Below are 112,191 nucleotides of genomic sequence, written 5' to 3'. Positions count from 1 at the left end.
CAGAGCTGGGGCGGCCAGCTGCGCACGTTGATGCGCCGCTACACCGCGGCCCTGACCGCCGACCGGACCTTCCTGGCCATCATGATCGCGCTGCCCTTCGTGATGGGCGCCATGGCGCGGGCCCTGGCCGGCAGCAGGCTGACCGCGGACAACGCCATGAACGCGCTGCTGATCCTGTGCGTGGGCGGCGTACTGACCGGCGCGGCGAACGCCGTGCGCGAGCTGGTCAAGGAACGCGTGATCTACCAGCGGGAACGGGCCGTCGGCCTGTCCAGATCCGCCTACGTGATGTCGAAGATCCTCGTCCTCGGCGTGATCACCGTCGTCCAGGCGGTGGTGCTGACCCTGGTCGGGCTCGCCGGGGTGGACACCGGCGCGCCCGGCGGCAAGGGGGTGCTGCTGCCACCCCTGGCCGAGATCACCCTGGCCGTGGCGCTGCTCTCCTTCACCGCCATGATGCTGGGCCTGCTGGTCTCGGCGCTGGTGCGCAAGGAGGAGGTCACCATGCCGCTGCTGGTGCTCCTCGCCATCGTCCAGGTCGTCTTCTGCGGTGCGCTGCTCAAGCTGCACGGCGTGCCCGGGCTGGAACAGCTGTCGTGGCTGGTGCCCGCCCGCTGGGCCCTGGCGGCGATGGGCGCCACGCTCGACCTCGGGCACCTCGTACCGGGCAAGCAGACCACCGATCCGCTCTTCGCCCACCAGGCCGGCACCTGGCTCCTCGACATGGGCATGATGGTGCTGCTCTCGGCCGCCCTCGGCCTCCTCGTCGCCCGCCTGCTGCGCCGCCACGAGCCCGCGATCATGCGGAAGTGAGCGGACCGTGAACGCGCCCGGAGCCCCCTTCGACGCCACCTCGGGCGTCCCCGGCTTTCTGCCGACCCACGTGGTGCCCAGGGACGGGCTGCCCACCTGGACGGCCCCGGACGCCGCCGTGCCCACCGAGGCGCTGGACCCGCTGCTGCCCGTGCAGCTGCTGAGCCGGCTCGGTGACTGGGGGCAGGTGCTGTGCTCCAACGGCTGGGCGGCCTGGGTCGACGCCCGGCTGCTGGTCGCCCTCCCGCAGAGCCCGCCCCCGGCGGGCGGACCGCTGGTGCGCACCGCCGACGCCCAGCGGCTGCTGGCCGGGGCCGAGGAGACGCTGGCGCGGTACCGGCGGGCCGTGGAGGAACTGGCGGCGGGCGGCATGGACGGAGAGACGTTCCGCCGTACCACCCAGGGGCTGCGGACCGGGGCGGTGGTCGAGGGCGAGGCGGTCTGGCTCTACGACGCCGAGCACGACCGCTGGTGCTACTGCGACGGCACGGCCATGACGACCTTCGCAGCGCACAGGCCCGCCCCGGCCGCCCCGGAAGCCGCCCCGGGCCCCGTCCCCGCCGAGGCCACCCGGCTGGACAGCCCCGCCCCGGACCGCCCTCCCCACACCGGCAGGGGTGAGGCCCGATGACGGCCGCCGACGACCACCGCGCCCGCCCCGACGCCACGCTCAGCGCCGGACCGGAGGGCCTGACCGGCCGCCGCATCGCCGGCTACCGCATCGAGAGCGAGATCGGGCGCGGCGGCATGGCCGTCGTCTACCGCGCCACGGACCTGCGCCTGGGCCGCACGGTCGCCCTCAAGCTGCTCGCGCCCGAACTCGCCCGCAACGACACCTTCCGCGACCGCTTCGCGCACGAGTCGCGGGTGGCCGCCGCCATCGACCACCCGCACATCGTCCCGGTGTTCGAAGCCGGTGAGGTCGAGGGCGTCCTGTACATCGCCATGCGCTACGTGGCCGGGCAGGACCTGCGGGCCCTCCTCGACCGCGAGGGGCCGCTGCCCCTGCCCACCGCCTCGCGGATCGCCGGTCAGGTGGCGTCCGCCCTGGACGCCGCCCACGCGCACGAGCTGGTGCACCGGGACGTCAAGCCCGGAAACATCCTCGTCGCCGAGGGCACCGACAGCGACCACCCCGAGCACGTCTACCTGACCGACTTCGGGCTGACGAAGAAGTCGCTCTCGCTGACCGGGTACACCCGGGTGGGCCAGTTCGTCGGCACGCTCGACTACGTCGCCCCCGAGCAGATCTCCGGAAAGCCGGTCGACGGGCGCTGCGACGTCTACAGCCTGGCCTGCGTGGTGTACGAGACGCTGACCGGTGCGCCGCCGTTCCAGCGCGACGACGACATGGCGCTGCTGTGGGCCCATCAGTACGATCCGCCGCCGCCGCTGTCCGAGCGCCGGCCGGGTCTTCCGGAGGGGGTCGACGACGTTCTGGCGACGGCGCTGGCCAAGGCCCCGGACGACCGCTACGACAGTTGTCTGGCGTTCGTGACGGCGTTGCGGCGGGCCGGGCGGGCGGGGTGGGTGGACCCGGAGCCCCCGCCGGGGCCTCCGGAGTGGGCGGCGCCGGTGTTTCCGTGACGTGGGGATGGCGCCCCTCCGGACCCGGGGGTTGGGGCGGAGCCCCGGTCACGGGAAGGGGCCGGTAGGGGAGAGGTCCGCCTCGCCACGCCTCCGTACCCGCAGTGCGGCCACGCTGCCCAGGAAACCGGCGAGGAACCCCCACAGCAGCCCGAGGCCCGCCAGCCGCAGCAGGCGTGCCTGGAGGGAGACGTTGCCGCCGAAGTCGTCGCCCAGGTCGCCGATGCCGAGGAGGGACAGACCCAGGCGCGCCGAGACGCGCGTCAGGAGGCCGACGACCAGGAGGGTCAGTGCCACCGCGATCGCGAGCCGTACGGCGTGCCGCCAGGGGCGGGTGCCGGCGGGTGAGCGCACGGCCGAGACGAAGCCGGCCGCGAGCAGCGCCAGCGCGGCCAGGGGCACCAGCAGCCAGGCGCGCCCGTCGTAGGAGGAGAGGGAGGCCAGGTCCAGCGTGGCGGGCCCGTCGCCGTTCTCCCGCAGCACCGCGGCCACGGGCTTGGGCACGGGCAGTCCGATGTCGGCGCCCGGGACCCGGCCCTCCCAGGCCCCGCCCAGACCGGTGCCCAGGCCCATCCAGGCGAGGTTGGGCAGGCCCAGCAGCAACACGGCGAACGTCTGGCCCGGGTGGCCGCGGGTGAGGGCCACGACCAGCCCGGTCACCGCGCCGAGCACCGCGTAGGCCAGCAGGACCACCAGCATCGCGAAGGCCGCCGGGCGGACCGCGTCCTGGAAGCGCAGCAGCCGCGTGGGCAGGGGGGCCTTGCGGGACACCGCGACGGCCACGGCCAGCAGCACCAGCAGCCACAGCAGCGCGTAACCGAGGGTCGGCCCCACGGCCGCGCGGAATCCCACGGTGGGCGTCGCGCCCAGCGCCTCACCGAGCTCGTCGATGATGTCCTCGCCGACCTTGATGCGGAAGGTGTGCCGCGCCGCGAGCGCGATGAGCGCCACCGCCACCAGCCACAACACGGCCGTACGGGCGACCCGGGCCGGCAGCGCGGCCCCCCTCGCCACCGCGTGATGGCGCAGGGGCAGCAGAAAGACCACGGCGAGCGCCAGGGCGCCGGCCAGGGTCACCGAGAGCGGCACGACCTCCAGGCCCCCTGCCGTGCTGCCGAGGAAGCCCGCGCCGCCGGAGAGTTCGACGGTGCCGCCCACGGCGGAGACGACGGTGGCCGCGACCACGGGGAGGAACGCGCCGTCCGGCAGCCCGCCGGCGCCCGCCGCCCACAGGCCCAGGGCGGCGACGGCGAACATGGCGGCGACACCTGCGGCCACCGCCACCAGCGCGTCCCACCAGGCGCGCAGCTCGCGCGCCGGGGCCGGGCGGGGCGTCTGTGGCTGACTCACGCTGTCTCCGGACGGTCGACGGTGGCCGGTATGGCGGGTTCAGCCCAACGTAAGCCCCCGGTTGCCGCACCACCCGTCCGCACGGGCGGCCGGGGGAATCGCGGGGATTCGGCGGACCTGACGGGGGAAGACGTGCCGCAGTGACCCGTACGCCCGCTTGCGGGGCGCGCGGGTCTGCGACACACAATGAGCGCAGGGGCGGTAAAAAGGGATGAATCAAACGTAGGAGAAGGGCCGTGTCGTCCGAACCGCCGTCAGGAAAACGCCCCACTGGTCCTCCGTCAGGCCCCCTGTCGGGACGGGGCCCGGAGCCTCCCGGGCCATCAGAAGAACGCGAACCGACCCGGCCGGACCTGACGGCACAGCCGTCGGGCGGGCCGGGCCGGCCGTCCGGCCCCACGCAGCCGCCGGGCCCACCCGCCCCACCGTCGGGTGCACGCGGGACGCCGGGTGAGGGCCCGGGCCGCCGCTCACCCTGGTGGCGCTCCCGGACCGCGCTCATCGCGGGCGCCGTCGTGGTGGCCGCCGGGGTCGCGGTCTTCTTCTTCCGTCAGAGCGGCGGGGGCGGAGAAGTCTTTCTGCAGGCCGCGTCGGCCGAGGGCAAGGACCCCTTCACCCAGTCGACGGCGAAGGGCTACGGGAGCGCGGCGAGCGCCGCCCCCGCCGAGCCCAGGGGCACCGGCAGCGGCGTCCGCTCCGTCCAGGGCTCGACGCCCGGCATCTACGGCGGCACCCGCAACAACGCCAGCTGCGATGTCGAACGCCAGATCGGCTACCTGAAGCAGGACCAGGCCAAGGCCCGCGCCTTCGCGGGAGCGGCAAGCATCGGTCCGAGCGACCTGGCCACCTTCCTGCGAGGCCTGACTCCCGTCGCGCTGCGCGCCGACACCAGGGTGACCAACCACGGTTACCAGGACGGTTCCGTCACCAGCTTCCAGTCCGTCCTGCAGGCCGGCACGGCCGTGCTCGTCGACGAGCACGGCGCGCCCCGGGTGCGCTGCGCGTGCGGCAACCCGCTCGGGGCGCCGACCGCTGTGAAGGGGTCGCTGACGGCCAAGGGCGACCACTGGCCCGGCTACCGGTCGTCCGGCCTGGTCGCAATCAAACCGGCCGAATCGGACCTGGAGGCGCTCGTCCTCTACGACACCGAGAACCAGCAGTGGTTCGAGCGTCCGACCGGCAGCAAGGGCGAGGACGACCGGCTGGTGGCCCCGCCCAAGGACGGCGTGCCCACGGCCCCCTCGCAGTCGGCCTCCTCGCCGGCGAGCCAGTCGCCCTCGAAGTCGCCGTCCTCCACGGCGCCTTCTCCGAAACCCCCCGGGCCGCCCTCCCCGCCGCCGGCGTACGGAGCCCCTCCCCTGCGCCCGAACTGAGATCCGGCCGATGCGTGACCCGTCCGCCGTCCTCCGCCAGGCCGCCGTCGACCTCGACCGGCCGGGCCGACGGGCCGGGCCGCGCCGCCCGCCCGGCGGAATCCGCCGGGCGGGCCGCCCGCGCGAGCTGTGGGCGCCGCTGCTGCTGATCACGGCGGCGGTGGTCTACAACGACTGGGTGCTGGAATTCGTCCTGCCCACCGGCCTGGACGCCAGGCACTCGTACGTCAGCGAGCTCTACGCCGCCGACCAGCCCTTCCACGCGTTCTTCGGCGGCATCGAGATCGTCGCCGCGGTCCTCGTGGTCGCGGGCGCGCTGCTGGCGCGCCGCGCGGTGCCCGGCCGGCTGGCGGCGGCCGGCTGGTGGTCGCTCGTCGCCTTCGGCGCCTCCTCCGTGGCCGACGTCATCGTGCCGATGCGCTGCGCGCCCTCGGTGGAGAGCCCCTGCGAGGCCGTCAACCCCTGGCACACGACGACCAGCGCCCTGGTGCACGCCGCACTGTTCGCCTCGATGGCCCTGCTCGTCGCCGCGGCGGCCACCGGCGGCTCCCCGCGCCCGCTGCTGCGCCGCTGGGGACCGTGGGTGCTGGGCAGCGCCCTGCTGACGGCACTGGCCACGGTAGGGCCGCTGTTCGGGCGGCCGGGCTGGCACGGAATGACGCAGCGGGCCCATCTGCTGCTCGTCGGCGTGTGGTTCGTCCTGCTCGCGGCGGTGCTGCGCGCGGCCGCCCGGCGCGTGCGGCCCCCGGACGAAGCGGAGCCGGCCCGGGCATCCCCGTGAAGCCCCTCCACGGCACGGGCGGTGAGCGGTACGTTTCGCGCGAGCGCACGTGACCGCGTCGCTCCGCCCCCACAGCGACCGGGCCCGGGCGGCCCGAACTCCCCGGAGGTCAAGGGTTGAAGGAGCATGGCGGGACGCCTGCCGGAGCCCCGGCCGCCGTGGGCAGCCTGACCGAGGGCTTCGCGGCCGCGGTACGTGCCTTTCCCACGCGGGTCGCGGTACGCGACGGGTCGCGATCGGTGACCTACCGGGAACTGGACGCGCGGGCGCGGGCGCTGTCGGCCGCGCTCCGGTGCCGCGGAGCGCAACCGGGCCGGCCCGTGGGGATCCTGCTGGAGCGGTCGGCGGACATGGTGGCGTCGGCGCTGGCCGTGCTGCGGACGGGGGCGCCGTACGTGCCGCTGGACCCGGCGTCGCCCCGGGCGCGGCTCGAGCTCATCCTGGAGCACGCCGCGCCGCCGGTGGTCATCACCACGCGGGACACGGGGCGGCTGCCGGGCGGGCCCACGGTGATACGGACGGACGCCGAAGTGCCGCCCGTCCCGCAGCGGCCGGAGCCGGCGGCCGCCGTCGGGCGGGAGGCCCCCGCGTACCTCCTCTTCCCTCCCGGCACCACCGGCCGGCCCCGGCGGGTGCAGGTCTCGCACGGCAGTGTCCTGCGCCTGTTCGCCGAAGCCGAACGCCGCTACGGCTTCGGCAGCGAGGACATATGGGCGCTGTCCCACTCCTGCGCCCCCGACGTCTGGGCCTGGCAGATGTGGGGGGCGCTGCTGTACGGCGGTTGCGCGCTCGTCGTGCCGCAGGAGGCCGCCGAGGACCCGCGAGCCCTGCACGAGCTACTGCGCGCGGAGCGGGTGACCGTCCACCTGAGCCGGAGCCCCGCCGCCTTCGAGCGGCTGATCGCCGAGGACGCCCGCGCCGGCGACCCACTGCCGCTCAAATGCGTGGTCTTCGGCGGACAGGCCCCGCACGCCCCCGCCCTCGAACCGTGGAAGGCCGCGCACGGCGACGAATCCCCCCAGCTGATCACCCTGGCCGGGGCGGCCCGGGCGGCGGCAGGCACCGAACCGTTCGCCCTGGCCCCCGCCCGGGACCTCGAACGTCTGCCGCCGGCCGCCGGCATCGAGGACGCCTACCCGCTCAGCACCCTGCAGGCGCGCCTGCTGCCGCACGGCGCCCGCAGCGGCTCCACGGCCACCTCGTGCGACCTGTTCATGTTCCGCCTCGCGGCGCCCTACGACCACGACGCCCTGACCCGTGCGGTCTCCCGCGCCATCGCCCGGCACGACATCCTGCGGACATCCTTCCACTTCGGGGGCTACTCGCAGCCGCTGCAGCTCGTGCACCGCGGGGCCGGGGCCGAGGTGGGCGTGCGGGACCTGCGCCCACTGCCCTGGCACCGGCGCGACGCGGAACTCGCCGCCTGGCCCGGGCCGGAACGCAGCCGGCCGTACGACTGGGCAAAGCCTCCCCTGGCGCGATTCCACGCCCTCCTCGTCGAGGACGAGGAGTTCGTGTTCTGCATCGGCTTCCCTGACGCCCTGCTCGACCGGAGAAGCGAGTCGTCACTGATCACCGAGATCCTCTCCGACTTCTGGGCCCTGCGCGACGGCGGCCGGAAGCCACCCGTCCCCCGCCCGGCCCACCGCTTCGCCGACTGCGTCGCCCGGGAGCGGCAGGCGCTGGACGACCCCCTGGCCCGGGAGTTCTGGTCCCGGGAACTGGCCGGCCTGCGGCCCACGCTCCTGCCGCAGGCCGGCGGACCAGCGGCGGCGCGCGAAGGGCGGACGCTCTTCGGCGGCGTCGACATCACCCCCGGCCGGTCCGAGGCGCTCGACGCCGTCGCCCGCAAGCACGACGCCTGCCTGCGGCACGTCCTCCTCGCCGTGCACGCCCGGGCGCTGGCCGCCCTCACCGGACGCGACGAGGTGGTCCTGGCCGTCGAGTCCGACGACCGGCCGGAGGAGGGCGGCACCCGGGCGATCGGCATCCAGCTGAACGTCGTGCCCTACCGGCTGCCCGTCGGCGGCCGCGGCTGGGGCGAGCTGATCCGCGCCGTCCAGGACAAGGAACGCGAGCTGGCGGCCGCCCCTCACCTCCCCTACGCCACGGCCGGGCGCCTCGCCGGGCTGCGCGAGGTCACCGACGTCATCTTCGCCCACACGGACTTCCACGGCTTCGAGGAACTGGTGGCCGCCACGGAGCTCGAGCTGCTGGATGCCAAGACCCGGGTGCACACCGGCACCGCGCTACGGGTGGAGTTCACCAAGGACCCCTTCACCCAGCTGCTCGGCCTGGACCTGGAGGCCGACGGGCGGCGAGTGGACGGGGAGCGGCTGCGCGAGGTCGAGGACGTCTACCGCGAGACGCTCGCCTGCGTCGTGGACGCGGAGCGCGGAAGCAGCCGGCCCCCTCACTCGTCCGGCACCCGGTAGACCACCAGCGCCTCGTTCACCTTGGTCAGGCTCAGCTCCCGTGGTGCCGGCGCGACTTCGCCGTCGTAGGCCAGATGGGAACCGGCGCCGATCTCCGCGACGTGCAGCTGCCGCACCCGCGCCGTCCTCAGCACCGGCGAGTGCTTGAGGCCTCCCGTCAGGGCGGCCACGAGCAGGCGGGTGCGGGCCAGCCGGCCGCCGTGGACCATGCGGACGTCCAGGACCCCGTCCGCCAGGTCGTGCCGGCGTACCGGGGCCAGGCCCAGACCGTGGTACGTGCAGTTGCCGGCGAAGAGCATCCACAGCCGCCGCTCCCGGCCGTCGACGCGCAGTCGCACCGGCCGGGCGGTGCGCAGGATGTGGACCGCGGCCGGCAGCCCCGCCGGCCAGGTGCCGATCCGGGGCGCCCAGTGCTCACGCACCCGCACGAACTCGGGGTACGCGCCGATGCTGAAGGTGTTCAGGAAACAGCCGTTGCGGCCGAACCGCGTCACGTCGACCGCCACCGCCTCCCCGGCCTCCATCGCCCGGCAGGCGTCCGCCATGGACTCGATGCCCAGGTCGTAGGCGAAGTGGTTGAGGGTGCCGCCGGGCAGGACGGCCAGCGGCAACCCGTGCCGCATCGCGGCGGCCGCCGCCGCATTGACGGTGCCGTCCCCGCCCAGGACCCCCAGTGCGCCGCCCAGTTCCACCGCCCGGGACGCCGCCGCCTCCAGCGCGGCGGCCAGCGGCCCGGGGTGCCCGTCGGCCCCCTCGTGCCACTCGACGATCTCGGCCCGCGGCAGGGCCGACCGCAGCACCTGCGCCGGGTCCGGCCGGGCCGCTGCCGCCCGCTGCCCCGACCCGCTGTTGGCGACCACGACGAGGCCCCGGCCGTCCGGCAGCGCCGGGGCGTCCGCGCGGGGCCGGGCCGGGGGAGCGAGCTGGGAGCGGGTGGGCGCCACGCCGCGCACCGCGAAGGCCGCACCGACGCCGAGCAGCGCCCCGGCCACGACGTCACCCGGATAGTGCGCGCCGGTGTAGACGCGGGAGAAGCACACGGCCGCCGCCAGCGGCGCCAGGGCCAGGCCCCACGTGCCCTTCTCCAGCATCACGCCCGCGGCGAACGCGGCCGCCGAGGCCGAGTGCCCGGACGGGAAGGACGTGGTGAACGGCTGCCGGATCAGCCGGCGCACCACGGGCACGGCGTCCGGCAACGGCCGGCCGCGCCGCACCGACCGTTTGCCGATGGTGTTGACCGTCGCGGACGCGACGGCCAATGAGGCCACCCCGCGCAGCGCCGCGCGCCGTGCCGGCCGCCCTCCCAGGGCCGCCGCCCCGGCGGCCACCGCGAACCACAGCACCCCGTGGTCGGCGGCGTGCGACAGCCGGGGCAGGACGCGGTCGCCGCCGGGCCAGTGGCGCTCGGCGACCCGCCGGAAAACGGAGCGGTCCCATGTACTCAACGTCCTTCGCATGCGCGACGGGTACCCCGTTTGTCCTCCAGCGATGCGGGTACTCGGCGGCGGTGATGAAGCGAAACAAGCCCTCCGTGGTGGTGGTGACCGGGGCGAGCGGCGGTGTGGGCCGGGCCACGGCCCGGGCTTTCGCGGCCCGCGGCGCCTGCGTCGCCCTGCTGGCCCGCGGCCACAAGGGACTGGAGGCCGCGGCCGAGGACGTGCGACGGGCCGGCGGCGAGGCGCTGGCGCTGAGCGTGGACGTGGCCGACCACCGGGCCGTCACCGAGGCGGCGGACCGGGTGGAGGAGATCTTCGGGCCGGTGGACGTCTGGGTCAACAACGCCTTCGCCGGAGTCTTCGCGCCCTTCGTCGAGATCGAACCCGACGAGTTCCGGCGCGTCACTGAGGTCACCTACCTGGGCTATGTGTACGGCACCCACGCAGCCCTGTCCCGCATGCTCCCGCGCGACCACGGCACCATCGTCCAGGTCGGCTCGGCGCTGGCCTACCGGGGCATCCCGCTGCAGTCCGCGTACTGCGGCGCCAAGCACGCCATCCAGGGCTGGAACGAGTCCCTGCGCTGCGAGCTGCTCCACCAGCGCAGCAAGGTCCGCACCACCATGGTGCAGCTGCCCGCCCTGAACACCCCGCAGTTCGACTGGGTGCTCTGCCGGCTGCCGCGCCGGCCCCGGCCCGTGGCACCGGTCTACGAGCCCGAGCTCGCCGCCCGCGCCATCGTCCACGCCGCCGCCCACCCGCGCCGCCGCGAGTACTGGGTCGGCGGCAGCACGGTCGCCACCCTCCTCGCCAACGCCGTCGTCCCCGGCCTGCTGGACCGCTACCTCGCCCGCACGGCGTACGCCGCGCAGCAGCGCCCCGACCCCCTTCCCGACCTGCCCCCGGTGAACCTGTGGCACCCCGCCGACGGCGACGGCGGCCACGACTACGGCGCGCACGGCGACTTCGACGGGCAGGCCCACGGCCGCGGCGCGCAGCCGTGGCTCTCCGAGCATCGCAACGCCCTGGCCGCCGGCGCGGCATTCGCCGCCGCAGCGTTCGCGGCGGCCCGCATGCGGACGGACCATGGGTGCCATGACCGGTGACAAGGACCTGACCGACGCCAGGAGGCGGACGCTGCTGGCCCGGCACGGCGAGGCGCTCGAACTGTTCACCGACCGGGTGCACGCCGTCCGGTCCGGTCAGTGGGAGGCGGCCACGCCGTGCACCGACTGGAACGTGCGCGAACTGGTGAACCACCTCACCGTCGAACAGCTGTGGGTGCCGCCCCTGCTGGACGGGGCGGCCATCGAGGACGTGGGCGACGCCTTCGACGGCGACCAGCTGGGCGAGGATCCCGTGGCCGCCTGGGACGAGGCGGCCTCCGCGGCCCGCGAGGCCTTCCACGCCCGCGGCGCCCTCAGCCGGACGGTGCAGCTGTCGTACGGGACCACCGCCGCCCACGCCTACTGCACGCAGATGGTCGCCGACCTGGTCGTGCACGCCTGGGACCTCTCCCGCGCAATCGGCGCCGACGAGCACCCCTCGAAGGCCCTCGTCGACTTCACCCGGCACGAGGTCGAGCCCTACGCCGGCGGCCTCTCCGGTTCGGGCCTGTTCGCCGAACCGGTGGAGCCGCCGCCGGACGCGGACTCATGGCAGCGGCTCCTCGCCCAGCTCGGCCGCGAGCCCTGACCCGTCAGCCGCCGCTGCCCCCACGGGCCTTGCCGAACTCGTCGGTGAACGCCTCGCAGAACGCCTGCAGATCGTCCGGCTTACGGCTGGTGATCAGGGTGTTGGGGCCGCCCGTGCACACCTTGACCTGCTCGTCCACCCAGGACCCGCCCGCGTTCTGGATGTCGGTCCGCAAGCTGGGCCACGACGTCAGGGTGCGGCCGCGCAGCACATCCGCCTCCACGAGCGTCCACAGCGCGTGACAGATCGCCGCTACCGGCTTGCCCGCGCCGAAGAAGTCCCGCGCGAAGGCCACGGCCCGCTCGTCCATGCGCAGGAAATCGGGGTTGGCCACCCCGCCCGGCAGCACCAGGGCGTCGTACTCCGACGCCCCCACCTCGCCCACCACTTTGTCGACGGGAAAAGTGTCGCCCCTGTCGAGATGGTGGAACGCCTGGATCTTCCCGGACTTCGTCGACACCAGCTGCGGCGTGCCGCCGGCCTCCTCGACCGCCTTCCAGGGGGTGGTCAGCTCGATCTGCTCGACGCCCTCGGGCGCCACAAGGAACGCGACCTTCATGATGACTTCCTTTCCATGCGATTCCCGGCCTTCCTGCCGGCCTTCCGGTCCTTCCTGCGCCCGCACGCCCCGCGCACGCACCGCACGAGCTCCTCCGCGTACGGCAGCGCCACGAACGCCGCGACCCCCACGCCGATCCCGGCCAGGTAGGTGCGGGGCAGCGGAGGCCGGCGCGGAACCAGCCGCCACGCGCACGGGTCGCCCCGGCCGCCGCGCAGCAGGGAGCGGACCTGGTCGGGGTGCAGGCACATCAGCGAGGCCAGCGCGGCGAAGGGCAGGGTCTCCAGGAAGCTGTGGATGTGCTGCTCGACCGGTGTGACCTCGCGGTCGCTGCGCACCGCCGTGCGCACGTCCCACAGGGCGGTGGCCTCGTGCGCGGCCGTCGCACCCAACTGCACGCTCATCAGCAGGGGATTGACCTCGCACAGCAAGGTCAGCGCCAGGGGCACCCCGACCTCGGCCATCATCAGGGAGTGGATGACCGACTCCTTGAGACCCGACGTCTCCTCGATACGGGTGCGGCGGTGCATGGCCCAGTCGGCGATCCCGGGCAGGAACCAACCGGGCAGCACGCCGTACATCAGATACCGGGTCGTGGCGTCCTCGACATCGGTCATGCGGTCCTTGACTCCTCGGTCGTACGGACAAAGGGGGGAACGGGGTGGCTCACAGGACGCGATGGGCGGCCGCCTCCTTGTGCCGAAAGCGCATCCCGTGCCCCGGCTCCCCGGCCGCGCCCGGCCGGACCGTTCCGCCGGACGGGTCGAGGGCGCCGGTGAAATAGGCCGCCTCGATGCGCGCGTGGTCGTGGAACCACTCGATGTGCCGCAGGTTGGGCACGCAGGCCGCGACGTGGGCGTGCACGTGCGGGGCGCAGTGGGCCGAGACCTCCAGCCCGGCGCCCTGGGCGACGGCCGCGGCCCGCAGCCACCCGGTGAGACCGCCGCAGCGGGTGGCGTCCGCCTGGAGGCAGTCGACGACGGGAGCCATCCGGGCGAAGTAGGGCAGGTCGTAGCCGTACTCGCCGGCCGCGACGTCACAGGCGCACAGGTCACGGACCAGCCGCAGCCCCTCCAGGTCGTCGGAGGAGACGGGCTCCTCGAACCAGCCCACGCCCAGCTCGGCCAGTGCCTGCCCGACCCGGACCGCCTGCTTGCGGGTGTAGGCGCCGTTGGCGTCCACGTACAGGGCGGTGTCCGGGCCGATGGTCTGGCGGGCGTGGCGCACCCGGTCGAGGTCACGGGGGACGGCCCGGCCCCAGGACTCACCGATCTTGATCTTGATGCGTTCGATGCCGTGGCCGTGCACCCAGCTGTTCAGCTGGGCGGCCAGGTGCGTGTCGTGGTACGTCGTGAAGCCGCCGGAACCGTACAGCGGCACGGCGTCGGTGACCGCGCCGATCAGACGGACCAGCGGGACCTGGAGCAGCCGCGCCTTGAGGTCCCACAGGGCGATGTCCACCGCCGAGAGGGCACACCCCACCAGCCCCTGGCGCCCGGCGTTGCGCACCGCCCGGCACATCGCCTCGTTCGCGCCCGCCACATCCAGGGCGTCACGGCCGACGACCCGGTCGGCGAGGAGGCCGGTGACGGCCGTGCCCGCGCCCGCGGGCCCGTACGTCCAGCCCAGCCCGCTCTCCCGGCCGCAGCGCGCCTCGACCACCACCACGGTCGTGGAGTCCCAGCTGAGGGTGCCGTCGGCCTCCGGGGCGTCGGTGGGAATGGTGTAGGCCGACACCTCCAGCGCCTCGACGGTCCACTCGCAGGTCATGACGGCCTCCCGGAGCTCCGCGAGACCAGCCGGGCCGCGGCCCGGTCGGCCAGGGCCATGATGGTCAGCGCCGGGTTGGCACTGCCCTGGGTCGGCAGCACACTGCCGTCGGTGACGAAGAGGTTGGGGATCGCGAACGACCGCAGGTCGCCGTCCACGACGCCCTTCCCGGGCCCGGCCCCCATGCGGCAGCCGCCCACCAGGTGCGCGTAACGCTCCACCGTCATCAGCTCGGTCGCGCCCGCGGCCTTGAGGATGCGCTCCATCACCTCGCGCGCCGCCGCCAGCAGCAGCTCGTCGTTGGCGCAGTGGCCGTGGTCGAAACGGGCGACGGGCAGCCCGTGCCGGTCCTTCTCCTCCGCCAGCGTGACGCGGTTGTCGGCCTGCGGCAGGAACTCGCACAGGGCGCCCAGCGTCGCCCAGTGCACATAGTCGGTCATCCGCTGCCGCAGATCCGGGCCCCAGTGGCCCTGCGCCGCCACATGCTCGGCCCACATGATGGGCAGCGGGGAGACGGTCTGGACGGAGAAGCCGCGCCGGTAGGGCTTGGAAGGATCGCTCTCGTAGAACTCCTCGCTGCTCACCTCGGGCGGCGGGCCCTTGTACATGCGGATCTCGTCGGGGAAGCGGCCGGCGGTCTGCGGCGCGCCCTGCACCATGACATAACGGCCCACCAGGTCGTGGTCGTTGCACAGACCGTCCGGAAAACGGGCGTTGGCGGAGTTCAGCAGCAGGCGGGGCGTCTCGATGGAGTAGCCCGCGATCGCGACCGCCGCGGCCCTCTGAACGTACTCGCGCCCGCCGCGTACGTACCGCACGCCCGTCACGCGGCGCCCCTCGCGGTCGGTCTCCACGCGGGTGACCATCGCGTCGGGGCGGATCTCCGCGCCGTGCGCGATGGCATCGGGGACATGCGTGATCAAAGGCGAGGCCTTGGCGTCGACCTTGCAGCCCTGCAGGCAGAAGCCGCGGTAGATGCAGTGTGGGCGGTCGCCGAAGCGGCCGTTGGCGATGGCGACCGGGCCGACGCGCGCCTCGATGCCGAGCGCGGCGCAGCCCTCCAGCATCACCTCGCCGTTGCCGCTCACCGGATGCGGGGGATGCGGGTGTGGATGCGGGTCCCCCCAGGGCCAGAACTGGCCGGCCACCGGCAGCTCGCGCTCCAGCCGCACGTAGTAGGGCCTCAGGTCCGCGTACGACAGGGGCCAGTCGGCGCCCACGCCGTCGAGCGAGTGCGTACGGAAGTCGGAAGGGTGCAGGCGCGGCGCGTACCCGGCGAAGTGCACCATGGAACCGCCCACCCCCCGGCCGGAGTTGTTCGACCCCAGCGGCACGGGGTGGGAACCGCCCACGACCCGGGGCTCGTTCCAGTACAGGTGGTGCGAGCCCCACTCGTCGCTGACCCAGTCCTTCTCCGGGTCCCAGAACGGGCCCGCCTCCAGGCACACCACCCGCCAGCCGGCGTGCGCGAGCCGCTGGGTGAAGGTGGCGCCGCCCGCACCGCAGCCGACGACCGCCATGTCCACCTCGTCGCCGTCGTCGAAGCGCCGCATGTCCCGGCGCAGCCGCGTCACATGCGGCAGCCAGGCGGAGGCATTGCGGCGCCGCACCTCGCCCTGCGGCCGCGCCGACTCCCGCAGCGTCCGCCACCACGCCCCGCCGCTCACGGCAGCATCTCCTGGTTCGCTTCTCCGCCCGCGCGGCGCAGCGGTGCGGCTTTCGTCATTGTCTGCGGCCCAGCGGCCGCGCGTGCGCCGCGCAGCATCTCCTGGTTCGCTTCTCCGCCCGCGCGGCGCAGTGGTGCGGCTTTCGTCGTCGTCTGCGGCCCGGCGGCCGCGCGTGCGCCGCTCACCGGGGCTCCTCCCAGGGCTCGCGCACACCGCGCCCCAGCCGCAGATAGCCGCGGGGGTAGGCCGGCCCGCCGAAGCCGATCTCGTCCCAGGCGTAGGGGTGGGCGTAGTACGCCTCGCAGGCGTAGCGGGTCCACAGCGACCACACATGGGCCGCAGGCATCCCGTACCAGTCGCGCGGACCCAGGTGCAGGACGTGATGCAGCAACCGGTCCCGGTCGCCGTATCCGATCCCGGCGAAGACCCGCCCCGCGTGCCGCACCCTCGCGTCCTCGTCGAGGGCGGCCAGCGAGCGGCGCCAGGCCTCGCCGTCCTCCGGCACGTCCGCGTACCGCCAGCCGTCGCCCTGGCCGGTGGCCAGCCGCTCGTCGATCACCGACAGCACCGGGACCGGCGGATCCTTCGGCGAGCGGGCCAGCAGGTGATCCAGCAGCGCCTCCGCCGCGGCCTCCTCCGCCGGGGTGAAGAAGCTCAGCGGCGGCTGCGGCCGCGGCCCCAGCCGGGCCAGCACCACACCGGCCGTCGCGGTGTCCCAGGTGCCCGCCCGGCCCGCCGCCCCGGCGTCCTCGCCGAGCCGTGCGCCCGTCATCGCCTCACCCCCTCACCGCTCCCGTCGCAGCCCGCTCGCCAGCAGCCCCATGCCACCCACCATGCTCATCAGCAGCGGGGCGAACAGCGGAGGGCCCAGCTCGACGTTGTAGCGGGCCATGCGCCACCCCCCGGGCTTCCGGGCGATGCCGCGCACGTGCAGATACGTGCCCTGCAGGCCGTTGGCGACGATTGCCGCCGAGGCGAGCGGCAGCGCGGTGCGCGCCGCCCGCTCGCCGCAGAACCCGGCCAGGCCCGCCGCCATGCCCACCGGGCCGAGCAGCACCGGCCACCACATCACGCGGTTGCCGAACCCGGCCCGGTCGTGCTCCAGGAAGATCTCCGCGGCCGTCACCGCCGACCCGGCGGCCATCAGCAGCGACAGCGACCGCTGCAGCCGCCCGTGCCGCACGTCGTAACGGGCGCGCCGGGCCGGGCCGCGCCGGCCGGGGAAGCGGCGGGCCGTCACGGCTCGCGCTCCTGCGGGCCACCGGACTTCTTCTTTCCGGGCAGGAACTCCTGCACCTTGGCCTTGAAGCCCTGCCGCAACATGCCCTTGCGGTCCGCGTCACCCTTGAGGACGGCCGCGGCCGTCGCCTCGATCTGGTCCCAGTCCGCGTGCGGCGGGATCGGCGGCACCGCCGGATCGGTCACGAACTCCACCACCGCCGGACCCTTCGCGGCGAGCGCCTCCCGCCAGGCGTCCCCGACCTCGTCCGGCTTCTCCACCCGGATGCCGGTCAGACCGAGGGAGCGGGCGAACTCCGCGTAGGGGACGTCCGGCAGCTCCTGCGAGGGCAGGAACTGCGGGGAGCCGCCCATCGCGCGCATCTCCCACGTCACCTGGTTGAGGTCCCGGTTGTTCCACACGCCGACCACCAGCCGCGGGTCCTCCCACTGATGCCGGTACTTGGCCACCGTGATCAGCTCGGCCAGGCCGTTCATCTGCATCGCCCCGTCCCCCACCAGGGCCACCACCGGCCGGTCGGGGTGCGCGAACTTCGCCCCGATCGCGTACGGCACACCGCAGCCCATCGTCGCGAGCGTGCCCGACAGTGAGCCCCGCATGGTGCCGCGCATCGTGATGTGCCGCGCGTACCAGTTGGCGACCGAGCCGGAGTCGGAGGTGAGGATCGCGTCGTCGGGCAGCAACGGCGACAGCGCCGCCGCCACGTGCTCGGGGTTGACCGGCTCGGCGCTCACCGCGGCCCGCCGCCGCATCACCTCCTTCCAACGCCCCACATTGGCGATGACCTCGCTCTGCCAGCCCCGCTTGTCCTTGCGCTCCAGCAGCGGGATCAGCCGCAGCAGCGTGGCGCGCGCGTCGCCGATGAGGTTGACCTCGTACGGATACCGCAGACCGGCCATGTGCGGATCGATCTCGATCTGCACCGCCCGCGCCTTGCCGAACTCCGGCAGGAACTGCGAGTAGGGAAAGTTGGAACCGATCGTCAGCAGCGTGTCGCAGTCACGCATCAGCTCGTAGGAGGGCCGGGTGCCCAGCAGCCCGATCGAACCGGTGACGTACGGCAGCTCATCGCTGAGCACGTCCATCCCCAGCAGCGCCTTCGCCACGCCCGCACCCAGGATCTCGGCGACCTGCTCCACCTCGCCCCGGGCGCCCGCCGCGCCCTGGCCGGCCAGGATCGCCACCTTCCTCCCGGCGTTGAGGAGCTCCGCCGCGCGGCTGAGCGCGTCGTCCGAGGGCACCGACTGCCAGCCGCTGCGGTCCAGGCTGGAGGGCACCATCTTGAAGGCGTGCGTGGGCGGCGAGTAGTCCAGCTCCTGCACGTCGGCGTGGACGATGACGGCGGTCGGCGCACGGCGCCCGTAGGCGGTGCGCACGGCCCGGTCGAGCACGTTCGGCAGCTGCTCGGGCACGGTCACCGTCTCCACGAAGTCGGAGGCGACGTCCTTGAACAGCGAGTGCAGATCGACTTCCTGCTGGTACGCGCCGCCCATCGCGGAGCGGGCCGTCTGCCCCACGATCGCCAGCACCGGCACATGGTCGAGCTTGGCGTCGTAGAGGCCGTTGAGGAGATGGATCGCGCCCGGCCCGGACGTCGCCACGCACACCCCCAGCCGCCCGCTGAACTTGGCGTACCCGACGGCCTCGAACGCCGCCATCTCCTCGTGCCGCGCCTGGATGAACCGCGGCTGGTCACCGGCCCGCTGCCAGGCCGCCAGCAGCCCGTTGATGCCGTCACCCGGATACCCGAAGACCCGGTCCACGCCCCACTCGCGCAGCCGCGCCAGGATGTAGTCGGAAACCTGCTCACTCATGCGTTCTTCTCCACCTCGTCGCTCATGTAGTGGCGGCCTCACCGGACGAGCTGCGGCAGCACCTTCGTGCGGTAGAAATCGAAGAAGCCCCGCTGACCGGGGCCGATCTGATTGACGTGCACCCGGTCGAAGCCGGCCTCCGCGTAGGCGTGCAGCGCCCCGGCATGGGCGTCGGCGTCGTCCCCGCACGTCACGCTCGCGGCCACCCGCTCCCGCGTCACCAGCTCGGCGGCCTGCTCGAAGTGGGCCGGCGTGGGCAGCACCTGGTTCAGCTCGCCGGGCAGCTGCTCCACCGCCCACAGCCGGTGCGCGGTCTCCAGGGCCTCCTCGCGGTCCGGGCCCCAGCACACCTTCACCCCGCCCAGGACGGGCTTCTGCCCCCCGCCGCCCCGCCGGAAGCGGGCCACCGCCTCCGCGTCCGGCGCCATCGTCACCAGGCCGTCGCCGATCCGTGCCGCCAGCTCGGTCGCCGCCGGCCCGAACGCCGAAACGTCGATGGGCACCGGCTCGTCGGGCAGTGTGTACAGCCGGGCGTTCTCGACGGTGTAGTGCTTGCCGTGGTGGCTGACCTGGCCGCCCCCGAAGAGCAGCCGCATCACCTGAACGGCCTCCTCCAGCATCTCCAGCCGCACCGGCGCCTGCGGCCACCGGTCGCCGAGAATGTGCTCGTTGAGGGCCTCGCCGCTGCCGACCCCGAGCCGGAACCGGCCGCTCAGCAGGACGGCGCTGGTGGCCGCGGCCTGCGCTGTGACCACCGGGTTCAACCGCATGGTCGGGCAGGTCACCGCGGTCTCCACCGGCAGCGACGTGGCCTGCGAGACGGCCCCGATCACCGACCACACCAGGGGACTGTGCCCCTGCTCGCCGGTCCAGGGATGGAAGTGATCGGAGATCCACAAGGAGGTGAACCCGGCCTGTTCCGCCATCCGGGCCTGCTCGACGAGAGCCTTCGGGGAGTGCTCCTCGCAGGACAGGAAGTATCCGTATTCGGTCATCGGGTGACACCTCCTGGGCCGCGCGCGGTGTGCTGGGCGTGCGACGGGACGGGTAACCCCCGGCCGCCGCGATGAAACCTCCCCCTTCGCGGCCGCGCAGGGTGTGGCATCCCCCTCCGCCGGGCCCCATGGCCGATACTCGGGGCATTGCGGACCCGGGCCCCGCCCGGCGGGCGAGCACCCCGAAAGCGGTGCGGAGAGGGAGCGACGGTGCTGCGCAGTGCGGCCGCGGCGGCGGAAATCCTCGCGTGGTGGGCCGGCCTCACCGGCCTGTGGGCGGTGCTGATCGGGCCGGCCGACCGGCTGGACCTGGGGATCGGTGCGGCGGCCGCCCTCCTCGCGGCCCGGGCCGCCCGGGGCGCCCGCCGGGCGGCCCGGTGAACTGGTGGCTGGCGGCCGCCGCCGCGCTCGTCACCGGCGGGCTGGGCCCCAGCCTGTGGGGCGCCGCGAGCGGCACGCCCGGCCGGCGCGTGGTCTCCCAGAACATGGCGACGCTGCTGCTGTGCCTGGTGTTCCTGCTGTTGTCCCAGGGGTACGGACGGCCCTCGTACGCCGACCTCGCCCTGGTCGTCTCGGTCCTCGGGCCGGCCGGCACCCTCGTCTTCGTCCGCCTCCTCGGCGAAGAGCTCGAAAAACACCCGCCCGGCGCACGGCTGCTGACGCCGGCCGTGGCGATCGGGGCGCCCGCGACCGTCGTACCGCTGTGCGTCGCCACCGGCCCCGGCCGCGCCATGGTCAAGCTGCTCGTCATCGGCGCCCTGCTGCTGGCGGGCGCCGCCGTCACGACCAGGGCCGTGCGCCGTGCGTGACGCCCTGGACGACACCCTCGTCACCCTCGCCCTGCTGTTCGTCGCGGCGGCCGCCACCGCCGCCGTCCTCAACCGCGACCCGGCACGGCAGGCCGTCGTGCTCTCCCTGCTCGGCCTCGGCCTCGCCCTGCTCTTCACCGTGCTGCAGGCACCCGACGTGGGCCTGTCCCAGCTGGGCGTCGGCTCGGCGGTGACCCCGCTGATGATCCTGCTGACGGTGCGCAAGATCCGGCGCGGGAAGCGGCGCGAATGACCGGCCGGGCACGGCTGTGGCTGCTGGCCGCCGGGCTGGCCGCGACCGCCGCCCTGCTCGTGGCCGCCTGCCTGCGCCTTCCGGACTTCGGCGGCGCCCGGCACCCCTACGGCGACCTGGCCGTACGGACGGCCCTGGCGCAACGGACCGCGAACACCGTCTCCTCCGTCAACTTCGACCAGCGCTCGTTCGACACCCTCGGCGAGGAGAGCATCCTCTTCGCGGCCGTCCTCGGCACGGTCGTCCTCCTGCGGCAGACCCGTGACGAACGGCGCGAGGCCCCCCAGCCCGCACCGGTGGCCCCCGCACTGCGCCGCTACGGGACGATCCTGCTGCCCGTCACCCTGCTCATCGGCCTGTACGTGATCGCGCACGGCCAGCTCAGCCCGGGCGGCGGCTTCCAGGGCGGAGTGGTCGTCGCCACCGCCCTGCACCTGCTCTACATCGGCGTCGACTACCGGGCGCTGGAGCGGATCCGGCCCGTCGCCCTCTACGAGCTCGCCGACGGCGCGGGCGAGGCGGCGTACGTCGTGCTCGGCGCGGCCGGGCTGCTCGCCGGCTCGGCCTACCTCGCCAACACGCTGCCGCACGGCACCTTCAACACGATGGCCTCCGGCGGCACGGTCCCGCTGCTCAACGCCGCCGTCGGCATGGAGGTCGCCGCCGGCGTCGTCGTCCTGCTGGGCCACTTCCTCGGCCAGGCCCTCGAGATCGTGGAAGAGGAGCCGACGTGACCGTACTGCCCTACCTCGTCGCCGCCTGGATCTTCCTGATCGGCGTGTACGGCATGGCCACCAGCCGCAACCTCGTGCACGCGGTCGGCTGCCTGGCCGTGACCCAGTCCGCCACGTACGTCCTGCTGCTGGCCATCGGCTACCGCCGCGGCGGCAGCGCGCCGGTCTTCTCCGACGTCCCGGCCGGCACCCGCGTCGTCGACCCCGTCGTCCAGGCCCTCGCCCTCACCGACGTCGTCGTGGGCGCCACCGTCACCGCCCTGCTGCTCGCCCTGGTCGTCCAGGTGAACAAGCGGCACGGGACCGTCGACCCGGACGAGCTGTCCGGGCTCAGGGGCTGAGCGGCGATGGACCGGCTGCTTCCACTGATCGTGGTGGTGCCGCTGCTCGGCGCCGCGGTCCTGGTCGGCCTGGGCCGCCGGATGGTCAGGCCGGTGGCGGAGGCCGTCGCCTGCGCCTGCGCCCTCGTGCCCGCCGGGCTCTGCGCGGCCGCACTCGCCCGGGGTGCGACGGAGGTGGTGTGGGTGGGCGGCTGGCGGCCACACGCCGGCCACGGCGTCGGCATCGTCCTCGTCGGCGACCGCGTGGGTCTGGGACTCGCCACCCTGACGTCCTTGCTGATCGTGGCCGTACTGGCCTACTCCTGGCACTACTTCGAGCAGCCGCCCAGGGGCCACGCGGGCGCCTTCCCCGCCATGATCCTGCTCTTCCAGGCGGGCATGTGCGGCTTCTCGCTCACCGGCGACCTCTTCGACGCCTTCGTCTTCTTCGAGCTCATGGGCGTCATCGGCTACGCGCTGACCGGCTACCGGGTCGAGGAGGCCCGGCCGGTGCAGGGCGCCCTGGCCTTCGGCTTCGTGAACTCGCTCGGCGGCTACGCCATGCTGACCGGGATCGCCCTGCTCTACGCGCGCACGGGCGAACTGGGCATGGCGCAGATCGGCCGCGCGCTGGACGCGGCGCCCGAGCACGACGCCCTGGTCGTCGCCGCGTTCGTCCTGGTCCTGACCGGGCTGCTGGTCAAGGCGGCGGCCGTGCCCTTCCACTTCTGGCTCGCGGACGCCCACGCGGTCGCGCCCACGCCGGTCTGCATGGTGCTGTCCGGCGTCATGGTGGAGATGGGCGTGTACGGCGTCGCACGCGTCCACGCGACCGTGTTCGCCGGGCCCGGCGGCATCCCGGCGGACGACGTGCGGCGGGCGCTGCTCGTGCTGGGCGTGGCGAGCGCGCTGGCCGGGGCGGTGATGTGCTGGCAGCAGCGGCACGTCAAACGGCTCCTGGCCTTCTCCACGGTCGCCCACACCGGCCTCTTCCTCACCGGTGTCTGCCTGCTGACCCCCGAGGGTCTCGCCGGCACCTGCCTGTACGCCCTCGGGCACGCGGGCGCCAAGGCCGCTCTCTTCGCCTGCACGGGCATCCTGCTCGACCGGCACGGCAGCGTGGACGAGCGCGAACTGCACGGCCGGGGCCGTGACATGCGGGGCATCGGGCTGCTCTTCGCGCTGGGCGGCCTCGCGCTGGCGGGGCTGCCGCCGTTCGGCACGGGCCTGGGCAAGGCCCTGGTGGAGGAGCAGGCCGGCTGGCTGCCGGTGCTGTTCGTGCTCGTCTCGGCGGTGACCGGCGCCGCGGTGCTGCGGGTGGCCGCCCGGGTCTTCCTGGGCGCCGGGCGCAGCGGCCGCGAGGAGGGCGGACCGGAGACCCCGGGTGATGAGGAGGAACCGGAGACCGGCCGCCGCCTGCGTCTGCTGCCCCGCCCCATGGTCTGTGTCGCCGCGGCCCTGCTGGCCGGCTCCCTCGCGGCCGGCACGGTGCCGGGCCTGGCCCACGGCGCCGGCGTGGCCGCGGAGGCCTTCATGGACCACGCCGGGTACGCCGCCATGGTGCTCGACGGCCGCACCGGCGGCCCGTACCCGGGCCACGCGGGCCAGTGGTGGACCTGGCCGGGCGCGGCCCTCGGCCTGCTCTCCGCCACCCTGGCCGCAGCCCTCGCCACCCTGGCCGTCCACCGCCTCCTCCCCGCCGGCACCTGGACCACCCCCCTGCGCCGCCTGCACTCGGGCCACGTCGGCGACTACGTGGCCTGGACGATGGCGGGCATCGGCCTGCTGTCGGCGTTGACGTGGTGGTGACGACGAATCCAGCAGCCCCGCCGTCAGGAAGGCCCCCGCACGCCGCCGGTCGCGCACGATGCGCAGCGGCAGCAGGGTGACGGCTGCGGGCCTGCCACAGGACGAAGAGGGCCAGCAGGACGACGCCGGCGCACCTGCACCTGCTGCTCCACAGCCAGGGCCGGGGCGCTATCTGACGGACCGGCAGGGCCGTGGAACCACCGGCCGTACGGGACTGCCCTGGGGGCGCGGCGGAACAGCTGCTGGGCCCCTGTGCGTCGGCACGCCGGGCGGGGCACCGCGCTCGCACTCCGACGCCGGCACCAAGGTCCGTACGCTCGGCGCGGCACGCCCCGCGGGGGGCCCGTGAAGCTCAGCCCTCGGCTGCCGCCTACCCCTTGAGTTCAGCGTACTCACGCACCGTCGAGCGGAACGCGAAGCGCGGATGGTCCGGGAGCGGCGGGCGCGGCAACGGCGGCTGATGCGCGGTGCAACCAACCGGCTGCCCCAGTGGTCATACCGAGCATGACAAGTGCCGCAAGCAAGACGTTCGTACGCCGCCTCGGCGTACTGCTGGGGGCGGCCGGGCTGGCCGCCCCCCTGACCGTGGCGATGGGTGCGACAGCCCAGGCCGCGACGTCCGCGTGCACCGCCGGCACCGGGCCGTACCAGGCGAAGGCGGAGCGGTTCCTGGGCAGAACCGTGGACGGGAAGCAGTCGGCCGCCGACTGCCGGGCCATACGCGACTTCCAGCTCGACCACGGCATCTCCCCGGCCATCGGTTACGCCGGGCCGGTGACATGGGCCGTGATGGACCTCGTCTCCCAGCAGCGGGCGGCCGGCGACAACCCCAACGCCGCCGGCAGGTGCCCGGTGAACAAGGGCCGCATCGCCTGTGTGGACCTCACCCGGCAGCTGACCTGGATCCAGGACGGCAAGCGGCTGAAGTCCGGCCCGGTTCCCATCCGTTCGGGCCGGGACGGCTATGAGACGCGCACCGGTCTGAAGAAGATCTACTGGCGCAGCATCGACCACTGGTCGACGCTCTACGAAGTCCGCATGCCCTACAGCCAGTTCTTCGACGGCGGGCAGGCGTTCCACTCCATCGACGGCAGCGTCTGGTCGGCTCCCGGTTCTCACGGCTGCGTGAACATGCGGCGCGCCGACGCCAGGTCTTACTGGTCGCTGCTGAAGAACGGTGACGACGTGTACGTCTACGGCCGCAAGCCGGGCACCTGAGGGCCGGGCGCCTGAGGGCCGGGCGGTGCCGCACCGTAGCGGCGCTGCCGCTGCGCGTAGGCGGCCATGGCCCGCCACAGGTCGCGGCGGTCGGTGTCGGGCCAGTAGCCGTCGGTGAACAGGAGCTCGGCGTACGTGCTCTGCCAGGGCAGGAAGTTGGACGTGCGCTGCTCGCCGCCGGTGCGCCACAGGAGGTCGACGTCGGGCAGGTCGGGCAGCGGCAGATAGCGGGCCAGCTGCTGTTCGGATACCCGGGCGGGGTCCACGTGCCCCGCGACGGCGGCGCGCGCGAAGGCCCCGGCGGCCTGGGCGATCTCGCTCCGGCCACCGTAGTTGGCGCACACGGTGAGGATGAGGCCGGTGCGGTGGCTGGTGGCGTGTTCGCGTTCCAGGAGTGCTTGCACCAGATCCACGGGCAGACCGTCGGGAACGCCGGACCAGCGGGCCCGTACGTCCAGGCGCATGGGCTCGTCGTCGTGGAGGTGCTCGCGCAGCAGGGCCATGATGGCGTCGACCTCGGCGGCGGAACGGCTCCAGTTCTCCGTGGAGAAGGCGTACACCGTCAGATGCGGCAGTCCGATCTCCAGCGCCCCGTGCACGACGTCGCGCAGGGCGTCTGCTCCCGCGCGGTGCCCCGCGGTCCGGGGCAGCCCGCGGTCGTTGGCCCAGCGGCCGTTGCCGTCCATCACGATGGCCACGTGCCGCGGCAGCAGACCTGGGGCGATAGTGGGCGGACGGGCGCCGGAGGGGTGCGGTTCGGGGGGGTGCGGCGGTTCGGGAGCGAGGTGCACGCCGGGGGAGCGGCCCGTGAACCGGTGCGGCCGACCGGCCGGAGGAAACGAGGGGGCCGGCGGGAGGGGCGTCAGCCACCAGGCGACGGCCGCCCTGGCGCGGCCGAGGGCAAGAACGCGCCGACGGGCGGCGCGCGGGAGGCGGGGCCTGCGGCGCAGCAGCCGGGCACCCGCCCGCTCCACCGCGCACAGCCGCATCAGGAACACCTCGGCCGTCGTCCGGACGAACACCGAGAGCCCCGGCGCCGCGCTGAACAGCAGCTCCGGCTGGTCGAGCCAGGCGCGGCCCCGTGCGACCAGGGACCGGAGCAGGTCGTCTGCTTCCGGCGGCCAGCGGCCTGCCAGGAGGTCCTCGGCGCGCACGCCGGAGTCCGCGAGGGCCTCCGCCGGGAGTGTGACGTGCCCACGGGCGAGGTCTTCGTGGAGATCGACGAGGTCGTCCGTGAGCTGAACCCCCTGCACCCAGGTGTGATAGGCCTCCACATGGCGCGTGTGCCCGCCCAGGGGCAGCCCGAGGCGGGACAGCAGGAGGGGGATCTGGCCGAAGAAGACGCTGTTGACGGACCGGCTGTGAGCCGTCCACTCCTGCCAGGTGAGCGGGCTTCCTCTCCGGGGGGCCCGGCACTGCTCCTCGAACATCGACTTCGCCCCGCCGGGGAAGAGGTCCCAGGCGCGCACGGTGTGCACCAGGGCCCGCCGCACGGGGTCGGCGCTGTCGCCGAGGCGCAGGTCGTCGCGGTAGGCGGCGAACCAGGCCGTCACGCGGTCCGAGCGCGCGTCGGGACCGCCGGGACCGGTGTCCGCCAGGTCGTCGGCCACCCGCAGGGCGGCGGCCAGGGCCCAGGCGGCGGGGCGCGCGACGGGCGGCAGCAGGTGACCGAGCGCGTAGTAGGTGCCGCTGTCGCGTTTGAAGATGCGCCGGCACTCCTGATACCCGGCACGCAGGCGCGGGTCGTGGATGCCGGCCTTGGCGTAGACCGAGGAGAACATGACCCTCCCTGTGGGCGGGGCAGCGGACACAGTCGTGCCGGGCTAGCCCGGGTCCGGCGGCGGCACCCAGGAGAACGCAAGGCAGCCCCCGGCGATCCCCAGGGCGGTGCCCAGCAGGAGCCCGCCGATGTTGCAGGTGAGCAGCGCCAGCACGGCCAGCGCCACGGCCGCGACCCCGGCCAGGGAGTGCAGTTGGGGGAAACGCAGCAGGACGACCCCGCTCAGCAGCAGCGGCAGGCTCACCCCGAAGCCGGCGTTGGCCGCCATCCCGGGCTGCAGCACCGCGGCCGGGGCACCCAGCAGGGGCAGCACCATCAGCTCCACGCCGGCCGCGCATACAAGGACCGCGGAACCGGCCGGCCGCCGCCGGCACCAGCCCTTCGCGCGCCGGGCCAGGCCCGCGAGGAGAGGCGGAATCAGAAGCATTCGTGCTTGCCCATCAGCAGCTCCACGTCCGGATCGCTCATGCGCAGCGTCGCCCCTGCGCCCTGCCACGCGGTGACCCTGCCGTCCCGCACGACGACGCTTGTCGTGGTGGCCAGGAAGCCGCCGGTTCTTCCCTCCAGCAGTCCTCCCGCCCGGGCCAGGACATCGGTGAAGTCGACCTTCCCGCGCACCGAGTCGGCGTCGACCGCCAGCCCGGAGCCCCGCACCGGCTCCGCGCGGCCCGCCACGGCCCGCAGGGTCACCACCCCGACAGGCAGCGTCACCAGCAGACTCACGCACAGGTTCTCCAGCTCGGCCTTCTGCACGGTCGCCCGGATGACGGGATGCCGGGCACCGTCCCCGGGCTCGGTGTAGACGCCCGGCACGGCGCTGACACCGCCGGCGGTCACCCGGGCCGCCGAGACCTTGAAGGCCGAACCGGAGGCGGCCACCGAGGTGGCCAGCGCACCGCTCGCCGTGGCCGCCAGCACCGCGCCCGCGGCCAGCAGCGCGGGCGTCAGCAACAGCCAGAACCGCCCCCAACGCCGCCGCGCCCCCACCACGCCCACCCCCATGTCACGTCACCAGGCCAGCATTCCCGTGCGTACGCCCACCCATCCGCCTCAACAGGCGCATTCCGTCCAGCCCGCGCCCGCACAGCGCGCCGCGCGCTCTGCCCCGCAGGAGTCCCGGGCTCGGTTCGGGGCCGTGCGGGGCGACGGATACGGTGGGGCTCCGGGTGGACAGGCCGTCCGTCCATGGCCGGGCGCCTGTCAGGAGGCGCTTCCTTGCGATTTCCCCAACTCGGGCCGGGCGAGCTGCTGGAGGTGCTCCAGGCGCGGCTGGCCGCCGCGCGCGGCACCCGCACCGGCAGACCGAGATGCCGCCACCGTCCGGCAGCCGCACGTCCAGCACCGCCACGTCGGGGCGCAGGGCGGGCTCCCGGGTCCTGGTCCACCACGCCTACCGCTCCCTGTCGACGGTGTGCGCACGCCGCACACCCATCCGATCATCATCCACCGAACCGGGGCCCCGCCATGGGCCGAACGGCCCCGGACGCCTCTCACCGCCCGCGAGCCGGCACCGTCAGCACCGCCGCTCCGGTGACGCGGCCGGCCGCCAGGTCCGCGAGGGCGTCGTCGGCCCGGCTCATCGGATACGGCTGCACATGCACCACCGGGCGGTGCCGGGCCGCCTCGGCCAGATAGGCGCGGCCGTCGGCACGGGTGTTGGCGGTGACGCTGCGCAGGGTGCGCTCCTGGAAGAGGTGCCGGCGGTACGTCAGCGCCGGGATGCCGGTGAGGTGGATGCCGGCCACCGCCAGGGTGCCGCCCCGGTCGAGCGCCTCCAGGGCCACCGGCACGAGGTCGCCGGCCGGGGCGAAGAGGATCGCCGCGTCGAGCAGTTCGGGCGGTGCGTCATGGGCACCGCCCGCGGAGGCGGCACCCAGCTCCAGGGCCAGCCGCCGCGCCTCGGCGTCCCGGGTGAGCACATGGACGGTGGCGCCCCGGGCGATCGCCAGTTGCGTGGTCAGGTGGGCGGAGGCACCGAAGCCGTAGACGCCGAGCCTTCCGCCGGGCGGCAGCTCGGCGCGCTCCAGCGCGCGGTAGCCGATGATGCCCGCGCACAGCAGCGGCGCGAGCTCCTCGTCCGGCGGTCCTTCCGGCAGGTGGTAGGCGAAGCGGGCGTCGATCACGGCGTGCTCGGCGAAGCCGCCGTGGACGTCCCAGCCGGTGTAGCGGGAGTACGGGCACAGGTTCTCCCGCCCGGCACGGCAGTAGCGGCACGTGCCGCACGTTCCCGCCAGCCAGGCGGCCCCGGCCCGGTCGCCGGGGACGAAGTCCCGCACGTCCCGCCCGGCCCGCAGGACCCGGCCGACGATCTGGTGCCCGGGGGTGCACCGGCCCCGGTGCGGCGGCAGATCTCCCTCGGCCAGGTGCAGGTCGGTGCGGCACACCCCACAGGCCCGCACCTCGATCAGCAGCCCGGCCGGCCCGGGCTCACCGAGCGGGCGCTCCACGCGGCGCAACGGATGCCGCGCGGCCGGAGCGGTGTGCTCGACCACCCAGGCCGTGGTGACCGCCGGCCCCGCGCCGGCCGGCTTCCGGCCGGGCCCCTGCCCCCCGGATCCGGTGGCCATCGCGCTCACCTCCGCTCCCCTCGCCTCCACCCTGCGCCCGGCACGGGGCCGGGGCAACGCGCGCAGGCATCCCCGCCTCGCTCCGGGCAAGGGCCGGGACGGGCCGTGACCTGCCCCGGCCGGCCCATGTGCGGGCCGCCGTGCCCTGCCACGCCGGCAGCAGCCCGGACCGACCGCGAGACCCCCGTCCCGCGCCTGTCCCGCGCGCCGGGCGCTGCGCCGGGCCCGCCGGAGCCGGACTGCCGATGGCCGGCCCCGGCGGTCCCGGTACAGACCGACACTGGAGGCAGGACCCTCGCACGGACGGAGGCGATCGCCATGGAGCGCGCACCCATCACCGCAGGACTGGACGGCTCACCCGAGAGCCTGGCCGCCGCGCACTGGGCGGCCGCCGAGGCCGACCGGCGCGGCCTGGCCCTGCGGCTGCTCCACGCCTGGATCCTGCTGGTTCCCGAACCGGAGGGCGTGCCGATCGAGCAGGACCAGGACTACTGGGCGAAGCGCATCGTCCACGCCGCGCAGGCGGAGATCCACCAGCGCTTCCCCTCCCTGGCCATCGTCGAGGACCTGGTCGCCGAGGAACCCGCCCAGGCACTGCTGCGCGCCGCGGACGAATCGGCCATGGTCGTGCTCGGCTCGCGCGGCCTGGACCGCCTCCAGAGCTTCTTCCTCGGGGACGTGGGGCTGCACGTCGCCGGAAGGGCCGGGCGCCCGGTGGTCCTCGTACGCGCCGGAGCGGCCCCCGAGGACGGCGGCGTGGTGCTGGGCGCCGGCCTCCACCGCCCCTGCGACGAGCTGTACGACTTCGCGTTCGGCGCCGCGGCCGCGCGCGGCGCGCCCCTGCGCGTCGTGCACGGGCACCCGCTTCCCGTACAGGCCTACGCCCCCTGGGGCGTGGACCCCGAGGTCGCCGGGGACCTCCTCCAGAACGCCCAGCTCGAACTGCGGGCCGTGCTGCGGCCGTGGTGCCTGGCGTACCCGGACGTGACGGTGACCGACAGCGTCCGCCTGGAGAGCCCGGCCCGCGCGGTGGTCGACGCCGCGCAGGGCGCCGCCCTCCTGGTCGTCGGGCGCCGCAGACACCGTCCGGCGCTGACACCCCGGCTGGGCCCGGTGGCCCAGGCAGGTGCGCATCACGCCCCGTGCCCCATGGCGGTGGTGCCGCACGACTGACCGCCCCTGCGCTCCCGGCCTCCCCGCCCAGCGGGGGATGTGCCCCCGCCCCGCCCTTTCACCGTTTCTCGTCCTCAAGCGCCGGACCGGCTGGGTCGTGGCGGGTGTTCAGGTGCCGGTGGCGTGTGTTCAGGTGCCGGGCGGGCCGGGTTGTGGGCCGCGTTCACCGTCCAGTGATGCCGCGAACCGCTCCGCGTACGCCCCCGCCAGGTCCCGCAGTGCCAAGCCGCAGTCGCCCGCGTAGGCGGGGCCGTGCATGAGGCCCATCGTGCGGGGCTCCAGGCCGGCCAGCCGCAGCATCGTGGGTGCGGTGGCCGCCGTCAGACACGTCGCCGCGAAGACGTCCTCGGCGGCGACGGCCGGGCCGACGATCTCCTGTTCGGTCAGCGCCGGCGCATCGCCGATCGCGGTGAACAGATCGCCGCAGAAAAGGGTCCCCGTGGTCTCCTCGTACAGCAGCCCGGCATCCCAGCCGTGCGGCATGTGCGGCGTCTCGATGCGGCGGACGCGCTTTCCCCCGAGGTCGATCACCTGGCCGTCCTGCAAGGGAAGCGGTGTGCGGTCGGACAGATCGTTCACCGACACCACGCAGCCCATCGCGCCATGCGCGACCGTCGCCCGGGGAGCCGCAGTCACCCAGGAATTCAGGGAACCGCATTCATCGGCCTCGACATGACCGAAGGTGATCCAGCGGAGCCGCTCCACGGGAATCACCCGGCTCATGGCCTCCGACACCAGCGGGAAAAGCGCCCGGTGTCCGCAATGGAAGAGCAGGGGTTCCTCGGCGTCCACCAGGAACTGATTGAACATGAAGTTCGCGTCGCTGATGAATGTCGACAGCCGGTAGATGTCCGGCGCGATTTCCGTGACCAGCGTCTCCACCAGATACCGCCCTCGCCGAGCTCCCGATTCCCGAATTGCTTTCGCTCACTGTGACGGACATTTGCACCGGACGCCGCGCGACGCGCACACGGAGAAACCCCATGGGTGGGGCTGCCCCCACCCGGGAACGGGGGCGCACCGGGTGGTGGCCGGACCCGGCCTGCCGCGACCATCGGGTCCATGGCATTCACCGGGCATCCTCCCCGAATCCACCACCGGCCGTCCTCGCTTTTGCTCACACTCGCCCTCTGCCTGGGTGCGTCCGCGGCGGCCGTGCAACCCGTCGTGGCGCAGCCCCGGACCGATGAGCCGGTGGCGTCCCTCGCGCGGGACGCCCACCCGCTGCGCACCACCGAACCCGACGGCGACCTGCGGGATCTACGGCCGCTCGGCCGCATGGTGGGCGACGCGTCGGTGGTCGGGCTGGGCGAGGCCACGCACAGTTCGCACGAGTTCTTCACCAACAAGCACCGCGTCCTGCGGTACCTCGTCCAGGAGAAGGGATTCACCGCCTTCGCCCTGGAAGCCCCGTGGAGCACCGGGCTGCGGCTCAACGAGTACGTGCTCCACGGCAAGGGTGACCTTCGGCAGATCATGAAGGAGGAGTTCCAGCGCGACTACAGCTTCTGGAACACGGCCGAGTACCGGGACCTCATCGAGTGGATGCGGACGTACAACCAGCACCACGAGAAGAAGGTCCAGTTCATGGGGGACGACATCGGCTACGCCGGGCCGCAGCCCTTCGACGAGGTGACGCGGTACGTCGCCGGGCACCACCCCGCCCTGCTGCCGCGCTTGACCGAGCTCTACCGGGAGCAGCGCCCGGCGCCCGGCACCGGCGTCGGCGACTACATGAACGCCTACTTCAAGCGGCCCCTGGCAGAGCGTCGGGACATGGCCGAACGGGCCCGCCGCGCGCTGGACCTCCTGCGCGCGCAGCGGCCGGACGGCGACCGCCGGGAGTTCGACCGGAGCGTGCAGCACGCCCGGAACATCTCGCAGGTGGCGGACGAGTACGCGTACGACCTGGGAGACCCCGGCGACATCGCCCGGGCCATGCGCCACCGCGACGAGCAGATGGCGGCCAACGTCGCGTGGTGGCAGGAGCACACGGGCGGCAAGGTCCTGCTCTCCGCGCACAACGCGCACGTCTCCTACGTCAGCGCCGACCCGGCCCGGTACCCCCGGATGCAGGGCGCCTTCCTGAGGGACCGTCTCGGCAAGCACTACGTCAACGTCCGCCTGACCTTCGACGCCGGATCGTTCAACGCGACGACCGACCCCGAGGAGTCGAAGGTGGAAGTCTGCACGGTCGGCCCGGCCGAGCCAGGCAGCAACGAACACACCCTGGACCGGGTGCCGTACCGCGACTACGTGCTCGACATGCGCACCGCTCCCGCAGCGGCCCGCACCTGGCTGAAGACGGCCCGGCCCACCAAGGACTACGGCACCGCCTTCCCGGAGCCGCTGCGCAACACCGCCCTCGCGGACTCCACCGACATCCTCATCCACCTCCACCGGGTGACGGCGGCCCGGCTCCTGAAGTGACGGCGGTACTCCCGCAGTGACACCCGGCGTTCCCGAGGCAGGACCGGCGCGGTGAAAAACCGGCGGGCGGGTGACGGCCGACGCCCGGACGGGCCGGCCGGTGGGTCTTTACGACTCGTGGTGGACGGTCGGCGGGGCCGCGCTGACGGCGTGCGCGGCCCGGGCCGGCGCGGGTCTGGGTCTCCCTGCACCTGGAAGGCGCCGCGGCCCTGCGCGCCGGGCGGCGCTCTTCGTCCACCTCGCGTCCCTCGTCCTCGGTTTCGGAGCCGTCCTGGCGGCCGACTACCACCGGCTCTGTGGATCACGGGCCGCTGCACCCTGCGGCACGCCGCCCAGCCGACCCCGGGCCTGCCGACCCCGGGCCTGCCGGCCCGGTGCGGCGCCACCGCCCTCGTCTCCCAGATCTGCTGGTGGGGCGCCGTCGTCATCGGATTCCGCAACAGCCGGCACCAGAAGACGGCCGCCCGCCCCCGGCCGGGGGCGGGCGGCCGGTGTGCCGCGTGGCCGGACTCAGCCTTCGGCGCTCTGCGCGGACTTCTCCTCGGGCGCACCCTCGGCCCCGGCCTCCTCCTCGGCTTCCTCGGCCGGAGCCTCCGCCTGGGCGGCCACGACCTGCAGAACGGCGGCGTCCTCCTCGACGGCCAGTGAGCTGCCGCGCGGCAGCGGGATGTCACCGGCGCGAATGGTGTGACCGGCCTCCAGGCCCTCGATGGACACGGTGAACGCCTCGGGGATGTGCGTGGCCTCGGCCTCCACCGGCAGGGCGTTGAGGATGTGCTCGAGCAGATTGCCGCCCGGGGCGAGCTCCCCCTCGGTGAGGACCGGCACCTCGACGGTGACCTTCTCGCCCTTCTTCACGGCGAGGAAGTCGACGTGGACGAGAAAGCCCCTGAGCGGGTCGCGCTGCACGGCCTTGGGGATCACGAGCTCGCCCTTGCCGGCGATATCCAGATTGATCAGTACGTTCGGGGTCTTGAGGGCCATCATCAGCGCGTGGCCGTCGAGCGACACGTGCTTCGGATCGGCGCCGTGACCGTAAATGACGGCAGGGACCTTGTTCTCGCGGCGGGTGCGGCGGGCCGCACCCTTGCCGAAGTCGGTACGCCTTTCGGCGCTCAGCTTTACCTCGGCCATGACGGCACTCCTCGTATGCAGACTGTCCAGTGGCCGTTACCCGGGCCCTGACAGACCTCGTACGAAGCGCGGCCGATAAAGGAAGCCGCACCCCGTGAATACGGCCTCCCTCGCCGGGCAACTCCGCGAGTGTATCCAGCCGGAGAACCGGGAAATCCCGCTGTTGAGCCATTCGGCCGAACCGTGAATTCGCGAATGCCCCACGGACGGGACGGAGTTCCGCGCGAAGACAGCCCCGCGTCACCGCGCGCCCCGCGGCCCGGCCCGGCGCGCGGGACCGGGGGCGGGCGGCGGCGAGAGGTGGACACGGAAGCCGGCGGCCTCCCCCGGCAGCCGGGGCAGCGGCTTGACACGCCAGCTGCGGGCGTACGACGGGGCCGCCCGGCCCCCGCTCACCAGGACCGCCACCGGTCGGCGCCCCGCCGCCTCCAGGAGCTGCGCCGGCGTGCTGCTGCCGTCGTGACCGCCCGTCTGCCGGGAGGCGCAGCCGGCCCGGAAGGCGATCCGCACGGCCTCGGTGCCGGTGACGACGCAGGGCGGCCGCACGCCGTGGCGGCGCAGCTCGGCGACGACGCGCTCGACCGCGACGCGGGTCCCACGGCTGCGGGACACCGCCCGGTCGAGGACCTTGTGCTGGACGGCGACATGCGCGAGCAGCGCCAGTGCGAGCACCGTTGCGCCGAGCGGCCGCACCCGTACCCGCGCTCCCTGCGTCCGCCCCGCGGTGCTCGCCGCCACCGTCAGGCAGAGCGCGACGGGCAGCGCCAGCAGCGCGTACGAGGGAAGCAGGAACCGGGGCGCGGCGTAGTCGATCAGCAGGTACGGCGCCGCCAGGGACACCGCGACGAGGACCGGCAGCGCCACCACGGGAAGGCGGCGCAGGCGGACCGCCGCCACGAGCCCGCCCGCCGTGAGCACAGGAAGGGCGAACCACCACAGTGCCGTGACCGGATGACGCCACGGCACGTCGCAGGGCCGGCACAGGGACCGCCCCTCCAGGGCGCGAACATGGTGGCCCAGAGCGAGGTGCCCGCCCCAGCCGCCCTGGATCTCACCCGCCCGGTGCAGGCGCGCGGGGAGACCGCCGTAGCGCACGTACGCCTCGATCACCCACTCCGCACCGCCGAGGACCGCACCGGCCACGAGAGCGAGGAGCACGGCCGGCCCGCGCCACGCCCGCACGCACACGGCCGCGCCCGCGAGCGGCAGCACCAGGAACAGGGCGTCACCGGGCCGCATCAGCGCGGTGAAGGCGACCGCCAGGACCAGACCGGCGAGCGCCCGGCGGTCGCCGCCCTCCCGCACCACCCGCAGGAAGCATCCCGTGGCGCACAGCGCCCCGTACGCGACCCAGAGGTTGGGCATGGCCTGCGGCCCGTAGAGCACAGTGATCCACAGGCTGCAGAACAGCGCTCCCGCCGCCGTGGGCACCGGCGCCGGAAGCAGCCGCCGCCAGACCCACAGGGACAGGAAGAGCCCACAGCCGGAGAGCACGGCCAGCCAGACGCGCAGCACCGCGGTGGAGGCCGACAGCGCGGCGACGGGCGCCACGAGAAGGGTGATGCCCCGGGCGCGGGGCGCGCTGAAGAACGCGGCGGGGGCCTGTGGCCCGACCTGGCTGACGTACACCGTCTCGTCCCAGCCCAGGCCCGTGCCGGGGACGACGAGGGCCAGCTGGACGAAGGTGTAGGCGGCGGCGAGGGCAGCGAGCCACGCAAGGGCCGGCGCGCCCGGCGCGCGGCCCGCCCGCGCGGCGGAGTCCTGCGCGTGCGGGCCGGGAGCGAGGGGAGCTGACCGCATGGGGCCACGTTCCACCGGCCGCGCCGGGCCCGCGAGGCGGGCCCGGCAGTCGGCCGAGTGCGGTGACCCGCACGAGCGGTACGGCGGCACGACCCGGAGTGCGGCGCTCCGCGGGCGGGCCTACCGGTACGGGCGCGGCTGCACCGTACGGGCCGCCATGGCGAGCGCCACCACCGATCCCACCAGGGTCCGGCCGCGGAAGACGGCGACGACGTGGGGACGAACAGCACAGCACCGCACAGCAACACCAGCACCAACACCAGCGACAGCGCACCTGACCGCATGTCCTGCTCCCGTGTCTCGTCCTGTCTGCGTTTGCCACCAGGGCGATTGACGCCTCGTCAGGAGACCGGCCGAGTGCCACGACGCAGGCGACGTTGTCGATGGCTGCGCACGCGAGGGGTGTTTCCCGGGCCCGGACGTCGTCCGGACCCGGGTCCCTCCCGCCCCGTCGGCCCGGCAGGGCCCGGCTAGCTCAGCAGGCCCTTGAGCAGGCCACTGACCTGCCCGGTCAGGCCGCGCACCACCCCGCCGAGGGAGTTGACCAGTCCCCTCACCGAGCCCGTCACGGTGGAGAGGAGACTGCCGTCTTCCACGGCACGGTCCTCCTCGCCCTCCGCCCGGGCCTGGTCCCTGGCGAGGCGGGCCGTGGCCGCGACCGCGTCGGTGGTCGCGGTGGTGAGCGCGGTGAGATCCGGCCGGGCCGCGCCCGCCTGCTGCTCCATGCCGGCCCGCGCCTTGCCGAGCATCCCCAGGTGTTCCTCGAGCGCGCCGCACCGTTCGCTGTGCGCCCGGCCCTGTTCCCGCACCGCCTTGCACTCCGCGGCGAAGGCGGCGGCCGCCTGCTTGCCGATGACGTTGGCGTCGATGGCCCGGGCCCCCTCGCCGGCGGCCTTGCGCAGTGCGGTGGGCGGGGGCACCTGCGCGGGAACGGCGGTGCGGGGCGCACCCGGCGCCGAGGACATCGTGCCGGCCGTGGCGTTGACGCCGGCCGCGCCGAGGATGAGCGCACCGCACACCGCACCGGACACGAAAAGGCTGTTTCTTCGGGAGGCACCCATGGTCCAACTCCTTCGAGCGGGGAAAGAGATCTTCCCGATCACCTTGCGGCGGGTGCCCGGGCCTCGCAATCGGAGCGCATCTGACCCCTCGCCACATTTGACCGGCGTGGTGGACCGGAGCCCTGACGGGGCGCCAGGTGCGACGGGGCGGCCGCCCCGCGCGACGGCCTGCTTTCCACTCGAAACGACGTCATCCATTTGCGCGGGACGGGTACCTAAACCGGCGTCAGGTGACGGTGGGAGGAGCCGGCGGCGGCTCACACCTCCAGGTCCGCCTCGATGCGCTTGAGCTGGTGCCGGGCCATCGCCAGGTTGGCCCGCTTGCCGTCCAGGACCAGGTAGAGGAAGAGGCCGTTGCCGCCACGGCCGGTCAGCAGCCTGATCAAGTGGTACTGCGTACCGAGGGTGATGAGGATGTCCTCGATGGTGTCCTGGAGGTTGAGCATCTCCATGGCGCGCAGCTTGGCGCGTACGACGTCCGTGTTGCCCGCGGCGGCGACGTTGAGGTCGAACGACTGGGTCCCGCCCAGGGTGCCGAGGGCCATTCCGCTGCTGTAGTCGACGAGCGCGACGCCGATGGCCCCGTCGATCGAGCCCATCGCGTCCTTGAGTGCCAATTCGGTGTTCGCCATCAGAGGTCCGCTTTCTGTCCGTGTCGGTATCGGAGTTGGTGTCGCGGTCGGTATCGGTGTCGTTTTGTCGCTAAATATCGATATGGAGAAGTCGTCCGTCACGCCTGCCGCTGGCGCTCCAGCGTGCCGTCCGCCATGGCGGCTATCCGCGTGCCGGCCCTGCGGGCCTCCAGGTTCAGCCGGCCCACATTGGCCTCGGCCGAGGCCAGGAGCGTCAGTACGCACGAGTCTCCGGCGGCGTACGTGGCCACGTAGCCGAGTTCACCGCTGACGATCAGCTCGCGGAAGCCGCCGTGGCCCACGGCGTTCGTCAGCCGGGCGCCAACTCCCAGAGCGGCGGCGGTCAGTGCGGCCACGCCGTCCGGTTCCATGCCGGTGACCAGATGCGCGATCACCAGCCCGTCGGTGCTCGCCACCATCGCACCGGTCAGATGCGGTACCCGGACACGTAACCCCTGGAGCTCGGCGAGCACCTCGGGTGCGGCGGTCATCGACTGTCTCCTTCCGGCGAACTGCCTCAGCGCACGCCTCATCATGAGATCGGTTGGATCCGGCGGGCCGGCGAGCCGGTGCACGACGCGGTCACGGGGCGTTTCAGGGTCACAGGGCCTCCAGAGCGTCGCGGATCCGGTAGAGCAGGGAGATCTCCGGGGCGGTGGTGCCGCGCGGCGGCGTACACACCGGCGGGGGGCCTGCCTCCGGGGTCCGGACCAGCCCCGCGGCCGCCAGCCGCCGGACGTCGAGGAGGGTGGCGAAGGCCGAACGCCCCAGCGCCCTGGCGATCTGCAACGGCGTACGCACCCCGTCGGCCGCGTCCAGGACGGCCCGCCGGCCGCACGTCGGCAGCCCGGTGCCGCCGCCCGGCCCGTACGGGCCGGCGCCGGCGACCGGGACGACCGGGGCCGCGTCCACCTGCGGGCACGGCCAGGCCCGTTCCAGCAGACACCGCCGACGGCGCACCTCCCGTTGCAGGACGGGCACGGGAACCGGGCGGACGGGCCCGAACCAGTGCCTGGCCTCCCTGAGGAACCGGTCCGGCACCTGCTGGGCGCCGTCGAGCGGGGACAGGACGAAGTAGGCGGCGTCGAACAGCGCGCTCGCGTGGCACAGTTCGAGCTCGCCCCTGCTCAGACGGCCGTGCTCGACGAGGAAGCTGCCGGCCCGGTAGTGCGGACCGCCCTCCTCCACCGCCTCGTCCCAGGCCTCCGGAGACAGCCGCCCCCCGGCCGTCAGCCGCCACCCCACGTCGGGCACCGCGGGGCTCTCGGCGTGCACCACGGCACCGTCGGCGAAGTAGAGCGCGCCGACGCGGCCGTGCAGGGCGCCCGTGGCGCGGTCGGCGGCGAGCCGGACCAGCGTGCTGCTCCCGCGATCCACCACCGGCGCGGCCGCGCCCGGCTCCACGCTCACCGTCGCGCTCACGTCACCACCAGCCTGGAGGTCAGGTCCTTGAGCCGGAACAGGGCCACCGCGAGATTGGCCTCGGTGCGGTCCAGCCACAGGTAGAGGAAGACACTGCTGTCGAAGGCGGTCTCCACGAAGCGGATCAGGTGGTAGCTCCCGCGCGCCGTGACGATCAGGTCCTCCACCGGCCCCGCGTCGGGTGTGGAGCGGGTGAACGCGCCGTTCTCGAAGGCGAGCCGGGCCAGCTCGGCCGCCTCCGCCGCCGAGGACTCGTGGTCGCCTTCCGGGCCGTCGCCCACCACCCCGAGAGCGAGCCCAGTGGTCCAGTCCACAAGGCTCGCGCCCCGCGCCCCGGGGATGGTCATGGCCTCGGCCAAGCACCCGTCGATACCGGTCACACGATCCTCTCCAGCCGCGCGGCAGCAGCGTCTGCCGCGACTACGTACGGGTGGCGATCACCAGTGGCATGCCCTCTGCGACGGAAGGTAACCGATAACGGTGGTGTGAGGGGAGGGAATTGGCATTTTCCTTCGGCACATGTGCCGAAGCGGTAGTGGCCGGATTCAGCGGCATTCAGCGGCATTTCAGGGTGCCCCAAGGGAGCCGCTACATCGAAGGATGTAGCGCGGTTTCATCACCACCTACGAGGCTCGTCGCGAAGCGCGCGGTGACGATGGAGAAAATCCACGAGCCTGGGAGATCGCGATGTCGGACACCGTACGGCCGGCCGTCCCCGCACCCGGCCCGGCACCGGGAACCACGCACCGCCCGGAGGCATCCGGGCAGGTCACCGGCGCGAGCGGGCGGCTGCCGCTCCTCGACGTGCTGCGGGGCACCGCCATCCTCGGCACGCTCATGACCAACGTCTGGATATTCGCCGGCCCGGGAGCCGAGGGGGGCGTCCTCTCCGGCGTCGCGGGCTCCTCGCCGCGCGAGCTGCTGTCCGCTCCCTCCCTGCCCGCGGCGGTCGAGAGCGCCTTCCGGCTGCTCGCCGACGGCAAGTTCCTGGCCATGCTCACCATCCTGTTCGGCGTCGGACTGGCCATACAGTTCACCTCCGCGGCCGAGCGGGGAGCACCGTGGCCGGGCCGGTACCGGTGGCGTGCGCTCTTCCTGTTCGCCGAGGGAACCCTGCATTTCGTCCTGGTCTTCGCCTGGGACGTCCTCATGGGCTACGCGGTCACCGCACTGCTGGTGGCCCGGCTGCTCACCCGCTCCGACCGGTTCCGCCGGAGAGTGATGTGGACCGCGGCGGGCCTGCACGTGGCGCTCATGTCCCTGCTCACCGCGGGCGCGATCGCCGCCGGCTCCGACGGCGAGGACGGGCCGGGCCGCCGGGTCGTCGAGCTCTACGCCGACGGCGGCTACCTCGGCCAAGTGGCCTTCCGCCTCCACAACGCCGTCATGCTGCGCATGGAACCGGTCCTCTCCTTCGGGCTGCTCGTCTTCCTCTTCCTCCTCGGCGTACGGCTCCTGCGCGCCGGCGCGTTCGCCCCCGGCACCACCGGGCGCCGCATCCGTGCCCGCCTGCTCGGCTGGGGCCTCGGGCTGGGCGTGCCGCTGAACGTGGCCACGGGCCTGGGCGGCGAGCACTTCTACCTGCTGGGCCGCTATGTGGCGGCCCCGGTGGTGGCCCTCGGCTACATCGGCCTGATCGGCCTGCTCACGGACCGGATGCGCGGCAGCGGGCTGCTCGTCCGGGGCCTGACCTCGGTGGGCCGCACCGCGCTCTCCTGCTACGTCACCCAGAACGTGCTGTGCATGCTCGCCTCGTACGGCATCGGCCTGGGGCTGGCCGCCCGCTTCGGCGACTCGGGCCCGTGGTGGGTGATCATCCTCTGGGCGGCGGTGTGCCTCGTCCTGATGACCGGCTCGACCCTGTGGCTGCGGCGGTTTCCCAACGGGCCGCTGGAGTCGGTACAGAAGTGGGCGCTGCGGCGCTGACACCGGGCCACGGTCAGGGGAGCAGTCGCTGCTCCTTGGCCACGGCCACCGCGCCGGCGCGGGTGTCCACGCCGAGCTTGGCGTAGATCCGGCCCAGGTGGGTCTTGACCGTGGCCTCGCTGATGAACAGCTCCCGTGCGATCTCACGATTGCCCAGGCCCCGCGCCAGCTGTCCCAGGATGTCGCGCTCGCGCCCGGTGAGCGTGCCCGCCGCGGGCCGGGTGCCGCGCATACGGGCCATCACCCGGCCGGCGACCGGCGGCGAGAGGGCGGTGCGCCCCTTGGCCGCGGCGTGGACGGCGGAGAACAGCTCCTCGGGGCGCTCGGCCTTCAGCAGGTACCCGGTGGCCCCGGCCTCGATGGCGCGCGTGACGTCCGCATCGGTGTCGTACGTGGTGAGGACCAGCACATGCGTCGCCCCGCCGGCCGCGGCGACGATGCGGCGTGTGGCCTCCGCACCGCCGATGCCCGGCCCCAGCTGAAGGTCCATCAGGACCACGTCCGGCGTCAGCTTCGCGGTCAGCGCCACCGCCTCCTCGCCGGTCCCGGCCTCCCCGACGACCTCGATGCCGGGCGCGCTCGCGAGCAGGGCCCGCAGCCCGGCCCGTACGACGGCGTGGTCGTCGCACAACAGCAGACGCACAGGGGTGGTGTTCACCGTGGCTCCGGGGAGGGGGAGTGGGGCAGGGGGACGGACACGGAGACGACGGTGCCTTCGCCGGGCGCCGACTCCACGTCCAGGCGGCCGCCGAGCGCCAGGACGCGGGCCCGCATGGCGGGGAGGCCGTGCCCGCGCACCCCGGCGGCCGGCCGCGCGGCGGCCGGGTCGAAGCCCTGCCCGTCGTCCGCGATGTCGAGGACGACCTGGTCGTCGAGGCAGGTGAGGGTGAGAGCGGCGGTGGTCGCACCGGCGTGCTCACGTACGTTGGCGAGCGCCCCCTGGGCGATGCGCAGCAGCGCCGACTCCACCGGGCCCGGCAGCGGGACGGGCTCCCCCTCCAGGTGGAAGCGCACGGTGAGTGCGCCGGTCGGCTCCCGTGCGGCCAGGGCGCGCAGGGCCTCGGCCAGCACCACACCCCGCTCCAGGTCCGGGGGCGCCAGGTCGTGGACGAAGCGGCGGGCCTCGGCGAGGTCACGGGCCGCGACGCCGGCGGCGGTACGGACATGGGCGCGGGCCGTGGCCGGATCGGCGTCCCAGACGCGGTCCGCGGCCTGCAACAGCATCTGCTGGCTGGACAGCCCCTGGGCCAGGGTGTCGTGGATCTCCATCGACAGCCGCTGCCGCTCGGCGAGGGTCCCCTCACGCCGCTCGGTCGCGGCCAGTTCCCGGCGCGTACGCAGCAGGTCGTCGATCAGCGCGCGCTGCCGGGACGCCTGCCGCTGCATATGGACGAAGACGGCGGTGGCCATTGCGGCGACGGTCGGCGGGGCGACGACGAGGTTCGGGTCGAAGCCGAAGAGGCTGATCTGAGCGCCCACGACGAAGACCGTCAGCACGCCGATCAGGACGAGCGCGGCCGGCACCGGCAGCGTGCGCAGGCCCGTGTAGACGAGGGGAATCGCACACCACGCAAAGCTCGGCGCGAGCACGACCAGCACCACCCAGGCGGCGACGACCGCACCCAGCCACAGGCGCCGGCGGGCCACGGCGGCATCGCCGAGCGCCGAACCGAGCGCGTACAGCGCGGCGAGCGCGGCACTCAGGGCGATGACCCACGGAGCGCGGGGTTCACCGGGGTGGCGGAGCAGGAAGCGGACGAGGGACGCGCCGAGGAGGAGGAAGAACGCGGCGTGCCGCACCGCGGCGAACCACCACGCGTCGGGGTCGCTGTCGCGTTCGTGGGCCGGGGCCCGGGCGGCCGGGGCCTGTGGCGGGGGGCTGTGCACGGGTGTGTTCTCCTTGCCGAAACGGTGCTGCCTTCCCGTCCTAACCCCTCCCGCGCCCCTTCGCATCATCCGATCGGTTGACCCCGGTGTCCTGCGTCCTTCCCGGCCGGACCAGCCGGAACGACGACCGGCACGGGCCCCTGGCGCTTGGAGGATGGAGCCACGGCGCACGGCCCGGCGGGTCCGCCGCCCCCGTGTCGCCGTCCCGCAGCCCACTGGTCAAGGAGTCACCGTGAAGAGCCCGCAGAAGTTCCCCGTCCGTGCCCGGGTGCTGACCGTCGCCGCGGCGGCCGTCATCGGCGCCGGCACCTTCGGGGCCGTCTCCGCCACGGCGTCCACCGCGCCGAAGACCTTCACCGAAACGACCCATCTGACGGCCGGGTCGGCGGTCAAGGCAGCCCAGGCGGCACTCGCCGCCGCCGGGAAGGACGGGCAGAAGGTGTCCGTCGCCGTCGTCGACCGCAACGGCAACACCGTCGTGACCCTGCGGGGGGACGGCGCGGGCCCGCAGTCGTACGAGTCCGCCCAGCGCAAGGCCTTCACGGCGGTCTCCTGGAACGCCCCGACCTCCGAGCTGGTCAAGCGCCTTCAGCAGGCGCCGAACCTGAAGGACATCCCCGGCACCCTCTTCCTCCCCGGCGGCGCCCCCGTCCGGACCGAGGGAGCCCCGGTCGCCGGCATCGGCGTGGCGGGCGCCCCGAGCGGCGACCTGGACGAGAAGTACGCCCGGGCGGGCGTGGTCGCGCTCGGCTGATCACGCGGGCCCGCCGGGCCGCCGCACCTTCCGCGGCCGGCACCGGTGGCGACGTGCGGCCGGACGTGCGCGCGGGGGCCGGCAGGACGTCATTGTCCTGCCGGCCCCCGCGGCGTCCGCTCAGACGGCGATGGCGTCCCTGACCTCGCGGAACGCCGCGACCGTGCGCAGCACGTCCTCGCGGGAGTGCGCGGCGGACAGCTGGACGCGGATGCGCGCCTTGCCCTTGGGCACGACGGGATAGGAGAAGGCGATCACATAGATGCCCTTCTCCAGCAGGGCCGCGGCCATCCGGGCGGCCTCGGCCGCATCACCGATCATCACCGGGCTGATGGCGTGCTCGCCGGGCAGGACATCGAAGCCCGCCGCGGTCATCTCGGTGCGGAACAGCGCGGTGTTCTCCCGCAGCCGCGCCCGGCGGTCGCCCGACTCCGTCAGCAGGTCGAGCACGCGCAGCGAGGCACCGACGATCGAGGGCGCGAGGGAGTTGGAGAAGAGGTACGGGCGGGAGCGCTGGCGCAGCAGCTCGACGATCTCGGCGCGGGCGGCGACGTAGCCGCCGCTGGCGCCGCCGAGCGCCTTGCCGAGGGTGCCGGTGATGATGTCGACCCGCTCGGTCACCCCGAAGAGCTCGGGCGTGCCGCGGCCCTCCTCGCCCACGAAGCCGACGGCGTGCGAGTCGTCGACCATCACCAGGGCGCCGTAGCGCTCGGCCAGGTCGCAGATCTCGTCCAGGGGGGCGATGTAGCCGTCCATGGAGAACACGCCGTCGGTGACGATCAGCTTGTGGCGGGCGCCCGCCGCCTCCTTCAGGCACCGCTCCAGGTCGGCCATGTCGCGGTTGCGGTAACGGAAGCGGGCCGCCTTCGACAGGCGGATGCCGTCGATGATGCTGGCGTGGTTGAGCTCGTCGGAGATCACCGCGTCGTCGGCGCCGAGCAGCGTCTCGAAGACACCGCCGTTGGCGTCGAAGCACGAGCTGTAGAGGATCGTGTCCTCGGTGCCGAGGAACCGCGAGATCTTCTCCTCGAGCTCCTTGTGCGGGGCCTGGGTGCCGCAGATGAAGCGGACCGAGGCCATGCCGAAGCCCCACTCGTCCAGCGCCTGCTTGGCGGCGGCGATCACCTCGGGGTGGTCGGCGAGGTCGAGGTAGTTGTTGGAGCAGAAGTTCACGACCTTGCCGTCGCCGACGCTGATCGCGGCGGACTGCGGGCTGGTGATCACTCGCTCGGACTTGTACAGGCCGGCGTCGCGGATGCCCTGCAGCTCGGTGCGCAGGTGCTCGCGCATGCTGTCGAACACGGGGTGACTCCTCGTCGTGTGGGTCTGCGTCAGGGGGTGGTCGGCCGGGTCCAGTCGATGACGACCTTCCCGCACTGGCCGGAGCGGGCGGTGGCGAACGCCTCGGCGTGCTGCTCGAACCCGAACCGGTGCGTTATCACCGGGGAGATGTCGAGGCCGCTGCGCAGCAGGACCGACATCGCGTACCAGGTCTCGTACATCTCGCGGCCGTAGATGCCGCGCAGGGTCAGCATGCGGGTCACCAGGGTGGCCATGTCGATGCTCACGTCACCGGTGGGAAGGCCGAGGGCGGCGATGCGGCCACCGGGCGACATGGTGGCGATCATGTCCTGGAGTGCGTCGGCGCGGCCGGACATCTCCATGCCGATGTCGAAGCCCTCGGTCATGCCGAGCTCCGGCATGACGTCGGCGATGCGGCGGCTGCTGACGTCGAGGGCGACGGTGGCGCCCATCTTCCGCGCGAGGGCGAGCCGGTAGGGGCTGACGTCCGTGATGACGGTGGAGCGCGCTCCGGCGTGCTCGGCGACGGCGGCGGCCATCATGCCGATGGGCCCGGCGCCGGTGATCAGCACGTCCTCGTTGAGGACGGGGAAGGCGAGGGCGGTGTGCACGGCGTTGCCGAACGGGTCGAAGATCGCCGCCACGTCGATGTCGATCTCGTGCCGGTGCACCCAGACGTTCGACTCGGGCAGGACCACGTACTCGGCGAAGGCGCCGTCGGTGTGGACGCCGAGGCCGACCGTGCGGATGCACAGGTGACGCCGGCCGGCCATGCAGTTGCGGCACGTGCCGCAGACGAGGTGGCCCTCGCCGCTGACCGTGTCGCCGGTCTTCACGCCGGTGACGCCCGGGCCCGTCGCCATGACCTCGCCGGCGAACTCGTGGCCCAGCACGAGGGGAGCGCGGACCACGCGGGCCGCCCAGGCGTCCCAGCTGTCGATGTGCAGGTCGGTTCCGCAGATGCCGGTGCGCAGCACCTTGATCAGGACCTGCCCGGGTCCGGCCTCGGGGGTCGGCACCTCGGTCAGCTCCAGACCGGGTCCGGCGGTGGTCTTTACCAATGCCCTCATGGGGGATCACTTTGAACTTCCGGAGCTGTGAAGTCCATCGACATTTTTCCATATGGCTTGTGAAGCTCTGCTTCACGATCTGGGATAATGGACAGGTGATCGACCCCCGCCGCCTCCGGGTGCTGCGTGCCCTCGCCGACCACGGCACCGTCACCGCGGCCGCCCATGCCCTGTACCTGTCGCCCTCGGCCGTCTCCCAGCAGCTGGCCGCCCTGGAGGCGGAGACCGGCCACGCCCTGCTGGAACGCCGTGGCCGCACCGTCCGGCTCACCGCCGCCGGTACCGTCCTCGCCCGGCACGCCACCGAGATATCCGCACAGCTGGAGCGGGCCGAGGCGGACCTGGCCGCGTGCTCGACGGGCCTGGTGGGCGAGGTGGCCGTGGCCGCCTTCGCGACCTCCATCACCGAGGTCGTCGCCCCGGCCGTCGCCGCCCTGCGGCAACGGGCACCGCAGGTCCGCGTCAGGGTCAAGGACGCCGAGGGGCATGCGAGCGTGCGCCTGCTCATCGACGGCGATGTCGACATCGCCGTCGCCGTCGAGCACCGCGACACCCTCTCCTCCGGCAAGGGGCAGCTGCTGTACGCCCCGCTGTACGCCGAACCCTTCGACGCCGTCCTTCCCCCCGGCCACCGGCTGGCCGACGCGCCGGAAGTGAACCTCGCGGACCTGCGCGACGACCTGTGGATCACCCCCTGGCCCGGCAACCCCGTCCACGAGGCCGTGCTGCGCGCCTGCGAGGAGGCCCGCTTCCAGCCCCGCGTGGAGTGCCTTTCGGACGACTTCTCCGCCGTCTGCGCCCTGGTCGCCGTCGGTGCCGGCGTCGCCCTCGTACCGCGTTCGGCGCTCCACGGCATCCGCCCGGCCCTCACCCCCGCCGTGCGGGCCGTGAGCGGACCGGGTCCCACCCGGCGGGTCTTCACCGCGGTCCGCCGGGGCAGCGAAGGACACCCCCTGCTGCGGCTCGCCCTCGCCGAGCTCCGCGACCGGGCCGCCGCCCTCACCGGCTGAGGGCGCCTGCCCGGCCGGCGCGGTTTTCCGGCAGGGCCGGAAACGACGCCGGGTTCGTTCGCGGGGGCGAGCCGCGCGGGGCACGATGGTCGCGGCCCCGGGCGCGGCCGGCTCCGCAGCGAGCACCGAGGCCGCCGCCCCCGGCCGCCCGGCCCCGGTACCCACCACCCTGGAGCACCCATGATCTTCATCGTCGTCAAGTTCACCGTCCGCCCCGAGCGGAGCGAGGAGTGGCTCGACCTCGTCAAGGACTTCACCCGGGCCACCCGCGACGAGCCGGGCAACGTCTTCTACGAGTGGTCACGCAGCGTCGAGAATCCCCACGAGTTCGTCCTCGTCGAGGCCTTCGCGTCCGCCGGGGCGGGCGAGGCGCACGTCAACTCCGAGCACTTCAAGACCGCCATGGCCTGGATGCCCGACGTGATCGCCGAGACGCCCCGGATCATCAACGTCGAGGTGCCCGGCACCGGCTGGTCGGCGATGGCGGAGCTCTCGCCGCGCCGCTAGCACGGCGCCGTGTCCGCCGCGCGACCGCGCGGTGGACACGGCGTACGCCGCCTGCCGGCCTGCCGTCAGTCGACCCGCACATCCTCCACACCCAGGTACATCACCTTCGGCCGGGCGGGGTTGAAGGCGATGGCCGAGATGCCGTCGTACGCGTTGTGGGTCGTGGCGACCTTGCCCGTCGCCGCGTCGAGCCGGAAGAGGTCGGTGCCGTAGTTCTGGAAGTAGGTGCCGTACTCGAAATAGAGCACATCGGCGTCGGAGGGGCTCGGTGCCAGCAGGGTGCCGTTGGTGAGCTTGGTGGCCGCGGTGTCGTCGACGACCTTGACGAACGTTCGGCCGCCGTCGGCCGAACGGTAGAGGTGGCGCCCCTCCGAGCCGGAGCCCGGCGCGGCCTCCGCGAGGTCGATGCCCAGCGCGTAGACCACCGAGGAACGGGCGGGCGAGACGACCGCCTTGAAGAGGTTCGCCGGGCCGTCCGGGGTGCTCGACAGACCGGTGGAGGCCGTCCACGTGGCTCCGCCGTCGGTGGTCACCGCCCCGCCGCGCGCCATGCCGCCCGCGACGGCGTGGCCGAGGTCGGCGGGGTCGAAGGCCACGGAGTACAGGCTGGCCCCGCTCCCGAACGCCCGGGTGCCCACCGGCTTCCAGCTCGCCCCGCCGTCCACCGAGTCGTACAGCTGCCCGTCGTTGCCGGCCAGGCGCACATGGCCGGGCCGCGTCCGGTCGGTGCCCACGCCCACGATGCCGGCCGTGGGGGCGGAGAGCCGGGTGACGGTGTGGCCGTCCACCCGGGCGAGGTAACTGCCGCTCGTCTCCCAGGCGAAGGCACGCCCGCCGGGGGCGGCGGTCAGCCGGGTGGAGCCGCTGCCGAGCGTCGCGAGCCGCGTCCAGGTGCAGCCGGCGTCGGTCGAGCGCTGCAGTTCGCTGTTGCGGGTGGCGAGCAGCGTGTTGGGAGTGTCCAGGGCGGCCAGGCCGTGGGTGTAGCTGACCGGCTTCAGGGTCCCGGTCGTGGGCGTCAGGCTCGCGCCGTCGTCCGTGGTGAAGGTGACCCCTCCGTCGCCGGTGACCCGGGTGCAGGACGGTGCTGTCCAGGCGGCGGCGTCCGCGGCGACGGCGGCGGGCGACTGGGCAAGGACGAAGGCTGCGGCCGCCGCGGTGACGGCTGAACCGGTTCGCTTCACGATCTCTCCCTTGTGGGGCACGGACACGAGGTCACTGATGATCAAGTTCTAGCCCGTCGGACCTTCGGCCCATAACGCGCTCCAGCGCCAATCGTGCTGTCCGGAAACCAGCTTGACGAAAAAAATCAAGCAAGAGCGCGTTGTTGTCGCATATTTGTCAGAACGTGCGCAGCACGGAACCCAGGACACGCTCCGCCGGGAAGTAGCCCACCTGACGGGAGTCGTAGCTGTGCTCGCGGTTGTCCCCCAGCAGGACGACCATGCCCGCCGGCACACGTGCGCCGGGGCCGCCCGCCGAGGCCGAAACGGTGCCGGGCGGGACGGGATCCCCCGGTACCGCCGCCACTCTCTTGATGACCCACTGCCGCTCGTAGACGGCCGGAGCACCGGCGCGCCGGCCCAGCGGCGGCTCGTACCACGGTGACCGGAACGGCGGCCTCTCCACGACCACCACCTCGCCCTTGGCGGCCTGCGCGCCGCGGCGGACGAGCACACGGTCACCGTCGCGGTACGCGGGCTCCATGCTCCTGCCGTCGACGGTCACCGCGACGAGCCTGCGCCCGGCGATCACGGCCAGCAGGAGGCCCAGCCCCAGGAGCAGGGCCCCGGCAGCACAGAGCGCCCCGCCGGTCGCGGCGCCGGCCGCGAGCAGCGCGGCCGCGGCGCCGCCCAGCAGCGCGGTGGCCGCCAGCAGCGCCAGCCGCAGGAACAGCGAACGGCGGGCCCGGTGCCGGGCCCGGTCCAGGGCGGTCTCGGCCCGCAGGGCGGAGGCGTCCGCAGTGGTGTCGGAGGTCATCGCACATCCTTCAGTGCCGATTGCGCTTCGGGCCCGGAGCCGGCCCGGTAGCCGGATGCCTGCAGGGTGAACAGCCGCGCGTACTCCCCGCCGGCCGTCATCAGCGCGGCGTGGTCCCCCTGTTCGATGACGCGTCCTTCGGACAGCACGACAATGAGGCCGACGTCGCGCAGCGCTCCCAGGCGGTGGGAGATCAGCAGGCTGGTCCGCCCGGCCCGGTGGCGCCGCAGAGAGCTGTGGATCTCGTACTCGGCCGCCGCGTCGAGCCCGGCCGACGGCTCGTCCAGGATCATCAGCTCACGCCGGTCGCGTACGAACGCGCGGGCCAGCGCGAGCCGCTGGCACTGCCCGCCCGAGAGCAGGACGCCGGTCGCGGGGTCGTCCTTGTCGGACTCCATGAAGAACATCCTCGACAGCAGCGTGTCGTATCCCTGGGGGAGCCCGGCGAGTTTGTCGTGGATGCCGGCCCGGCCGGCCGCGGCCCGGATCCGCCCGGGGTCGCCGAGCGCGCCGAGATCGCCCTGGGCGATGTTCTCCGCCGCGGTCATGTCGTAGTCCATGTAGTCCTGGAACACGGCGCTGATGTTCCGCCGCAGCTCCGCGACGTCCACGTCGCGGATGTCCACCCCGTCCCAGAGGATCGCGCCCCGGGTGGGGTCGTAGAAGCGGCAGAGCAGCTTCACGAGCGTGGACTTGCCGGACCCGTTCAGCCCCACGAGCCCGACCGACGTGCCGTACGGGACGAACAGGTCCACGCCCCGCAGCACCCAGGGATGGCCGGGGGAGTAGCGGAACCACACGTCGCGCAGCTCGATGCCGCGCCGCAGCCGGGGCAGCGCCACGGGCGCCGCCGCCGTGGGCAGCTCGGGTCCCGCGCCGACGACGGCCACGTAGTGGTCGAAGAGCAGCAGCGCCTGGTGCACGCCGGCCACGTCGTTGGCCAGCGAGGTGAGCGCTCCCTGTACGCCGACCACCGCGGCGATGAACACCGCGACGTCACCGGGGGTGAGCTCGCCCGCGCGCGCGGCACCCACCGCCCACAGCAGGCCCGCCCCCGAGGCCACGGCGGCCGGCAACCCGAGCCCGGCCTGCACCCGCACCTCGCGCAGATCCATGGCGCGGCGCGCCCTGTTGGCGGTGCGCCGGTCGGCCAGCATGCGCCCCCGCAGAAAGGCGCCGGTGCCGAAGAGCCGGATCTCCTTGGCCGCCTCCACGCTCGTGAGCAGCCCCTGGTAGAAGAACTCGCGCCGTTCGGCCGGGCCGATGTCCCAGATCGTGCGGGCCCGCCGCCGCGACAGCGCGACCTCGGCGACGAGCGTGGGGGCGCCGGCGACCAGCACCAGCACCGTCATCAGTGGGCTGATCAGGGACAGGGTCCCGACGAACCCCCCGATGGTGAACGTGGAGCGCAGGACGCCGAGGACGCCGTCGACGGCCTGCCCGGAGGGCGGCGAGGCGACGTCCGTCTGCTGGGCCAGCCGCAGCCGGTCCAGGAAGCGCGGGTTCTCGAACCGCCCCAGCCCTACGAACGCGTCCACGGCCGTGAACAGCCGGTCCTGGGCGTACAGCCCGACCCTGCGGTCCAACTCCGTCCGCAGATAGCGCACGACGTGCGGGGCGAGCGCCGCGACCACACCGGTGACCACCAGGGCGACGGTAGGCAGCAGCAGTTCCGCCCTGCCGCCCCCGGCGACGATCCTGTCGATGACCAGCTTGGTGGACCACGCGGTGGCGACCGGCAGCACACCGGTGGCCAGCGCGGGCACCGCATACAGCACCAGCGTGCCGGGCGCGGCCCGGGCGACCAGCCTGCCCGCGAGCAGGGCCCGGCGCAGCGCGCCGCAGGCGGCTCCGTCGGTCACGCGCTCGCTCATACGGAGGCGACGGCAGGCCGGTCCACGTCGACCTGATCGGCCATGACCAGCAGGCGGCCGTCGGTGGTCCGGTTGACCTTCAGCACCACGGGATACGCCATCACTTTGAAGGCTTCGCCCATCACCCCGCTCGCGTCCTCGGCCGTCACCCGGGCCACCGGGCTCAGGGCCGCGACCATGGGGGCACTCTCGTCGCCCTCACCGACCACCGTGGCGATGACCCGGCCGCGCCCGCCGGGCACCGACCGGGCGTACTCCACGAACTTCGGCAGCTTCTCCTTGCAGGGCCCGCAGGTGGTGGAGAAGAACGCGACCACGGTCTCGGTGTCGATCATCTCGTCGGTCACCGCCTCACCGTCCACCGTCCTCGCCGAGAACGACCCGACCTCCTCCCCGGTGGTCAAGGACGCCTGGTCGCCTTTGCGGGAGAGCAGTTCGGTGTGCTCGCGGAGCCGTTTGATGACGCCGACGGTGAGAAGGAGGTCCAGCGAGCACAGGAGCCCGACCAGGATGAGAGCGGCGATCACGATGGACACGGCAGTCTCCATTCTCTTCTCATCGCGGACCGCGCGTGGTGACGGCCGCGGATGTGGTGTCGAGGGACTGGAACAGCCCGAGGATGTCGTCGAGTACGGCGACGAGCCCGCCCAGCAGCAGCCCCGCGAGGGCCGCCAGCACCAGGCCGGCCGTGCTCACCTGACCGGTCGCCCGCGTGGTCGCCGCCCCCGCCGCGGCCACGGCGGCGAGCAGCATGTTGCGCACGACGTGGCGGATTCCCAGGGGCACCGACGAGGTGCCGAAGCACCGGCAGGACGTGTGCGTGCCCCGGCCGGCCACCACCGCGACCGCCCCCGCGAAGGCGACGAGCAACCCCGCCGCGACGACGAATCCGAGGGCGGCCACAGGCGCCGACGGCACCGCGAGCAGAACGCAGACGATACATTCGGCCGCCACGACGAGAGCGGCCAGCGGCCGGACGACGACGGCGGAGAACAACCGCATCCCCGCAAGGGAATCCGCGAAGGCTCCAAAGGAACGCGAGCCCGCCAGCTTGGTGGCGGCCGAGATCAGAAACATCCCTCCGATCAGAGCGCGAATCCCTATCTCCGCGTACGGCACCGGCTCTCCTCCGCTTGCTGTTCTCCGGACGAACGACCGGGGAACACCGGCAGGCGGAAGGCGCCCGTAACCGGACACCACCCAACCGGTGTTCCCCTCTGAGCGCACGAAAGCCGCCTGCCGGCGGCTTGCTACGAACTCAGCACTTGGGACAGCTCTTCCAACAGTTGATCGAGCCGCAGTACGTGTTCACGCAGCAGGCGCTGCGCGCACACTGCCAGCAGGAGTTGAAGCACTGGCAGGCCTGCACGGCCGCCGCCGCCTCGACCTTGGGCACGAACAGGCCCAGCAGCCTGCTGCTCATCGATTCGAGCCTCTTGGACATTCACGCACTCCTTCTCGAGGGAAGTGGTGCCCGCTCGCACGTCGCTGAGGAGCGGGCGAGGGAAAACGTCACTGAGCTTCGGTCCGCTCTCTCTCCGGGCGGACAAGGGGAGTTTCATGCCGTAACTCGGAATGCTGCTACATGCATTCCGGTCAAGGTGGGCGGGAAGGGCGTATCCCGGCCTTGTGGGCCTGTTCCGGCCGATGGTGGGGAGTCGTGGCTGCCGGCCCGTCCGGCACAAGTGCCGGACCACTCATCCGATCGGGTAGTATTCATCCCGCGCCGCTAGCTCAGTTGGTCAGAGCGGCTGACTCTTAATCAGCAGGTCCGGGGTTCGAGTCCCTGGCGGCGCACTGACAGGCGAAGGCCCCCACCGCATGGTGGGGGCCTTCGTCGTGCGGCGGCCGCGGCCACCGCACGACGCCGCGTCAGACGCGCATCTCCGGCGGGAAGCCGGTCCAGCGGAGCTCTTCGGGCAGGTGCCGCATGTCGTTGTAGAAGAGCACGGAAGACGGCCGGCCCGGCGCGTACCGGATGACCGTCAGTGCTGCGTTGCAGTGGTTGAGGCCCAGCCAGCGCCACTTCGGGGCGTCCTGCGCCGCCCGCACGAACCAGCCGATGAGGAAGTTGTGGGTGACGACCAGCTCATGACGCGGCTCGTTGCCCTGAACCGGGCCGCTGAACGACGCCAGCGCCTCGCGTGCCAGCTCCGGCCCGCGTTTAAAAAGTTCCTCCTCCGCGAACCGGGCCACATAGCTCATGAGATAGTCGGCCGAATCCGGCGGCAATTCCTCCGCCTTCGGCGCATAAGGGACGTAGTCCCCGGCGGCTTCCGAGACGTGCAAGGGAACGCCGTCGAGCCGGTCGCCGATCAGCCGGGCCGTCTGCTCCGCCCTCGGCAGCGGGCTGTGGTGCACCGCCGAGAGGGGAACGCCCCGCAGCCGCTCGCCGAGCAGCGCGGCCTGGCGGCGGCCGTCGTCCGTCAGCCCGCTGTGGTCCGGCAGGGCCTCACCGTGCCGGGCCAGGTACAGATAGCGAGCGGCTGTTCCCGTCATGCGCGAAACACTCCCCTTGGCGTCGTCGATCTTGTCCGTACTGTCGGGGGACGCCGCCGTCCGCGCGGCGGTTCCGCGACGGGCGGCACGGCCGCCAAGACGCTCACGACGGACGCAACAGCGTCGCGAGGCGCGTGCCGGAGGTGCCGAGGCCCGTGGGAGCGCCCAGCGGCGGTGCGGCGGCGGCGGGCACCGCCGGCGGGGCGGCGTGGCGCAGCAGGTCCGCTTCCCCGTACCGTCGGCAGTCGCGGTGCCAGGTGAGGATTCCGGACATCCAGTTCCTGAGTTCCTCGGCGTACCCCTCCAGGGTCGCGCGTGCTTCCGCGTCGAGGCCGTATTCCTCGAAGAGCGCCGGCAGTTGCGTGTCTGTGACGTGCTGGAACTCCCGCATCCGGGACTGCATCAGGTCGCTGACGATGCCCAGCGCCTCGGTGCGGCCGCAATGGAAGAAGTTCTCGACGACGAGGACGGCATTGTGCACCTCGCCCTCGAACTCGATTTCCTTCTGGTAGGAGAAAATGTCGTTGATCATGCAGGCGTAGTCGGCTGCCGCGTTCTCCATGGCCTGGACGGGCCGGGACCGGTACACCTCCGGCGGCACGGTCCTGCCGTGGCCGATGCGGGAGAGGCTCATGGTGAGATCCGAGCCGAAGGTCCTGCGGCGCATCTCGATGTAGTCGACCGGTTCGGGAATGCGGTTCAGCCTCTGGTTCGCCAGCTCCCACAGCCAGCTGTCGAGCATGACTTCGATGGCGGTGCGGAAGGTACGCCGGGCGTCCTCGCTCATCGGGCCGGCCGTACGGGCCCACAGATCGCCGAGGCCGCGCTCCAGCGCGTTGAGCGGGGGCGGCGTGGCGCCCGCGTCCAGCGGCATGAACTCCAGGAGCCGCTTGTTGCAGGCCGTCGCACCGGCCGGATCGGGGTTGCGCCCGAAGAGGGCGGGGTACAGGTCGTCGCCGTACGTGCCCCAGGTGAGCCAGTCGCTGCCCAGGTCGACCTCCTCGGCGGTGCCGTCCGGGTGCAGACCGGCGGCACACAGGGGGAAGTCGTAGTCCCGGAGCTTCTCCTCGGTCCACAGCCCGGAGACGGCCAGGCCGGGGATGGGCTCCAGGAACCCCATCCGGTGCCCCCACTCGATGTTGTGCCGGCGGGCGGCGTCCAGGTGGGGGCTCAGCCGGCTCTCGAAGGGCATGCGGAAGTCGGGGCGCGGCAGCGGGCCCACGCGCTGGAAGGGCACATGGGTGAAGCTGCGCAGCCGCGCCGGCACCGACGCCAGGATCGACGGCACCAGGCGCGCCGCCGACGTGCCCAGCCCGAGCGGGCCGCCCAGCAGGGCGTCCGCCACGGGGGAGGAGCCGCGGGAGGCCCCGTTCATATAGCGGCTGGAGCGCAGGTGCCACTCGTGGCCGCCCGACTGCCAGTCCTGCAGGCCCTTGACGTAGGCGAAGATGTCGGCGCGGGCGGCCGGGCCCAGGCCGTGCTCGGCGAAGAGGGGCTCCAGCTCCGTGAGGGCGGTGTGCTCGAACTGCTGGAGGCGGGAGGTGAGGAGGTCGTTGACGGAGTCGGCGGCCTGCTGGGTGTCGCAGCCCAGGAACCGCTCCAGGACCAGCACGGCGTTGGCGAGTTCACCCTCGGCCTGGATCTCGCGCTGGTAGGAGAAGAGGTCGTTGCGCAGGTGCACCCCGTCGGAGAAGGTGTCCTTCAGTACCTGCATCGGCCGGCTCGCCGCGATGCCGCCGGGGACCTCGGCGCCCGCGGCCAGTTCGACCAGATTGGCGGACCACGGAGCACCGCCGACCTTGCGGCGCATCTCGATGTACTCGACGGGGTTGGCGACCCGTCCCTCATTGATGTTGGACAGCTCCCACAGGGACTCCTCCAGCAGGTGCCAGGTGCTCTGCCGGAAGCGCCGGCGCCAGTCCTGCGACATCGACGGAACGGTGCGGGCCCACAGGTCGGCCAGTCCCGCCTCGACCTGGTTGACGGGCTCCTCGACGGGGACGGCCGGATCCAGCGGCATGAACGCGGGCAGCCGGTCGAGGTACTCCTTCGCGCCGCGCATGTCGCCGGTGCGCTTGAACCTGGCCAGGAAGTCGTCGTCGAAGAAGAACACCCACACGTACCAGTCGGTGATCAGGTCGAGGAGCACTCCCGAGGCGTCGGGGTGGGTGTAGGAGCACAGCAGCGCGTAGTCGTGGGAGTCGAAGTCCGGCTCCTCCCAGATGCCCGAGCCCTCGATCATCTCCATCTTCCTGGCCCATGCCTTGGAGTGTTCCCGGGCGCTTTCCAGGCGGGGATTCAGGCGCGCCGGATACGGCATGTAGAAGCGGGGAAGCTCGAAGGGGTTCGGCATCGCGTGCGCGGCCTTTCGCGGGGGGCCGGGGTGGACGGGGAACGCCGAGGAACCGGCTCACGCTCGGACGATCACTTGAGCAGGCTAGGCGCCGGGCAGTGATAAGCGCCCGGGAAAGTGGGCTTATCCCTCAATGTGGTGAAGGTCGGGACCGGATGGGTTAAAAGCCGTGCGCCCGGGGCTCGTTGGGGTTCCCCGGTTCGTGACGTGGCGCAATCTCCGCGCATGTGCCCAGTGCATAAGCTGGGAGGGAGGTCGCACGGCCGCTTCGCCGGCCGCGTCCGGTGTGATGGCGTGAACTCGGACCGTACGGAGGGGGATTCCTCGATGGAGACCACGGAGACCACGGAGACCGTGGAGATAACCACGCGGGAGGAGCTGGCGGAGCTGCTCGGTCGGCCGAATGCGCGTGCGGCGGGCAAGGTGCGTACGCGGCTGGAGGAAGAGGACAAGCAGTGGCTGTCCCAGTCGCCGTTCTGCGTGGTGTCGACGGCTGCGGCGGACGGCAGTTGCGACGCCTCCCCGAAGGGCGATCCCTCCGGCAGCTTCACGCTCGTCCTCGACGACACCACCATCGCGGTGCCGGAACGGCCGGGCAACCGGCGGGCCGACGGCTTCCACAACGTGCTCGACAACCCGCACGTCGGCCTGCTGTACCTGATCCCGGGGCGCGGCGACACCCTGCGCATCAACGGCCGGGCCCGGCTGGTCCGGGACGCGCCGTTCTTCGACCGGATGACGGTCAAGGGGCACCGCCCCCGGGTCGTCCTCCTCGTCGACATCGAGGAGGTCTTCTTCCACTGCTCCAAGGCGTTCCTGCGCTCGGCCCTGTGGAAGCCGGAGACCTGGAATCCCGGGGCGATGCCCTCGCGGGCCCGTATCGCGCAGGCCCTGGAGCCGACCGGGCAGACTCTGGAGGAGCTGGAGCGCCACTACGGTCCACGGTACGCGGAGGGGCTCTACACCTGAAAAGTGGTCGTTCCACTCCTTTTCGTGTCGAGTGTCGCCGATCGTCGTTGGACAGGTCATGAAAAATCCCATCATGAATCGCGTCACAGCGGGATCGGTCCTTCTCGCGGCCTGCGGCCTGGCCTCGCTCGCCGACCCCGCTCACGCGGCGGGCGGCGACGGCCTCGGCGCCTCTGCCCTGTCCGGCCGCGTCGCCCGCCTGGCCTACCTCGCCGAGCCGGTCGACCGGGCGGCCTCCGTGCTCAAGAGCGAGCTGCCGCAGGAAGCGACCGGCCAGGTCTACCTCCGGTAACCGCTGTCCGCAGCCCGACCGACCCCTGACGCCCCCGCGGCCCGCACCGACTCGTGCCGGCCGAGGGGGCGTCCGTTTGCCACGTGGCTGGATATCCCCCTAAGGTCCGTCCGTTCCGATATTTGATCTTGGGGGAAATCAGTGTCTGTCCAGCCGTCCACGTCGTCACGGCGCATCACGAGGACCACCGTGCTCAGTTGGGCCGTCTCGATCGTCTGCAACGTCGTCCTGCCGATCGTGACGTACAACCAGCTGCGGGACGCGGGCTGGAGCGAGTTCTCCGCCCTTGCCCTGTCGGGAGTCTGGCCTCTGGTCGATACGGCGGTGTACCTGGCCTGGCACCGGCGGATCGACGAGTTCGCAGTGATCACCTTCATCTTCATGATGCTCACCCTGGCCGTCACCGCCGTCGGGCCGCACTCGACGCGGCTGCTGCTGGTGAAGGACTCGGCCGTCACCGGCCTGTTCGGCCTGGTCTGCCTGGCGACGCTCGCCGCCCCTCGCCCGCTGATGTTCTACTTCGGCCGCAAGTTCGGCACCGACGGGACCAAGGAAGGCCTGGCGCGCTGGAACGCCCTGTGGGAGCAGCAGGCCGGTTTCCGGCGCACGATGCGCAGGATCACCATGGTGTGGGGGCTGGGCTACGTCGCCGAGGCGCTGGTACGGATCGGGCTGTCCTACGCCCTGCCGACGGACGCAATGCTCGGCGTGAACTCGGTGCTCTCCTACGGCGCCCCGGCTCTCCTGATCGCCTGGACCATCAGCTACTCCAAGCGGGCCCGCGCCCGGGGCGCGGCCGCAGAGGCCGCCCGCACCGCCCAGGCCCCTTCAGCGGCCGAGCCGGTCACCGCCGCGTAGGACGCCTTCCGCCGGCCGGTCCGCAGGGGCGGCCGCGGGAACGCCGTACGGCCGTGGTCCGGCCGGGACTGCGGCAGGCAGAACAGGACCGTCACCGCGCAGGGCGAGGACGCCCGCCACCCCGACGGCCAGCCATACCGCCCGTACGGGCGTGCCGCTGCGGGCGCCGACCCGCCACCACCACCGGTCTCCCTCCTTCCCCAGCGGCGCCCCCCGAGCCGGTCCGCCATGTAGTAGAGGGCGCCGCTCGTGGGGTAGGCGCTGGTCACCTCGGCGAGAGCGGTGGCGACGAACAGCGCCATCGCCCCGACCAGGAGCCAGCCCCACATCATCACCGCAGGGCCGCCGGTCCTCAGCCCGAAGCCGTAGAGGGTCATGCACCCGGACAGCACGGAGATCACGGAGAAGGAGATGGCGAAGTTGCCCATCGTCCCCATGCGCCGGGCCAATTGGGGCCGGTAGCCGAGCCTGCGCAGTAAGTCCTCGTCCGCCGAGGCTCCGAGGGGGAAGCGGTGCGTGACCGTCCGGGCTGCGGCACAGGGAGACCTCCGGGTCAGGGGTGGCGTCGTTCTCCGCAGGAGCCTGCCCCGGGCCCGAGGGCCCGATGCGCGCGGCCTGCCGGCGGCGGGGCCGGCCGGTGAGGGGCTGTTCGGCGCAAGAGCACCGAATGGGACGTGCTCCTTCCGGATCCGGTCATGTCCTGAGCGTTTTCGTCAAGGATTTGTATGCTTCACCCAGTACGGTGGCGGTGTTCACCAAGAGTTTCCTCAGCGTCCCGCGACTGTCCGGGCGCACCGAGGGAGGAAGCGATGGAATCCGTGCGACACCTTGCCGCCCACCTGGTACTCGACCTCGCCGCCGTGTGTCTGCTGACGTTCGCGGTCTACTATCCGCGGCACCGGCGCCGCGACCTGGTCCCCGCCTACCTCTCCCTGAACGTCGCGCTGTTCACGATCGTGGCGGCGCTCGCCGAGGTCGGCGGCAACGGCGGCATGGCCCTCGGCTTCGGTCTCTTCGGGGTACTGTCGATCATCAGGCTGCGCTCCGACGCCGTCCAGCACGAAGAGGTCGCCTACTACTTCACCACCCTGGTCCTGGGCCTGATCTGCGGCCTGCCGCATCTCGCCGTCGCCCTGGCCACGGCGCTCAGCGCGATCATGCTGCTGGTGGTGTACGGGGCCGATCACCCCAAGCTGTTCGCCCGCTCGCGCCGTACGCTGGTCACGCTCGACACCGTGCACGCCGACCCGTCCGCACTGCGCGCGGACCTCGCCCGGCGGCTGGGCGAGCCCCTGAACTGGACGGTCATGGAGGTCGACTACGTACGGGACCTGACGGTCGTCGACGTGCGCTACCGCGAGCCGCGGCCCGGACCGGTGATCCCCGGCGGGCAGGCCGGCCGTGTGTCCCGGGACAACCCGGCCTGGGAGACGGTATGAGCGCCCCCGCACCCCACCCGGCCACCATGCCCGCCGCCGTGCCCGCCGCCAGGGCCCTGGCCGGCCACCCGGCACCCGCCCCGGCCGTCCAGGCCATCGCCCGGGCCGCCGGCGCCGCCGAGCCCGTATCGCTCGCCGAGGTCAACGCACGCGCCGAGCTGCTCGCCCGCTTCGACCGCAGTTACCTCGTCCCGGCCGACACCTTCACCCGCCTGGCCGCACTCCTGACGGACCCGCACCGCCCCGGCGGCCCCTTCCGGGCCCTGACCATCGGCCAACGGAACACCTTCCGGTACCACTCCGTCTACTACGACACCCCCGCCCTGCGCTCCTTCCACGACCACCGCCAGGGCCGCCGACTGCGCTTCAAGATCCGCGAACGGCTCTACGAGGACACCGGCGAGCGGCAGTTCGAGATCAAGCTCAAGGGCCGCCGCGGCGACACCGTCAAGCACCGCCGCCCCCTGACCGGCGACGACACCCCACTGGACGCGCGCTGCCGCGCCTTCCTGGCCGCCACCCTGCACCAGGCCTACGGCATCGGCGCCCCGCAGAACCTGCACCCCTCCCTCGGCACCGACTACCTCCGGGCGACCCTGGTCGCCGACGGCGAGCGCATCACCTGCGACGCGGGCCTGGTCTGCACCGACCTGCGCACCGGCCGGACCGTGCGCGGTCACGGCGGCCTCGTACTGGTGGAGACCAAGAGCACCGGCCGCCTCACCGAGGCGGACCGGCTGCTCCACACCCACGGAGTGCGGCCCGCCGACTTCACCAAATACTGCGGCGCCTACGCCGCGCTGCGCCCCGCCCTGCCGGCCAACCGCTGGCGCCGTGCCGCACACCGGGCCTTCGCCGGCGTCAGCTGACCCCCTGGGCCCGCAGGAAGCGCCGCAGGCGCTGCAGCGGCCAGGTGTTGATGACGTCGTCCTTCGTCAGCCAGCCGCGCTGCGCGGTGCCCACGCCGTAGCGCATGTACGGCAGGTGCGTGGTGGAGTGGGCGTCGGTGTTCACGGCGAACTTCACGCCGTAGCGCTTGGCGCGCAGGATGTCCTCGTCGCACAGATCGAGGCGCTCGGGGTGTGCGTTGATCTCCAGGGCGGTGCCGGTCCGGGCGCAGGCTTCGAAGACCGCGTCGAAGTCGGCGTCGATGCCGGGCCGCTTGCCGATCAGCCGGGTGGTGGGGTGGCCGATGACGGCCACGTACGGGTTCTCGCAGGCGCGCACGAGCCGGCGGGTCAGCTCTTCCCGGCTCTGGTTGAAGTGGGAGTGGATGGAGGCGACGCACAGGTCGAAGCCTGCGAGGAATTCGTCGGGCCAGTCCACCTCGCCGTCCGGTCCGATGTTGAGTTCGGTGCCGTGCAGCAGGCGCATCCTGCCGTGCTTGCCGTCCAGCGCCCGCACCCGCTCGCGCTGGGCGAGCATCTTCTCGTCGGTCATCCGCTGCATGTAGAGGTTGGGGGCGTGGTCGGTGACGGCGTAGTAGGTGTAGCCGCGGGCGGCAGCGGCGGTGACCATGTCGTCGAGGGAGGCGAGGCCGTCGGTGAGGTCGGTGTGAGTGTGCAGGTCGCCACGGATGTCGCTCTCCTCGACCAGCTCCGGGAGCTCGTCGCGCAGACCGGCGGCGATCTCGCCGCGGTCCTCACGCAGTGCCGGGGGGATCCACGGGAGGCCGAGGCGGGCGTAGACCTCCTCCTCCGTCCTGGACACGATCTTCTTGCCGCTCTCGGCGTGGAACAGGCCGTACTCCGACAGCTTGAGCTTCTGGCGTACGGCGATCTCGCGCACCCGGATGTTGTGCGCCTTGGAACCGGTGAAGTACAGCAGGCCCGCTCCCCAGGAGTCCGGCGGCAGGACCCGCAGGTCGACCTGCAGGCCCTTGGTGGTGCGGATGGAGGTCTTCTTCTCCCCGTGCGCGATGACCTCGGCGGTGTACGGGAGACTGCTGAAGGCCTCCATGAACGGGCCGGAACGGGCGGCGGCGACGAGGACGTCGATGTCCCCGATGGTCTCCCGCATGCGGCGCAGTGAGCCGGCGTACGCGCAGCCCTCGCACCCGCTCACCGACGACAGCTCGCGGACCACCTGTTCCGCGACGCCCATGGCGCTGCTGAGGAGGATGCGGCCGCCGGCCTTCTGCATGAGGGCGATGCCGTGGAGGATGTTCGCCTCGGTCTTCTCACCGAAGCCCTTCAGGTCGCGCAGCCGCTCCTCGTGGATGGCGTCGAGCAGCTCCTCCACGGAGGAGACGCGCAGTTCCTCGTAGAGGGTCATCGCCTTCCTGGGCCCGAGCGTGGGAATGGTGATCAGCTCCCGGACCCCGGCCGGAACGGCCGCCCTGACCTCCTCCAGGGTGGAGACACGGCCGGTGCGCAGGTATTCCGCGACCTTCTCGGCGATCGACCTGCCCACGTTGGGGATGTCCCGCAGTCCCTTGGTGTCGAGCTTCGAGACGTCGGTGGGGTGCCCGCCGATCGCGCGGGCGGCCTTCTCGTAGGCGCGGGCCTTGAAGGCGTCACCACCGGTGATCGCGACGAGATCGGCGTACTCCTGGAGGAGCGCCTCGACCTCCTCATTGGGCCGGACCATGGACCAAGCGTGCCACGGGGGCGCCGGTGTCACACTCCGGGCCGGTCCGGCGGTGCGCCGGACGGCTTGCAGGTCCCCCGCGGCCGCCGGGCGTGAGCCGGCCGGCCCGCAGCGGTGGGGTGCGGATGTCCTCCCCGGATTCCTTCCCCTGGTTCCTTCCCCCCGGTTTCCTCCCCCGACGGCGAGGCGAAGCGCGTTCCCCCGCGACGCGCCTCGTCCGTCGTCAGATTCTCACCTGTGTTCCGACCCCGTGACAGGCCGGGTTCATTCCTGATGAGGTACTTCAGGAACACCGACTTCCTGTAATTGGGGGCCGGGAGACGGGCAGATCACCGCATATGTGGCGATGCGGATGGCCGGGCAGGGAGAAAGGGGAGCGGTGGACAGCAAGAGGGCGTTGAAGGAGCTGCTGGAGGCTCAGCGCGCGCGGATCGATCCGATGGAGGTGGGGTGGCCGCGGCGTACCGGGCGGGGGCGCAGTGCGCGAGGGCTGTCCCAGGCCCAGGTGGCACAGTTGCTGTACAAGACGGAGCGCTGGTACGGGGAGTTCGAGCGAGGAAACCTCTCGGCTCCGGCGCCGGAGATGCTCGACGAAGTGGCCAGGGTGCTGCGCATGTCCGAGCACCAGCGCAGCGCGCTCTATCACTACGCCCTCGGGTACGAGCCGCCGACGCCCTCCGACCCGCAGGCCGGCAACCGGGTCAATGGGGCCTGGCAGCGTGCGGTGGACGCCGTCACCGGCCACGCGGCGTACATCACCGATCCCGCGTGGAACCTCCTGGCCTGCAACGACATGTTCGTCCGGATGTTTCCCCGGGCCGAGGGCGACCCGCCGCGGGTACCCGAGCAGAACGTGATGCGGTACATGCTGCTGAACGAGGAGGCGCGCGAGCTGATCCTGCTGAACTGGGCGGAGCAGTGGGCGGAGCCGGTGACCGGCGCGTTCCGCGCCGCCCTGGCAGCCCACCCGGACAACGCGGACCTGCAGCAGCTGGAAGCGGAGGTGATGGCCGACCCGCACGCGGGGCCGGTCTACGGCCGCGGCGGCGTCGCCCACATCCACCCCGACGGTGACCGGCGCTCGATGCGTCACTGGGGCTACCCCACCGCGCCGGCGGGCCAGGTCACCATGTGCATGGCCCGGCCCTACAGCTCCCCGGGGGCGCGCTTCACCATCCTGCTGTTCGAGCCCGACCCGTGACGGGGCCGGGGTGCGGTCCGAGGGGCGGCTGTCAGTGGCCCCTGCCATGCTGAGTTCCGATCGACGGCACCACGCCGGAACCGAGCGCACCTGTCGAGGAGCTGACCCATGCTGACATCCACGCACGTCCCCGGCGGGCCGAACTGGCTCGATCTCGGCACGCCCGACATCGACGCGGCCGTCTCCTTCTACCGAGGCATTTTCGGATGGGAGTTCGAGTCCGCCGGGCCGGACGCCGGTGGCTACGGCTTCTTCCGTGTGGACGGCCGGACCGTCGGGGCCGTCGGGCCCCTGACGGAGGAGGGGGCCGGCTCCGCCTGGACCGTGTACTTCCGCACCACGGACGCCGACGCCACGGCGAAGGCCGTGGAGCAGGCGGGCGGCGCGGTGCGCTTTGGACCGTTCGACGTCTTCTCGGCCGGACGGATGGCCGGCTTCACGGACCCGGCCGGGGCGCGGTTCGCCGTCTGGCAGCCGGGTGACGTCCAGGGTCTGGACCTGGTCAACGCCCCCGGGTCCGTCAGCTGGATCGAGCTCTACACCACCGACGCCACCGCGGCGAAGGACTTCTACCGCACGGTCTTCTCCTGGGAGACACGGGACATGCCGATGGGTGAGGAGCTCGTCTACACCGTCGCCGGACCGGCCGGCGGCGGTGTGGAGAGCATGCACGGCGGCATCATGCAGCTGCCCGCGGAGAATCTGGCGGCGGGCTCGGGATCCGAATGGCATCCGTACTTCGAGGTCGTGGACTGCGACGCCACGGTGGCCGCCGCCGCGGAGCGGGGCGCCACGCTCATCATCCCCGCCGTGGACGCACCGGGCATCGGCCGCCTGGCCATGCTCCTCGACCCGTTCGGGGCCCCGTTCGCCGTGATCACCAGCGCGCCGGTGTGAGAGAGCCGGAACAGGAGCAGCCGTGCCGGTGAGGAGGCGTCAAAAAGCTGGCTGGCAGCGGCGGTCGCGGTGCGTCGCCCCAAGATGGCGATCTTATGTCAACTGCTTGCCAAACCCTCCCGTGACCTGCGCGAACTCGGTACCGTCCCCTTCAGCTGCGATCGCCGTCCGATCGCGATGACAGCATGCCGGGCAGTCACCACCGTGGCCGCCCGTACCGGAAAGGGACCTCCGTGCGCGCACACTTCCGCCGCAGAGCGATATCGGCTCTCATCACGACCGCCGTCGCCACCCCCGTACTGCTCGCCGCTGCCGCCCCCGCAGACGCGCGGCCGACGACCTCGGCCGAGCAGCGCGGCAAGGCCGAACGGCTCGCCAAGAAGCTGGTCAAGGCGTCCTCCGGGAAGAGCGCCTACCGTCACCTGGAGGAGCTCCAGGAGATCGCCGACGAAGAGGGCGGCAACCGCGCCGCCGGCACGGCCGGGCACAAGGCGTCCACCGAGTACGTCTACCGCCTGCTGAAGAAGGCCGGTTACGACGTCTCGTACCAGAACTTCGACTTCTACGAGTCCCGGACCGTGCGCGAGAAGCTGAGCGTCGTCTCCCCGGAGCCGCGGGAGATCAACGTCGCGGCCTACAAGTTCAGCAAGACCTCGCCCACGGGCGGCCTCGTGGCGCCCCTCGCCGCCGCCCGCGTGGACGCCACGCCGGGCTGCGAGCTCGACGACTACGCCTCCGGCACCTTCACCGGCAAGATCGCGCTGGTCAAGCGTGGCAGCTGCTCCTTCCAGCAGAAGGAGGAGGTGGCCGCGAAGGCGGGCGCGATCGGCCTGATCCTCTACAACCACTCGGGCAACGAGCCGGCGCACGGCACGGTCGGCGCCCCGGCCAACGCCCACATCCCCGCCGGCGGTATATCGCTCGCCGACGGCGAGGCGCTGGCCGCGCAGGTCGCCAGGGGCGAGACCAAGGTCAACCTGGACGTGAGCACCGAGGCACTCAAGCGCCAGACGCGCAACGTGATCGCCGAGACCCGCGGCGGCAGTGCCGACCACGTGGTGTCCCTCGGCAGCCACCTCGACTCGGTGCCCGCGGGCCCGGGCATCAACGACAACGGCTCCGGGTCCGCCGGCCTGCTGGAGGTGGCGCTGAGGCTCGCCGAGCAGATCCGCAAGCCCGGTCAGCAGCCCACCAACAAGGTGCGGTTCGCCTGGTGGTCCGGTGAGGAGCTGGGCCTGCTCGGCTCGGAGCACTACGTCTCCCAGCTCAGCGAGAAGCAGCGCAAGCAGATCGCCCTCTACCTCAACTTCGACATGATCGCCTCCCCGAACCCGGTCGAGTTCGTCTACGACGGCGACGACTCCGACCACCAGGGCGAGGGCCCCGGCCCGCAGGGTTCCGCGCAGATCGAGCGGCTGATCAACGGATACCTGGACCGCAAGGGCGCGCCGCACGAGGGCACCGACTTCGACGGCCGTTCCGACTACGGCCCGTTCATCAAGGCCGGCATCCCGGCGGGCGGCACGTTCACCGGCGCCGAGGGCATCAAGACCAAGGAGCAGGCGGCGCGGTTCGGCGGCACGGCGGGAACCGCGTACGACCCCAACTACCACGGTGCCGGTGACAATCTGTCGAACCTGGACCTGAAGGTGTTCGACACCAACATCGACGTCATCGCGCACGCGGTCGGCACGTACGCCCACGATCTGAGCTCGCTGAGCCAGCCGGCCAAGAACTGACCGCGGGTCACTGCCGGGGGCGGTTGTGCCAGGCGGTGTAGACGCCGGTGACGGCCGCCGCGTACTCGGTCAGGGCGGCCGGAGTGGCGTGGCCGACGAGGATGAGCGTCATGCAGGCGGCCATGGTGACCACGAAGGCGAACATGTCGGGGAGGTCGGTGTTCATGCCCGGGCTTCTTTCGTCGACGTCGGCCGTGGGAGCGAGGGTTCCCGCGATAGCGGAACCATGTCGTCCGTCTGATCCGAGTCTCGGCACATGACAGGGCGTGAACCAGGGGTTGCCCGTTGCCTCGCCCCAGGAGGCGCCGGGCAACCCCTCGTGACCTGCGGCTGCATGGCCCGTGGAGCGCGGCGGGGCCCTCACGGGCACCCCGGGGCGTAGGGCACGTCCGGCAGCAGACGGCGCCAGGTGCGCTCGTCGACATCGCCCACCGCCGCGCACGTGCCGGCCAGGACCGCGTCGACGCCCAGGCTCCACCAGCGCACGGTGGCGTCCTCGCCGACGGACACCAGGGGGCCTGCGGGACCGAGGAAGGCCGCACCCCGGACCCGGCCGGTGTGCCCGGTCAGGGTGAGCAGCAGCCGCCCGTCCCGGGGGTCCCAGACGCGCACGGTGTTGTCGCGGCCGGTCGTTGCCAGCCGGGTGCCGCCGGGGTCGAAGACGGCCGAGGTGACGGGGCCCGTGTGCCCGGCCAGGGTCCGCAGCCTGCGCCCGTCGTGCGGATCCCAGAGCTTGACGGTGTAGTCGCGGCTGGCGGTGGCCAGGACCGAGCCGTCGGGGCTGACGGCCAGGCCCAGGACCGTATCGGCGTGGTCGGCCAGCCGGTGCAGCTCCCGCCCGTCGGAAGCCCGCCAGATCCGGGCGGTGTTGTCCTGGCTGCCCGTGGCGAGGGTGGCACCGTCCAGGAACAGCACCCGGTAGACGGCGTCCTCGTGCCCGGTGATGCGCTGCTCCAGCCGTGGCGTTCCGCCCGTGGTGCGCCACAGCCCCGCGGTGCCGTCCTCGCCGGCCGTGGCGAGCGATGTGGAGTCGCCGGGCCGGAAGGAGACCGAAGTGACCGCCCGGTCCTGGGCCTGCCAGCGGTGCACCGGGCGGTCCGGGGAGGCGGTGCGCCACACGGTGGCGGTGCCCTGACCGTCGCCGGCCGCGATCAGTGAGCCGTCGTGGCTGAAGGCCACCGCGCGCACCGGCTGTCCGGAGACCCGCAGGGTACGTACCGTGCGGTGGCGGGTCTCCCACAGGCGCAGCGTGCCGTCCTGCCCCGCCACGGCCAGCAGGGAACGGTCGGGGCTGAGGGCGGCGTCCAGCCACGCCGGTCCGCCCTGCGCTGCGCCGGCCGCGGCGCGCGGGGCCCACAGCCGCAGCGTGCCGTCCTCGCCGGCGCTCGCCAGGGTGCGGCCGTCGGGGGAGAAGGCGATGCCGTGCACGGGACCGAGATGGCTGGCGAGAACGGCGATCCGGCGCCGCCCGGCGAGTTCCCACACGCTCGCGGTGTCGTCCTGGCCGGCCGCGGCCAGACGGCTGCCGTCGGGGGAGAACGCGACGGCCAGGACGGAGTCCTGGAGACCTTTCAGGGCCGCCTCGCGCCCGCCGGTCGCGGTGTCCCACAGCCCGACGTCGTCGTGCCACTCACCGGTGGCGAGGTGCCGTCCGTCCGGTGAGAAGGCAAGGGAGCGGACCTGGCCCCGGTCCTTCGTGCCGATGACCCGGCTCCGCCGGGTGCGGACGTCCATCAGCCACACCCGCCCGTCCAGGCCGGCGGCGGCCACGCGGTGGCCGTCCCCGGTGACGGCCACCGCGTACAGCGGCCCCAGGCCGACGGCGAATGCCTCAGCGGTCGCCGCCGGGGCCTTCGCGGCCGCTTTGCCCGGGTGCGAGAGCCGGACCGTACCGTCCCTTCCCGCCGAGGCCAGCAGCTCCCCGTGGTCGGACAGGGCCACGGCCCGCACGGAGCCGTGGTGCGCGCCCTGTGATGCGGGAGCGGCGCGCCCCGTACCGCCGCCCCACAGCGACACCGTGCCCGCGTCGTCGCCCCACGCGGCCAGCGGGCTCTCGCGTGCGACGGCCAGCGCCCGTACCGCCGTACGGCCCTTCGCCACGACGCGCGCCCGCCGGCTCCCCGCGGCGTCCCACTGCCGCACGGTCCCGTCGGCGCCGGCCGACAGCAGCCGGCCGGCGCGCGGTTGCCACGCCACGGCGAACACCGGTCCCCGGTGCCCTGCCAGCCGCCCGGCGTACGACTGCGCCTGGGAGCTGAGCACCGCGCCGGCCGCTGCGGGCGTGTGCGCCTGCCGCCAGGCGGCGGTGGCCAGCAGCATCGAGGCCTCGGGCCGGGCGGTGCTCAGCGCGGTGGCACGGAAGGCCAGTTCGGCCGAGCGGGCCGCGCCGCGTTCGGCCACGGCCCGCAGGCCCTGATGAACCGCCACCGTACCGCCGGTCAGCGTCAGCACGAGCAGCACCGCCAGGGTCGCCAGCAGCCGGTGCAGGCGGCGGGTCCGCCGCCGCTCCGTCGCGCGTTCGCAGGCGGCGTGCTCCGCCGCGGCGTCCAGGAAGTCCTGTCCGGCATCGCCGAGTGCGCCGAGGGGGTGGGCCGCCAGGTCGCGGGCCGCGGCGAGCCGGCTGCCCCGGGGCAGCAGGGCCGGGTCGCGGCCCTCGGCGTCCCACTGCCGGGCGGCCGCGCACAGCTGCTGGCGGGCGTGCAGCGTGGCGGCGTGGGTCTCGATCCACCCGCACAGCCGCGGCCAGGCGTGCAGCACCGCTTCGTGCGCCAGGGTGACCTCGTCGGCGTCGACGGTCAGCAGCCGGGCGCGGGCGAACTCCTCCACCACCTCCAGGGCCGCCCCGGGCTCCGCGCCCGCCTGCCCCGGCAGCTGCTCGCGCGCCACCCTGCCGCGCGTGGCCCGGCCGTCCTCGTCGACGCGGACCAGGCCCAGCAGGACGGACCGGGCCGCTTCCTGACGCACCGGCGACAACCGCGCGTACGCCCGTTCGGCCGTCGCCGCCACCGCGCCGGCGATGCCGCCGGCCTCCTGGTACCCCTCGACGGTCAGCGCGCCCCCGCGGCGGCGCTGCCATGTCGCCAGCAGTGCGTGGGAGAGCAGCGGCAGGACACCGGGCCCGTACCCGTCGCAGTGCTCCTCGCCGCGGTCGCCGGCGCCCAGGTCACGCAGGATCAGCTCGACGAGCCCGGGCTCCAGGTCCAGGCCCACCGCCCGGGCCGGCCGTACGACGGCCTCGCGGATCTCCTCCGCCCGCATGGGCTCCAGCGGCAGCTGGCCGTCCCGCAGGGCGGCCGCCAGTTCGGGGAAGGCCAGGCACCTGCCGTAGAAGTCGGCGCGCATGCCGAGCACCACCAGCGCCGCGCAGCCGTCCTGGCCGCCGGCGAAGGCGGGCCCGGCCGCCAGCGCGTGCACGGCGCGGACGAACCAGGCCTGTTCGCGTGCGTCCGCGCACAGGGTGAAGACCTCTTCGAACTGGTCGACGACGAGCACCAGACGCACCGGCTCCCCGCGTCCCTGCCTGTCGCCGCCCGTCGGACCGGCGCAGTTGAGGGCCTCGTGGACGGCCTCGGCGAAGGCCCCCGGGCCGTGGTCCAGGGCCCGCCGAAGGTGTCCGGGCCCGGCGCCGCACACGCGGGCGACCTCGGTCAGCAGCGCCTCCACCGGCCGGTCGCCGGGCCGCATGGTGACCACCGGCCAGCGGCTCGATCCGCTCACCGGCAGGACGCCACGGCGCAGCGCCGGTACCAGACCCGCCTGCAGCAGCGACGACTTGCCCGTGCCCGAGGCGGCCACCACGGCGGTCGGCCCGGAGCCGTCCAGCCGCTCGGTGAGGCGGTGCACGAGCGCGGCCGTCGCCCGCTCGCGCCCGAAGAACCAGCCCGCCTCCGTGACGCCGAACGCCGCCAGGCCCCGGTACGGGCAGACCTCCAACGGCCCGCGTGCCCCGCGGCGCGCCGGTGCCGCGTCCGCCACCAGCCGTGACAGCTCTCCCGCCGCCCGTAGGACGCCCTCGCACCGCCGGGCCACCTCCGGCGACATGGGCTTCTCACCGGTCTCCACCCGGCTCAGATAGCCCTTGGTGTAGTGGACCAGGTCGGACAGCCCTGCCAGCGACATGCCCCGCGCCCGGCGGAGCCGGCGCAACTGTTCACCCGGAGCAACCGTGGGAGCGGAGGCACCGCCGCCGTCGGCCTCGTCACCACGCTGGTGCATAAATGCTGTCCTTTTTGCTGAATGGGCCAGTTGTCACAGGTTGTCCTGTCCGGGCGACGTGCCGGCCGGAAGCCATGCCCGCCGACGGCGAAACCGGTCCTTCGAGTGACCGGCGCCCCCTCGGTTGTGACCGAAGGTGACGAGTTGCTCCGTGCGGCCGCGCACGACTGGCCGCACGGCCCGGCCTCTGGTCACCTGGGAAGAGCCCGGGGACCGGGCCCGGAGGAGGATGACGATGGATATCGGTGCCCTGACCGACGCGACACTCCGTGACCTGCGCCGCCCGCGCGAGTATCCGGCGGTCTCGCTGCTGCTGCCCACCACGCGGCGCTCCCCGTACAGCGCCGAGGACTCGGTCCGGCTGCGCAACACGGTCGCGGAGGCGAAACGGCGGCTCGCCGAGGATCCGAAGGTGACCAGGGCCGCCCGGATGGACGTCGAGAGCCGGCTCGACGCGGCGGCCGCGGAGGTCGACCTCACCCACTCGGCCGACGGGCTGCTCATCCTGGCCGCCCCGGGCGAGCACCAGGTCTGGTACCTGCCGCGCTCGGTGCCCCAGCGCGTCGTGGTCGCGGACACCTTCCTCACCCGGAACCTGGTCGCCGCCCGCCTGCTGGAAGAGCCCTACTGGGCCCTGGTGCTGTCCGAGAGCGAGACCCGGCTGTGGGACGGCGCGGGGGAAAGCCTCGAACCGTTCACGGAGAACGGTTTCCCGGTGCGGCCCGAACTGCCCGACCACCAGGACGCGCTGCCCGGCCGCAACTTCGACAAGGTCGGCAACCACCCCATGACGGAGCGCGAAGAGGCCCACGTGGAGCGCGAGCGCCAGTACATGCGCAAGATCGTCGCCGCCCTCACGCCCGTGGTGGAGCGCCGGAGCAGGCCGCTGTACGTCGTGGGTCTGCGGGAGCAGATCGCGTTGTTCGAGAAGGTGTTCCCCAACCGCGGCGCGATCGCGGCCCGGATCGAGAACGGCGGAGCGGTCGGCAAGTCCGCGCACCACCTCCTCGACCTGCTGCAGCCGGCGTTCGACGAACGCCGCATGTCACGGCGCGGGGAGGTGCTGCGCCGACTGGACGACGCGCGCGGCGCGCGGCGCTACACCTCGGGGCTGGACGAGATCTGGCAGACCGTGCGCCAGGGCCGGGTGGCCCTCCTGGCGGTGGAGGACCACTACCAGGTCACCGCACGGGTCGACGGGAACGGCGGCCATCCGGTCAGGGTCGAGACGCCGGCCGAGCCCCTGGTGGCGGACCCCGCCATCCATGAGGACGTCGTGGACGAGATCGTCGAGACCGCCCTCAACAGCGGCGCGGACATCGAGTTCCTCCCGGACGACACCCTCGCCGGGGAGGACCGGGTGGCCGCTGTCCTGCGGTATTAGACGGATGCCGTGCGCGCGGCTGCGCGCGAACCCGGCTTCCGACGACCGCGGCTGTCCGCCGGCTTCCGCCGGCGGCTCGTCGCCGAGCCGGCGGAACCGGGCCCGGCCGGGCCCGGCGTCCACTTCGCCGGCGTCGTCTTCTGCCGCGGCAGCCGCGAGGGCGACGGGCCCGCCTGAGCAACCCGTCGCCGCCTGACCCGCACACCCGCCGGCCCGGGCACGGCGCCGGCGGGCGCGGACCGATGGTCTCAGTGGGTGACGACGTTGTGGGCGGGGGTCACCTGCGGCTGGACGTGGCCGAACCCGAGGTCGGAGACGACCGGGGCGAGCCGGGCGGCGAAGGCCTCGAACGCCGCGGGCGACTCCCAGACGTCCGTGACCCGCCAGCCCCCGTCGACCGGCCCGGCGGCGTGCGCCAGAAGCCCGGCCGCCCCGGGCATGTCGGCGAGGGAGCCGAATCCGCGCCCGCCGGTGAGGCGGTCGATGCAGGCGTCCTAGACGTCCTGCGTGCCTCCTTCGAGCTCGAACGTGACGATGATGGCCATCTACTGCCCGCTTTCTGTCCGTGGCGGTCCCGATGGGACATTTCCTTACCCCGCCGTGAGCGCGCGACGCGCACCGCCCACGGACTTGGGACGCATTCGGGGGTACGGCCGTACGCCCCGCACGCCGGTCCGGGCGCGCGGCCGCGCGGTGCGATGCTCCTGACCGTGGGTCAGGAGGGGCCCGTCGGTCGAGGAGCCGCCGGAGCGGTGGGTGCGGGTGCCGCGAGGATCCGGTCGGGTGATGGTCGGCGGCGTGCGCACCTCGGCCAGGGTGCGGTGGCCCTGGACGCCGGGCACGCAAAGGCGCCGGCGCGCAAGGAGGCCTCGGCCGCACGTCGGGGTGATGGCCGCGCGCCGTCATCCGGCCCGGCGGGGGATCCGGGCGGTGGCGCCGCGCGCTCAGCCCGCGTTCGCGGAGGGTGCGGGCGGCGCGGTGGCCGCGGGCCGGTCCGGTCCGAACGTCACCGCCCTCACGCGCTCGCGTGACGTCCGGTCGAGCAGAACGACCGAGGCCGCCTCCGCCACCGCCGCCGGGACGGGGCGGACCCGGGCCCGGGCTGCCGCGCCCGGAACCGCCGCGCCCTCCTCCGCCTCCGCGGACAGCGCGTGCAGGAGCCGGTCGAGCCCTCGTCGGTGCCGGGCGAAGACGCGCTCGGAGGCCCACCGGCCACGCGCCGCCTGGCCCGCCAGGGCCACGTCCGGTCCGACGTCCAGCAGCACCAGGTGCAGCTCGCGCCCCTGGCGCCCGGCGCTGCGGGCCAGCCACCGGCGCATCCACGCCCGGCTGCCGCAGTCGTGCACGAGCAGCGGCCCACCTCCGCGCACCTCCGCGCGCAGCCAGCGGAAGTGCTCCAGACGCGCCCACGGCCGGTACACCGCGTAGGGCAGGCGCTCGGGCATTACGGACTGGCAGGCGACATGGACCGCCCGGGGATCCACGGCCGCCGCGACCTCGGACGCGCTACCGGGTGCGCGGTGCGGCGCGGCCTGCGACCAGCGGCGCAACAGCGTGCTCTTGCCGCTGCCGGGCAGACCGGAGACGACCAGCACGGCACCCGCGGGATACGACAGCGTGGCGGGAACGTCGCCGTCCGCTCCGCGCAGATCCACCAGCCCCCGCGGACTCGACGCCGCCCCCGGTTCCCCGGCCGCGCCCGCCCGTGCCTGTACTGCGGCTGACCTGCCTATATCGCCCACTGCCTCTACCGTCCCCTGTCCGAACCCGACTGCCCCCCGAGCCTCGCACGAGCCGTCGGACCGGCCCCCGAGAGCCCCCTGCCGGACCGGCAGTGGGACAGCCTTGGAGACGCCGGCGTGAGCCGGCCGGTTCAGACCGTCGGTGGCCGGCTCGGGCGGGCGGGGCGCAAAGCCCGCATGGGGGCGACTTTGAGCCAGCGTCATTTTGCCAACCGTTGACACGTTCTTGGTCATCGCTTTACCGTCTGTGGAGGTGAAGCGCAGTCATGGGCGTCGCCGCACCACCCCACTCTTTTGGAGGTCCGCAATGGAGAAGCTGATCAAGAAGATGGCCCAGGACGACGTCTGGCGGGGTTGGGTCGCCGCCAACTCGGCAGGTGAGGCAGCCAAGAACGGCTGCATCAGCGTGTCCAAGTCCGGCTGCATCAGCGTGGTCAAGACCGGTTGTATCTCCTGACCCCTGCCTGATCAACCCCCGACCGAGCCGACCGGAGCGGGCCGTGCGGGCAACTTCGCACCCGCGCGGCCCACTTCGTGACGCTCTCGTCCTGCGAGCACACCTGAGGGGTGGCACATGGATGGTCAGCCGACGGCCGACATCGTCGATCAGATCAGAGACATTCCGGTCTACCGCGCGTCGATCGAGCGGGGCCACTTCCCGGTACTCGAGAAACCCGAGATCGCCCGCGGCTTCCCGGACAACTGGATGACGCCCCCTCTCGCCGCGGCCCTGGCGGCGGGTGAGGCGGAGTTCGTGCTCTCCACGGGCACCCACCACGCCCGCATGCAGATCATCCGCCCCCCGTACTTCCTGCTCCACTCCTACTACCGGCTGTGGAGCGAGCACCCCGACATCTCCCACACCTGGGACGCGGGATGCCCGCGCCTGTCGCTCACCACCGTGCTGGCCACCGAACACGTGGCGCGGGTCAACGCGAAGAAGCGCGGAGTGCAGCCCGGCGCCGTCCCGGCCCTCGCCGACCGGCGGCTCGACGCGCGGACCCTCTACCTCAACCTGCGCCTCGACCCGGCGCTGTGGGAGCGGGAGGACGTCGAGCGCATGCTCGCGGAGATCCGGGCGGCCCGCGACGAGCACCCGCAGGGCCTGTACCACCTGGACTGCTCCGGCTATCACCTGGCGCATCTGGTCCGCAAAGCCGGCGACTGGGGCCTGTGGGAGGAGTTCCCGCAGCCCGCCAGCATCATCCACGCCTACGAGTACACCCCCGTCAACGTCCACGGCTATCTGCGGGAGCACTTCGACTGCCCGGTCGTCGACCTCTTCGGCAGCACCGAACTCGGCTACCTCTACTACAGCGACCGCGACGGCCGGTACCGGCCCTACCTCGACAAGATGAGCGTCGAACTGATCCCGGTCGCCCCGGGCAGCCGGATCCACAGCCTCATCGTCACCAGCGTCCGGAACCCGTACATGCCCCTGATCCGGTACCGCTCGGGAGACTGCGTCCGCACGCTGGACGGCACGCCCGACCCCACCGGGATCGCGAGGTTCTGCGGTCGTGAGAAGGAACTGCTCGCCACGCAGGACGGCCCCGTCGCGCAGGCCGACCTCGACGACCTCGTCAGCGCCGTCTCCCCGCGCGTCTTCGTCCACCAGCTGTGCGTCACGGGCGGCACGAAGGCCGAGCTGCGGTACGTGACCTTCGACGACACCCCCCTCGGGCCCCATGCCGCCGCGGCACTGGAGAAGAGCATCGGCGAACTGACCGGCCGCGCGTGCAGGGTCGAGCACCGTACGCACATCCCCATAGGGAAGTCCGGGAAGTACGCCTGGCTCGCCGGAGACCTCTGACCATCCCGACGGAAGAACCCCATGACCACACAGCCGCACCTGTCCGCCGACGACCTCAAGGCCCTGCTCGGCGAAGCCCTCCACGCCGAGGTGGTGACGCACTTCACCGCGAAGACCGGCGCGGCGCCGGACCGCGTCGGGCGCCAGGTCACCGAATGCCTGCGCTACCTCTACCTCGTCTCCCGTCACCAGGACCGGCTCGGCGGCCTCTTCCTCCCCGTCGAGCAGGACATCGACGAGATATGGCACTACCTGATCCTGCAGACGCGCGAGTACCGGGCCCTGTGCGAGGAACGGCTGCCGGGCCGGTTCTTCATCCACCACCGCAGCATCGCCTACGAGGACTACCAGCAGGAGCCGGGCCGGGAGCAGGCGCTCGAGGAGGCCCTGCGCTGGATACCGCTGTACGTACGGGAGTTCGGCCCGTTCGACGAGGGCGCGCTGCCGCACTGGACGATCGTGCGCTTCCTGCACGAGCGGATGAACATGTCGTTGCGGGACATCGCGGCACTCGAACCGCTCGGTGCCGCGTAGCCCGTCGCCCGTGCCGCCACGCAGGGCATGGCCGACGTCGGCATCGCGATCGCTGGTGCCACCGGCAGCATGGCATCGGGCATGGTCGTCGCGTCGGGCGGCTGTCCGGTCCTCGCGCTGGGCGGCGGAAATCCTGGCGCTGGTGATCGTGCCCGTCATCGCCTTGGGCGGCCGCCCCCGATGACGGTCACGACACCGGGGCCGGGGACACCCGGCCCGGCTCTATTGATCACTGGCCGCGGGCCGCGTCCCAGGCCGCGTTGGTCCCGAAGTACGAGTCGTACAGCTCCTGCACTTCCAGGAGGCTCTCCGGCGGCACCTTCCCGTACCGGATGCGTTCCAGGTGGCGGAAGTACTCGAAGCGCTCGACGCCCGGGGTGATGATGACGAGCATCTCGGCGGTCTCCCCGGGCGCGGCGGCGAAGGCATGCTGCTGGCCCGGCGGGACGATCACCATGTCGCCCTGCTCGGCGGTGACGATCCGGTCGTCCGCGAGCAGCTGGGCCGTCCCGTCCAGGACGTAGAACATCTCGGCCGACCGGTCGTGGTGGTGGGGGCGGGCGCCGTTGGCGCCCTTGCCGAGGGTCACGCGCATGCTGGAGAGCGCACCGCCGGAGGCGCTGCTGTCCACCAGCAGCTGGATGGAGAGCTCCGCCCCCGGCCGGGTGATCTCGGCGTCGGCGGCACGGACGACAACGGAATCGTCGAAGTCAGGAATGAACAGGGACACATCGGGCTCCTTGCGTTCTCCGGCAGAGGAGATCAAGTAGAAACCATGGAGGATTGCCGGACGCCGACGGGTGGGCCGAATCCGTCCGTTCACCCGAGGTACGCGACAACACCCGTGAGGGAGGGAGGCCGGCCTCTCTCATGCGGGTCTCATGCGGGTCTCACGCGGGCGCGCGGTCCAAGACGGTCGTTCGGCCCGCACGGGAGGTCATTTCTCGTAGTTGGTGAGGACACAGCCGGGCACGAGCGCCTTCTCCAGGCGGTAGCCCTGGGGTGCGCTGAAGCCGCTCTCGCAGTTGAGGTGGAGGAACTGCTGCTGGTAGAGGCCGTGGCGGTCGTGCTTGCTGTTGGTCTCCACCGCGATGTTCTGCCCGACGAGGACCTTGCTCGCGGTCGCCTTGACGCGGCCGTCGTCCTGAAGGTCCTTCAGCTGGGCGGCCTTCGCCTCGGCCTGGAACGTCGCCATGTCGTCCACCGTGTCGAGCCACGCCAGGTCGTGGGCGCGCTGGGCGCCGGCCGGGTAGCCGCACATTCCGCGCTCGCGGACGCCCCAGGCCCGCGGGTCGCCCTCGACGGCGGGCAGGTAGTCGATGGAGCTCACCGACACATCCGCGGGGTCGGTGGTGAACTTCGTGCAGTCGACGCTGGAGCGGACGAGTTCCTTCAGCTCGGTCAGGCTGCCGGCGCTCGGCAGGCCGAGGCCGGTGGCGTCCGGAGTATGCCGGCCGCCGGGCTGCCCGGACGGGCCGGACTGCGCGTCACCGCCCGGCTGCTGGTGGTTGACGCTGCCCGAGCCGTCCTCGCTCGCGACGAAGTCGCTGAGGACGCAGCCCTCGACGAGCGCCTTCTCCTTCTTGTACCCCTGCGGCACCGCGAACGTGGGGTTGCAGGTGAGGATGCGCAGGCCCGAACGGGCAAGGGCGAGAGCGGACTTGGTCGCCGTCGGGGTGACCACGAAGTCCTTGCCGACGAAGACCCGGCTGAAGAGCCCGGGAGTCGGCTCCTGGGCGAAGCCGTCCATGATGTGCTTCTTGTAGCGGGTCTGGAACTCCTTCATGTCCGAGGTGCGGTACACGACGAGTTCCCCGTGTTCACGCGGGTCGCTGCACACCCCGCGCTCGGTCACCGACCACTCACCGACGGAGGTGAGGGCGGGTGAGGGAAGCCGCTTGTCGCCGGGGTCGGTGCCCATGCTCTCGCAGGACGCGTACCGCTGTACGTACTTCTGGGCCTCGGCCAGGGACGCCGCCGAGGGCGGGCCCTGCGGGACAGAGGGAGTGGCACTGCCCGCCGGGGTCGCGCCGGCCTTGTCCTGCGCTCCCTGCCCCTTGCCACCCTCGCACGCGGTGAGCGTGACCAGGGTGCCGAGCAGGGTGATGGCGGCGAATATCCGCTTGGTGTGCATGCGTTGCTTTCGTCGATGAGGGGCCCGTGAGTGACGTGTGCATGCTAGTGGCGTCGTGTCCTCCACCACCGTCCGGGCCATGGGGGCAGGGGCCGGCCGGCCCTGTCATCCCGCCGCCCGAAGGGCCGTCAGGCCCGGCCGGCGGTCGCCGCAACGAGGGAGCACAAGGAGATCCAGCCCGTGAACACCCCCCGGGACAACGACTACTACACGCTGCTGGCGCGTCCGGACGCACGAGCCCTGCCTGCCCACCGGGCGCATCCACCACGACCCGGTGCCGGGTACGGGCGAAGGACGGTGCCGTTAACCGGCCGGGTCCGCCGCCCTCGGGGCGGTCCGGGCCCCTGGCGGACGGCCCGGTCCCCCCGGCCGCGGTCAGGCGCGCCCGGCCGGTTCGGCGTCGCCCGCCGTGGTGTCGTCGGCCTCGGCGGCCAGGTGGTGACCGACGCTGACGACGCCGTCCACGCTCTGGCACAGCTGGACCAGGACCGGGACCAGGCTCCTGCGCCGCACGGAGCCGCTCAGCCGCACCTGGCCGTTGTTCACCTCGACGCCGACGGCCGAGGGCGGCTCGCGCAGGGTGCGCACGAGCACGTCCTCGATGATCTCCTCGCGGATGGCGCGGTCGGTGCGCAGGAAGACGCGCAGCAGATCGCCGCGGCTGACGAGGCCCACCAGACGGCCCGTGCCGTCCACGACCGGCAGCCGCTTCACCCGGTGTTCCTCCATGGCGCGGGCCGCCTCCACCACGCTCCACTCGGGCCGGGCGCAGATGGCCGGGCTGGTCATCAGGCCCTCGGCGGTCGTCGCCGCGTGCTTGGCGCCGGCCAGGGGGCCCTGCGGGTCCAGCTCGAACAGGCCGGCCGGATCCGGCTGTTTCGAGGCCTTCGCCAGCAGATCGGCCTCCGAGACCACGCCCACCGGCCTGTCCTCGCGATCCACCACCGGAACCGCCGTGATGTCGTGCTCCTGCAGGACATGCACGATCTCCGTGAACAGGGTGCCGCGCTGGACCCGGACGACCGAGTGCGTCATCAGGTCACCAACGGTTCTGTGCTGCAACATGTCCCAGTTCCTTTCGTGCACCGGGAGGGCGGGCGCGGCGCAGCGGCCTTCCCGGAGTGCCTCCAGCCTCGCATATGGCTGCCGGGGTGCGGCGGCGGCGCACGCTCGTGATGATCGGGGTGTGCACCCCCATCCCGGCAGGACCACGAGGCTCGCCCGCGCCCTGTCCGTCGTCGCTGTGCTCTGCCTGCCGGTGACGGCGGGCGGGCAGCAGGCCGTGCGGGCCGCGGCCCTGGCGTCCCCGGCGGCGACGGCCCTGGCGGCGACGTCCCCGGCGGATGGCGGGGCGCCCCCGGGACCGGCCGCGTGGCTGTACGGCTCCGAGATCAGGCGGATCCCCACCCGGCAGCGCGAGGTCGCTCTCACCTGCAACGCCGCCTGGGACGAGGCCGGCATCCAGGAGGTCCTGCGGACCCTGCGCCGCCACCGCGTCCCGGCCACCTTCTTCCTCACCGGCCGGTTCGCCGAGAACCATCACCGTGCGGTGCGCACGATCGCCGCGCAGTGCGGCATCGCCAATCACTCGTACAGCCACCCCTACTTCACCCGCCTGTCACCGGGCGATGCGGAGCGCGAGGTGACGGCTGCCGACCGGGCCCTGCGGGAGGCCGCGGGAAGTGCCCCCCTGCCGTTCTTCCGCTTTCCCTACGGCGAGACGACGCCCCAGGGCGTCGCGCAGGTCAACTCCCTGGGATTCGCCGACATCGAGTGGACCACGGACACCAAGGGCTATCTCGGCACGGCGGGCGGCATAAGCGTGCGCAAGGCCGTCGCGCGCGTGGCCGACGTACTCGGCCCAGGAGCGATCATCCAGATGCACGTCGGGTCGGCCGACGGTTCGGGGGAAGTCCTCGACGCCCAGGCGCTGCCGCAGATCATCGACCTCATCACCGGGCAGGGATACACCGTCGTCGACCTGCGCACCCTCCTGGACCCCGACCGGCAGCCGGACTCCGTGCCCCGGCCCGGGTGACGTCGTCCGTGGCCGTCAGCCGGGATTGTCCGCGTGGGTCAGCGCCTCCCAGGCGACGAAGAGGTCGTCGGTCCCCTCGCCCCCTTTCCGCCGCTCCCGCCCGGCGACCTCCTGGGCGTCGGGTACCGCGACGCCCAGCCGGTTGACCAGATGATTGAGGACGACCTCCGTGTCGGGGCCCATCCGTGTGCTGAGCCTGCCGCCGCACAGCCAGGACGGCACGGGGTCACCCAGCTGGTAGCGGGCGTGGAAGGCGAGGGCCGCCCGCAGCCGTTCGCCGGTCTCGCCGTAGAGGTCGACGCCCTGGTGCCAGGCGGTCTCCGCGATGTGGGCGGTGGCCGCGAGCGAGTAGCCGACGTGCGTGAAGTTCCGGCACGTCTCCTGGGCGAGGCCGTCGACGAACCTGGTCTGCCCGAACCAGTACGCGCTCAGGCCGGCCGCGGTGGTGATGCGGCTGCCCGGGGGCCGGTGGGGCAGCGGTCCGTCGGTGCTCAGGTAGAAGTACGCCGGCACGCGGGCCCGGAAGAGGGACACGGCGGCGTCGAACGCGCCGGGGTCTTCCAGGAACACCGCGATGCCCATCGTGGCATCGGCCATGGCCAGGTCCCAGTTCCCGTTGTACTCCGGGGCGCTGCCCATGACCTGGGGCAGATAGACGGTCCGCAGCATCGTCGCGAAGCGCTGCACGCGGCTCGCCGGCCAGTCGTCGTAGGTGTGGCGCATGATCTCCGCCGCGCGGGCCCAGGACGCGCCGGCCCACGCGGCCTGCAGCCGGGCGTTGCCCTCCGTGTGCTCACGGACCACGGCCGACCACGAGTCCATGATCTGCACCGACTTGTCGGCGTGTGCCCGGTCCCCGGTGACGTACCACAGCAGCGCCTGCGTGTACGCGGCGATCGCGTCCTGCCGCTCCTCGACGCACCCCCGGCCGGGCCGGGAGCCGGGCGGGCACCGTACGACGGAGGTGGGCGCGGCCGCGTAGGAGAGCGAGCCGTACCGGCCGTCACGCATCGACCTGAACGCCGACCGCCACGGCTCGGCGCCCTCACCGGCCCGTGCGCGGACCGTCTCCAGCTGGGCCCGGCTGACCAGGACCCCGGGATGGGTGAAGCCACCGGCGGACATCAGGTGCCCGGCCGGTGCCACGTGCCGGGCCGCCGTGCCGACGGGTGCGGCGGGTGCGGCGGGTGCGGTCACCGGTGTCAGGGAGGTGAGCAGAGCGAGGAGCACGACGGTGAGGGACGTGCGTGGCCCCGCACGGAAGCGCTGCATACGGCATGGTCGGGGCAAGGCCCACCTCCGGTGCGACTACCCGCAAGCGTCACTCCCCGGCGGGGCGCCCGCATGGGGTGTTGCGCCGATCGGTGGCGAAGCCGCGCCCGCCGCGTGGCCCTCAGGTCTCCTGCCGGACGCGGACCGTCTCCAGACGGGGGTCGGCGGCGTCCGGCAGGTGCATCCCGGCGGCGGCGCCGGTGCGCAGGTATTCCAGCAGGGGTGCCGTGAGGAGCTCGCCGGGCAGCGCCGCGGGGATGCCCGGGGGATAGGGGGTCAGCATCTCCGCGGCGACGCGCCCGGCGGCCCGTTCCAGCGGCACGTCCTCGACGGGACCGAAGTAGGCTTCGCGCGGCAGGCACACCTGCTCCAGCCGCAGGTCCTGCGGGGAGGGGACACGGACGGCGGGGGCCGGCCGCAGGACGGCGGCCCGGTCGGCGAGCTCCCGCAGAGCGGTGAGCAGGGCGGCCGTGCTCTTGTCGTCGTCGGCGTGGGTGAGCTGCGCGCTGATCCGCCGGTGGTCCGCCAGGTGGAGGTCGATGTGGTGGTGCTCGCGCAGCCAGTCCGCGGCGCGGTAGCCGGTCGTACCCAGCTCGTGCAGGTCGATGACGACGGGCAGCGGGTCGAGGTCGGCCGCCAGGCCCGGCCCGGTGAAGTCGGCGCGGTCGTTGACGTGCAGTCCGTCGATGAGCTCGATCTCGGCCCGCACGGCCGCCGCCAGCTCCAGGGCACCGGTCAGCAGCTCGTGCCCGTGCAGCGCCATCTGCCGCCGCCAGCCGTCGATGCCGGCCAGGATGGGCACCGACGGGCTGGTGGTGCCCAGCAGGTCGGCGCGGGACCTGAGCGCGGCCGCCTCGATCAGGCCGCCCTGCAGGTGGAACACCGATCCCTGCTCCAGGCCGCTGCCCATCTTGTGGATGCTCGTCACACAGACGTCGGCGCCGGCGTCCATGGCCCAGGCCGGCAGGCCGGGGTGGAAGGGCAGGTGGGCGCCCCAGGCCTCGTCCACGACCAGGGGCAGCGAACGGCGGTGGCACACCTCGGCGATCGCGGCGAGAGCGGCGCAGGAGCCGTACGGCGTCGGGCTGGTGACCAGCGCCCCGCGGGCGTCGGGATGGGCCCGGAAGGCCTCCTCGAACGCCTGGGCCGCCGGCGGATGCGCGAGGTGGCGGACGGGATCCCACTGCGGTTCGACCCACACCGGGCGGATCCCGGCCAGGATCAGGCCGGAGACCACCGACTTGTGCGCGTCCCGGCCGATGAGGAGCTTCTCGTGCGGCCCCGCGACGGCGAGCATCGCCGCCTTGACCGACAGGGAGCTGCCGCACGTGGTGAAGAACGTGTGCTCCGCGTGGACCGCGTCCGCCATCAGCGCCTCCGCCCGCTTCTGTACCTGGCCCCTCGTGCGACGGTCGTCCAGGCCGCCGGATGCCAGGACGTCCGAGAGGAACGCCGCCTCACCCAGCCCGCGGCGCACTGCCGGATCGGCACCCCGTGCCTGCTTGTGCCCGGGCGGAGTGAAGGGCAGCCGTCCATGGCCGTGATAGTCGCCGAGCGCCTCCAGAAAGGGCGCCTGAGTGTGATCCATCGAAAGGTCCCTTCCACGGGAGGACACCGGGAGCCGGCCATTTCCTCCCGTACGGATGACCCGTCATGCGTGCGGGAAACGTGGACCGGGCGCCCCGGGCGCCCCCTGTTCTGCCTAATCGCGCTCGGCCCGGAGATTAGGCGGTCGGCGTGCCGGTTACCCATCAGCCGCGGTGTGGCGCGGCGGGCCCCGGGCGCGCGGCTTGACGAGGAGCGTGGTGGATGCTGTTCCGGAGACGGAAGGAGAGGGCCGGGACCAAGGCCCGCGCCGCGGCGGTGGCCGGCTTCGAGGCGCTGGACCGGCGGCTGCCCGTCGCGGAGACCGCGAAGGAACTGCTGCGCAAGGCGTTCCCCGACCACTGGTCCTACCTGCTCGGCGAATTCGCCCTCTACAGCCTGCTGGTACTCCTCGTCACCGGCTCCTACCTCACCCTCTTCTTCGACCCGAGCATGGCCCAGACCGTCTACGAGGGGGCGTACGGTCCCTTGCGGGGCCTGCGGATGTCCCAGGCGTACGCCTCCACGCTCGGTCTCAGTTTCGACGTGCGGGGCGGGCTGCTCATCCGGCAGGTGCACCACTGGGCGGCACTGGTGTTCGTCGCCGCCATCGGTGTCCATATGCTGCGCATCTTCTTCACCGGAGCCTTCCGCAGGCCGCGTGAAGCGAACTGGGCCGTCGGGGTGACGCTGTTTCTCCTGGCCCTGCTGGAGGGGTTCTGCGGCTACTCGCTGCCGGACGACCTGCTGTCCGGGACCGGAATGCGGACGGCGAACACCATCGTGATGTCCATCCCGTTCGCCGGCACCTACCTCAGTTCCTTCATCTGGCGCGGCCCGTTTCCCGGCGGTGTCATCATTCCGCGGCTGTACATCGTGCATGTGCTGTTCGTCCCCGGCGTGCTGCTGGCACTGGTCGGACTCCACCTCTTCCTGGTCGTCTATCTCAAGCACACCCATTGGGGAGCGCAGGGGAAGACCAACCGCAACGCGGTGGGACAGCCGATGTTCCCGCACTTCACCACCAAATCCACCGGCCTGCTGATGATGGTGTCGGGCGTTCTCGTCCTCCTCGGCGCCGTCGCCCAGATCAACCCGGTCTGGGCCTACGGCCCCTACCGGGCCGATCAGGTCACCACCGACGCGCAGCCCGACTGGTACGTGGGCTTCCTCGAAGGAGCCCTGCGCCTGATGCCCCCCTGGGAGAACGCCGTGGCCGGGCACACCCTGATGTGGAACGTGCTGATTCCCACGGTCGTCCTGCCCGGCCTGCTGTTCCTGATCCTGTACGCGTATCCGTTCTTCGAGAAGTGGGTGACGGGCGACCGCACCGAGCACCACCTGTGCGACCGCCCCCGCGACCGGCCCGCCCGCACCGGGCTGGGAGTGGCGGCCGTCGTCTGCTACGGCCTGCTGCTGCTGGCCGGCGGCAACGACGTGATCGCCTTCGCCTTCCGGCTCTCCGTCGACGGCCTGACCTGGATCCTGCGGGTGCTCGTCGTCGCCGGACCCGTGCTGGCGTTCTGGGTCACCAAGCGGCTCTGCCTGGCCCTGCAGGCCCGCGACCGGCGACGGCTGACGGAGGGCGAGGAGACCGGCGAAGTGGAGCAGAGCGTCTACGGAGCGCTGGGGGAGGGCCACCGGCCCCTCTCCGCGAAAGACGGCTACCGGCTGCTGGTACGCGAGGTTCCCACCCCCCTGCCCGCAGCGGAAGGCCATGCTCCGCGCCGGCGGCGGCTGCGGGTGGCGCTCAGCTCCTGGTACTACCGCGACCGCGTCGAGATGCCGGTCACCACCGGGCAGCGGGAGCAGATCGAGAGCCGGCTGGCCGAGCCGGCGCTGGAATCCAAGGAATGAGCCGGAGCGTGCGGCGGCTCCCGGTGCCCTCGGCTCAGGGCCTGCCCACGAACTGGAAGACCAGGCCCCCGACGCCGGCCGCGAGAACCCCCGCGGCCAGGAGGAACAGCCACAGCCCGTAGACGACGCCGACGGCGAGCAGCGCGACGCCCAGGGCGGTCAGCACCGGATAGGCGCTGTGCGGGGGGAAGAAGTCCAGCCGCCCGGCGCGCTCGGCCACCTGGGAGTCCTTGCGGTCCTCCGGCCGCGGCCCCCGGCGGCGGTAGTTCATCGCGAAGAAGAACGACATCAGCGAGGACATCACGAAGGACACGGTCAGCACCGCAGTGCCGGCGGGCTCCCGGCCGGACCACCACGCGTAGCCGGCGTCGGTGCCGAGGAAGAAGCAGGCGACTCCGGCGAACAGATACGCCTCGGCCTTCATGAACCCGGCCTTCTGTGCGGGTCGGGCGTCGGGGCCGCGGGGGCCGCGCCCTTTTCGAGCCGGGCCGTCGCCGCGGCCTCGGGATGGTGCAGGTCGAATGCGGGGGAGTCCGACCTCACCTGGGGCAGGGCGACGAAGTTGTGGCGCGGCGGCGGGCAGGACGTCGCCCATTCCAGGGACCGGCCGAACCCCCACGGGTCGTCGCTCTCCACGGCCGGCGCGTAGCGCGCGGTGCGCCAGACGTTGTAGAGGAACGGAAGCGTCGACAGGCCCAGAAGGAACGACCCGATGGAGGAGAGGGTGTTCAGCGTGGTGAAGCCGTCGGCGGCGAGGTAGTCGGCATAGCGCCGGGGCATTCCCGCCTCGCCCAGCCAGTGCTGCACGAGGAAGGTCAGCTGGAAGCCGGTGAACAAGGTGAAGAAGTGGATTCTTCCCAGGCGTTCGTCGAGCTTGCGCCCCGTCCATTTGGGCCACCAGAAGTAGAACCCGCCGAACATGGCGAACACCACCGTTCCGAAGAGCACGTAATGCAGGTGGGCGACGATGAAGTAGGTGTCGGTGACGTGGAAGTCCAGGGGAGGCGAAGCGATCAGTACGCCGCTCAGGCCGCCGAGCAGAAACGTGACGAGGAAGCCGATGGCCCACAGTATCGGGGTCTCGAAGGAGACGCTGCCCTTCCAGAGGGTGCCGATCCAGTTGAAGAACTTCACCCCGGTCGGCACGGCGATGAGGAACGACATCAAGGAGAAGAAGGGCAGCAGTACCACACCGGTGGCGAACATGTGATGCGCCCAGACGACCGCCGAGAGCATCGTGATGGCGATGGTCGCGCCCACCATCCCGAGATAGCCGAAGACCGGTTTGCGGCTGAACACCGGAATGATCTCGGTGATCACGCCGAAGAACGGCAGGGCGACGATATAGACCTCGGGGTGGCCGAAGAACCAGAACAGGTGCTGCCACAGGACCGCTCCGCCATTGGCGGCGTCGAAGACGTGGGAACCGAATTTGCGGTCCGCCTCCAGGGCGAGCAGGGCCGCCGTCAGCACCGGGAAGGCCAGCAGGGCCAGAATCGAGGTGAACAGGATGTTCCAGGTGAAGATCGGCATGCGGAACATCGTCATGCCCGGCGCCCGCAGGCTCACGATGGTGGCGATGAAGTTCACCGATCCAAGCGTGGTGCTCAGACCGGCGACCACCAGGCCCATCGCCCACAGATCGCCCCCCGCGCCGGGCGTGTGGACCGAGCTGTTCAGCGGGGCATAGGCGAACCAGCCGAAGGAGGCGGCCCCGTCGGGCGTGAGGAAGCCCGAGACCACGGTCAGGCCGCCGAAGAGGAACAGCCAGTACGTGAGCGCGTTCAGGCGCGGGAAGGCGACGTCGGGGGCGCCGATCTGCAGCGGCATCACGGCGTTCGCGAAGCCCGCGAACATCGGCGTCGCGAACAGCAGCATCATGACGGTGCCGTGAATGGTGACCAGCTGGTTGTACTGCCCGGTGCTGAGGACCTGGAGTCCCGGCCGGGCCAGCTCCGCGCGCATCAGCATCGCCAGCAGGCCGCCCAGCAGGAAGAACCCGAACGCGGTCACCAGGTACATGTTGCCGATGACCTTGTGGTCGGTGGTGGTGAGATACCCCAGGAGCCTGCTTCCCAGCCTCGTGCGGCGGTTGTCCGTGCCCTCGGACATCTGGTCGGGCGGCGTCCGATGATCCAGCTGCGGCATCGCTCTCCATGTGCCGGGCGAAGTCTGTGCCGAGACCTGCCGTCCGTCAGCGGGGCGCCTCGTGTCTAGCCCTGATCACGACGACGCAAACACCGTCTGCGCCATTCGGGCGTACGCCTCACCGGCGCCGCCGCGCGCTCACTCGGGGGGCAGGTCCTGCCCCCTGCTGTCGACGACCGTACGGGCCAGGTCGGCGAGCTTGCGGTTGCTGTGCTGCGAGAGGCGGCGCAGGACGCCGAAGGCGGTGTCGGTGTCACAGCCCAGGACGTGCATGACGATGCCGCAGGCCTGGTCGATCACCGCCCGCGAGTGCAGGGCCGTGTCGAGCTGATCGACGGTCGCCAGCGCCTGACGGTAGCGGCGGTCCCGGGCGACGGTATCGGTGAGCAGCTTGCCGAGCAGCGCCGACGGCCCCTCGGCGGCGTGCTCCAGGCCGCCCGGGCGCAGCCGGTACAGGGTGACCGTGACGGTCACGCCCTCACGGTGGAAGGGGAGCGTGACGCTGGCCCGTATGCCGGTGCCCAGGGCGCTGGCCCGGTAACGGGGCCAGCGGTCGTCGTTGAGCAGGTCGTCCGCGTGAACGGGCGCATGCGTGCCCACGGCGGTCGGAATGGGGCCCTCCGCCGCCCGCAGCTGCACGCTGACGAGCTCGGCGAGGTCCGGGTGGGTCGCCGTGGTCGGCGACTCGGCGCTGCCGTCCCAGACCGTGGTGGTGGCCCCACACGTACCCGGTACGAGCCGGGGAATCAGCTCGGTCAGCCGGGCGATCCGCTGCCCCCATGGGGTGTCCGCCATGTCGCCGAGCAGCTCCGCGCCCGCCGACAGGGCCCCCGCCTGAGTCTCCGCGATGGCCTCCATGACGGGCACATGCCCGCGCTCCCCCAGCCGAAACGGAAGGGGCGCTACGTCCCGGTGAGCGCTCGCCGGCGGTTTCCTGACGGTGCTCGGGGGTACCCGCGCCACTGCCATCACACGATGACAAGACGAAATACGGACGAAGAAGAGACGGGAAGAGACGAGGAGGGGAAGACGAGATGGACTGGATGCGGCACGCCGCATGCACCCGTGAGGATCCCGAGCTGTTCTTCCCTGTCGGGACGGTGGGGCCCGCCGCGCAGCAGCAGGAGGACGCCAAGCAGGTGTGCCGCCGCTGTCCCGTGCGGGCCCAGTGCCTGGACTGGGCGCTGCGCACGGGCGAGAACTGCGGCGTGTGGGGCGGGACCTGTGAGGACGAGCGCCGGCGGATGCGGCGACGGGCCGAGCACGCACGGCCCTCCCGGCGCCGGAAAGTACCGCACTGAGCGGCACCCCGGCCCGTACGGCAGCCCTCCGCCGAGCGCGCCCCGGGCCGGGAGCGGACAGGGGGACGGGCATTATCGTGCCCCCATGACCGGTGGCGGGCGGGACGAGTTCGGCGAGGAACTGGCGGACTTCCGGGGCAGGGTCCAGGAGCTCGAAGGCATCCGCGGGATGCCACCGGACCGGCGGCTGCGCGCACTCGAGGCCGCCCTGATCGAACTGCGCTACGCCGCCGAAGTGCTGTGGCCGCGCTATGACGAACTGGCCCGCCGCACCCGCGCGGGAGCCGGCCCCGGCAGACAGGAGGAGCAGCTGCTGCGCGCCCTCTTCCAGCGGCTGCCGCTGCCGGTCGCACTGCTGGACCGCGACGGGGCGATACGGCGGCTGAACCAGGGCGCGGCGCGGCTGCTGGGCGTCGGAGCCGGATACGCCACCGGCCGCTCGCTCGCGGCGTTCCTGCAGGCGTCCGACCGGCCCGGCTTCCGCACCCAGGTGGCGGCCGTCGCGCGCGGGGACGGGGACCGCAGTTTCGAGGCCGCGCTCGTACCGGCCGACAGTGCCGAGAGCGAGCGCCGGCAGCTGACGCTGGTCGCGCTGCGTCCGCCGGGCGAGACGCGCAACGCCGTCATGGCGCTGTTCCAGACCACCGGCCACGGCTCCCCGCCCCCGGCGGCGCCTCAGGGCACGGCACGCCCCGACGCGCACACCCTGTCGGCGGCGACGCGGGAGACGGTGCTGCTGGACACGCTCGACGAGGTGACGGCCGCGCTGCTGACCACCACCCCCGGCGAGCCGGACCGGGTGCTGGGGGCGGTGACGCGCGCGCTGCGCGCGACGGTGGCCGACTGGGCGATCGCCGACCTGGTGGACGACGGCACCGGGGCGTTGCGGCGCCGCGCGGTGGCAGCCCCGGACGGGCGCGAGGGCGACGGAACGGCCGCCGCGGTGCTGGCCCAGGACCCGGCCTCGTGCCCCGTGGTGGTCGAGGCCGCGGCCGGCGGCGTGGTCACGGTCCGGGTGCGGGCCGAGGACGTGGGCTGCTTCGGCCGGGACGGCGCGGGCGAAGCGCTGATCACACGGGCGGGGGTGGCATCGCTGGTCTGCCTGCCGGTGCGGCGGCCCGCCGGCTCGCCCGGCCCGCCGGTGGCCGCGGTCCTGACCGTCTTCCGCACGGGCACCGGGGAGCCGGGCGGGCCCGGCGCGTTCTCGATGCCGGAGGCGGGGGTGCTGGAGCGGGTGGCGCGGCACACGGGGCTGGCCCTCGGCCGTCCGCTCAGGCCCCGGCCATGATCTCGGTACGCAGCCGGGCGCACGTGCGGCTGAGCAGCCGTGAGACGTGCATCTGGGAGATGCCCAGCCGCTCGGCGATCTGTCGCTGGGTCAGGTCACCGAAGTAGCGCAGGTAGAGGATCTCCCGCTCGCGCGGGGGCAGCTTCCGCAGCCGTGGTTTGACCGCCTCCCGGTCCACGACCAGCTCCATGCCGGGGTCGGCGCCGCCGAGGGAGTCCACCAGCGCGTTGCCCTCGCTGCCGGGCCGTTCCGCCTCCAGCGAGAGCGTCGAGTAGCTGTCGATGGCGGCCAGTCCGATGCGTACCTCCTCCTCGCTGAGCAGGGCGCGTTCGGCGATCTCCCGGATGCCGGGGCCCCGGCCGTCCGGGCCGGGCGGCAGCTCGTTGCGCGCACGGCGGACCCGGTTGCGGATCTCCTGGACCCGGCGGGGCACGTGCACGCTCCACAGGTGGTCGCGGAAGTGCCGCTTGATCTCGCCGACCACGGTGGGTACGGCGAAGCTGGCGAAGGCGGTCCCGCGGCCGGGGTCGTAGCGGCGGACGGCCTTGACCAGGCCGAGCGCCGCGACCTGGCGCAGGTCCTCGGGGGATTCGCCGCGGTTGCGGAACTGCAGGGCCAGACGTTCGGCCATCGGCATCCAGGCGGTCACGGCCCGGCGGCGCAGCTCCTGGCGCTCCGGCCCGTCGGGCAGCCGGGCGATGCGGCGGAAGAGGTCGGCGGTGTCGGGGGCGTCGTCGTGCGGATGAGTGGAAGGGCGCATGACAATGACGGCTCCTCGGGGGGGGCAGTCTCCCCGCCCGACGGCCGGTTCGCGTGCGGATGCCGGGGCACCGCCGCGCGGCCAGGGCAGGGGGAATCCTGCTGCTGCGGCGTGCCTCCGGTCCGAAGCACAAGTTGCGGGTGCCCCGGCGACGGCAGCCCAAACGCCCGGCGCACCGGGCGGATCGCCCCGCTCCGGCCGGTGGCCGCGGTCCGTGCCCCGCCCCCGGCGGGCGCACGGACCGCGACCGGCCTCCCCGCCGGCTCAGCGGCCGGCATCCGCCCGGCTGATGTCCGCGAGAGCCGAACCCGGGTCCCGCTCCCGGGCCAGGTCCCCCAGGCTCACCAGGCCCACGGGCCGCTCGTCCTGCACCACCGGCAGCCGCCGCACGGCGTACTGCCGCATCAGCGCGACGGCCTGCTCGGCGGGCTGGTACGGGCCGATCACCACCGGGTTCGGGGTGCACACCGAGCCGGCGCTCAGGGCGAGCGGGTCCGCGCCGTCGGCGACCGCGCGCACCGTGATGTCCCGGTCGGTGAGCAGACCCACCACGAGGTCGTCGCTCGCGACCACCACGTCCCCGATGTCCTGGTCACGCATCAGCTGTGCGACCTCGGCCAGCGAGGTCTCGGGCAGGACCGTCGCGACATCGGCGGTCATCACGTCCTTGACCAGTTGTGCCATCGTCTCCTCCGCCTCCGCTTCCTGTGTCCGGGTGTCCGTGGGTTCCTGCGGTCACCGGCTCAGCCCGCGCGCAGCACGTGGCGCACGGCGTCGCGCGTGCGGTCCGCCACCGCGGCCGCCGGGCCGAGCAGGAGGTTCTTCGCCGCGGACTGCGTGCCCGGGTGCGGGCGGGTGGGCGCGACGGCCTCCGCGGCCCGGACCGCCTTGGCCAGCAACTGCAGCCTGGCCGGGTCCCCCTCCTCGCTCAGCCGGGCGAACTCGTACTTCTCCTCCGCCCCGGCGTGGGCGAGCACGGACTGCCGCAGCGCGGTGAACTCCTCGACGAACTCGGGGGCGTCGGGGTCCAGCCCCTCGAGCCGCTTCAGCGCCCGCTTGGCCGCCTCCTCCTCCTTGAGCCGGTCGGCGACCAGGGGCTCACCGCCGTCCACGGCCTGCCGGGCGTAGGGGTGGACGATCTCCTCCTCCGCCGTCTCATGGACCGCGAGCAGGTGGACGAGGAGCCTGAAGGAGTGCTTGCGCTCCTCGCCGGTGTGCGCGAGAACCTCGTCGAGAAGGACGCGGATCTCTTCGTGCTGCTTCTTCAACAGCGCCACCACGTCATTGCTTTCGGGCCGCTGACCCGCCGTGTCCGAGGGCACCATGCCAATACCTCCTCAAAACGTCCGTCGGTCGGATGCGGGCCCGGGTACCCGCCGCCGCCCGGGCGACACCCGCTTCCGCGAGGCCCGCCGGGACCGGGCCGGGCCGGAGGGAGGAGCGCCGGCAGGCGCCCACCGCCGCGGTGTGCCACGGTGGGCGCGGGGAACCCGAACCCACGCACCCTCACCGAACACGCGCCAGGGAGGCAGCGATGGACAGCCCCGGGGACGCCCAGGACCGCCTGCGGCGGGCCGCCGAGAAGGAACGGGCCGCCTATGCGGACGGCGCGGAGCACCCGCTGGGCACCTACGCCGCGACCATGGGCGTCTACGCCGCGGGCGTCGCCGCCCTGGCCGCCGCCGCCCGGCTCACCCGCCGCCCGCTGCCCGAGCCCACCCCCTGGGACGTCCTGCTCTGCGCCGGGGCGACGCACCGGCTGTCCCGGCTGCTGACCAAGGACCCGGTGACCAGCCCGCTGCGCGCGCCCTTCACGCGGTTCCGCGGCACCACCGGCCCGGCCGAACTGGACGAGGAGGTCCGCGGCCACGGCCCCCGCAAGGCCATCGGCGAGCTGGTGACCTGCCCGTTCTGCGCGGGCATGTGGACCGTCACGGGCATCATGGCGGGAATGGTCTTCGCGCCCCGCGCGACCCGCCTGGCGGCGGCCGGGATGACCGCGCTGGCCGGCGCGGACCTGCTGCACTTCGCGCGGGTGTGGATGCAGCAGGCTGTCGGCGAGTAGGACCCCTCTGACGGCACACAGTGATGGCACGTGGCTCACAGTCACCCTTCGTCGTGCGCCGGCGGCCCGCCGGGCGACACTGGAGATGGCGGTGGACCGTGCCGCAACGCAGGAGGTGGCCCCATGTCCCGTTCGTCCCATGACCGCCTGCACGGCGGCGCCGCTCTCGTGACCGGGTCCTCGCGCGGCCTCGGCCTGCTGATCGCCAGAGAGCTCACCCGGCAGGGCTGCAAGGTGATGCTCTGCGCACGCGACGCGGAGGAACTCGCCGGAGCCGAACGCATGCTGCGCGACGAGGGAGCCGACGTGCGCTCGACGGCCTGCGACATCACCGACGAGCCGGCGGCGCGGCGGCTCGTCGAGGCGACCGAGGCCGCCTTCGGAAGCCTGGACATCCTGGTGAACAACGCGGGCATCATCCAGGTCGGACCCGTCGCCGCCATGACCGAGGCCGACTTCCGCGACGCCATGGAGACGATGTACTTCGCCCCGCTGCGACTGGTCCTGGCCGCCGCCGGGGGCATGCGCGAGCGGGGCGGCGGGCGGATCGTCAACGTCACCTCGATCGGCGGCCGCGTTCCCGCCCCGCACCTGCTCCCCTACGTCGGGGCGAAGTTCGCCGCCGCCGGGCTGTCGGAGGGCCTGCGCACGGAGCTCGCGGCGGACGGCATCAGCGTCACCACCGTCTTCCCCGGGCTCATGCGCACGGGCTCGCACACCGCCGCGCGGTTCAGCGGCCGGGCGGAGCAGGAGTACGCCTGGTTCGCCACCTCGGCGGGGCTGCCCGTGCTCTCCATGGACGCCGAGCGCGCGGCACGCGCCATCGTCAGGGCCGCCGGGCGCCGCCGGCCCGAGCTGGTCCTGACCGCGGTGGCCAAGGCGGCCGTACGTCTGCACGGGCTCGCCCCCGCCACCACCACCCGCGCCCTGACCGTGGCCGCCCGGCTGATGCCGGCCGGCGGGACGGCACCGCAGCACAACGTTCCGGGGCGGCGGGCGGGGCGCCGGCTGGGCTCCGCCGTGGTGAACCGGATCACCACGCTCAACGACCGTGCCGCCCGTCGCTTCAACCAGCGGACGGGCTGAGCCCACCCCGCTGTGACGCGGGCCACCGCGGTGGGAACAGGGCTTTCGCAGGGGGTGAGGCACCCCACAGCGGACAGACTTCCCAGCGGGGGGAAGCGCTTGTGACGATGGCTGGGACGTCGGCGTGAGGCACTGTCCAAGGACATCGCGCAGCGGCGTCCTTCCGGCTCCCGTCCGAGGGTGTTGCACCCTCGGACGTCTCACGCCCGCACCAGTACGCCGCCCGCACAGGGCGGCCTTCTTGTGGGCGCGGACCCGCCGGCCCGCCGATTCCCCGACCCCCGGACGGACCCTTGCGCCCCTCGTCTGCGACTCCCGCCGTGCCCGCCGGCTCCCCGGCGGCCGACCCCGCGCGCCCGACGCGAACGGTCACCGGCCTGCTCACCCGCCGCAAGGCGGACGACCGAGCGGCCGGCGACCGGTCCCCGTGGCGCTGCCTGCGCAGCCGCAGCATGCGCTGGTGGTCCGCCGCCAACCTCGTGTCGAACCTCGGCACGTGGATGCAGCTCACCGTGCAGAACCTGCTCGTGCTGCAGCTCACCGGTTCCGCCGCGACGACGGGTCTGTCGCTGTCCGTCCAGGCCGCGCCCGGCCTGCTGTTCGGGCTTCTCGGCGGAGCGGTCGTGGACCGCTGGCCGCGCAAGGTCACCGCCGCCGTGAGCCAGGCCCTGCTGGCGATGGTGGCGTTCGCCACCGCCGCGCTGGTGGCCTTCGGCATGCTCAGCGTGCCCGTGCTCATGGGGCTCGCCGCCGTCACCGGCCTGATCGCCACGGTCGACGGCCCGGCCACCGCCCTGCTCGGCAACGACCTCGTCCCGGAGAAGGACGTGCCCTCCGCGATCGCGCTGGGCTCCGTCGTGCACAGCGTCGGCCGGCTGGCCGGCACCGCCCTCGCGGCAGTGGGCATCGCCACGATCGGCACCGCCGGCGCCTACGCGGTCAACGGTGTGTCGTTCCTCTTCGTGACCGCGGTCATCCCCTTCCTGCGCCTGCAGCCGCACGCCCGTGAGGAGGCCGCGGCCGCCGCGGCGCGCCCGCGCGGCGCGGCGGACGAGGGCGGCCGCGGCGGCCTGGCGTTCTTCCTCAGCCGCCGCAGCCTCGTCGCGCTCGCCGTGATCGCCGCGGTGAGCGCCGTCCTGGGCCGCAACTACCAGCTCACCCTGGCCACCCTGGTCACCGGCCCGATGCACGGCGGCGCCGGCGCGTACGGCATGGTCTCGGCCCTGCTCGCGGTCGGCGGCATCGCCGGCGCCGTGCTGGCCGGGCGGCTGCGCAGGCCGACCGTCCAACTGGTCGCCCTGCTGGCCGCGGCCGGCGCGCTGCTGCAGATCGTGGCCGGGCTCAGCCCGGTGCTGCTGATGCTGCTGGTCATGGTCGTACCGATGGCCATCGTGGAGTCGGTCTCCGACACGGCGACCACCACCGTGCTCCAGACCGACCCGCCGGCCCACATGCGCGGCCGCGTCCTCGGTGTGTGGCGCAGCGTCAGCACCGCCTGGGGCCTCGCCGGGCCGCCGCTGCTGGGCCTGCTGGTCCAGGGCATGGGCGAGCGGGGCGCCCTGGTCCTCGGCGGCGTGGTCATCACGGGCGTGATCGGCGCGGGGGCCCTGGCCCACCGTCGCCGGCGCACCGTCCGCCGCGTCGCCCCCGTCCCGGTGGCCGAGCCGGCGTACGGGACCGCGGCCTGAGCAGGGCGGTCAGATGATCGCCGCCCAGATGACGACCGTCACGCAGAACAGCAGGACGAGGGCGCCGATCGCGATGACCGGCCCCTTCGCCCAGCCCCGCGTGGGGTTGTACGTCTCCTGAGGGCCCGCGCCGGAGGTGCTGTCCTCGCCGGGCGGGGTCTCGCCCGGCGGCACGCCTCCGCCGCCCTTCTGGCCCGGCGTGCGCCGCGGGTCCGGATCGGGGTTCGTACCGGTCATGGGGCACCTTCCTTCGACGACTGCTCGTGCGGCCCCTCTCGCGCGGTCACGGCCTCCTGCCGTGCCAGGGCCGCCAGGACTTCCTCCGGGCGGATGCGCAGCAGCAGCGGGTCGGGACGTCCGCCGTGCGGGTCTCCCGGCGGCCCCGGGTACCACAGCGCGATGTGGCGCGGGGCCGGCGGCGGGCCCCACAGCGCGGGCGCCACGGGGCCGAAGAGGGTGACGGTGGGCGTGCCGTACGCCACCGCCAGATGCGCCATCCCCGTATCCCCGCTGACCACGGCCCGGGCCCCGGCGACCAGGGCCGACAGCGGCCCGAACGGCAGCCCTCCGGGAAAGGCCTCCGCCCCCGGCACGGCCACCCGCGCCACGAGTGCGTCCTCGCCGGGCCCCCCGGTGACCACCACCCGGTGCCCCCGCTCCAGCAGCTCCCGCGCCACCGCGGCATAGCGCTCCGCCGGCCAGCGACGCGCGGGCGACGCCGCACCGGGATGCAGGAGAACGGCACCGGCGGCCGGTGAGAGGGCGGCCGGCCGGGGCAGCGCCAGATCACCGGCGTCGGCGGGGATGCCGTAGGCGCGCAGCAGCCGGCACCAGCGCTCACGCTCGTGCTCCTCCGCCCGCCACGCCGGGCCGCGGACCTCCGGCGTACCCGGGTGCGCGAACGCCAGCAGCCGGCCGGGCCGCAGCGTCGCCAGCAGGCGATGGCTCGGCGGCCCGTTGCCGTGCAGGTCGACCGCGATCTCCGGCGGCGGGCCCCGCCACGGCAGGGCGCGCGGCACGGCCCGGCCGGGCGCCTCGGCCGGCAGCAGGGTGTCGACGGCACCCGAGGCGGCCGCGGGCGCGGCCAGGCCCGGCGGTGCCGCCAGCACGAGCTCGTGCCGCGGGTAGGCGCGGCGCAGCGCGCGCAGCGCCGGCACGCCGGTGAGCAGGTCACCGAGGCCGAGGGCCCGCAGGACCAGCAGCCGGGGCCGGGCCTGCGCACCCGTCGTCATCGCCGCCCCGTGCGGGGCGCGTCCGTGCCGGCCCGGACGGCACCGTGCCGGTCGGCGGAGAGGCTGTCCGCGGCCCGGGTGGCCAGCAGGGTGCTGGACCGGCCGTCCAGATAGGGCAGCAGAATGGCCTGGCCGCCCCACGTGGCGAGCTGCGCGGCCTCCGGGAGCTGCTCCACCGCGTAGTCGCCGCCCTTGACCCAGATGTGCGGCCGCAGCCGGGACAGCAGCTCGACCGGGGTGTCCTCGTCGAACACCGCGACGGCGTCGACGCACTGCAGGGCCTGCAGCACCCGGATCCGGTCGGGCAGGGGGTTGAGCGGCCGGCCCCGGCCCTTGCGGCGGCGCACCGAGGCGTCCGAGTTCAGGCACACGATCAGGCAGTCGCCGATGCCCCGGGCCTGCTGCAGCAGGCTGACGTGCCCGGCGTGCAGCAGATCGAAGCAGCCGCCCGCGGCGACCACCGTTCCGCCGGCCTCCCGCACCCGCCGCGCCAGCCGGGAGGCGTCCGCCCCCGCGCCGCCCACGTCACCGGCCGGGTGCGGGCCCGGGACGGCGGACCGCGCGCCGCCCTCGGCGACATACCGGGTCGCCGCCGCCACGGCCCCCTGCACGGCCTCCGCGGGCAGTGCCCCGTCACCCAGCAGCCCCGCGGCCGTCGCGGCGAAGCAGTCGCCGGCCCCGCACGCGTCACCGCTGTGCCGGGCCGCGGCCGGTACGAGCATGGGGCCCTCGCCCTGGGAGAGCAGCGCGCCCCGCCCGCCCAGCGTCACCGCCACGCACACCGCCCGCCAGCGCCGTACGAGCTCCGCCGCCGTGCGGGCCACCGCGCTGAGGTCCTCACCGCCCGCTGTGCCCTCGCCGGTGAACCGGCGGGCCTCTTCGCCCGTCGGGGTCACCAGCCGCGCACCGGGCACGGGCGGGCCGCCGCGCGGGTGCGGGTCCCACACCAGCGCCGCCCGCCGGGCGCGGGCGGCCAGCTCCTCCCGCAGCACCTCGGCGGCGCCGCGCGCGTAGTCGGCCACCAGAACGGCGGGCGCCTCGGCAAGGACCCGGCGCGCCCACCCGGTGGCCCCCGCGGCCAGGCCGTCACCGCGGTCCAGCCGCACCACCGGCCGCCCGCCCGCCATGACGCGGGTCTTCTCCGCCAGCTGGCCGTGCAGGGGCAGCGGAACCAGCGTCACCAGCGGTTCGAGCATGGCCCGCACCTGCAGGCTCGCCGCGTCCGTGCCCAGCGGCGCGATCAGGGTGACGGCACGGCCCGCACGCGCGGCCAGGTAGGCGGCCAGCGCGGCGCCACCGGGGCGCAACTGCTCGCGGCAGCCGTCCAGCACGGGGACGGGCGCGTCCGGCGCGAGCCGTTCCGCCTTGCCGACCAGGTCCCGGTCGAGCAGTGCGTCGCCGATGACCAGCAGGGGTGTCCCGGTACTCATGGGGCCTCCTTCCACATCCCGGCTTCGGGGAAGCGCCCGGTGCCCAGCGCCGTGTCGAAGGCGTCGCACATCATGTGCACCGCCACCAGGTGCAGTTCCTGGACGGTCGCGGTGCTGGCGGCCTCCACGCACAGCGTCTCGTCACCCGCGTCGGCGAGCGGGTTCGGAGCCGGGCCGGTCAGGGACCACACGCGCATGGCCGCCTCGCGGCCCGCCGCGGCCGCCCGCAGCAGATTGGGGCTGGCCCCGCTCGTCGACAACAGGATCAGCACGTCGCCGGGCCGGGCATGGGCCCGCACCTGACGCGCGAACAGTTCGTCGGCACCGTAGTCGTTGACGATGGCCGTACAGCTGGAGGTGTCGGTGTGCAGGGCGATGGCCGAGAACGGCGCCCGGTCCTCGCGGTAGCGGCCCACCAGTTCGGCGGTCAGGTGCTGGGCCTGGGCGGCGCTGCCGCCGTTGCCCGCGGCGAGCAGCCGGTTCCCCGAGGACAAGGCGGCCGCCAGCCGCGTCCCCCACCGCTGCGCGGTGACCGCCTTCTCCTCGCGGAAGCGCTCCAGGGCGGCCAGCAGCTGACCGCAGTGGTCGCCGTCGGCCGCGGGCACGGCCTGTGTGGTGCGGGTGACGGTCATCGCGGTACTCCTGACGGTACGGGGTGATGAACGGCGACCCGGTCGTACACACGCTCGACGCCGTCCGCCACCCGGTCCCAGGTGAAGCGGTCCACCGCGCGCATGCGCCCGGCCCGGCCGTAGGACTCCAGCAGCCCGGGGTCCTCCAGCAGGCCGCACACCGCCCCGGCGAGCGGGCCGGGCAGGCCCGGCGGTACCAGCAGGCCCGTCTCCCCGTCCGCGACGGTGTCGCGGTGCCCGCCGACGTCCGTGGCCACGACGGGGACGCCGCAGGCCATGGCCTCCAGCGGCACGATGCCGAACGGCTCGTACACCGGCGTGCACAGCACCACGTCGGCGCTGCGCAGGAGCGCGGGCATGTCCTCGTGCGGCACGCAGCCCAGCAGCACCAGCCGGTCGGCCACCCGCAGCCGGCGGGCGAGGCCGAGCAGCCGCATCGCCTCGGGGTCCTTGGCGAGCCCGTCGGCGGGCGGTCCGCCGGCGACCAGCAGTTCGGCGTCCGGTATGTTCCGCAGGGCCCGCAACGCGAGGTCGACGCCCTTGCGCGGCACCATGCGCCCCACGGTCAGCAGCCGGTGCCGGGCCCGGCGCGCCGGGGTCAGGGCGATCCGGCCACGGGCCGCGAAGTGCTCGGTGTCCACCCCGCACGGCACCACCGAGCAGCGCCCGGGCGCGATGCCCATCCGGGACAGCTCACGGACCTCGTCCGAGCAGGTGGCCAGCACCCGGGCGCAGGCCGCGCCGATCTCCCGCTCGATGCCCAGGCGTTCGGCCGGACTGGTGTCGGCCGCCCCCTGGTGCCGCCGCTTGACGGTGCCCAGCGCGTGGTACGTCTGCACGACGGGCACGCCGAGGTCGCGTGCGGCCCGCAGCGCCGCCATGCCCGACATCCAGAAGTGGGCGTGCACGATCTCGGGACGCTCCAGCCGCCAGGCCCGGGCCAGGTGCCCGGCGAACTGAGGCATGTGGCCGAACAGCTCGTCCTTGGGCAGCACCCGGGCAGGACCGGCCCGCACGTGCTCGACGACCGCGCCGGACGGCAGCGGCACCCGCTCCGGCAGCGACTCGTCGTCCCTGCGGGTGTAGACGCTCACGTCGTGACCGCGGCCGGCGAGCAGTTCCGCCAGGCGCGCGACGTAGACGTTCTGCCCTCCCGCGTCGGGCCCCCCGAGCGCGGCCAGCGGGCTCGCGTGCTCGGACACCATGGCGATCCTCATCGCGTCACCTCCTTGATCAGGCACTCCCAGTCGTCCAGGAACCTCTGCAGCCCGTACCGGGCGAGGGCCGCCGCCCGCGCCGCCCGGCCCGTCTCACGGGCCCGGGCGGGATCGGCGACGAAACCGCGGACGGCGTCGTGCAGCAGCTCCGGACGGTTGGAGACCACTCCGGCGCGGGCCGGCACGGCCTCGCACACCTCGGTCGTGGCCAGGGCCACGACGGGCATGCCCAGGTGCATGGCCTCCAGCAGGGACAGCCCCAGGGACGTCCAGCGCACCGGGTGCAGGTAGACCCGGCGTTCGGCCATCTCCCGGTGCAGCGCGCTCTGGACGAGCTCCTGGCCGTGGCAGCGCTCCGCCGGCAGGCCCAGCCGGCCGGCCAGGCCGTCGGTGCCCATGCCGAAGACGTCGAGGGGCGCGGCCTCGCTGAAATAGGGGAGCAGGTCGGTACCGGTCGTACGGCCCCGCCGCAACGGCTCGTTGACCACCACGGCGGCCCGCTCCAGCCGGCCGGTCCACAGCGGCCCGGGGTCGACGATGCCGTGCTCGATGACCGTGGTGGGCGTCGAGCCGCAGTCCCACATGAGCCGGTTGAAGTGCGTGACGTGCACGACCGTCAGCTCCGGCCGGCCGGCGAGGGGATGCCGGGTGTCCGGGACGGGGCCGCCGGGCGCGTTGTGCTCCAGATAGACGGCGGGCACCTCCGTGCCCGGACGCCGGCCGAGCCACTGCCGCGCCAGCTCCGCCTCGTGCGGCCGCTGCAGGACGACCAGGTCGACGCCGGCCTCGCGCAGCTGCTCCGGCGTCAGCTCCCTCACGGAGCCGGGCCAGTCGAAGGTGGCGGCGCGGCCCAGCCCGTCGGGCCCCCGGCCGGGGGTCACCGGCACCAGATAGGTGTGCGGGCCCTGGACGAACGCCGTCGTCCACGAACCGTGTACGTGCCACAGCAGGATCCTCATGACGTCCGCTCCAGACAGGGGTCGAGGCCGGGGGACCGCCCGGTGAGCTTCTCCACGGCGCTCAGCACGTCCTTCGGCGACACCCCGTTCAGGCAGGGGTGCCCGGCGACGGGGCAGACCCGGGCGCGGCTGCCCGCGCACGGGGCCCGCTCGTCACCGAGGAGCACATGCGGCACGCCGTACGGGGCCCACCGCTCCGCCGGCACCACGGGGGCGAACAGGGACACGACGGGCGTTCCCACGGCGGCGGCCAGGTGCGCGGGCCCGGTGTTGCCGACCACCACGGCGGCCGCCCGGGAGAGCACTCCGGCCAGCTCGGCCGGCCCGGTGCGCCCGCCCAGGTCGAGGGCGGCCCCGCCCGCGACGGCCGCGGTCAGCTCCCGCTCGCCCGGGCCGCCGGTGACCACCACCCGGTATCCGGCCCGCGCCAGCACCCGCACCGCCGCCGCGCACCGCTCCCGTCCCCACCGCCGGGCCGGCACCGCCGCGCCGGGGTGCACGACGACGTACCCGGGCTCGCCCACGAGCGTGTCGGGGGCGGGCGGCTCCCGCACCGCGAGCCGCCCGTCGTCGCCCGCCGGCAGCGGGAAACCGGCGGCCTCGGCGAGGTCGAGGGCGGCCCGCACCTCGTGCGCACGCGGTGCGCGGCGGTGCCGTACGTCCAGCAGCGACCCCGGATAGTCCACGCAGTCCGCCGCCACGCGGCCCACCCCCGCCATCCGCAGGAGCAACGCCACGGGCAGCGGGCTCTGATGGAAGGACGTGAGCACCAGCGCGACGTCCGGCGGTGCCTGCGCGACGCTGTCGACGAACCGGTCGATGCCGGCCCGGTCCGCGGGCGGTGGCTCGAAGCCCACCCACGGCGCGTCCCAGACGGTCACCTCGTCGACGCCCGGCAGCATCCGGGCGGCCGGGGCGCCGCGCGGCCCGCACAGCAGCGTCGTGTGCCGGGCGCGCGCGGCGACGGCCCGCACCGCCGGCCCGGCGAGCAGGACGTCCCCGAAACTGTCCAGGCGTGCCACGAGAGCTCTCACCGCGGGCCTCCCTCCACCGCGGGCACGGCGGCGCCGGTCAGGATGCGCACCGCAGCCAGCAGGTGCGGTGCGCGGTGCGCGGCGCGCCGCACCTCCTCGGGACGGGTCAGCGCGGTCGGGACGAGCACCCCCAGGGCGCCGGCCGCCTCGGCCGCCTCCATGTCGCTGCCGATGTCACCGACGACCGCGCACTCGCCGGGGGACAGGCCCAGCTCACGCGCGGCGGCCAGGATCAGGCCCGGTGCGGGCTTGCGGCAGCGGCAGCCGTCGTCCGGGCCGTGCGGGCACACCGCCCACACGTCGAACGGGCCGAGCAGCCGCTCCACGCGCTCGTTCACCCGGCGCATCTGCGCCGCCGTGATCAGGCCCCGGGCCACGCCCGACTGGTTGGTGACGACACCGGTGCGCACACCCCGCCGCCGCAGCAGCGCCAGGGCGGACCGGGCGCCCGCCACCGGGACCACCCGGCGGGGGTCACCGTTGTAGGGCACGTCCTCGACCAGCGTGCCGTCCCGGTCGAACAGCACGGCGGCGGGCGGCCGGCCGGAGCTCATGACGCTCATGGGACCGGCCCTTCCCTGAGGACGGAGCGCACCGCGACCGGTACGACGAGGGGCGGCGCCGACGCGTCGGGCAGCGGCCGGGCGGCGCGATGGCGCCACCTGCCGCGCAGCCGGTGCGCCACGGCCAGCGGCGGGATGGCGACGCTGGTCGCGAGCATGGTGGCGACCTCCGCGGTGGTGCGCGGGCCCGGGGCGATGCGCGAGCGGGCGAACTCGGCCGTGCCCAGCGCCCAGCCCGCGGCGGCCCCCGCGCCCGCCGCGCGGTGCCCGGTCAGGGCCAGTACGACGGCGGCCGCCCCGGCGGCGGTGACCACCGCGTGCCCGCGCAGCCGGCCCCGCGGGGCGCCGGCCCGCTGCCACCAGTCGCGGCCGTGCAGCCGCACCATGAGCGCGTCGTCGGCGTTGCCGGCCTGGTTGCGCAGCGACACCCAGCGGCCCGCCGCCCGCACCGGGTGCCGGGTCGTGCGGGTGCCGGGCTCCAGCCGCCAGCCGGCGGCCCGCACGCGCAGCGCGAGGTCGGCGTCCTCGCGGAAGGCGCGGGGGAAGCGCTCGTCGAAGCCGCCCACGGCCGCCAGCACGGTCCGGCGGTAGGCCATGTCGGCCGTCGCCCAGCGGGCCGTGGCGAGGCCGGCGGTGTTGCGCTCCCAGTCGGTGGGGGGCCGCCCGGCCGGCAGGGGCACCTCGATGATCCCCTGCACACCGCCCACGCCCGCCGCCGCGCAGGCCAGGTCGCCGGCCAGCTCGGCCCGCCACGCGGAGCAGACCCGCACGTCGTCGTCGAGGAAGACCACCCACGGGGCGGCCACCGTCCGCCAGCCGGCGTTGCGCGCCGCGGCCGGCCCCCGCCCGCCGCTGGTCAGCGTCCGGGCGTGGGTACGCAGTTCACCGAGCGCCTCCAGCGGCAGCGGCGGATGCGTGTGGCGGGCCCCGGGCCGGTCGTCGACGACGACCACCTCACGGGGCGGCGGCCCGGCGGAGCGGGCCAGCGCGGCCAGGCAGTCGGCCAGGCAGGCCCGGCCGACGGTGGGGATGACGACCGCGTACGCCAGGGGGTCGCCGGTGCTCATGACGCCTCCTTCCCACCGGCGTACACATGGCCGCGGCGGACCGCGTAGGGGCCGATCGCCAGCAGGTCCACCGGCGCCGAGCCGAAGCACTCCAGGGCGTCCCGGGGATCGTCGACCATCGGCCGGCCCGCGGTGTTGAGACTGGTGTTGACGACGACCGGCAGCCCGGTGCGCCTTTCGAACGCGGCCAGCGTCCGGGCGACCAGCGGCTCCCGCGCCGGGTCCACGGTCTGGATCCGGGCGGTGCCGTCCACATGGACGACGGCCGGGATGCGGTGCCGCCACGGCTTGGCCACGTCGTGCACGAACAGCATGTACGGGCTCGGCAGCGGCCCCTCGAAGATCTCCGCCGCCCGGTCGGCGAGGACCATCGGCGCCACCGGGCGGAACTCCTCCCGTCCCTTGACGTGGTTGAGCCGCTCCAGGTTCTCCGCCCGGCCCGGATGGGCCATCAGCGACCGGTGGCCCAGCGCCCGGGGCCCGTACTCGCTGCGGCCCTGGAACCAGGCGACGATGCCGTCCCGGGCCAGCTCCTCGGCCACCGCCTCGGCGATGTCGGCGGGCCGCTCGTACGGTATCCGCGCCCGCTCCAGCCAGCCCCGCAGCTCCTCGTCCGACCAGCCCCGGCCCAGGTCCGCGCCCTCCATCGGGGCGGTCGCCCCGCCGTGGGCCGCGGCCAGGTGCAGCGCCGCGCCCAGGGCGGTGCCCGCGTCACCGGCCGCGGGCTGCACCCACACCCGGCGGAACGGCCCCTCGGCGGCGATCCGGGAGTTGGCCACACAGTTGAGCGCCACCCCGCCGGCCATGGCCAGCGACTCGGCACCGGTACGGCCGTGCAGCCACCGCGCCAGGTCCAGCAGCAGCTCCTCCAGACACGCCTGGGTGCTCGCGGCCAGGTCCGCGTGGTCCTGCGTCCACTCCTGCCCCGGCACGCGCGGCTCCGTCAGCGCCGCCCACGGCACCGCGTGCGCGACGAACCCGCCGTCGCCGGTGGCGTGCAGGTGCTCGCGCACCTCCGTCAGGAACCGCGGCTTGCCGTACGCGGCCAGCGCCATCACCTTGTACTCATCGCTGCTGCGCAGGAATCCCAGATGCTCCGTCAGCTCCTCGTAGACCAGGCCCAGCGACTGGGGCAGCACCTGTGTGGAGAGCACCTCCAGGGCGCCACCGGTGTACCGGCCCGCCAGGTGCGAGGCGCATTCGCCGCGCCCGTCGAGGACCAGCACCGCGCTGTCGGGGTGCGGCGCCGCGAGTCCCGCGGAGGCCGCGTGCGCGACGTGGTGGGGGACGAACCGCACCCGGGCGGGATCCAGGCCCGGCAGCGCCTCGGCCAGGAAGGCCGGCGCCTCGCGGGCGTAGGTCTGCCGCAGGTGGTCCCACGGGTCGTCGAGGCCCATGCCCTGGGCCGGGCGGGACAGCGCCGGGTCGTAGGAGTAGCCGACGGCGTCCAGGTCACCGGGCGTGAGCCCCGCGTGCGCCAGGCACCAGGCCGCCGCCTGCTGGGGCAGTTCCCAGGCCGCGAACGGTACCGGGCGCTTGCCGTGCTTCCGCCGGGAGAACCGCTCCTCCTCCGCGGCCGCGACGATCCGTCCGTCGACGACCAGCGCGGCGGCCGGGTCGTGGAAGAGAGCGTTGATACCGAGGATGCGCATGCCGTGCTCCGTGTCTCATCGGGGCTGTGGATCCCTGTGGCGGTGCCGTTCAGAGGAGGGCGGACCGCGCGAACCACTCGACGGTCCGCTTGAGGCCCTCGGCGCAGTCGACGCGGGGCGACCAGGCCAGCTCGCGGCGGGCCGTGGAGGTGTCGGGACGGCGCCTGGCCGGGTCGTCGGCCGGCCGGTCCACGAACCGGATGGTGGAGGCGGAGCCCGTGAGGTCGACGATGCGCCGGGCCAGGTCGAGCATCGTCGTCTCCTCGCAGCTGCCGATGTTCACCGGGCCGGGGAACGCGGCGGCGGCGAGCGCCACGATGCCGTCGACCGTGTCGTCGACATACGTCAGGGAACGGGTCTGGCCGCCGTCGCCCGCCACGGTCAGCGGCTCGCCGTCCAGGGCCTGCCGGATGAAGGTGGGCACGGCACGGCCGTCACCGGCGCGCATGCGCGGGCCGTAGGTGTTGAAGATGCGCACGATCGAGGTGTCGGTGCCGTGTGTGCGCCGGTAGGCGGTGACCAGTGCCTCGGCGAACCGCTTGGACTCGTCGTAGACGCTGCGCGGCCCGACGGGATTGACGTTGCCCCAGTACTCCTCCCGCTGGGGGTGCTCCAGCGGGTCGCCGTACACCTCCGAGGTGGAGGCCAGCAGGAACCGGGCACCGTCGCGGCGGGCCAGCTCCAGGCAGTTGCGGGTGCCGGTGCTGCCCGCCTCCAGCGTCTGGATGGGCAGCCGCAGGTAGTCGGCCGGTGAGGCCGGGCACGCCAGATGGAGTACCAGGTCCACCGGCCCGGGTATCGCCTCCAGGCAGCCGGGCCCGGTGACGTCGGCCTCCACGCAGGTGAAGCCCGGGTGTTCCTCCAGGTGGGTGACGTTGGCACGGGAGCCGGTGACCAGGTTGTCGACGCACCACACCTCACTGCCCTCGGACAGCAGGCGTTCGCACAGGTGGGATCCGAGGAACCCGGCCCCTCCGGTGACCACCGCACGGTTCCAGCGTCGTTCGTCCATGATCACACTCCTTCGCGTGAGCGGGCCGGGGGCAGAGCGTCCGCGGCCGCCGTCCGGCCGCCCGGGCACGTGCCCGTCGTACCGGGCGTCCGGCACGGGGCTTGTTCGGCTGCATGGAATTGGGGGCTCTGCCGCTGTGGACAGGCAGGGCGGCCGCGGCCTGCGCGGCGGACCGTCCGCCGCCCGGGGTGGCCGGGGTGTCTCCCCGTGTGCCCCGGCCGGCACTGCCGGTGCGGGTGCCCGGACCGCCGGGCTCTCACATGACCACCTGTAGTCGAAACGACTCAAGCAGCAGCGTCGCACACCGGCGCCGACGTCTCCACTCGAACCGGCCCGGCCGTGGCACACGCCGGTTTCGGCTTGCCCGCCCCGGGAACGCGGGTGAGCCTGGGGGGACGAGCGGCGCCTGCCGACGGACGCCGTACCTCCCGAGTGCTCCCCATGCGGAAGGAAGTGCACGCGTGTCCGCCCACCACCAGTCAGAAGGCCGCGCAGATCCGGCAGCACAGGACGCCAAGGACGAGCAGCTGGAACGGTTCCGTGCCGCACCGGAACACGACGCGCTCACCACCGACCAGGGCGTGCGGGTCGACGACACCGACAACGCCCTGCGCGCCGGGACGCGCGGGCCGACGCTGCTGGAGGACTTCCACAACCGGGAGAAGATCACACACTTCGACCACGAGCGCATCCCGGAGCGCGTCGTCCACGCCCGTGGCGCGGGCGCCTACGGCTACTTCGAGCCGTACGAGTCGCTCAGCGAGTACACCTGCGCCGACTTCCTCGCCGAAGCCGGCCGCCGTACGCCCGTCTTCGTGCGCTTCTCCACCGTGCAGGGCCCGCGCGGCTCCGCCGACACCGTGCGTGACGTACGGGGCTTCGCCACCAAGTTCTATACCCGTCAGGGCAATTACGACCTGGTCGGCAACAACATGCCGGTGTTCTTCATCCAGGACGCCATCAAGTTCCCCGACTTCGTCCACGCGGTGAAGATGGAACCGCAGAACGAGATGCCCACCGGTGCCTCCGCCCACGACACCTTCTGGGACTTCGCCTCCCTCCAGCCGGAGACCACCCACATGCTTATGTGGCTGATGTCCGACCGCGCCATCCCCCGCAGCTTCCGGATGATGCAGGGCTTCGGCGTGCATACCTTCCGGTTCGTCACGGCCGACGGGCGCGGCACGTTCGTGAAGCTCCACTGGAAGCCGAGGCTGGGCGTGCACTCCCTCATCTGGGACGAGGCCCAGATCGCGGCGGGCCGCGACCCCGACTTCAACCGCAGGGACCTGTGGGAGGCCATCGAGGCCGGCGAGTACCCCGAATGGGAGCTCGGCGTCCAGCTCGTACCGGAGGAGGACGAGTTCGCCTTCGACTTCGACCTGCTCGACGCCACCAAGATCATCCCCGAGGAGCAGGTACCGGTACGCCCGGTCGGCCGGCTCGTGCTCGACCGCAACCCGCAGAACTTCTTCGCCGAGACCGAACAGGTCGCCTTCCACACCGCGAACGTCGTGCCCGGCATCGACTTCACCAACGACCCGCTGCTCCAGGGCCGCAACTTCTCCTACCTCGACACCCAGCTCATCCGCCTGGGCGGCCCCAACTTCAGCCAGCTCCCCGTCAACCGGCCCATCGCCGACGTGAACCACAACCACCGCGACGGATTCGGCCAGCAGGTCATCCACCCCGGCACCAACTACTTCCCCAACTCCCTGGGCGGCGGCTGCCCCGCCCACGCGGGGTCGGGCGGCGGCGCGGGGGTGTTCCGGCACTACGCCGAGCGTGTCGACGGGCAGAAGATCCGGGTGCGCAGCGAGAGCTTCCAGGACCACTACAGCCAGGCAGCCCTGTTCTGGAACAGCATGGCGGACTGGGAGCGGCGCCACATCGCCGAGGCGTTCAGCTTCGAGCTCGGCAAGGTCGTCTCCGTCGCCGTGCGCGAGCGCATGGTCGGCAATCTGGCCAATGTCAACGCCGGCCTCGCGGAGCTGGTCGCCGACGCCGTCGGCGTGAGCGCCCCGGGGGCCGTCGCCGGCGTCAACGCGGCCGCTTCACCGGCCCTCAGCCAGGAGAACCTGCGCGGCTCCGGCATCCGCACCCGCAAGGTGGCCGTCCTGGCCGCCCACGGCACCGACGCCGGCCAGGTCACGGCGGTCCGCGAGCGGCTCACCGCCCAGGGCGCGATCGTCGAGGTCCTCGCCGCCAAGGACGGCAGCGTCCAGGGGGCCGGCGGCGGGTCCCTCGACGTCGACCGCGCGCTGCCCACCATGGCCTCCGTCCTCTACGACGCCGTTCTCGTCCCGGACGGCAAGGAGGCGGTGGCCGCGCTGGCCGCCGACCCGGCGGCCGTACGGTTCGTCGAGGAGGCCTACCGCCACGGCAAGCCGCTGGCCGTCCTCGGTGAGGGCACCCGCCTGCTGACGGCGGCCAAGCTGCCCGAGGACGTCGTCCTGGGCGAGTCGGCACCGGACTTCGGCGTCCTGACCGGCAACGGCACCGCCTCCCCCCAGGACGTCGCCGACGCCCTCGCCGCGGCCCTGGAGCAGCACCGTTTCCCGCGCCGCCCGGGCCTGCTCAACTGACCGGGGCGGTCCGCCGCAGCCCGTTCGGGCGTACGGAGGTGCGACCCGGGCGGCGGCGCGCCAGACTCGAACATGGTGGGGGCAACCGCATCATCTCTTTCGAAAGCGAGTGCCGTGGCATGAGCGCCAAAGACAAGGCCAAGGCGAAGGCCGAGCAGGCCAAGGGCCGGCTCAAGGAGACCACCGGCAAGGCCACCGGCGACCGGCAAATGGAGAGCGAGGGACGCGCCGCCAAGGCCAAGGGCGACGTCCGTGAGGCAGTGCAGAAGGGCAAGGACACCCTCAAGCGGAAGCGTGGTCACTAGCCGCACCACCGCGTCCGCCGCACCGCGGACCGCGTACGGCCGGGCCCCGGGCGCCACCCGCGCCCGGGGCCGTCGCCGCACCGCGACGCGGCAGGCTGCGTCCAGGAAGGCGGTGTGATGAATGGACCGGTGAGGCTCTTCCGGGAAAGCCCCGAGGACCCGTTCTCGGTGGCGGGCGCGGCCTCGGCGGTGCTGGACCACCGGGGGACGGTGGTCGGCTGGGGCGAGCGGGCCGAGAAACTGCTGGGCCACCGCGCCGACGAGGTGATCGGGCGCCCCGCCTCCGACATCCTCATGGCGCCCGGCGACCGCGGGCACCTCACGGACGCGGTGGCGGCGTGCCTGCGGGCCGGCGGCTGGGCCGGGATCGTGCCCGTCGTGTGCCGCGACGGCAACCGCGTGCGGCTGGGCCTGCGGGCCCGCCGCATGACCCGGGCCGGCCCCGAGCCCGAGTGGTTCCTGATCGCCGCCCCCGCGGCGGACGTCATCCAGTGGGAGACCGATCGCTCGGTGCTGGACGGCCTCTTCCGGCGGTCCCCGATCGGCCTGGCCGTGCACGCCCCGGACCTGAGTGTCCTGCGGGTCAACCGGCCGCTCGCCCGCATCGGCGGGATCACCGCCGAACAGGCGCGAGGGCACCGCATCGGCGACTTCCTGGTGGCCGCGGACGCGCGGACGATCGACGGCCGGCTCCGGCAGGTGCTGGAGACGGGCCGCCCCATGATCTTCACCGAGCAGTCCTGCCGGCTGCGCAGCGACCCGTCCCACGAGCGGTTCGTGTCCGTCTCGGCCTTCCGCATGGAGGACTCGGCGGGTGACGTGCTCGGTGTCACGCAGCTGGTCGAGGACGTCACCGAAGGCCACCGGGCCCGGCTGCGCCTCGCCCTGCTCGACGACGCCGGGGCCCGCATCGGGACCACCCTGGACGTGGCGGCGACCGCCCGGGAACTGGCCGAGGTCGTCGTCCCCGCCCTCGCCGACTCCGTCTCGGTCGACCTCCTGGAACCCGTCAGCCGTGGCGAGGAGCCCTCGCAGGACGCCTTCGGGCCCGTGCGCAGATCGGCCGCCAAATCCGTCGTCGCCGAGTCGGAACGGGTACAGCACCCGGTGGGCGAACTGATCCACTTCGCGCCGGAGACACCGCAGGGCCGGTGCATGGCCGAGGTGCGGCCCGTCCTGGTCTCCCACCTGGACGGCATGACCGGCCTGTCGGCCGTGGCACAGGAACGGGCCCGGCAGGCCCAGGCCATCGGCGTCCACTCCGTGATGATGGTGCCGCTGGCCGCGCGCGGCCTGGTCCTGGGACTGGTCACGCTGTGGCGGGCCCGCAGGCCCGAACCGTTCGAGGACGACGACCTCACCCTCGCCGGTGAGTTCGCCGGCCGTGCCGCCGTGTGCATCGACAACGCCCGCCGCTACACCCGCGAGCACCAGGCCGCGCTGAACCTGCAGTGCCGCCTGCTCCCGGCCGAACTCCCCGACCTGCCGGCCGTCGACGTCGCCCACCAGTACATCCCCGCGGGTGCCGTGGCGGGCGTCGGCGGGGACTGGTTCGACGTCATCCCGCTCTCCGGGGCCCGCGTCGCCCTCGTCGTCGGCGACGTGATCGGCCACGGCGTCGACGCGGCGGCCACCATGGGCCGGCTGCGCACCGCCGTGCACACCCTGGCCGACCTCGACCTCGAACCCGAGGAGGTCCTCTCCCACCTGGACGATCTCGTGCACCGGCTGGCCGCCGAACAGGAGGCCAACGCCCGGGACTTCCCCAACGACCAGGTCACCGGCGCCAGCTGCCTGTACGCGGTGTACGACCCGGTGTCCCGCTGCTGCTCGCTGGCGCGCGCCGGCCACCCGCCGCCCGCCATGGTGACCCCGGACGGAAAGGTCACCTTCCCCGACCTCCCCGCCGGGCCGCCGCTCGGGCTGGGCGGCCTGCCGTTCGAGTCCATGGAGTTCGAGCTGCCGCAGGGCAGCCTCCTGGCCCTCTACACCAACGGGCTCATCCAGACCCCGGGCCACGACGTCGACACCGCGCTGGAGATCCTGTCCGCCCAGCTGTCCGGCCCCAACCGCCCCCTGGAGGAGATGGCCAGGAACGTCGTGGCCGCGCTGCTGCCACCGCGCCCCACCGACGACGTCGCCCTGCTCATCGCACGCACCCGGGTGCTCGAACCCGAGCGGGTCGCCACCTGGACCCTGCCGGCGGAGGCGAGCGCCGCCGCACGCGCCCGGTCGCTGATGAACGAGCAGCTGAGTGCCTGGGACCTGGAGGAGATGGCCTTCGCCACCGAGCTGATCGTCAGCGAGCTCGTCACCAACGCCTACCGCTACGCGGGCGGGCCGGTGACCCTGCGGCTGATCCGCGGCCCCCGCCTCATCTGCGAGGTCTCCGACACCAGCAACACCTCACCGCACCTGCGCCGCGCCCGCAGCACCGATGAGGGCGGCCGCGGCCTGTTCCTGGTGGCCCAGCTCACCGAGCGGTGGGGCACCCGCTACGGGCGGGAGGGCAAGACGGTGTGGACCGAGCAGCCGCTGCCCAGCGCGCCGGGGCGGTCCGCCGTGCCCCCGGGCGCCTTCGGGGACCCCCTGGACGCCTTCCCGGACCTGCCGGACGCCTAGCGCATGCCCGCACCTCCCGCCCGGCCCGCGGCGCCCGGCATTGTGGAGAGCGCGCCGCGTTGCCGGGATCGCCTGCGTGCACCCGGTACAAGGGCGGCCGACCGTCTTGCGACCGCCGGGCACCGGACGCCGCGGGCACGTCCTTTCGACCCACGGCGCTCCTTCGCTGAGACGCCCCGGGCGGCCCGCTCACTGCAGGGCGTGGACCGCGGCCGCGAACACCCGCGGCAGCCGGCAGGCCGCGGGCACGATCAGGCCGGCCGTGCGCGGGTGTTCGCAGGCCCGCACCAGACACTCCGTCAGCACCCGGTGGCGCCGGGTCAGCCGCCGCCACGCCGCTTCGTAGGCCTGCGGCCGGCCGGAGGCCACGCACCGCACGGCCGCCCCGGCCGTCGCCAGCGCCAGGGCGATGCCCTCGCCGGTCAGGGCGTCCACATAGCCGGCCGCGTCGCCCACCAGCAGCACCCGGCCGGCCACCCGGCGCCGCACCCGCCGGCGCAGCGGCCCCGCGCCGCGCACGGCGCTCTCCCAGGGCCCCCGCAGCAGGGGCGTCAGGCCCGGGAACGACGCGAGACGGTCCTCGTACCCGCCGCGCCCGCGGCCGAGCACCGCGACGCCCACCAGGTGATCGCCGACCGGGGTCACATAGGCCTCGCCGTGCCGCGACCAGTGGACCTCCACGCAGTCCGTCCACGGGCGGACCCCGTAGTGCCGGCGCAGCCCGTAGCGGGCGGGCCGGGGGCCGGACGGCAGCTCCAGGCCCAGGGCCCGGCGGACGGGGGAGTGCAGGCCGTCGGCGGCGATCAGCCAACGCGCCGTCAGCCCGCCGGCGCTGACGCCGCCGGCGTCCTGCCGGACCCCGGTGACCCTTCCCGGCACGACGCGCACGCCCAGCTCGGCCGCGCGCAGATGGAGCGCGGCGTGGAGCTCGGTGCGGCGCACACCCAGCCCGGTGCGGTGGCGGAACTCCGCCTCGGCGCTGCGCTCGCCCTCGACGTAGCGGATGCCGCGCAGCGGACGGCCGGGGACCTGCACGCCGAGGGCGCACAGAGCGCTCACGCCGCCGGGCATGATGCCCTCGCCGCACGCCTTGTCCACCGGGCTGCTGCGCGGCTCGACGACGACGGCCTCCAACCCCGCCAGGGCCGCGTGGATGCCGGCCGCCAGACCCG

Annotated in this window: 107 protein-coding genes, 1 tRNA gene and 2 pseudogenes (2 of these 110 running past the window's edge); 45 read left to right on the top strand and 65 right to left on the bottom strand. The window is 73.5% G+C overall.

Annotated elements, in window-relative coordinates; all coding sequences use genetic code 11:
* The 3 genes in view from AB0F13_RS17875 to AB0F13_RS17865 are tightly spaced (at most 7 nt apart) and all read left to right on the top strand, a layout consistent with a single transcriptional unit that may run on beyond the window.
* On the top strand, positions 1–813 hold the final stretch of the coding sequence (locus AB0F13_RS17875) for an FHA domain-containing protein (protein WP_362082507.1). Its footprint begins 1,539 nt before the window's first position; the window shows 813 of its 2,352 coding nt (coding positions 1,540–2,352); the start codon falls outside the window, past its left edge; the stop codon is at positions 811–813.
* Positions 814–820: 7 nt separating this feature from the next.
* The gene (locus tag AB0F13_RS17870) at positions 821–1,444 is read left to right on the top strand and encodes a hypothetical protein (RefSeq protein ID WP_362082504.1); all 624 of its coding nucleotides are present in this window, start codon (positions 821–823) and stop codon (positions 1,442–1,444) included.
* Positions 1,441–2,400 (top strand): serine/threonine-protein kinase, encoded by a 960-nt coding sequence (locus AB0F13_RS17865; protein WP_362082501.1) that lies wholly within the window; start codon positions 1,441–1,443, stop codon positions 2,398–2,400. Before AB0F13_RS17870 ends, AB0F13_RS17865 begins: the two co-directional genes overlap by 4 nt.
* A gap of 48 nt (positions 2,401–2,448) precedes the next feature.
* Here the strand turns inward: AB0F13_RS17865 and AB0F13_RS17860 are convergent, their stop codons facing one another.
* Complete coding sequence (locus AB0F13_RS17860; protein ID WP_362082498.1) at positions 2,449–3,750, bottom strand: streptophobe family protein; 1,302 nt, start codon at positions 3,748–3,750, stop codon at positions 2,449–2,451.
* A gap of 515 nt (positions 3,751–4,265) precedes the next feature.
* Between AB0F13_RS17860 and AB0F13_RS17855 the strand changes: the two genes are divergently transcribed.
* The 3 genes from AB0F13_RS17855 (at position 4,266) to AB0F13_RS17845 (ending at position 8,339) form a co-directional block, all read left to right on the top strand.
* Positions 4,266–5,123 (top strand): DUF6777 domain-containing protein, encoded by an 858-nt coding sequence (locus AB0F13_RS17855; protein ID WP_362082495.1) that lies wholly within the window; start codon positions 4,266–4,268, stop codon positions 5,121–5,123.
* 10 nt (positions 5,124–5,133) lie between these two features.
* Entirely contained in the window at positions 5,134–5,904 is a 771-nt protein-coding gene (locus AB0F13_RS17850) for a DUF998 domain-containing protein (RefSeq protein WP_362082492.1), read from the top strand.
* Between the two features lie 158 nt (positions 5,905–6,062).
* Positions 6,063–8,339, top strand: coding sequence for an AMP-binding protein (locus AB0F13_RS17845; RefSeq protein ID WP_362082489.1), 2,277 nt, complete (start codon positions 6,063–6,065; stop codon positions 8,337–8,339).
* Here AB0F13_RS17845 and AB0F13_RS17840 read toward each other — a convergent pair.
* A complete protein-coding gene (locus tag AB0F13_RS17840; RefSeq protein ID WP_362082486.1) occupies positions 8,318–9,796 on the bottom strand; it encodes a phosphatase PAP2 family protein in 1,479 nt (492 codons plus the stop codon). The two genes, AB0F13_RS17845 and AB0F13_RS17840, sit on opposite strands and share 22 nt — an antisense overlap.
* A gap of 53 nt (positions 9,797–9,849) precedes the next feature.
* On the opposite strand from AB0F13_RS17840, the gene AB0F13_RS17835 reads away from it, so the two are divergent.
* A complete protein-coding gene (locus AB0F13_RS17835) occupies positions 9,850–10,881 on the top strand; it encodes an SDR family oxidoreductase (RefSeq protein WP_362082483.1) in 1,032 nt (343 codons plus the stop codon).
* Positions 10,871–11,470: a TIGR03086 family metal-binding protein gene (locus tag AB0F13_RS17830; protein ID WP_362082480.1), complete on the top strand. Its 600-nt coding sequence runs from the start codon at positions 10,871–10,873 to the stop codon at positions 11,468–11,470. Before AB0F13_RS17835 ends, AB0F13_RS17830 begins: the two co-directional genes overlap by 11 nt.
* Positions 11,471–11,474: 4 nt before the next feature.
* Here AB0F13_RS17830 and AB0F13_RS17825 read toward each other — a convergent pair whose 3' ends face one another.
* From AB0F13_RS17825 to AB0F13_RS17785, 9 genes are read right to left on the bottom strand one after another with little or no spacing between them, the layout of a single operon-like run.
* On the bottom strand, positions 11,475–12,029 hold the full coding sequence (locus AB0F13_RS17825) for a type 1 glutamine amidotransferase domain-containing protein (RefSeq protein ID WP_362082477.1): 555 nt from the start codon (positions 12,027–12,029) through the stop codon (positions 11,475–11,477).
* Positions 12,026–12,646, bottom strand: coding sequence for a diguanylate cyclase (locus AB0F13_RS17820; protein ID WP_362082474.1), 621 nt, complete (start codon positions 12,644–12,646; stop codon positions 12,026–12,028). The genes AB0F13_RS17825 and AB0F13_RS17820 overlap by 4 nt, the downstream gene beginning before the upstream one ends.
* A 49-nt stretch (positions 12,647–12,695) precedes the next feature.
* On the bottom strand, positions 12,696–13,799 hold the full coding sequence (locus tag AB0F13_RS17815; RefSeq protein WP_362082471.1) for an enolase C-terminal domain-like protein: 1,104 nt from the start codon (positions 13,797–13,799) through the stop codon (positions 12,696–12,698).
* Positions 13,796–15,466 carry a GMC family oxidoreductase gene (locus AB0F13_RS17810; RefSeq protein ID WP_362082468.1) on the bottom strand — a complete coding sequence of 557 codons (1,671 nt, stop codon included), beginning with the start codon at positions 15,464–15,466 and terminating at the stop codon, positions 13,796–13,798. The genes AB0F13_RS17815 and AB0F13_RS17810 overlap by 4 nt, the downstream gene beginning before the upstream one ends.
* Positions 15,463–15,651 carry a hypothetical protein gene (locus AB0F13_RS17805; RefSeq protein WP_362082465.1) on the bottom strand — a complete coding sequence of 63 codons (189 nt, stop codon included), beginning with the start codon at positions 15,649–15,651 and terminating at the stop codon, positions 15,463–15,465. Before AB0F13_RS17805 ends, AB0F13_RS17810 begins: the two co-directional genes overlap by 4 nt.
* A complete protein-coding gene (locus AB0F13_RS17800) occupies positions 15,648–16,238 on the bottom strand; it encodes a gluconate 2-dehydrogenase subunit 3 family protein (protein ID WP_362082463.1) in 591 nt (196 codons plus the stop codon). The genes AB0F13_RS17805 and AB0F13_RS17800 overlap by 4 nt, the downstream gene beginning before the upstream one ends.
* Before the next feature lie 12 nt (positions 16,239–16,250).
* Positions 16,251–16,706 carry a hypothetical protein gene (locus AB0F13_RS17795; RefSeq protein WP_362082460.1) on the bottom strand — a complete coding sequence of 152 codons (456 nt, stop codon included), beginning with the start codon at positions 16,704–16,706 and terminating at the stop codon, positions 16,251–16,253.
* Positions 16,703–18,520, bottom strand: coding sequence for a thiamine pyrophosphate-requiring protein (locus AB0F13_RS17790; RefSeq protein ID WP_362082457.1), 1,818 nt, complete (start codon positions 18,518–18,520; stop codon positions 16,703–16,705). Before AB0F13_RS17790 ends, AB0F13_RS17795 begins: the two co-directional genes overlap by 4 nt.
* Positions 18,521–18,558: 38 nt before the next feature.
* A complete protein-coding gene (locus AB0F13_RS17785; protein ID WP_362082454.1) occupies positions 18,559–19,515 on the bottom strand; it encodes an LLM class F420-dependent oxidoreductase in 957 nt (318 codons plus the stop codon).
* Between the two features lie 210 nt (positions 19,516–19,725).
* Here AB0F13_RS17785 and AB0F13_RS17780 point away from each other — a divergent pair, with 210 nt between their 5' ends.
* The 7 genes from AB0F13_RS17780 to AB0F13_RS17750 all read left to right on the top strand — a co-directional run bounded on the left by AB0F13_RS17780 (position 19,726) and on the right by AB0F13_RS17750 (position 24,658).
* Positions 19,726–19,896: a hypothetical protein gene (locus AB0F13_RS17780; RefSeq protein ID WP_362082451.1), complete on the top strand. Its 171-nt coding sequence runs from the start codon at positions 19,726–19,728 to the stop codon at positions 19,894–19,896.
* Positions 19,893–20,324 (top strand): monovalent cation/H+ antiporter complex subunit F, encoded by a 432-nt coding sequence (locus AB0F13_RS17775; protein ID WP_362082448.1) that lies wholly within the window; start codon positions 19,893–19,895, stop codon positions 20,322–20,324. Before AB0F13_RS17780 ends, AB0F13_RS17775 begins: the two co-directional genes overlap by 4 nt.
* A 4-nt stretch (positions 20,325–20,328) precedes the next feature.
* Positions 20,329–20,577, top strand: coding sequence for a DUF4040 domain-containing protein (locus AB0F13_RS17770; RefSeq protein WP_362082664.1), 249 nt, complete (start codon positions 20,329–20,331; stop codon positions 20,575–20,577).
* Positions 20,574–21,311, top strand: a complete 738-nt coding sequence (locus tag AB0F13_RS17765; protein WP_362082445.1) for an MnhB domain-containing protein — start codon at positions 20,574–20,576, stop codon at positions 21,309–21,311. Before AB0F13_RS17770 ends, AB0F13_RS17765 begins: the two co-directional genes overlap by 4 nt.
* Positions 21,308–21,652: a sodium:proton antiporter gene (locus AB0F13_RS17760; RefSeq protein ID WP_362082442.1), complete on the top strand. Its 345-nt coding sequence runs from the start codon at positions 21,308–21,310 to the stop codon at positions 21,650–21,652. Before AB0F13_RS17765 ends, AB0F13_RS17760 begins: the two co-directional genes overlap by 4 nt.
* A gap of 6 nt (positions 21,653–21,658) precedes the next feature.
* Positions 21,659–23,440 carry a complex I subunit 5 family protein gene (locus AB0F13_RS17755; RefSeq protein WP_362082439.1) on the top strand — a complete coding sequence of 594 codons (1,782 nt, stop codon included), beginning with the start codon at positions 21,659–21,661 and terminating at the stop codon, positions 23,438–23,440.
* A gap of 504 nt (positions 23,441–23,944) precedes the next feature.
* Positions 23,945–24,658, top strand: coding sequence for a L,D-transpeptidase family protein (locus AB0F13_RS17750; RefSeq protein WP_362082436.1), 714 nt, complete (start codon positions 23,945–23,947; stop codon positions 24,656–24,658).
* Here AB0F13_RS17750 and uppS read toward each other — a convergent pair.
* The 5 genes and pseudogenes from uppS to AB0F13_RS17725 form a co-directional block, all read right to left on the bottom strand.
* Positions 24,634–26,439, bottom strand: a complete 1,806-nt coding sequence (uppS, locus tag AB0F13_RS17745; RefSeq protein WP_362082433.1) for a polyprenyl diphosphate synthase — start codon at positions 26,437–26,439, stop codon at positions 24,634–24,636. The two genes, AB0F13_RS17750 and uppS, sit on opposite strands and share 25 nt — an antisense overlap.
* Before the next feature lie 42 nt (positions 26,440–26,481).
* Positions 26,482–26,865, bottom strand: a complete 384-nt coding sequence (locus tag AB0F13_RS17740) for a DUF6114 domain-containing protein (protein WP_362082430.1) — start codon at positions 26,863–26,865, stop codon at positions 26,482–26,484.
* On the bottom strand, positions 26,856–27,440 hold the full coding sequence (locus AB0F13_RS17735) for a DUF6230 family protein (RefSeq protein WP_362082427.1): 585 nt from the start codon (positions 27,438–27,440) through the stop codon (positions 26,856–26,858). The genes AB0F13_RS17740 and AB0F13_RS17735 overlap by 10 nt, the downstream gene beginning before the upstream one ends.
* Positions 27,441–27,708: 268 nt before the next feature.
* Positions 27,709–27,810, bottom strand: a pseudogene (locus AB0F13_RS17730) (DNA-binding response regulator); the annotation flags it as partial.
* Between the two features lie 118 nt (positions 27,811–27,928).
* Positions 27,929–29,005 carry a zinc-dependent alcohol dehydrogenase family protein gene (locus tag AB0F13_RS17725; RefSeq protein ID WP_362082424.1) on the bottom strand — a complete coding sequence of 359 codons (1,077 nt, stop codon included), beginning with the start codon at positions 29,003–29,005 and terminating at the stop codon, positions 27,929–27,931.
* A gap of 318 nt (positions 29,006–29,323) precedes the next feature.
* Here AB0F13_RS17725 and AB0F13_RS17720 point away from each other — a divergent pair, with 318 nt between their 5' ends.
* Positions 29,324–30,178, top strand: a complete 855-nt coding sequence (locus AB0F13_RS17720) for a universal stress protein (protein WP_362082421.1) — start codon at positions 29,324–29,326, stop codon at positions 30,176–30,178.
* A 129-nt stretch (positions 30,179–30,307) separates the two neighbouring features.
* Here the strand turns inward: AB0F13_RS17720 and AB0F13_RS17715 are convergent, their stop codons facing one another.
* Positions 30,308–31,060, bottom strand: a complete 753-nt coding sequence (locus AB0F13_RS17715; RefSeq protein WP_362082418.1) for an MBL fold metallo-hydrolase — start codon at positions 31,058–31,060, stop codon at positions 30,308–30,310.
* Between the two features lie 180 nt (positions 31,061–31,240).
* Here AB0F13_RS17715 and AB0F13_RS17710 point away from each other — a divergent pair, with 180 nt between their 5' ends.
* Entirely contained in the window at positions 31,241–32,608 is a 1,368-nt protein-coding gene (locus AB0F13_RS17710) for an erythromycin esterase family protein (RefSeq protein ID WP_362082415.1), read from the top strand.
* Between the two features lie 510 nt (positions 32,609–33,118).
* Here the strand turns inward: AB0F13_RS17710 and AB0F13_RS17705 are convergent.
* From AB0F13_RS17705 to AB0F13_RS17675, 7 genes are all read right to left on the bottom strand, one after another.
* Positions 33,119–33,742: a 50S ribosomal protein L25/general stress protein Ctc gene (locus AB0F13_RS17705; RefSeq protein WP_362082412.1), complete on the bottom strand. Its 624-nt coding sequence runs from the start codon at positions 33,740–33,742 to the stop codon at positions 33,119–33,121.
* 240 nt (positions 33,743–33,982) lie between these two features.
* Complete coding sequence (locus AB0F13_RS17700) at positions 33,983–35,542, bottom strand: hypothetical protein (protein WP_362082409.1); 1,560 nt, start codon at positions 35,540–35,542, stop codon at positions 33,983–33,985.
* Between the two features lie 470 nt (positions 35,543–36,012).
* Positions 36,013–36,603, bottom strand: a complete 591-nt coding sequence (locus AB0F13_RS17695) for a hypothetical protein (protein WP_362082407.1) — start codon at positions 36,601–36,603, stop codon at positions 36,013–36,015.
* 257 nt (positions 36,604–36,860) lie between these two features.
* Positions 36,861–37,235, bottom strand: coding sequence for a hypothetical protein (locus AB0F13_RS17690; RefSeq protein WP_362082404.1), 375 nt, complete (start codon positions 37,233–37,235; stop codon positions 36,861–36,863).
* Between the two features lie 98 nt (positions 37,236–37,333).
* Positions 37,334–37,768: a roadblock/LC7 domain-containing protein gene (locus AB0F13_RS17685; protein ID WP_362082661.1), complete on the bottom strand. Its 435-nt coding sequence runs from the start codon at positions 37,766–37,768 to the stop codon at positions 37,334–37,336.
* A gap of 67 nt (positions 37,769–37,835) precedes the next feature.
* Positions 37,836–38,615: a transcriptional regulator gene (locus tag AB0F13_RS17680; RefSeq protein WP_362082658.1), complete on the bottom strand. Its 780-nt coding sequence runs from the start codon at positions 38,613–38,615 to the stop codon at positions 37,836–37,838.
* A gap of 38 nt (positions 38,616–38,653) precedes the next feature.
* Entirely contained in the window at positions 38,654–39,037 is a 384-nt protein-coding gene (locus AB0F13_RS17675; RefSeq protein ID WP_362082401.1) for a hypothetical protein, read from the bottom strand.
* A 307-nt stretch (positions 39,038–39,344) separates the two neighbouring features.
* Between AB0F13_RS17675 and AB0F13_RS17670 the strand changes: the two genes are divergently transcribed.
* Entirely contained in the window at positions 39,345–40,583 is a 1,239-nt protein-coding gene (locus AB0F13_RS17670) for a DUF418 domain-containing protein (protein ID WP_362082398.1), read from the top strand.
* Between the two features lie 13 nt (positions 40,584–40,596).
* On the opposite strand, the gene AB0F13_RS17665 is transcribed toward AB0F13_RS17670, so the two are convergent.
* Together AB0F13_RS17665 and AB0F13_RS17660 are read right to left on the bottom strand one after the other, a co-directional pair.
* Complete coding sequence (locus tag AB0F13_RS17665) at positions 40,597–41,241, bottom strand: response regulator transcription factor (protein WP_362082395.1); 645 nt, start codon at positions 41,239–41,241, stop codon at positions 40,597–40,599.
* The gene (locus AB0F13_RS17660) at positions 41,238–42,470 is read right to left on the bottom strand and encodes a sensor histidine kinase (protein ID WP_362082392.1); all 1,233 of its coding nucleotides are present in this window, start codon (positions 42,468–42,470) and stop codon (positions 41,238–41,240) included. The genes AB0F13_RS17665 and AB0F13_RS17660 overlap by 4 nt, the downstream gene beginning before the upstream one ends.
* 232 nt (positions 42,471–42,702) lie before the next feature.
* Here AB0F13_RS17660 and AB0F13_RS17655 point away from each other — a divergent pair, with 232 nt between their 5' ends.
* Complete coding sequence (locus tag AB0F13_RS17655) at positions 42,703–43,224, top strand: heme-binding protein (protein ID WP_362082389.1); 522 nt, start codon at positions 42,703–42,705, stop codon at positions 43,222–43,224.
* 120 nt (positions 43,225–43,344) lie between these two features.
* Here AB0F13_RS17655 and AB0F13_RS17650 read toward each other — a convergent pair whose 3' ends face one another.
* A complete protein-coding gene (locus tag AB0F13_RS17650; RefSeq protein WP_362082386.1) occupies positions 43,345–44,526 on the bottom strand; it encodes a glycine C-acetyltransferase in 1,182 nt (393 codons plus the stop codon).
* 29 nt (positions 44,527–44,555) lie between these two features.
* The gene (tdh, locus tag AB0F13_RS17645) at positions 44,556–45,596 is read right to left on the bottom strand and encodes an L-threonine 3-dehydrogenase (RefSeq protein WP_362082383.1); all 1,041 of its coding nucleotides are present in this window, start codon (positions 45,594–45,596) and stop codon (positions 44,556–44,558) included.
* Between the two features lie 95 nt (positions 45,597–45,691).
* Here tdh and AB0F13_RS17640 point away from each other — a divergent pair, with 95 nt between their 5' ends.
* Positions 45,692–46,606, top strand: a complete 915-nt coding sequence (locus AB0F13_RS17640; protein WP_362082380.1) for a LysR family transcriptional regulator — start codon at positions 45,692–45,694, stop codon at positions 46,604–46,606.
* Positions 46,607–46,786: 180 nt separating this feature from the next.
* Positions 46,787–47,113, top strand: a complete 327-nt coding sequence (locus tag AB0F13_RS17635; RefSeq protein WP_362082377.1) for a putative quinol monooxygenase — start codon at positions 46,787–46,789, stop codon at positions 47,111–47,113.
* Between the two features lie 65 nt (positions 47,114–47,178).
* Here AB0F13_RS17635 and AB0F13_RS17630 read toward each other — a convergent pair whose 3' ends face one another.
* The 6 genes from AB0F13_RS17630 to AB0F13_RS17605 all read right to left on the bottom strand — a co-directional run bounded on the left by AB0F13_RS17630 (position 47,179) and on the right by AB0F13_RS17605 (position 52,408).
* Positions 47,179–48,294: a dispase autolysis-inducing protein gene (locus AB0F13_RS17630; RefSeq protein ID WP_362082374.1), complete on the bottom strand. Its 1,116-nt coding sequence runs from the start codon at positions 48,292–48,294 to the stop codon at positions 47,179–47,181.
* Positions 48,295–48,451: 157 nt separating this feature from the next.
* Positions 48,452–49,090: a S26 family signal peptidase gene (locus AB0F13_RS17625; protein ID WP_362082371.1), complete on the bottom strand. Its 639-nt coding sequence runs from the start codon at positions 49,088–49,090 to the stop codon at positions 48,452–48,454.
* Positions 49,087–50,952 carry an ABC transporter ATP-binding protein gene (locus tag AB0F13_RS17620; RefSeq protein WP_362082368.1) on the bottom strand — a complete coding sequence of 622 codons (1,866 nt, stop codon included), beginning with the start codon at positions 50,950–50,952 and terminating at the stop codon, positions 49,087–49,089. The genes AB0F13_RS17625 and AB0F13_RS17620 overlap by 4 nt, the downstream gene beginning before the upstream one ends.
* 8 nt (positions 50,953–50,960) lie before the next feature.
* Positions 50,961–51,500, bottom strand: a complete 540-nt coding sequence (locus AB0F13_RS17615; RefSeq protein ID WP_362082365.1) for a hypothetical protein — start codon at positions 51,498–51,500, stop codon at positions 50,961–50,963.
* A gap of 19 nt (positions 51,501–51,519) precedes the next feature.
* On the bottom strand, positions 51,520–52,083 hold the full coding sequence (locus AB0F13_RS17610; protein ID WP_362082362.1) for a MauE/DoxX family redox-associated membrane protein: 564 nt from the start codon (positions 52,081–52,083) through the stop codon (positions 51,520–51,522).
* 139 nt (positions 52,084–52,222) lie between these two features.
* Entirely contained in the window at positions 52,223–52,408 is a 186-nt protein-coding gene (locus tag AB0F13_RS17605; RefSeq protein ID WP_362082360.1) for a hypothetical protein, read from the bottom strand.
* 279 nt (positions 52,409–52,687) lie between these two features.
* Between AB0F13_RS17605 and AB0F13_RS17600 the strand changes: the two genes are divergently transcribed.
* Positions 52,688–52,761, top strand: a tRNA-Lys gene (locus tag AB0F13_RS17600).
* Positions 52,762–52,836: 75 nt separating this feature from the next.
* Here AB0F13_RS17600 and AB0F13_RS17595 read toward each other — a convergent pair.
* Positions 52,837–53,463, bottom strand: coding sequence for a histidine phosphatase family protein (locus AB0F13_RS17595; RefSeq protein ID WP_362082357.1), 627 nt, complete (start codon positions 53,461–53,463; stop codon positions 52,837–52,839).
* A gap of 103 nt (positions 53,464–53,566) precedes the next feature.
* On the bottom strand, positions 53,567–55,816 hold the full coding sequence (locus AB0F13_RS17590) for a germacradienol/geosmin synthase (RefSeq protein ID WP_362082354.1): 2,250 nt from the start codon (positions 55,814–55,816) through the stop codon (positions 53,567–53,569).
* 327 nt (positions 55,817–56,143) lie between these two features.
* Here AB0F13_RS17590 and AB0F13_RS17585 point away from each other — a divergent pair, with 327 nt between their 5' ends.
* The 3 genes from AB0F13_RS17585 to AB0F13_RS17575 all read left to right on the top strand — a co-directional run bounded on the left by AB0F13_RS17585 (position 56,144) and on the right by AB0F13_RS17575 (position 57,935).
* The gene (locus AB0F13_RS17585) at positions 56,144–56,785 is read left to right on the top strand and encodes a pyridoxamine 5'-phosphate oxidase family protein (RefSeq protein WP_362082351.1); all 642 of its coding nucleotides are present in this window, start codon (positions 56,144–56,146) and stop codon (positions 56,783–56,785) included.
* Positions 56,786–56,858: 73 nt separating this feature from the next.
* Complete coding sequence (locus AB0F13_RS17580; protein ID WP_362082348.1) at positions 56,859–57,077, top strand: hypothetical protein; 219 nt, start codon at positions 56,859–56,861, stop codon at positions 57,075–57,077.
* A 189-nt stretch (positions 57,078–57,266) separates the two neighbouring features.
* Positions 57,267–57,935, top strand: a complete 669-nt coding sequence (locus AB0F13_RS17575; protein ID WP_362082345.1) for a VC0807 family protein — start codon at positions 57,267–57,269, stop codon at positions 57,933–57,935.
* Positions 57,936–58,135: 200 nt separating this feature from the next.
* On the opposite strand, the pseudogene AB0F13_RS17570 reads toward AB0F13_RS17575, so the two are convergent.
* Positions 58,136–58,411 (bottom strand): annotated as a pseudogene (locus tag AB0F13_RS17570) (amino acid permease); the annotation flags it as partial.
* A 333-nt stretch (positions 58,412–58,744) separates the two neighbouring features.
* Here AB0F13_RS17570 and AB0F13_RS17565 point away from each other — a divergent pair.
* Entirely contained in the window at positions 58,745–59,374 is a 630-nt protein-coding gene (locus tag AB0F13_RS17565) for a DUF4956 domain-containing protein (protein WP_362082342.1), read from the top strand.
* A 26-nt stretch (positions 59,375–59,400) separates the two neighbouring features.
* Positions 59,401–60,243, top strand: coding sequence for a polyphosphate polymerase domain-containing protein (locus AB0F13_RS17560; protein WP_362082655.1), 843 nt, complete (start codon positions 59,401–59,403; stop codon positions 60,241–60,243).
* Here AB0F13_RS17560 and polX read toward each other — a convergent pair.
* On the bottom strand, positions 60,236–61,963 hold the full coding sequence (gene polX, locus AB0F13_RS17555; RefSeq protein WP_362082339.1) for a DNA polymerase/3'-5' exonuclease PolX: 1,728 nt from the start codon (positions 61,961–61,963) through the stop codon (positions 60,236–60,238). The two genes, AB0F13_RS17560 and polX, sit on opposite strands and share 8 nt — an antisense overlap.
* A 379-nt stretch (positions 61,964–62,342) precedes the next feature.
* On the opposite strand from polX, the gene AB0F13_RS17550 reads away from it, so the two are divergent.
* The 3 genes from AB0F13_RS17550 (at position 62,343) to AB0F13_RS17540 (ending at position 65,800) form a co-directional block, all read left to right on the top strand.
* Complete coding sequence (locus tag AB0F13_RS17550) at positions 62,343–63,164, top strand: helix-turn-helix transcriptional regulator (protein ID WP_362082336.1); 822 nt, start codon at positions 62,343–62,345, stop codon at positions 63,162–63,164.
* Positions 63,165–63,272: 108 nt separating this feature from the next.
* A complete protein-coding gene (locus tag AB0F13_RS17545) occupies positions 63,273–64,061 on the top strand; it encodes a VOC family protein (protein WP_362082333.1) in 789 nt (262 codons plus the stop codon).
* 233 nt (positions 64,062–64,294) lie between these two features.
* Positions 64,295–65,800, top strand: coding sequence for a M28 family metallopeptidase (locus AB0F13_RS17540; protein WP_362082330.1), 1,506 nt, complete (start codon positions 64,295–64,297; stop codon positions 65,798–65,800).
* 7 nt (positions 65,801–65,807) lie between these two features.
* On the opposite strand, the gene AB0F13_RS17535 is transcribed toward AB0F13_RS17540, so the two are convergent.
* Positions 65,808–65,966 carry a hypothetical protein gene (locus tag AB0F13_RS17535; RefSeq protein WP_362082327.1) on the bottom strand — a complete coding sequence of 53 codons (159 nt, stop codon included), beginning with the start codon at positions 65,964–65,966 and terminating at the stop codon, positions 65,808–65,810.
* A gap of 194 nt (positions 65,967–66,160) precedes the next feature.
* Positions 66,161–70,015, bottom strand: a complete 3,855-nt coding sequence (locus AB0F13_RS17530) for a helix-turn-helix domain-containing protein (RefSeq protein WP_362082324.1) — start codon at positions 70,013–70,015, stop codon at positions 66,161–66,163.
* A gap of 235 nt (positions 70,016–70,250) precedes the next feature.
* On the opposite strand from AB0F13_RS17530, the gene AB0F13_RS17525 reads away from it, so the two are divergent.
* Both AB0F13_RS17525 and AB0F13_RS17520 read left to right on the top strand, forming a co-directional pair.
* On the top strand, positions 70,251–71,399 hold the full coding sequence (locus tag AB0F13_RS17525; RefSeq protein ID WP_362082321.1) for a hypothetical protein: 1,149 nt from the start codon (positions 70,251–70,253) through the stop codon (positions 71,397–71,399).
* A gap of 9 nt (positions 71,400–71,408) precedes the next feature.
* Complete coding sequence (locus AB0F13_RS17520; RefSeq protein ID WP_362082318.1) at positions 71,409–71,576, top strand: hypothetical protein; 168 nt, start codon at positions 71,409–71,411, stop codon at positions 71,574–71,576.
* Between the two features lie 71 nt (positions 71,577–71,647).
* On the opposite strand, the gene AB0F13_RS17515 is transcribed toward AB0F13_RS17520, so the two are convergent.
* Together AB0F13_RS17515 and AB0F13_RS17510 are read right to left on the bottom strand one after the other, a co-directional pair.
* On the bottom strand, positions 71,648–71,839 hold the full coding sequence (locus AB0F13_RS17515; RefSeq protein WP_362082315.1) for a hypothetical protein: 192 nt from the start codon (positions 71,837–71,839) through the stop codon (positions 71,648–71,650).
* A gap of 504 nt (positions 71,840–72,343) precedes the next feature.
* On the bottom strand, positions 72,344–73,054 hold the full coding sequence (locus AB0F13_RS17510; protein ID WP_362082312.1) for an AAA family ATPase: 711 nt from the start codon (positions 73,052–73,054) through the stop codon (positions 72,344–72,346).
* Positions 73,055–73,448: 394 nt separating this feature from the next.
* On the opposite strand from AB0F13_RS17510, the gene AB0F13_RS17505 reads away from it, so the two are divergent.
* The 3 genes from AB0F13_RS17505 (at position 73,449) to AB0F13_RS17495 (ending at position 75,488) form a co-directional block, all read left to right on the top strand.
* Entirely contained in the window at positions 73,449–73,598 is a 150-nt protein-coding gene (locus AB0F13_RS17505; protein ID WP_362082309.1) for a hypothetical protein, read from the top strand.
* 117 nt (positions 73,599–73,715) lie between these two features.
* Positions 73,716–74,954 carry a hypothetical protein gene (locus AB0F13_RS17500; RefSeq protein WP_362082306.1) on the top strand — a complete coding sequence of 413 codons (1,239 nt, stop codon included), beginning with the start codon at positions 73,716–73,718 and terminating at the stop codon, positions 74,952–74,954.
* 21 nt (positions 74,955–74,975) lie between these two features.
* Positions 74,976–75,488: a hypothetical protein gene (locus tag AB0F13_RS17495; RefSeq protein WP_362082303.1), complete on the top strand. Its 513-nt coding sequence runs from the start codon at positions 74,976–74,978 to the stop codon at positions 75,486–75,488.
* A 229-nt stretch (positions 75,489–75,717) separates the two neighbouring features.
* Here AB0F13_RS17495 and AB0F13_RS17490 read toward each other — a convergent pair whose 3' ends face one another.
* The 3 genes from AB0F13_RS17490 to AB0F13_RS17480 all read right to left on the bottom strand — a co-directional run bounded on the left by AB0F13_RS17490 (position 75,718) and on the right by AB0F13_RS17480 (position 78,684).
* Entirely contained in the window at positions 75,718–76,218 is a 501-nt protein-coding gene (locus tag AB0F13_RS17490; protein WP_362082300.1) for a cupin domain-containing protein, read from the bottom strand.
* A gap of 207 nt (positions 76,219–76,425) precedes the next feature.
* On the bottom strand, positions 76,426–77,622 hold the full coding sequence (locus tag AB0F13_RS17485) for a hypothetical protein (RefSeq protein ID WP_362082297.1): 1,197 nt from the start codon (positions 77,620–77,622) through the stop codon (positions 76,426–76,428).
* Between the two features lie 375 nt (positions 77,623–77,997).
* Entirely contained in the window at positions 77,998–78,684 is a 687-nt protein-coding gene (locus AB0F13_RS17480) for a CBS domain-containing protein (RefSeq protein WP_362082652.1), read from the bottom strand.
* 124 nt (positions 78,685–78,808) lie between these two features.
* Here AB0F13_RS17480 and AB0F13_RS17475 point away from each other — a divergent pair, with 124 nt between their 5' ends.
* Positions 78,809–79,660 carry a polysaccharide deacetylase family protein gene (locus AB0F13_RS17475; protein ID WP_362082294.1) on the top strand — a complete coding sequence of 284 codons (852 nt, stop codon included), beginning with the start codon at positions 78,809–78,811 and terminating at the stop codon, positions 79,658–79,660.
* Between the two features lie 15 nt (positions 79,661–79,675).
* On the opposite strand, the gene AB0F13_RS17470 is transcribed toward AB0F13_RS17475, so the two are convergent.
* Both AB0F13_RS17470 and AB0F13_RS17465 read right to left on the bottom strand, forming a co-directional pair.
* Positions 79,676–80,932, bottom strand: coding sequence for an alginate lyase family protein (locus tag AB0F13_RS17470; protein ID WP_362082291.1), 1,257 nt, complete (start codon positions 80,930–80,932; stop codon positions 79,676–79,678).
* Between the two features lie 121 nt (positions 80,933–81,053).
* Positions 81,054–82,520 carry an ornithine decarboxylase gene (locus tag AB0F13_RS17465; RefSeq protein WP_362082288.1) on the bottom strand — a complete coding sequence of 489 codons (1,467 nt, stop codon included), beginning with the start codon at positions 82,518–82,520 and terminating at the stop codon, positions 81,054–81,056.
* A 221-nt stretch (positions 82,521–82,741) separates the two neighbouring features.
* On the opposite strand from AB0F13_RS17465, the gene AB0F13_RS17460 reads away from it, so the two are divergent.
* Positions 82,742–84,373, top strand: a complete 1,632-nt coding sequence (locus AB0F13_RS17460) for a cytochrome bc complex cytochrome b subunit (protein ID WP_362082285.1) — start codon at positions 82,742–82,744, stop codon at positions 84,371–84,373.
* A gap of 34 nt (positions 84,374–84,407) precedes the next feature.
* Here AB0F13_RS17460 and AB0F13_RS17455 read toward each other — a convergent pair whose 3' ends face one another.
* The 3 genes from AB0F13_RS17455 to AB0F13_RS17445 form a co-directional block, all read right to left on the bottom strand.
* A complete protein-coding gene (locus tag AB0F13_RS17455) occupies positions 84,408–84,797 on the bottom strand; it encodes a cytochrome c oxidase subunit 4 (protein ID WP_362082282.1) in 390 nt (129 codons plus the stop codon).
* On the bottom strand, positions 84,794–86,485 hold the full coding sequence (gene ctaD / locus AB0F13_RS17450; RefSeq protein ID WP_362082649.1) for a cytochrome c oxidase subunit I: 1,692 nt from the start codon (positions 86,483–86,485) through the stop codon (positions 84,794–84,796). The genes AB0F13_RS17455 and ctaD overlap by 4 nt, the downstream gene beginning before the upstream one ends.
* 174 nt (positions 86,486–86,659) lie before the next feature.
* Complete coding sequence (locus AB0F13_RS17445) at positions 86,660–87,379, bottom strand: ANTAR domain-containing protein (protein WP_362082646.1); 720 nt, start codon at positions 87,377–87,379, stop codon at positions 86,660–86,662.
* A gap of 176 nt (positions 87,380–87,555) precedes the next feature.
* On the opposite strand from AB0F13_RS17445, the gene AB0F13_RS17440 reads away from it, so the two are divergent.
* Both AB0F13_RS17440 and AB0F13_RS17435 read left to right on the top strand, forming a co-directional pair.
* Positions 87,556–87,822 (top strand): WhiB family transcriptional regulator, encoded by a 267-nt coding sequence (locus tag AB0F13_RS17440; protein WP_362082279.1) that lies wholly within the window; start codon positions 87,556–87,558, stop codon positions 87,820–87,822.
* A gap of 85 nt (positions 87,823–87,907) precedes the next feature.
* Positions 87,908–89,110 (top strand): PAS domain-containing protein, encoded by a 1,203-nt coding sequence (locus tag AB0F13_RS17435; RefSeq protein ID WP_362082276.1) that lies wholly within the window; start codon positions 87,908–87,910, stop codon positions 89,108–89,110.
* Here AB0F13_RS17435 and AB0F13_RS17430 read toward each other — a convergent pair.
* The 3 genes from AB0F13_RS17430 to AB0F13_RS17420 form a co-directional block, all read right to left on the bottom strand.
* Positions 89,094–89,870 (bottom strand): SigB/SigF/SigG family RNA polymerase sigma factor, encoded by a 777-nt coding sequence (locus AB0F13_RS17430; RefSeq protein WP_362082273.1) that lies wholly within the window; start codon positions 89,868–89,870, stop codon positions 89,094–89,096. The two genes, AB0F13_RS17435 and AB0F13_RS17430, sit on opposite strands and share 17 nt — an antisense overlap.
* Before the next feature lie 264 nt (positions 89,871–90,134).
* On the bottom strand, positions 90,135–90,554 hold the full coding sequence (locus AB0F13_RS17425) for a CBS domain-containing protein (RefSeq protein ID WP_362082270.1): 420 nt from the start codon (positions 90,552–90,554) through the stop codon (positions 90,135–90,137).
* A 59-nt stretch (positions 90,555–90,613) separates the two neighbouring features.
* Positions 90,614–91,195, bottom strand: coding sequence for a hemerythrin domain-containing protein (locus tag AB0F13_RS17420; protein WP_362082267.1), 582 nt, complete (start codon positions 91,193–91,195; stop codon positions 90,614–90,616).
* A gap of 209 nt (positions 91,196–91,404) precedes the next feature.
* On the opposite strand from AB0F13_RS17420, the gene AB0F13_RS17415 reads away from it, so the two are divergent.
* From AB0F13_RS17415 to AB0F13_RS17405, 3 genes are all read left to right on the top strand, one after another.
* Positions 91,405–91,935 carry a DUF1360 domain-containing protein gene (locus AB0F13_RS17415; protein ID WP_362082264.1) on the top strand — a complete coding sequence of 177 codons (531 nt, stop codon included), beginning with the start codon at positions 91,405–91,407 and terminating at the stop codon, positions 91,933–91,935.
* Between the two features lie 123 nt (positions 91,936–92,058).
* Positions 92,059–93,021, top strand: a complete 963-nt coding sequence (locus AB0F13_RS17410; RefSeq protein ID WP_362082261.1) for an SDR family NAD(P)-dependent oxidoreductase — start codon at positions 92,059–92,061, stop codon at positions 93,019–93,021.
* A 377-nt stretch (positions 93,022–93,398) separates the two neighbouring features.
* Positions 93,399–94,709: an MFS transporter gene (locus AB0F13_RS17405; RefSeq protein WP_362082643.1), complete on the top strand. Its 1,311-nt coding sequence runs from the start codon at positions 93,399–93,401 to the stop codon at positions 94,707–94,709.
* Between the two features lie 9 nt (positions 94,710–94,718).
* On the opposite strand, the gene AB0F13_RS17400 is transcribed toward AB0F13_RS17405, so the two are convergent.
* The 11 genes from AB0F13_RS17400 to AB0F13_RS17350 are packed head-to-tail and all read right to left on the bottom strand — an operon-like array spanning position 94,719 to position 105,507.
* Entirely contained in the window at positions 94,719–94,946 is a 228-nt protein-coding gene (locus AB0F13_RS17400; RefSeq protein WP_362082258.1) for a DUF6480 family protein, read from the bottom strand.
* Positions 94,943–95,941, bottom strand: coding sequence for a glycosyltransferase family 9 protein (locus AB0F13_RS17395; protein WP_362082255.1), 999 nt, complete (start codon positions 95,939–95,941; stop codon positions 94,943–94,945). Before AB0F13_RS17395 ends, AB0F13_RS17400 begins: the two co-directional genes overlap by 4 nt.
* On the bottom strand, positions 95,938–97,371 hold the full coding sequence (locus AB0F13_RS17390; protein WP_362082252.1) for a PfkB family carbohydrate kinase: 1,434 nt from the start codon (positions 97,369–97,371) through the stop codon (positions 95,938–95,940). The genes AB0F13_RS17395 and AB0F13_RS17390 overlap by 4 nt, the downstream gene beginning before the upstream one ends.
* A complete protein-coding gene (locus AB0F13_RS17385) occupies positions 97,368–98,003 on the bottom strand; it encodes an SIS domain-containing protein (RefSeq protein WP_362082249.1) in 636 nt (211 codons plus the stop codon). Before AB0F13_RS17385 ends, AB0F13_RS17390 begins: the two co-directional genes overlap by 4 nt.
* Positions 98,000–99,220, bottom strand: a complete 1,221-nt coding sequence (locus AB0F13_RS17380) for a glycosyltransferase (RefSeq protein ID WP_362082246.1) — start codon at positions 99,218–99,220, stop codon at positions 98,000–98,002. The genes AB0F13_RS17385 and AB0F13_RS17380 overlap by 4 nt, the downstream gene beginning before the upstream one ends.
* Positions 99,217–100,179: a glycosyltransferase family 4 protein gene (locus tag AB0F13_RS17375; protein ID WP_362082243.1), complete on the bottom strand. Its 963-nt coding sequence runs from the start codon at positions 100,177–100,179 to the stop codon at positions 99,217–99,219. The genes AB0F13_RS17380 and AB0F13_RS17375 overlap by 4 nt, the downstream gene beginning before the upstream one ends.
* On the bottom strand, positions 100,176–101,213 hold the full coding sequence (locus tag AB0F13_RS17370) for a glycosyltransferase family 9 protein (RefSeq protein ID WP_362082240.1): 1,038 nt from the start codon (positions 101,211–101,213) through the stop codon (positions 100,176–100,178). The genes AB0F13_RS17375 and AB0F13_RS17370 overlap by 4 nt, the downstream gene beginning before the upstream one ends.
* Positions 101,210–101,767, bottom strand: a complete 558-nt coding sequence (locus AB0F13_RS17365; RefSeq protein WP_362082640.1) for an HAD family hydrolase — start codon at positions 101,765–101,767, stop codon at positions 101,210–101,212. Before AB0F13_RS17365 ends, AB0F13_RS17370 begins: the two co-directional genes overlap by 4 nt.
* Positions 101,768–101,772: 5 nt before the next feature.
* The gene (locus tag AB0F13_RS17360) at positions 101,773–102,843 is read right to left on the bottom strand and encodes a glycosyltransferase (RefSeq protein ID WP_362082236.1); all 1,071 of its coding nucleotides are present in this window, start codon (positions 102,841–102,843) and stop codon (positions 101,773–101,775) included.
* A complete protein-coding gene (locus AB0F13_RS17355; RefSeq protein WP_362082233.1) occupies positions 102,840–104,495 on the bottom strand; it encodes a carbamoyltransferase C-terminal domain-containing protein in 1,656 nt (551 codons plus the stop codon). The genes AB0F13_RS17360 and AB0F13_RS17355 overlap by 4 nt, the downstream gene beginning before the upstream one ends.
* Positions 104,496–104,544: 49 nt before the next feature.
* A complete protein-coding gene (locus AB0F13_RS17350; protein ID WP_362082230.1) occupies positions 104,545–105,507 on the bottom strand; it encodes a UDP-glucuronic acid decarboxylase family protein in 963 nt (320 codons plus the stop codon).
* Between the two features lie 527 nt (positions 105,508–106,034).
* Here AB0F13_RS17350 and AB0F13_RS17345 point away from each other — a divergent pair.
* The 3 genes from AB0F13_RS17345 (at position 106,035) to AB0F13_RS17335 (ending at position 111,019) form a co-directional block, all read left to right on the top strand.
* Positions 106,035–108,092, top strand: a complete 2,058-nt coding sequence (locus AB0F13_RS17345; RefSeq protein ID WP_362082637.1) for a catalase — start codon at positions 106,035–106,037, stop codon at positions 108,090–108,092.
* A gap of 119 nt (positions 108,093–108,211) precedes the next feature.
* Entirely contained in the window at positions 108,212–108,397 is a 186-nt protein-coding gene (locus AB0F13_RS17340; protein ID WP_362082227.1) for a CsbD family protein, read from the top strand.
* A 117-nt stretch (positions 108,398–108,514) separates the two neighbouring features.
* Complete coding sequence (locus AB0F13_RS17335) at positions 108,515–111,019, top strand: SpoIIE family protein phosphatase (RefSeq protein ID WP_362082224.1); 2,505 nt, start codon at positions 108,515–108,517, stop codon at positions 111,017–111,019.
* Between the two features lie 189 nt (positions 111,020–111,208).
* Here AB0F13_RS17335 and AB0F13_RS17330 read toward each other — a convergent pair whose 3' ends face one another.
* Positions 111,209–112,191 carry the 3' portion of an NAD(P)/FAD-dependent oxidoreductase gene (locus AB0F13_RS17330; protein ID WP_362082221.1) on the bottom strand. The gene runs 34 nt beyond the window's last position, so 983 of the gene's 1,017 nt are visible here — the last part of the coding sequence; the start codon falls outside the window, past its right edge; the stop codon is at positions 111,209–111,211.

Source organism: Streptomyces sp. NPDC026206 (assembly GCF_040638465.1).
In the GTDB taxonomy this organism is placed as follows: domain Bacteria; phylum Actinomycetota; class Actinomycetes; order Streptomycetales; family Streptomycetaceae; genus Streptomyces.
This window is presented reverse-complemented; position numbering and strand designations above follow the sequence as displayed.

Coding starts and splice junctions, on each gene's coding strand:
- AB0F13_RS17865 (WP_362082501.1), top strand. CDS start 1,441: ATGACGGCCGCCGACGACCACCGCGCCCGCCCCGACGCCACGCTCAGC.
- AB0F13_RS17850 (WP_362082492.1), top strand. CDS start 5,134: ATGCGTGACCCGTCCGCCGTCCTCCGCCAGGCCGCCGTCGACCTCGAC.
- AB0F13_RS17840 (WP_362082486.1), bottom strand. CDS start 9,796: ATGCGAAGGACGTTGAGTACATGGGACCGCTCCGTTTTCCGGCGGGTC.
- AB0F13_RS17835 (WP_362082483.1), top strand. CDS start 9,850: ATGAAGCGAAACAAGCCCTCCGTGGTGGTGGTGACCGGGGCGAGCGGC.
- AB0F13_RS17830 (WP_362082480.1), top strand. CDS start 10,871: ATGACCGGTGACAAGGACCTGACCGACGCCAGGAGGCGGACGCTGCTG.
- AB0F13_RS17825 (WP_362082477.1), bottom strand. CDS start 12,029: ATGAAGGTCGCGTTCCTTGTGGCGCCCGAGGGCGTCGAGCAGATCGAG.
- AB0F13_RS17820 (WP_362082474.1), bottom strand. CDS start 12,646: ATGACCGATGTCGAGGACGCCACGACCCGGTATCTGATGTACGGCGTG.
- AB0F13_RS17815 (WP_362082471.1), bottom strand. CDS start 13,799: ATGACCTGCGAGTGGACCGTCGAGGCGCTGGAGGTGTCGGCCTACACC.
- AB0F13_RS17800 (WP_362082463.1), bottom strand. CDS start 16,238: ATGACGGGCGCACGGCTCGGCGAGGACGCCGGGGCGGCGGGCCGGGCG.
- AB0F13_RS17790 (WP_362082457.1), bottom strand. CDS start 18,520: ATGAGTGAGCAGGTTTCCGACTACATCCTGGCGCGGCTGCGCGAGTGG.
- AB0F13_RS17785 (WP_362082454.1), bottom strand. CDS start 19,515: ATGACCGAATACGGATACTTCCTGTCCTGCGAGGAGCACTCCCCGAAG.
- AB0F13_RS17765 (WP_362082445.1), top strand. CDS start 20,574: ATGACCGGCCGGGCACGGCTGTGGCTGCTGGCCGCCGGGCTGGCCGCG.
- AB0F13_RS17755 (WP_362082439.1), top strand. CDS start 21,659: ATGGACCGGCTGCTTCCACTGATCGTGGTGGTGCCGCTGCTCGGCGCC.
- AB0F13_RS17750 (WP_362082436.1), top strand. CDS start 23,945: ATGACAAGTGCCGCAAGCAAGACGTTCGTACGCCGCCTCGGCGTACTG.
- uppS (WP_362082433.1), bottom strand. CDS start 26,439: ATGTTCTCCTCGGTCTACGCCAAGGCCGGCATCCACGACCCGCGCCTG.
- AB0F13_RS17740 (WP_362082430.1), bottom strand. CDS start 26,865: ATGCTTCTGATTCCGCCTCTCCTCGCGGGCCTGGCCCGGCGCGCGAAG.
- AB0F13_RS17735 (WP_362082427.1), bottom strand. CDS start 27,440: ATGGGGGTGGGCGTGGTGGGGGCGCGGCGGCGTTGGGGGCGGTTCTGG.
- AB0F13_RS17725 (WP_362082424.1), bottom strand. CDS start 29,005: ATGGCCACCGGATCCGGGGGGCAGGGGCCCGGCCGGAAGCCGGCCGGC.
- AB0F13_RS17720 (WP_362082421.1), top strand. CDS start 29,324: ATGGAGCGCGCACCCATCACCGCAGGACTGGACGGCTCACCCGAGAGC.
- AB0F13_RS17710 (WP_362082415.1), top strand. CDS start 31,241: ATGGCATTCACCGGGCATCCTCCCCGAATCCACCACCGGCCGTCCTCG.
- AB0F13_RS17705 (WP_362082412.1), bottom strand. CDS start 33,742: ATGGCCGAGGTAAAGCTGAGCGCCGAAAGGCGTACCGACTTCGGCAAG.
- AB0F13_RS17700 (WP_362082409.1), bottom strand. CDS start 35,542: ATGCGGTCAGCTCCCCTCGCTCCCGGCCCGCACGCGCAGGACTCCGCC.
- AB0F13_RS17695 (WP_362082407.1), bottom strand. CDS start 36,603: ATGGGTGCCTCCCGAAGAAACAGCCTTTTCGTGTCCGGTGCGGTGTGC.
- AB0F13_RS17690 (WP_362082404.1), bottom strand. CDS start 37,235: ATGGCGAACACCGAATTGGCACTCAAGGACGCGATGGGCTCGATCGAC.
- AB0F13_RS17685 (WP_362082661.1), bottom strand. CDS start 37,768: ATGAGGCGTGCGCTGAGGCAGTTCGCCGGAAGGAGACAGTCGATGACC.
- AB0F13_RS17670 (WP_362082398.1), top strand. CDS start 39,345: ATGTCGGACACCGTACGGCCGGCCGTCCCCGCACCCGGCCCGGCACCG.
- tdh (WP_362082383.1), bottom strand. CDS start 45,596: ATGAGGGCATTGGTAAAGACCACCGCCGGACCCGGTCTGGAGCTGACC.
- AB0F13_RS17635 (WP_362082377.1), top strand. CDS start 46,787: ATGATCTTCATCGTCGTCAAGTTCACCGTCCGCCCCGAGCGGAGCGAG.
- AB0F13_RS17625 (WP_362082371.1), bottom strand. CDS start 49,090: ATGACCTCCGACACCACTGCGGACGCCTCCGCCCTGCGGGCCGAGACC.
- AB0F13_RS17605 (WP_362082360.1), bottom strand. CDS start 52,408: ATGTCCAAGAGGCTCGAATCGATGAGCAGCAGGCTGCTGGGCCTGTTC.
- AB0F13_RS17595 (WP_362082357.1), bottom strand. CDS start 53,463: ATGACGGGAACAGCCGCTCGCTATCTGTACCTGGCCCGGCACGGTGAG.
- AB0F13_RS17590 (WP_362082354.1), bottom strand. CDS start 55,816: ATGCCGAACCCCTTCGAGCTTCCCCGCTTCTACATGCCGTATCCGGCG.
- AB0F13_RS17585 (WP_362082351.1), top strand. CDS start 56,144: ATGGAGACCACGGAGACCACGGAGACCGTGGAGATAACCACGCGGGAG.
- AB0F13_RS17580 (WP_362082348.1), top strand. CDS start 56,859: ATGAATCGCGTCACAGCGGGATCGGTCCTTCTCGCGGCCTGCGGCCTG.
- AB0F13_RS17565 (WP_362082342.1), top strand. CDS start 58,745: ATGGAATCCGTGCGACACCTTGCCGCCCACCTGGTACTCGACCTCGCC.
- AB0F13_RS17560 (WP_362082655.1), top strand. CDS start 59,401: ATGCCCGCCGCCGTGCCCGCCGCCAGGGCCCTGGCCGGCCACCCGGCA.
- polX (WP_362082339.1), bottom strand. CDS start 61,963: ATGGTCCGGCCCAATGAGGAGGTCGAGGCGCTCCTCCAGGAGTACGCC.
- AB0F13_RS17545 (WP_362082333.1), top strand. CDS start 63,273: ATGCTGACATCCACGCACGTCCCCGGCGGGCCGAACTGGCTCGATCTC.
- AB0F13_RS17535 (WP_362082327.1), bottom strand. CDS start 65,966: ATGAACACCGACCTCCCCGACATGTTCGCCTTCGTGGTCACCATGGCC.
- AB0F13_RS17530 (WP_362082324.1), bottom strand. CDS start 70,015: ATGCACCAGCGTGGTGACGAGGCCGACGGCGGCGGTGCCTCCGCTCCC.
- AB0F13_RS17525 (WP_362082321.1), top strand. CDS start 70,251: ATGGATATCGGTGCCCTGACCGACGCGACACTCCGTGACCTGCGCCGC.
- AB0F13_RS17515 (WP_362082315.1), bottom strand. CDS start 71,839: ATGCCCGGGGCGGCCGGGCTTCTGGCGCACGCCGCCGGGCCGGTCGAC.
- AB0F13_RS17505 (WP_362082309.1), top strand. CDS start 73,449: ATGGAGAAGCTGATCAAGAAGATGGCCCAGGACGACGTCTGGCGGGGT.
- AB0F13_RS17500 (WP_362082306.1), top strand. CDS start 73,716: ATGGATGGTCAGCCGACGGCCGACATCGTCGATCAGATCAGAGACATT.
- AB0F13_RS17495 (WP_362082303.1), top strand. CDS start 74,976: ATGACCACACAGCCGCACCTGTCCGCCGACGACCTCAAGGCCCTGCTC.
- AB0F13_RS17485 (WP_362082297.1), bottom strand. CDS start 77,622: ATGCACACCAAGCGGATATTCGCCGCCATCACCCTGCTCGGCACCCTG.
- AB0F13_RS17470 (WP_362082291.1), bottom strand. CDS start 80,932: ATGCAGCGCTTCCGTGCGGGGCCACGCACGTCCCTCACCGTCGTGCTC.
- AB0F13_RS17465 (WP_362082288.1), bottom strand. CDS start 82,520: ATGGATCACACTCAGGCGCCCTTTCTGGAGGCGCTCGGCGACTATCAC.
- AB0F13_RS17460 (WP_362082285.1), top strand. CDS start 82,742: ATGCTGTTCCGGAGACGGAAGGAGAGGGCCGGGACCAAGGCCCGCGCC.
- AB0F13_RS17455 (WP_362082282.1), bottom strand. CDS start 84,797: ATGAAGGCCGAGGCGTATCTGTTCGCCGGAGTCGCCTGCTTCTTCCTC.
- ctaD (WP_362082649.1), bottom strand. CDS start 86,485: ATGTCCGAGGGCACGGACAACCGCCGCACGAGGCTGGGAAGCAGGCTC.
- AB0F13_RS17445 (WP_362082646.1), bottom strand. CDS start 87,379: ATGGAGGCCATCGCGGAGACTCAGGCGGGGGCCCTGTCGGCGGGCGCG.
- AB0F13_RS17440 (WP_362082279.1), top strand. CDS start 87,556: ATGGACTGGATGCGGCACGCCGCATGCACCCGTGAGGATCCCGAGCTG.
- AB0F13_RS17435 (WP_362082276.1), top strand. CDS start 87,908: ATGACCGGTGGCGGGCGGGACGAGTTCGGCGAGGAACTGGCGGACTTC.
- AB0F13_RS17430 (WP_362082273.1), bottom strand. CDS start 89,870: ATGCGCCCTTCCACTCATCCGCACGACGACGCCCCCGACACCGCCGAC.
- AB0F13_RS17425 (WP_362082270.1), bottom strand. CDS start 90,554: ATGGCACAACTGGTCAAGGACGTGATGACCGCCGATGTCGCGACGGTC.
- AB0F13_RS17420 (WP_362082267.1), bottom strand. CDS start 91,195: ATGGTGCCCTCGGACACGGCGGGTCAGCGGCCCGAAAGCAATGACGTG.
- AB0F13_RS17415 (WP_362082264.1), top strand. CDS start 91,405: ATGGACAGCCCCGGGGACGCCCAGGACCGCCTGCGGCGGGCCGCCGAG.
- AB0F13_RS17410 (WP_362082261.1), top strand. CDS start 92,059: ATGTCCCGTTCGTCCCATGACCGCCTGCACGGCGGCGCCGCTCTCGTG.
- AB0F13_RS17400 (WP_362082258.1), bottom strand. CDS start 94,946: ATGACCGGTACGAACCCCGATCCGGACCCGCGGCGCACGCCGGGCCAG.
- AB0F13_RS17395 (WP_362082255.1), bottom strand. CDS start 95,941: ATGACGACGGGTGCGCAGGCCCGGCCCCGGCTGCTGGTCCTGCGGGCC.
- AB0F13_RS17390 (WP_362082252.1), bottom strand. CDS start 97,371: ATGAGTACCGGGACACCCCTGCTGGTCATCGGCGACGCACTGCTCGAC.
- AB0F13_RS17385 (WP_362082249.1), bottom strand. CDS start 98,003: ATGACCGTCACCCGCACCACACAGGCCGTGCCCGCGGCCGACGGCGAC.
- AB0F13_RS17380 (WP_362082246.1), bottom strand. CDS start 99,220: ATGAGGATCGCCATGGTGTCCGAGCACGCGAGCCCGCTGGCCGCGCTC.
- AB0F13_RS17375 (WP_362082243.1), bottom strand. CDS start 100,179: ATGAGGATCCTGCTGTGGCACGTACACGGTTCGTGGACGACGGCGTTC.
- AB0F13_RS17365 (WP_362082640.1), bottom strand. CDS start 101,767: ATGAGCTCCGGCCGGCCGCCCGCCGCCGTGCTGTTCGACCGGGACGGC.
- AB0F13_RS17360 (WP_362082236.1), bottom strand. CDS start 102,843: ATGAGCACCGGCGACCCCCTGGCGTACGCGGTCGTCATCCCCACCGTC.
- AB0F13_RS17355 (WP_362082233.1), bottom strand. CDS start 104,495: ATGCGCATCCTCGGTATCAACGCTCTCTTCCACGACCCGGCCGCCGCG.
- AB0F13_RS17350 (WP_362082230.1), bottom strand. CDS start 105,507: ATGGACGAACGACGCTGGAACCGTGCGGTGGTCACCGGAGGGGCCGGG.
- AB0F13_RS17340 (WP_362082227.1), top strand. CDS start 108,212: ATGAGCGCCAAAGACAAGGCCAAGGCGAAGGCCGAGCAGGCCAAGGGC.
- AB0F13_RS17335 (WP_362082224.1), top strand. CDS start 108,515: ATGAATGGACCGGTGAGGCTCTTCCGGGAAAGCCCCGAGGACCCGTTC.